The organism is Pseudoalteromonas sp. AWM4_233, assembly GCF_056158285.1.
The window spans coordinates 3,688,046-3,803,388 of sequence record NZ_JBSWSZ010000001.1; the positions used below are offsets into that span (position 1 = coordinate 3,688,046).

Below are 115,343 nucleotides of genomic sequence, written 5' to 3' on the forward strand. Positions count from 1 at the left end.
TTTCCAATAATATGAGCCCTTTACTTGCTGAATTGTGCAATTGTGCTTCAAGGCAATGACTGATATTTGCAGCAAGCTTACCTAGATTGCTCTCACTGAGCATTTGTTCAATTATTTTACTTGATGCGGCTTGCTCGATCGTATTACCGTACACTAGGTTTTCAACTAACTTAACCGAAAACTCTGGCTGCCACGCGAGTTCCCATTTTTCTCTAAATGTGCCTCTACTAGTACCTGTACCTTTAAGAGATCCCCAAGGAATATCTAAGATGTTCAAGCGGTGAAGTAGCGTCGACCTCCCAAGCCCTGTGTGACTGCGTAAATCTATCGATAGTTCTTTGGGTAAGGCTAAAGGTTTTAATTTGTGCTTTTTCTGTTGTAGTTGTAAGTCTTCTATTAGCGGAATTAAAGGTGCATTAGCTGGAATTTTTCCAACTTGATTACCAAGTAGGATCTGCGATTCAATTTGTTGCCATAACGAGGCTTCACCAAAGCATAAACAGGCGATCACGGCTTCACGAATTTCTTCAAATCCCGTATTTGGTCTTCCTCGTACAGTGGCCAAACTACGACATAAGCGCATGGTTTCGATAACGCTAGCTGTTGAGACAATGTGGCCTATCTCACGTAATTCATTGGCTATTTTAGCCAGCCATAACTCTAAACTGTCTACATTGTCTTGTTGCTGCCAAAGATGCTGGTACCACATAGGAGCGGCTACACCTGCACCGTAACCTGATTGACTTGATAACCTCGCAGAAGTCCAAGGTATCCAAGTGGCTTTGACTTTTTTGGCTGTCAGCTTTGCAGGTAAACTCTTAACACGTTCTTTGTCACTTTTTGCTGTATGTTTCTCTTTTAATGCTGGCACATGCCAAGCACCACATACTACTGCAATAGGTCCACTTGTCTTTTTCTTGGCTTTTGCAATTTCAAGCCGCATATATGCTTCACGGACTAAGTCAGACTGTAGATTAGGATGATCCTCGCTAATGCTATTACGAAGTGACCGCATTGCACTTTCAATTGTCGCGAAAATGGCTTCGTCGTTTGAGGTATTTTGCTCTATCAAATCATTCCACCAAGCTTCGCCATCTTGGTATCCTGCAAGCTTTGCCAAGCACCCAATGGGATCCGCGACAAATTCATTCGACTTAGCTTGTCCAGCCACTCGCTCTATTTCTGTATTAGTGTCATCATTTGGCTCAAGCTGTTCGTATTCAAGGTACTGTAGCTGTTTGGCTAACTGGATATTGGCTGGGACATCAATAAAAGCTAATTCTAGCTGGTTTTCTATAGCAAATAAGGTGGCTTGGTATTCTGGAGAATACTCCGCAAATGGATAGTAAATACTACAATTAGTATTGTCTGTCGCATAGCTTAGTAAGGCTACCGGTAATTGCATTTCTTTTGATGCAAGTAGCGGTAATAGCTCTGAGCAATCAGTAGGGCCTTCAATTAAGATGCATTCTGGTTGTAATGCCTCCAATGCTGCCAGTAAGCGTTTGCAGGAGCCTGGGCCATGATGGCGAATACCAAAATAATGGATGTTCGACATAATGTTGCCCTAGAGTACTTCGTTTATGTTCTTATAATAACCTGCATAACCCGCGCGCTTTTTAAGTACAGTTTCTAGGTACTCTTCCAGCACTGCTTTGTCTTGTACTGGATCTTTGACAATGGCACCAACCAAATTGCTGCTGATCCCTTCAGCATCAAGTTTACCATTACCAAACCAATTAGCTTGGCTCAGACCGCCAACCATTACAGCAATAGCTTCTGCAGTAGATAAATTACCGGTCGGTGTTTTAAGTGTTACTTTACCATCTAGTGTTTCACCCCCTCGTAGCTCCCTAAAAATCGTCACTACTTTTTCGATTTCCTGTTGTGCATCTTTTGGAACGGGTAAATCAAGGCTTGCACTCATTTCAGAAACTCGCTTCGAGATGATCGAAATCTCTTGCTCCATATCGTCTGGTAGCGGTAAAACCACCACATTGAAGCGACGCTTTAATGCTGAAGATAAATCGTTAACACCTTTATCGCGATTGTTTGCAGTAGCAATAATGTTAAATCCCTTTTTTGCATACACTGCTTCATTAAGTTCAGGAATAGGTAACATTTTTTCTGATAAAACGGTAATGAGCGTATCTTGTACATCTGAGCCCATACGAGTCAGTTCTTCTAGTCGACATAAAGTCCCTGATTCCATGGCTCGGTAAAGGGGGGTTGGAACTAAAGCTTCTGTACTTGGTCCGTTTGCTAAAAGTTGTGCGTAATTCCAACCGTAGCGAATTTGGTTTTCATCAGTACCTGCGGTGCATTGAATAACTTGCGTACTGTTACCGCAAATAGCAGCGGCTAAATGCTCAGACACCCATGACTTAGCTGTACCTGGGACACCAAGTAATAATAATGCTCTGTCTGTCGCTAAAGTCGCTACTGCTGTTTCAATTAAACGCCTATTACCTATGTACTTAGGCGTGATTTCTTGACCAGCTTTAGTTGTACCGCCCAACAGGTAAGTAACGACAGACTGCGGAGTTAACGCCCAATTATCAGGTTTATTCCCAATGTCTTCAGCTTTAAGTGCATTTAATTCAGCTTGATAAATTGTTTCAGCTGGCTGGCGAAGGATACCACTCATATTTATTTCCTTATTAGGTTAAATCTGATCAGTTGTTGTTTGTGATAGTTGAATATTTAGTTTGAGCACATCTAGTAAAGGATCTGTGGTCATGACACCGAGTTCTAAAAGCGAATTGAGTATTTGCTGAGCGCAGTGTTCATCAACCATTAGCCCCAATGCTGATATTTCTCGGATACTGTGCTGACTTTCTAGGTAGCTAGTGTCTTTTAATTGCTCTCTAATATCAGCGAGTAAAACTAACCATGCCTGCGTATTTTTTAACAACTGCCATTCTATATGAGTGCAGGGGCGTTCAATAAAATTTAAACAATTATAGAAATGAAACTCTGACTTTTTGTGGCTTAACAAAGTCATCATCACCTGGATACGCAGCTCTTTGCTTAGGCGGGGAAGAATGTAAAAAATTAACTCAAAACATTCAGGTAAGCACTCAAGTAATGAGTTTAGTAGACCGTAGATCATTTCGTTTGGTAGGCTTTGTGCCGCGTTGGATATAAACGCTTGATTATCGAATTGTCTATTTTTATTAAACTGCCAGCCTGTAATGAGAGTTTGAAGATCAATATCCAAGGCTTGAGCAAGCGCAGTAAGAGAAATATGCTCCAACCACTCGGAACGTAAACTCTGCTGCTTTTCACTTTTTAGTGACTTAGGTTGGATTACCTTTGATTTTCGCAGTAGACCAACTGTTTTTACCTCATACCAATCGGCTAATTCTGCAGCCTGCTGTATTTGCTCCTTACTGTCCTTGAGCGCATGGTTAGGGCCAATTCTAGAAAGTAGATGTTTGGCTAACAGTGCGACTTTTTGAGATCGCTCGTTAAGCAAACTCTCTAAATAACTTTTGTCATTTTCGCTGAGGTTAATCGCTAATATATTGATGATTTTAAGACGCTGTTGCGCCGTTTCATTACTAAAGCACTGTTGGATCAACGCTAGTGCTTGTGCTGGGTCTTCTGAACGCATTTTACGTAATATAACGAGTCTATGCATTGGCAAAAATTCAGTCCAATTAGTAGAGGTTAAACCAGTAAGACGGGTGCTGCCTTGGTCTTGTGTGTAATTAGCTGACCAGAAGAGCCAAGGAAAATATTCTGATGGTAACTCTTCAGCCTTGTTAGGTAACCAATCAGCTGGGTGAACGCTCACCCCCCGCTCTGTTAACAAGTTCAAAAGAAATGAAATACTGACGCCTTGCTTTTCCAATAGGTTGAGGCAGCTAACAAACCGTGTACGGTGAGGTTGAGCTATGACAGGAAGTGTCAAACGAGGTAAGGCTGACTTCTCAGCTAGTTGCTGTGGAGCACTATGAGATAACATCCAGCTGCGCTGTTGAGAAGCCCAAATTAGCGCGTGGCGACGTAACTCTGCTTGGCTCAATTCTTTACAATTTAATTGCCAGCTTTGTGGTACGCAATGAGTGGTAACACTGACTGTGTTTCCACCGACAAGCCAGCGTTTATATAGGGACTCAATTTGAGCTATTTCTTGTTTTATTTGCGCTAGCATGCAATCACTCCCCAGTCTTTTGTTGTTGCGCTGAGTAGATCAGCTTCTGTGCCATCTGAAATGATAAATGCCTGCTCGAGTTCACTGCCGAGTATGACAGGGTTTATCTCTTTGTTCTTTAATGCAATGATCAACTCTTGTTGTAATGATGACCACCAATAGCGGTGCTGATTATCTTGTAGTACTTTACCTTTGCCTAAGTTGACAGGAAACTGCGCAATCCAAGGGGAGATATTGAGATGTGCTTGATACGTTTCAATATAGCTCTGTGAATTACTCTGCGTCGCTACTCGCTGGTTTTTTACTGTTTGAAACTGACCTAATAAGGCTCGCATAGGTATTTTCGCAGGGTAAAAGATAACTTCACCCTCAAGTTGGCAGCCAACACTATGTACTGGACGATTGTAACCTGAAGCAGCAGGGTAAAAGTCTAGCAAAAGTGCAGGAGGTGTCTGTGGATCATCTAGATTCACAAGCCATTTTTCATGTGCAATTAAGCCACTTTTCCTTGATTGAATTCGTTCACCTACTGTTTGCCAAATACCGGTGATCTTTAATGATGCGGGATCTGCAAGTACTTGTTCTCGCGTTTCACTGGTTGCAATAATGCGGCGTATATCTTTATCGTCACAATCGGTAAACCATGCTTCACTTAATAGTGCCAGTTTTCCTAGCTCTTGGAATACCTTATCTGGTTGAGAAGCTGCAGGTAAAGGCAAGATCTTTGCAGGTAATTCATCGACCTGCGCTGCAAAATTAGTGGCTTTTGCATCAACTAAACGTGCTGCTATACGTCGGCATCGCTCATTAATCTCTTTAATGAAAGTACTGATCCCATTTAGTAATTGATCGTCTAACCATTGCTGAAATTCAAGTAGTCCATCACTAATGCTAGCATCGGTCTTGGCCTTATTGGATGCGGCTCTCTTGGCCTGTGCAGCTTCCTTTTTGGCAACCTCTTCAGAAGAAAGAGTCTTGGCTTGTGGTTCGACAGCATAAACGTCTTTTTGAGGCAAGATCGTGTTGTCAGATGACTTTGGTGAGGCTGGTGTCCTTTTAGTTCGGCCTAGCCATTCAATAACCCATTGAGGCAGTTCAGTTTCGCTAAATAAATCACTTGAATCTGAAAACTGCCAAAATAGCGCAAGAACATGTTTACAAGGGAACTTTCTTGAAGGGCAGGTACATTTGTAGCCATGCTCAACGACATCAGCCACAGTGTAGTATGGCTTAGATCCAGACCCCTGACACTCTCCCCAAATAGTGTTGTTCTCATTAGACTGGCCGAGAACAGGCCACTTTGCTGGCTTTAACAGCTTTTTTGCAGCTGTAATTGATGCTTGATCTGGTGCTAACTGCTGAATAGTTTCGAGAGAAATTTCCATGTTCCAAGGAACTCTTACTTTTATTATTTTTGCAGATTATAGAACGAGTTTAATTTCAAATGTACCTATATTATTTATCACTTGTTGTTTAGTGGTGAACCCTGATATGCGTTGGGTTATTTCTTAGTGTAAAAATCAAGCTCACTAAAGAGCCTGATTTTGTACTTTAATATTAATTAACCACATACATTACTCGATGGGCCTCTGTAGCTGAAGGCCATTCGAATCGACTAATTTGTTTAGAAATTATCTCTTCATCAACGATGTATTCACGATTACGGTTGCCTGCACGGATCTGCTGTTCACTCTTATGAAAAATAACCAGTGTTGTTAACGCGCCATAATTTACACCGAAATCACAAACAAGTTTACGGAAGTCTTTCCGAATATTGGTGGCATCCCATACGACGTTACGTTTATTTGCCAACGCTGATTTCAGTCGGATTTTGGCTAATTGTAATACTTGCCCTCTATTTTTCTGACATGCTCTCTTGCCGTTGAGCTCTTTACGAATTTCATCAAGTGAAACAAGTTCAAAATCTGTTAAATGTTGAGATATCCAAGTCGACTTACCACTGCCACTGACCCCACACATAATGTATAAATGAGCATAGTTCTGAGCAGCTTGAAAGTTTTTAGCAATTGCTTCTTCAATGACTGAGATCTCACCATTTGCCAATTGAGAAACAGCGATGGCATTGAGATAATCCTGCTCTCGCGGGCTTTGCTTCACTTGAATTCGCTTTAACTGCTCTGAACGGGGATCCTCAACCGACCATAACGCATACTCTTCAGCAAACATTTTAAACTGTTCCAGAATATCTAACTGTTCGTTTTGATCCTGACAAACCCTGCCCTGCATATCCGCCATCTCCAACCAGTAGAGCATAGACAATTCGATTTCTAAAGATAACTTAAAGTAAGCATCAAAGCCTGCGTTTCGGATCACAAGCAATTTAGGAATATTATGATAGGCCACCAGAGATAACACGTCTTTAACCACTGTATGCGCTAAGGGCAATGCCATTAGCCTTACAGCCAAATAGTCAGCACCTAATTTTTCATGCTTGGGCGCCACAACTCGCGCCTTATTGCCAATGTGTTTACGCTTAGTGACCATTGGTTTTGCAATATCATGCAGTAAAGCCGCTAAAATTAGCGTTTGCCGCTGGCGTCCCACTATTGTTGGTTCCATTGAGCCTAGTAATGTATAAAGGCTTTGTAGCACCATTTCAGTATGTATCGCCACATTTCCTTCAGCGTGCCAAATTGCATCTTGCTCTGTGCGAGCAAGGTCATGTAATAAAGGAAACTTTGCCCCTAATATTTGCACGCACTCTGCGAAACTGGGTGTATGAGCACTTGCCAAGCTATTTAACCAAGCTGTTAATTTATCCATTAGGCTCTTCCTTCTTTCCGCTTTGAGAGGCTAATTGATTTGGCACAACCTCACTGTGCATCCAATGCTGATTTGTCATCACATGATTGGTACGTACCCACTTAGCAACACGAGTTGAGAAGTCATCGAAATGAAACCTATCAGCAATTCGAACGACATAACCCTCTTGTTGTTGGGTGTTTATAACAAGTGTTCGAATGCTCTTCTCACACCAAATGCCTTGATATAGTACAGCTGGGGTTGATAAACCGAGTTGGTTGCATATCTCAATCGTTTCATCCCAAGCTAAACATATGTTCTGCGCATTCCATATTGAAAACACTAGAAAGTAACTTTCTAATGCTTGATACGCAATTGAGTGTTGAGCAAACAAATTCTCACCGCAAATACGCCAATTTTCAGGAATTTGATAACCAATACGCCCTTGCAGTGCTTTTACCCAAGCTCTCGAAGAGTGATAACGGCTATCTAACGAGCGGGCGTGAATTGCATTGCGATATAGCGTCGTATTTTCACCATCCATCTTTTCTGTGATGATGACCTGTTTACCAACAAAATGGTCACTGTGTTTGTGATGAATGTCATCACTAGACGCACCCGGGGACCAAGGTAAGTGAGGGGTGCGAGGGTATTTAAATTTCATGTTTTAAATCCATCAATTTCTAAATTTATATGTGTGATTACAATAAAATTGAGGCACAGCAAGACTGTTCATTTGCAGAACTAAAAAACAATATGACTGTGCTTAGATGGCATTACATGACAGTACCCTCTTTATTCTCGTTAAACGGTTTTTAAATACGCGCTCACACTGTGCGTTAAGATGTCGACAAGCTCGCTGTCCATATATTGATATTCATCTGGAATATCGAGGATATGAACGGTTTTATGCGTTAATAGCCGAGTAAACTCGGCCATTAAGCGTTGTTTATGTTTATTTTCCATCACAAAAATGATGTCGGCCCACTGAATATCTTTCATGTTGACCGTGCGTTTTGCTTTAGGGCTAGTGCCTGCTGAGCGTGCATTCACACCCGCCTGTCGTCTCCAAATTTGCTCACCGGTTGGGCTGCGCCATTGATTACGACTACAAATAAATAAAATATTTATGTTTTCCATTGATGTTTTCTATATCGCTTCCAGCTTCTTTGATAATTTTTTTGATGGCAGTTAATAGTTTCATAGCCATGAGGAAAACAATGCGCACAACCTGACGCATCCCCGTTCAATAGTCTCGTAATAAACACTCCCGACTTTTTTTGAGGCACCTCAGCAAAACCTTGATCATTTTGATTAAATGCCCCAATTAATTTTTGCTCTCTATTCATATCGTGCTCCTTTAGCAATTAGCTAAAAGAGCGCGCCTAATTTTGTTTTTATTAGCATCGATTTCCTAATTAATCTTGAGGAGTAAACCGCTCACCTTTAAACGTTCTACTCGGGTTGCCACGCTGTACTTCCCAGTGCTGCTGCCACCGAGACTTATCTTGCTCAGAGATCTCAGTTTGCTTCAGCATTTCTAGTTTTTGTAACAGTAACGCTGTTGCTAGACGCTTGTTCGCATGCTGACTGCGCTCACTCTCAACCCTAACCATTAAGCCTGTTTCTCTGTGCGTGGCTTGCACTGCAGAGTCAGTTTTATTGACATGCTGACCGCCTGCCCCTGACGCTCGGCAAGTTTGATAATCAATCGCCTTATCAAACTGCTGAGTATTCACTTCATAAAGATTGCCACTGAAAAACCAATTTTTACGTTTATGCTTAGTACGAAATGGGCTTTGACAAACCCATAACAGTGCACCTTGCCAATGATGCGCAAACTGTTTGGCCTTTTCTGTTGCCTCAAGCTCAATCAATATAGATTTAAAGCAGCCTTTTTGCTGAGCACCCACGGCTTCCACAATCGAGTAATCAATGTTTTGAGCTTGGCACTCGCGTTCAATGGTTTTCAGTGCCAGTCCTACAGCCTTACAGCATTCAATTGGCCCTTGCCCTGAAGTTAATTGCAATAACATCATGCGCTACACCCTCCATTGGTTTTAAAGGTCAATATCGGGCGAAGCCTTGCAATAACATCGATTAACCCCGCTTCTTCTAAGTCGGCAATAATGGTTTGAGCCTTTTTATACGCTTGAGGTGCTTCGTCATATAGCAGCTCTTTATTTGCACAAATCACCCGACTGCCAAGCTCAGTTTTATATAAGTCATCGCGTTTATATTTATGACTTAAGCGACCTTGGCACTCACCACGCTTCCACTTTCTACCCGCGCCATGTGCTAACGAATACAAACTCATGTGCATTGCTTCGTCAGCATCGTCTCTGGGCTTAACCAAATAGCTATAATCACCTCGAGAACCCGGAATAACAACCGCGCCACAGTCACTCGGTGTTGCACCTTTTCGGTGTAAAAAGCCTTTCATGCCTCCAATTTCTTTTGCAGTCACTAAGTTGTGATTTACATCTAAAATGACATTACCATCTGCGCGAATGGCGTCTAAAAAGCGCTTTGCTATCATCTCTCGATTAAGCTCAGCCCAGCGCACCGCTTCATCATGCTGTTCAAAATAATGCGTAAAGCTTTGCTCTGAGCTTTGTAAGCCATCATGGTTGTGTTCAGTGATATGTTTGACCAGAATTGACTGGCCTAACCCACGAGAACCAGAGTGCACGAGCAATTGCAATTGCTGCTTAGACAAACCTAAAGCTGAAAAGGCTCGCTCGTTATACACTTCATCGACCGCTTGAAATTCAGCAAAGTGATTGCCTCCACCTATAGTGCCAAGCGCATGATCAAAACCTTGTACACGTATGTTTTTCTCATTTCTTCGCATTTGGATGATGTCGCTCCAGCTGTCATCCAGCGGCAACTCAATGTCTTTGAGCTTTTTAACGATTTTATCTAGGTTTACCTTTGACACCTTCAACGACGATTGCCACAAAGCCATACCACACCCTATGTCGTTGCCCACTAAAGCAGGATAGATTTTATTTTTTGTAAAAAATGCCGCACCAATTGGATAGCCTCGGCCTGGATGTAAATCTGGCATGCCTGCAACTCGAAGCATACCTGCCAGCTCTGATGTTTTAATTAGTTGTTGTGTAGCCAACCCTTCAATCCAAGTATCTTTGGATGCAATTAGGTTGACCGAATCTGTTAATTTTTGGACTGATTTGCCCATAGTACCAATACCTTTCTTACTAAGAAAAAGATGGTGGATCCAAAAGGTTAATCAGACTGACTGCTTTATTCGCTACAAAATAGTAAGCGAAAGCAATTACTTTAGGCGTAATATGAAAGTCAAAGCCGTGCCAAAGCGATCAGAATAATACTGATTATTAAACCTTATTGGGTCGTATTGGCAGGTCTATTTATACTTGGAAGTGACCGATGAGAAAGCATGGCAGAAACTAATAAGTTAGTTTCTAATTAATCGCTTTTTAGCGGACAAGACCTGCAAAGGATAAATTTTTATGTGACATGTTTTTCTCCTTTACAGTTAGTTGATGAAATAATAAACGCTCGATGAGTGAGCGGGCGCAGTCTAAATTTGACTGGCCCTTTTTGCAAGACAATTTGCAAAAACTTTTCACTATAGTTATTTATTTGATGTAAATAATCAGAGAAGATAAAAATAAGAATTTTGGCTTTTTAAGAGACTTTCAAAGATTTTAACTGCTATTTCCAGCCCACCTTCCACACTTTTGGGTTTTTGAGATCGCGCCAGTTAATTTCTATTTCGCGCTTGGTCATCACCGCTTCAATGATACATTCAATCACGCGACCTTCTTCATCAAACTCAACACTGGTAACCATAAAGTGCTTTTCTTTTGATTGCGGGTGAACGGCGGTCCATTTGCTGTTTAATAGTTTTCGTGGGGTAAGGGTGTGTTGCATAAAAGAGAAACTTAACGAAATAACAAATTCATACGTTATATAAAGCGATTAGGCTCAAATAAACCTGGCTCGCGCGTTAACCCCCAACTTAAATGCAACTTTGCTGTTCAATTTATCAGAGAGCTTCTATTGCAACATCCACTCTAAGGTCACTGTGACCCCCTTGCCATCGATCACTTGATTATTCTTATCCAAAGAAACGTAATATCGCCATTGCTTTAGTGCTTTCATCCCTGCTTTATTAAAAGTGCTATCAGGGCTCGCATCAAGTACTTTAATATTCCTAGGCCTGCCCGTTTCATCTAAATCAAAAATGTAATTTACCTTTGCATATGCAATCTTTTTTTCTATTGCTCTGATAGGGTAACTAGGATCAACACGACGCTTTAATTTAGGTGAGTGCTTATCATTAGCTGATGCCAAGGTGCGTTCTTTTGAGCTTGTTTTTAGAAAGTCTTCATATTGCTTATCTTTACTCAAAGTATGGCCTTCCCCAAAGACCTCTAGCAAATTAAGCTCAAGCTCATCTGGTCCATTAACTAAACTTAAAAGAGTATACAATTTCGTATCTTGAGATTGCTCGGTATACGCTAAGTACACCTTAGCCTTTAATGGAATTTCATTGAACTCTTGTAGTCTATACAACAACTCGAGTTCTAGTAATAATGCACTTTTCAGCTCATTTGCATTTATTTCTGGAGAGGCAATGACAATCCTTATTGCGTCCAGCGCCTGACGATAATTATCTTGCTGAAAATGAACTGATGCTAATAGCCTTGCTATCACAGCTTGGTCATAGGCATTAGTTGTATGTGTTGATTCGAGATACTCAATTGCTTGCTCAGTATGCCCTTTGCTTACTAAAGTGAGTGCTTTTGCTGCCTTTTTCCCTACTTTACTTCCGGCATAATATTTCTTTAAACCACTATGACATTGATAAGTTAAAGGCTTGCAAAGATCCGAGGTCGTTTGAGTGGTTGTGTTACAACCCGATATCATCACAGCAAATACTGCCGTTGCGAGTAATGTTTGTTTCATTATAAAGTTCCTTTTGCTAACAATTACCTATTGCAGATTCAGGTTAACACAAGGCTATTTTTTCGTCTATTTTTACCAAATTAATCAATATTGTATACTCAGTACCCAGCCATAAGCTGGCGCTCTGACGCTTCAAACTGCTGCTGTAATTTAGCTCTTGCTTGCTCAACTCTAGGATCTTTCAGCGCTTTGCGTAGTGCCGATTCTAAGTATTCATCTGTATCGAGTGTGAGCGCAAACGATAAGCCCTGACTCGCAAACCCTGAGTCATCAAATTTGGCCAAACGCTGTAGTTCATTCATATCATGGCCTAGCGACTGCAACTTACCAGAAACAGCGAATACAGTGCCGACAAAACGATCAACACGCCCTTTCAACAGTGCGTGTAATGCTTGAGCAGAATTAAGTGATTTATGTATATTATCTTCACCGAAGTGATGTTTAATACTCATCATCTTATGTGCATTGCGTTCAACGGCAACCTGTAATTGCCTACCTTCTGGATCAGGTCGTCCTTTCACTTTCCAGATATACTGCTGACCGGTATAAACTTGCGTTAACCAAGTAAAATGCGGTTCTCGCTGTGGGGTTTTAGACATTGAGAGAATAAGAATGTTGGGGTGGTAAGCATCCCTTTCCATGATACGAGCCCAAGGCTTGCCATTGAATTCAGCTTTAAAGTCCGCATTTTCTTTTGCGACAGCAATTAATAGCTCTGCAAAGTCAATTATGGGCCCCTGACCTTTATTGTGTTCATCAATGGTTTGAAACGGTGGGTTATGTTCAAACACCACTGACAAACTCGGGCGCTCAGCCGATGCCGAGCAAGCAATAAAACAGCAATAAAAGAACAGACACAATTTCATTATTTGCTTGCTCAAACTTCTCATCCTCTGAGTATAACCAGCAATCGTAACTTTGCTTTGTTACGACCGCCTTGAAAGCTACAGGTTAGCCGCTGCTTTTAACCTAGTTTGCGCATCCATAAGCATGTCGTAATAAGGGTATGACTTATCAGCGAGCTTTACAGCCTTCTCTAAAAACTCGAACGCTTTTTTGTTGTCTTCTTTTTGTTCATAGCCATAAGACAACCCCCACCAAGCATCAACTGAGTTGGGGTGTAGCTTAGTATTATGGGCGAATACCTGAATAGCTTTATCGTAATTGCGCATGCCGATGAGCTGATAGCCTAACTGTCTAACTGCATTATCTGGTGGTGTGATCTGCTCACCCCATTGCTCGGAGAGCTTTTTATAATATGCATCTATCGAGGCCATGTCGTACGTCAGCTTTTTCAACGGCATTTGCTTAGACATAAATAAATTATGGTAAGCATTAAACGCCCCTGCCGCAGACGTTAGGTTGTGAGATACGCCATCAAGCGCATCACTCACGTATGATAATTTGAATGGTTTATTGTTTTGAATAAACTGCTGCAAATCGTCATAACGCTCACGCATGACACCCGCTTCCTCACCGATATTCATATAAAGAAATGTATCTAGGGTTTTGTTTTTCTTTAAAAAGTCTTTTGTGCGCGTCACTGCGGCTCCATAATTCCACCAAACCGCCGGACTATAAGCTAAATGCGCTTGAAACAGGGTCGGTTTTTCGGTCATCGCATAAAGTGCAAATACCCCACCGGCCGATGCACCACCAATGACTTTATAATCATGAGTGCGATACTTTTCATCGATAAGTGGGATCAGCTCCTTTTCAAAAAAGTCTAAAAACTTTTTACCTCCGCCCCCTAATCCAACAGGACCTTGCGGCTCTTCATTTACGGTCGGATATAAATCCCTTAATCGCTCGGTATTTTCAATTGCCACTATGATGGCTTCTGGTGCAGCATTGTCGTTTTGTAAGCGCTCAAGCACTGAGGTGATCAATGGTAAATTACCCGCCCCATCTAAACGGTAAATGACCGGATAGGCTTTATCAGGCTCAGCTTTATAACTCTTTGGTAGTTGAACAACGACTGTGCGTTCTTCGTTTAAAATGTTCGATTTAAATACATGAGTAAACTGAGTGTAATCAGCTCGTTCTTCGGTTGCTGAAGTTTGAGAAAGCGCCAGCGGAGAAACAGTAATTGCAGACAGGGCTAAACTAAGAGAAAGCGCCAAAGGTTTAAGTAAATGCACGACAAATCCTTTAAAAATAAAGTGGTTACTCGTTCAACATATCAACACATCAGGTACAAAAGAAAGTAAAAAGTAACCATTTCATAAAAATAACCGAAATAATTTTAGGTAAAACCCAAACAAAAAGCGGCCTGAATAACACTATTCACACCGCTTTTCACATCTAAATTAACCTGTATATGAACTTAAGCTGCAGATTTAACAATCGCGCCCTCTGCAATATGCACATGATCATCATCTTGCTGTAAAAAAGCACTGTTATGGCTGATCATAATGACACGTCGCTCCTTCGCGATAGTTCTGATCAAGGTCATCATTTCAGTACTATTGTGTTTGTCTAAGGCCGATGTTGGCTCATCCATCAATAACACTTTGGCATTGCGCAATAGCGCACGGGCGATAGCAAATCGCTGTTTTTCACCTCCAGAGAAAATCTGCGCACGCTCACTCACGGCCTGTTCGAGATCTTTACCAATCTTTTCATACCATTGCGACAACCCAACTTGCTCAAGCGCTTGTTCAATTGCATCATCACTCGGTTGCTCAGACAAACCTAATAGCAGGTTTTCTTTAATGCTGGTATTTAATAATTTCGGCTCTTGATCGACCCACGCAATTGCTTGTCTCAAAGAATATAAATCAATGTCATCTAAACGTTTGCCATCAATGAATATCGCTGACTTTGTATCATCATAAAAACCAAGTAATTGCGACATCAGGGTGCTTTTTCCTGAGCCACTTTCACCGGTTACAATTGATAAACCCGGCCCATCAAATTGATAGCTAACGTTATTTAATATCACTTTCTCATCACGCTCAAAATTCAGTGCTTGTATTTGAATTTCACTCGCATTGTCGATGCTTTCACCTTGCTGAAGCTGCTCCTGCGCTAACTGCTCAATGTCTTGTAGTCGAGTTGCCGTGCCCGCAGCTTTAAATAAATTACTGAAGAATGCGCCCAGTGCCACAAGCGGAAAAGTTAAACCAAACAAGTACATTAAAAATGCGGTAACTGTGCCTAAAGTCATGCTACCTTGCTGCATCCAATAGCTCGAAAAGCCTAAAATCGCGACCATACTCATCATCAGCACCAAGTTAATGGTCGGGCTGATCATTGCCATGATTTTAGCCCCTCGAACTTCGTGCTCCATGCAGGTTTCTAGTAATGCTTTTGATTCTTGATGCAAAGGGCTTTGCGCATTATGAGATTTGATCAGAGTGTGATGGCGCATCCACTCAGTTAACGTACTCAGGAGCTTTGCTTGAGCAGCTTGAATGGCTTTACCAATACCACTCATCATCAGAGATAAAGGCAAAATAATTAAAAAGCCGACTAACACACACGCCAATAAAACCAGAGTTAAACGCCAGTCGAGATAGAACATCATAGCGACAACCGCCACAAGTGATACAGCACCCGCAAATAAACTAATAAAATCAGTCGCCAGCACCGTTTTAACTTCTAAGGTATCGTTAACAACGCGTGTTGCGTATTCAGCACTGTGTTTATCTGATGCAGCTTCAACTTTACTAAACAATAACTTACCAATAAGGCTATAGCGTAAGCTGGTGCATATACGTTCACCAGTTTTGGCACCATACCATGTCAAAATCCCTTCAAACACGGCACTTATTAGCACAATGCCCAGAAGTGTCATTAATACCGACATCGCAACGCCATCGACTGAGATAGAGTCGACTAAGTTTTTCGAAAACCATGGGATCAATAACTCGAGCACCGTTGTAACGACAACCAACACTGACAACACTGCAAATTGCATCTTACTTGGCTTATGCGGCTTTAAAATCTGCCATAAGTTTTTTAACTCACCACCACTTTGACTCATTACTTCTCTCCTGAAACAAAACAACGGTCAAAATATAAATGACCGAGCAGTCATTTTCAAGTGACTAATTGTTATATTTTTAATCATGTGTGAGAATATGGTGAGTTCTTTGAGGAAATTACAGTGTCAAAACGCGATTTAATTTTATCGACAGCTAAAACCTTATTTATTGAAAATGGTTTTAGAGCAACCACCATTGCCAAGATTGCAGAACATGCAAATATTGCGAAAGGTTCTATTTATTCTTACTTTTCAAGCAAAAACGATATTGTTAAAGCATTATTGCTGCAAACAGACGAAACGCGTCAAAACATCATAGATGCGTTGCTCAACTCGACACATAAAGATAATGACAACCTGATCAAACGCTATATTGAACTAGAGCTAGGGGAAGTCGTAAAAGAACGCGATTTTTTAAAAGCGATTTTAAACAGCGATGAAATGACGCTAAATGAAGAGCTCATTGACATGTTGCAGCAATTACGTGTGAACTATCACATGACGCAGCAAAAAATTATTTTGCAAAGCTTTGGCCAACCCATTGAGCCGCATTTGCTTGATGTAACAACCATGTTGAATGCGTTATTACAAGAATACACCATCTTTTTAGCACTCGACGAAGCCAAGTTTTCACTAGACCATTGCGCAAAATACATTCAACTGAATGTCAAAAGTATCGCCAACAACCTAATTGACCAATCGGTCACTCCATTTTTGACTAAAGATAACTTTCCGATGCCATTGCCATCGCATAGTAAGTTTATGCAGCAACAGGCAATTAAAGATTTACTCGAAGAAATCAAACAGTTTGCACAAAGCCAAGACAATGCAATTGAGGAAGAAATTTACAACACGCTCGGTTTATTAGAGCAAGAACTAGATCAAAGCTCAGCAAACAAAACACTACAACGCGCACTTCTTGCGAACCTGCGCCAGTTTAATGCACTCAATAAACAACTTGATGCACTCGCGCCATTGCTTGACCTACAACTTGGTTAAGCAAGCAAAACTCATAAAAAGTGCCTGAGTTAGCTGCTAACTTGCTGCTAACTTCATACTTTTACTAACGGATACTTCGGTAATTTAATCTTTTTGTAAGTGCTCTTTCATTTCCATCACTGATTTAACATCAATGCTGTACTCAGCAGTCGGTCTCGCCAACAAACGGGGAATGCCAATTGGCTCACCAGACTCAAGGCAAAAGCCATAAGTTTCATGACGAATACGCTCAAGCGACTGTTGGATCTTAGGTAACAAGCGCTGCTCACGCTCGACAATACGAATTAATAGACTAGATTGCTCTTCCCAAGCCGCTTTATCTAACGGATCTGTAGTATCAGGTTTATTCAGCATTTGCTCTTTTGCTTCTCGAATACGCTCACGCGTCGTATCGTGAAGCTCTACTAACTTCAGCCTAAAAAACGCCAGCTGCTCGTCATTCATATACTCCTCTTCTGGCGCATTAATGATTTTTTGTTCCATCTCAGCAAGAGACTCTGCACTCATTGTTTCCATAAACTTCACCACTACTGTTAAATCAACACGACAATTTAAAATTGTTATAACATAACAAATGTAGCAGATTTTAGTTTTTGAGATATAAATTAAACGCTAACTCTCAAAATAGAGAGAAGATAGTATTTAGATGGCAACTTCCGATTTAAACCCAATGGCAGTTTTGAATGTCTACTAAAAACCGGAGACATTAAAAAATAACACGACATCTTAGTTATTTGATGCAGGCCCTTGAGCCCCTAACGCATTAACTCAGCAATAATGCCCGGCTCAGAAATTCCGGCCTCTTTCATAGCTTCTTGCAACCCTTTAATGGCATCGTGACGAGCAAACTCTAGGCTATTAATCTGGTTCTGATGCATATCTAGCACATCTCGTTTCGTGTCATCATCTGGGTAGCTAGCTTCTTTTGCCTCAGCAAGCGCTTCTTCAGCAGCTTCGATCATTTCTATGAGTCGCTCAATGGCTTTTATCATCTCTTTAATGTGTGGCGGAAGCTTATCTTTAGGATCTTCCGATTCTTCTTGCAGTTTTTTTCGACCTTCCATTGAAATATGGATCGACTCATCTTGGCTATCAGCTGCCTCTTTCGTTTTTTCAGCTTGTTCAGTTTGAACGCCCTTGTCCTTTGTATTGGTAGGCGCATTTAGATGAATTGGCATTGCGTTGCCATTGCCGATACGCATGGGTTTTCCTTAATTTGATTGAGTTGTTTCTATTTATCGGCCGCGCTGACGATTACATAAATCAAACCATGCTTTCATGTAAGCATTTTGAAACTAGCAACATAATCACAAGAAAAGCTTCATAAAAAAGGCACTTTCACGCAATTAAACCGACATTCTATAAAACTACTTTAGCGCTGAAGTTTTTGCTCTATTTGAGCACTCACTTTAGCAATTGGATTGTGCTGACGTCAGGGAGGGCTTAAACAACCGAAATTGTCGGAGAACAAAATGAAATTACTGCGTGTCTTTGTGTGTGTTTTAGCTTTACTCAGCGCACACAGCAAAGCCCATACACTTAAAGTGATGGCTTATAATATTATGCAATTAAACGTGCAAGATTGGGATCAAGCAAATCGTGCACAGCGCTTACCAAACGTCATATCTCAATTAAGTGACCTTCCTGATGTTATTCTTATCAGTGAAGCCTTTAGCAGCCAATCAGAAGCTGCATTAGCACAACTCGCTCAACTTTATCCTTATCAAACTCCCAATGTTGGCGAAGACTGCAGTGGCGCAGGTTGGCAAAGCTTAACGGGTAACTGCTCGAATAGCCCCTTTGTGATCCGCGGTGGGGTGGTGATTTTATCTAAATACCCCATCATTACGCAAAAGGCCCATGTGTTTAATAAAAGCCTGACTGATAGTTGGGATTATTTAGCAAACAAGGGTTTCGCTTATGTTGAAATAGAAAAACATGGCAAACGTTACCACCTTATTGGTACACATTTACAAGCAACGCATGATGGCGACACAGAAGCTGAACATATTGTGAGAATGGGTCAATTACAAGAGATACAAGACTTCATTCAGAGCGAGCAAATTCCCACTTCTGAGCCGGTCATTATCGGCGGTGATATGAACGTAGAGTGGAGTAAGCAATCTGAAATTACAGATATGCTTGAAGTGGTTCGCAGCCGTCTTATTTTCAACACACCTGAAGTTGGCTCTTTCTCTGCAAAACACAACTGGTTTACCAAAGCTAACGCCTACTATTTCGACTACAGCTTAGAATATAACGACACGCTCGACTATGTACTTTGGCATACAGATCATAAGCAGCCGACCAATACCCCAGAAATGTTAGTGCGTTACCCAAAAGCAGATCGTGACTTTTACTGGCGTTACCTGCGCGGAAATTGGAACTTACCTTCTGGCCGTTATTATCATGATGGTTACTATAACGAACTGTCTGATCACTACCCAGTGCAAGTTAACTTTGAATTTTAATAATAAAAGGAAGCCCTAAATGGCTTCCTTTTTTGTTCGCTTTTAATGCTGTTGACATCTTGGGAAGTAATAAGGCATGTCATTCTTGAGTTTATTACTCTCTTTTATTTAAGTTTATTCGCAACACGCATTAATTTTTGAAATTTAGGGCATTGTAAATGATGCTCTGCAGGGCATTCTGCAACATGTAGCAAACTATCTCGTGTGGCTTTTAAACGTGTAATTTGCTCATCTACCTCTTGTGCTTTGAGTCGCAGTTTTGCTCTATTTATTTCTAGCTGTGATTTCTCACCAAACATATCTGCTATTTCATCTAATGATAAATTAGCCAAGCGACCCAGTGAGATCAAAGTTAACTTTTCTACAACTGCACCATCAAACTGACGACGCAAACCTTTGCGAGCAACGGCTTTGATCAGCCCTCTTTGTTCATAGTATCTAAGCGTTGCAGCACTGAACCCTGACAATTTTGCAACTTCACCAATATCCAATGTTTTCTCTTTCATTATGGCCTTGACTTAAAGTTAACTTTAAGTGGCATGCTATGAAAGTAAGGTTAATTTTTCAACAGAGACAAACTATATGACCCAAGAAATTTTCTTTTATATTTTACTTATAGGTATCGGTGCCACGGTCGCCATGGACTTATACGCAATACTGATCAAAAAGCTATTTGCGATCCCCTCTCTTAATTACGCACTGCTCGGTCGGTGGCTTTTACTCATGCCTCGAGGCCAGCTCATCCATCAAAATATTGCCGCAACACATTACGTAAAAGGTGAAGTATTCATAGGGTGGTCAGCGCATTATGCAATCGGTGTCATCTTTGCTTTTATATTTATTAGTATCACTGGGCTAAATTGGTTAAGCGCACCTGAGTTGCTACCGATTTTGCTGTTTTCATTTTTGAGCGTTTCACTTCCCTTTTTTATCATGCAACCTTGCTTTGGTATGGGCTTTGCGGCATCAAGACTCCCCTCAGCAAATCAAGCAAGGCTAAAAAGTATTTGCACCCATTTGGTATTCGGGTTGGGGGTCTATGTGAGTGCTCTGCTAGTTAATTTATTTTAAACTCACTTAACCGACATCTTTTAGGGCTATAAATGCCCTTTAAATTAATCTCTTGCTGCAACTCAATAAGAGGTAATAAGCGAGGGGGTGGGTGTAGTAATTGGCTGTTACCCGCCACTTTTCATTCTTTGCTTAAATAAACTGAGCTTTTGAAAAATAAGTATCCAATACTCAACAACAGGCAGAAGGCGAAGAACAATGAAAATCTTAATGATCACAGGTGATTTTGTAGAAGACTATGAGAACATGGTGCCGTTTCAAGCACTGCAAGCTATGGGCTATCTGGTTGATGCCGTTTGCCCGAATAAGAAAGCAGGCGATGTAATTGCCACGGCTATTCATGATTTTGAAGGACATCAAACTTATACTGAGAAGCCAGGTCATAATTTTACGTTAAACGCTGATTTTGCAGCAGTGCGTGCCGACGATTACGATGGGCTTTACTTACCCGGAGGTCGCGCGCCTGAGTATTTGCGTTTGAATGAAAATGTGATCGGTCTTATCAAAGCATTCGCTGACAATAACAAACCAATTGCTTCTATCTGCCATGGCCCGCAATTGTTGTCGGCTGCTAATATCATTACTGGTAAGCGTATTTCTGCTTACCCGGCTTGCAAGCCAGAGATTATACTTGCAGGCGCTGAATATGTGTCAGTAGAAATGGATCAAGCAATCACCGACGGTAACTTAGTTACAGCCCCAGCGTGGCCTGCACACCCTGAATTTTTAAAACAGTTTATCGCTCTATTAAACAAAGCATAACTCACGAGGAGCCATCACTATGTGCCAACTTTTTATCGGAGCCAACCAAGATTGTTGGAAGAACATCACACGTTCACTGCGTATTGATGGCGTCACCACTTCAATTCGTCTTGAGCATTTTTTCTGGCGTGTGTTAGAAGAAATCGCTTTTAGAGATGACTTAAGTGTTGGGCAACTTATTACTCGCTTGTATCACGAATCACTCGATGCCGATCATGATATAGGTAACTTCACGTCGTTTTTGAGGGTCTGTTGTGGCCGTTATTTATCACTGGCAGCAGATGGTGAAATAACCCGCGATGCGCTCAACCCACTGGCCGAGGTAAACGCAGAAAAATTACTTGAACGCGAAAAAGCAGCGACAGATAAACGCAAAGCTCGCTTTACCAAAAGTGAGAGTAGCCCGCATTAAAAAACACGGTTTGCGTGCAACTACAAGACATGCGCGACATAAAGCCGCGCCTTCAAATACTCCAAGGACCTGAGCTGATTACCTATTCTTCGGCAGTCTTGTTAGATCCAGTTTTAGTACCCTAGAACGTCTTTGGTAGTTGTAAAGCGAACGCTTCTTATCAGGCAAGTCTTCAACACTCACACAATCAAAACCTTGCTCCAAAAACCAATGAATACTGCGTGTTGTCAGTGCAAACAAACTCTTATAACCGATGCGCTTAGCTTTATTGATGACCGATCGAAGTAGAATGCTGCCACGATCTGCATCGCGATATTGCGGATGAACGGCAAGACTGGCAAATTCACCCATATTCTCTTCGTCAAATGGATAAAGTGCGGCACAGGCGATGATCACCCCATCGCGGTCTATTACGGTAAACTGTTCAATCTCTATTTCTAACTGTTCGCGAGAACGGCGAACCAAGTAACCTTGCTCTTCGAGTGGACGAATTAAATTAATAATACCATTAATGTCGCCAATTGTTGCGCTACGTAATTGTTCAGAGCTCTGCGGCGCGATTTGTGTACCAATACCATCGAGGGAAAATAGCTCTTGAAGCAAGGCCCCATCTTCTTCATAACTCATAAGGTGACAACGGTGCACGCCGCCACGACATGCATCAATAGCCGCTTGCAAAAATACTGAGGCACTCATACAAGTAGAGCCTTGTTCTCGATGACGCGCTAATACCTGCTCCGCCTCATTTGGCATCAACTCAGCTAAAGCTTCCCCATTTTCGTCTAAGATCCCCGCCTCTTTACAGAAGCCCAGCATCTTATCTGCATTGAGTTTAAGCGCGACTTGGGTGGCAATTTCTTCTGCTGTTAGATTAAAGCTCTCACCAGTAACTGATGCGGTGATCGGTCCAAGCAATACAATGCTATTGTTGTTCAATTGATGGCAAATTCCGTCTACGTCGATACGACGCACTTTGCCTGAGTGATGATAGTCGACACCATTATCAATACCCAAGGGCTGAGAGATCACAAAATTACCACTGACAACGTTAAGATTAGAGCCAGACATAGGGGTACTGCTTAACGATTTAGACAAACGCGCGGTGATGTCGAGTTGCATGGCACCTGCAACTTGCTTGATGACTTTAAGCGACTCATTGTCGGTCACCCGTACATCATTATGAAACTGGGTAATTATGCCAGCATCACAAAGTGCATCATTAATCTGAGGTCGTGCACCAAATACCAATACAATCTTGATACCGAGACTCGTCAGTAACGCAATATCATTAATTATACTGCGACAACCAGGCTGATCAATCGCCTCACCACCTAGCATAATTACAAATGTTTTCCCCCTATGTGCATTTACATAAGGCGTTGATTGACGAAAACCGTCTACGAGTTCAGTTGTACGCACCTGCCGCTTACCTTTGTTCAACCATCAATGGATCTTGGTTATAACCTTAAAGAATTATTATGCACAAATAAAGAATTAATATTCTTTATTTGTGCAATTTATAATTTTCTAGCGTATGTTGTTTAGTTGAAGGAAATATTAAAATGGAAACTAGCTTTTTCGTTTTAAGTTTTTGATCAGTTGAATATCAACCCAATGCTGCTTTCCCTCATAAACGCGTTTGCCATTTTTATTGACATGCCAATCGCCTCGAATAAAGAAAAAATATTTCCCATCAGGTGATAATTGAGGAGAGCTTTCCTGTTTTTCTGTATTAATCGTTGCTCCCATGTTTATAACCTTCGACCAAGTGCCATCTGGCTCTTTAAAACTAATATAAAGGTCAGATTGCCCAAAACCCTCGGCTCGTTGCACACTCCAAATCAAGTAAGATTCGTCCGGCGCTATCATGGAACCCGCTATGTACTCTCCTTGATTCATATCATCTCTTAGCTTGATAGGCTCTTCATACTGCCCGTTAATAAGACGAGAAGAATATAAAGCGCCGACAACACCTCGCTCTTTATATCCGGTAAAGTAATAAGTGCCATTCGCAGAAACCGATCTGCCATGCGCCATATGTTTTATGAACGCACCTGGGCTTTTAGGCTCAGACCAGCCATTACCTTGGCGCTCTCGATACATTTTGCCGATGAACATTTTGCTGCCATCGTAAGAAAACTGCGGCCACCGTAGATCGGTTTCTGACACCTTTCCCCACTGATTATTTTCTTTATTGATAACAAAGAAGCCTCGCTTTTTGTCTTCGCCTATGGCTTTGGTGAAGTAAAAAGATTGCATATCTGGCGTGAATGTACCGCTTTCAAATTCTCCATTTGGTGAAACAATCTTGGGCTCAAAGACTTTAGGCACTAAACCCGGAGGCTGCTCTCCAAAATACGCACTTTCTTCTACATTAGGTTTGTCTTCAGTATGACTCATAGAGCAACCGCTGAGACTTAAAAAAAGCAGGGTAAGTACAGTTAAGTTCGGCTTCATGATTTATCCTTAATAGTGATGTAAGAACCACTGACATTAGCAGTTCAAATACAAAAAACCTGACGTCTTGATGAATTGTGTCTGATTGTTGTTAATGCAGCCTTTTTAAGTGCACAGCACCCTAAGTTTACAACTCAAGAAAATAGAAAAATAACTGGTAAGAACCTGTATTTTATAAAGATAATTTTTTATTTTAGTTTTTATGAATGCAAACTTCAGAAGCCTATGAGGGGAAGTAGATTATAAGCTGTTTTAAAGAGAAATTATTTTGGCATAGTCATAAAAAAGGCGCTGAATGCGCCTTTAGTGTCTTGATTTTCAGGGGACACATGTCCCCCTAAAACTCGTTAATTACTCAACCGTTACCGACTTAGCAAGGTTACGAGGTTGGTCAACGTCAGTACCCTTGATAACCGCTACGTAGTAAGAAAGTAATTGTAGTGGAATCGTGTAAACTACTGGTGCAATCACGTCTTCTACGTGGTTTACGTTCATTACACGCATCGTGTCGTCAGACTCAAACGCGGTGTCTTTGTCTGCGAATACGTAGATGATACCGCCACGCGCACGCACTTCTTCAACGTTTGACTTAAGCTTTTCAAGTAATTCGTTGTTTGGTGCAACAACAATGATTGGCATGTCAGCATCGATAAGCGCCAAAGGACCGTGCTTAAGTTCACCAGCAGCATACGCTTCAGCGTGGATGTATGAAATTTCTTTCAGCTTTAACGCACCTTCCATCGCGATCGGGTATTGTGAACCACGACCTAAGAATAGTGAGTGGTGCTTGTCAGCAAACTCTTCCGCTAAGCCTTCGATACCTTCAGCCATGCTTAACGCTTCTTCAAGCTTGCTCGGTAGCGTCTTAATTGCGTTCACAATCACGCTTTGATCACGGCCTTTCTCTTGCGCGATAGACGCAGTAAGCATTAACAAACCAACTAGCTGAGTGGTGAAAGCTTTGGTTGAAGCAACACCAATTTCTGCGCCTGCTTTGGTCATGAATGCTAAGTCAGACTCACGCACTAGCGAAGAACCCGGCACGTTACAGATAGTCATTGAAGCCATGTAGCCTTGCTCTTTAGCAAGACGAAGTGCTGCTAATGTGTCAGCCGTTTCACCTGATTGTGAAATCGTCACAAGTAGGCTGTTTTCGTGAACGAAAGACTCGCGATAACGGAACTCAGAAGCAATCTCAACGTTACAGCTAACACCTGCGAACTGCTCTAGCCAGTAACGGGCAACCATACCTGAGTGGTAAGACGTACCACATGCGATGATCTGAACATGTTTAACATCTTTGAAGATTTGCTGTGCGCTGTCGCCGAATGCATCGATTGAAACTCGGTCATTTTCTAAACGGCCTTCAAGCGTATTACGAACTGCCATTGGCTGCTCGTAAATTTCTTTTAGCATGTAGTGGCGGTATTCACCTTTACCTGATGCGTCTTGGGTGATGTTTGATTCAACCACTTCACGCTCAACTGGGTTGCCATCTTTATCAAAGATCTCAACCGTTTCACGAGTGATACGCGCTACGTCGCCTTCTTCTAAGAAAATAAAGCTACGTGTCACAGGGAGAAGCGCTAGTTGGTCAGAAGCAATGAAGTTTTCGCCAAGACCTAAACCAATTACCAGTGGGCTACCAGAACGCGCAACAATGATTTCGTTGTCGTTTGCTTTGTCGAATACAACTGTTCCGTAAGCACCTTCAAGCTGTTTTACCGCTGCTTTTACCGCTTCTAAAAGCGTTGAATGCTGCTGGCGAAGTTGGTGAATAAGGTGCACCATGACTTCTGTGTCAGTCTCAGATAAGAACTCGTAACCGTCACCTTTCAACGCGTCACGAAGCTGTGAATGGTTTTCAATGATGCCGTTGTGTACTAACGCAATTTCATCATTTGAAATGTGTGGGTGCGCGTTTGCTTCAGTTACGCCACCGTGTGTTGCCCAGCGCGTGTGAGCAATGCCCGTAGTGCCTTTAACACCCGCATCAGTTAATGCTGCATCTAAATTAGCAACTTTACCTACTGCTTTAACTGTATTTAATTCGCCGTTTAAGCTCAGTGCTACACCTGCTGAGTCGTAGCCACGGTACTCAAGACGCTTTAAGCCTTCGATTAGGATTTTATTTACTGGGCGCTCTGCTACCGCCCCAACAATGCCACACATAGATGCTCCATTTTTGCATGTTGTTTGCCTATTTACCCTACCTGCAATTCCAAGTAGCTTAGGTAAAATTTAGTTGATGAACATAATTCGGCCACTGTTAAGTAGTTGAATTATTTGCACGTCATCAAACTAATTAGGCTGTTGTCATAATGATTTATAAATTCAGGTGTTGTCGTCTGAATTTATTAAGCCTCTGCACAGATCAGCTGTATGCCTTTTGCCTCGATCGCCTTGCGTGTGTCATCTGCAAGGAGGTTGTCGGTGATCAAGGTGGTTACTTGCTGCCATGGCAGTTCTAAATTTGGGATCTTGCGGCCAATTTTTTCTGACTCCACCAGCACGATCACTTCTCGTGCTGACTCAGCCATCACTTGGCTCAAGCCCACTAATTCGTTAAAAGTGGTTGTACCTCTTTCAACATCGATGCCATCGGCACCGATAAATAACTGGTCAAAGTCGTACGAACGTAAAACTTGTTCTGCTACCTGCCCTTGAAATGACTCCGAATGAGGATCCCAGGTTCCTCCGGTCATCAAAAGTGTTGGCTCATTTTCTAAAGATAACAAACGATTAGCGATATTCATCGCATTAGTCATCACGACCAAACCGCGTTTTTTAGACAGCTCTGGGATCATCGCAGCTGTCGTACGACCGCTATCAATAATGATGCGGTTGTGATCCTTTATCAAAGCTGAAGCAGCTTTGGCGATTGCCATTTTGCGAAGCGTATCGCTTTTTTCGTTGCCTTTTGCCACGATTTCTTTTGGTAATGCAATCGCACCACCGTAACGACGCAACAATAAACCGCTCTTTTCAAGAGCCGTTAAATCCTTTCGGATCGTAACTTCTGAAGTTTCAAATTCTAAAGCAAGTGCTTCGACACTGACTTCACCGTGCTGATTCACACGAGCAAGAATGGTATGGCGACGTTGTTGCGTGTTGCGTTTGGTCATAATCCGTCATCTTTACTGGCTAATAAGTTTCGTTTCGTAACTTTCGCGAAAGTTTAAACGAAACCTTTGCTATTGGGCAAGTTTTAATTGATCGATTTTTATTCTAGTAATAAAAAATTCAATATGAAGTAAAAAGTGACGTGTTTAAGAAATAAAAATGGCTTGCTTGGGCATAAAATCAGCAAGCCATCGAGTAGGAAATAGGTACAAAGTAATTTTATACTGTTTTATTCGGTTATTAGATCCCATCTAGCAGAATTATTTAATGAGACTCCAATTAATGAGACTCCAATTAATGGACTCCAGTTAATGGACCAAATGCACCATCATTTTGCAACGCTCATTTTTAGAATTACCTATCATCTCGTCATAGGCAGTTTCCATTTCAAATATCGCATTTTCAGCGCCCAGTTCAGCTAAAGTCACTTCGGCTTCACGCATTGAATTAAAGGTTTCAGTGCTACCTTTTCGATTCTCTAGTAAGTAATAATTACCTTGCGTATCAACACCACCCGCAAGGTAATGGTTAGAGTCGGCATAACTTAAAATAACGGCGACTAGGTTTTGCTCTTCAAACTGCATTTTCAATTCGGTTGCTTGCATAACTCACCTCTGATCAACAAGTATTATTTGAGTTTAGTTATTAAACGAAGCAAAAGCACATTTTGTTCACTTTTTATCCACCCCATATTATTCATACCTTAAGATCTGAGCAGGTCGAATACTCGCAGCTTTATATGTAAGGCCCGCCACGGTTAACCAAGTGATTAAACTGATGAACAAAGAAGCAACCATATAAACCCAAATACTTTGCGTAACACTTTGCTCAAAACTCGCTAGCCAATCACTCAATATCAAGAAGCAAATAGGCCAAGCAATCGCACATCCAAATAACACCAACATCATAAACTCTTTAGCGAGCCCATTAATGATCACCAAACGACTTGCCCCTAGTACCTTACGAACAGCCACTTCTTTTTGACGCTGCTTAACAATAAACCCAGTTAAGCCAAACACGCCCATTAAAATAAGAACTAGTGAAATAACACCGCCGATAGCCACCACCTCAGATAATTTTTGTTGCTCGCGATAAAGCGCTTGGTAGTCATCTTCAAGTAAGGTGATGTCAACAGGCGCAATGTTTAAACGCGCTTTCACAAAGTTTTGTAAATCAAGCTTTAATTGAGCATCTTTAGGGTTTTCAACTTTAACTAGCAACGAATATGTGCCGCCTACACCCAAACCATTCACAAACACCACAGGGGCGCCTTGATGATTGACTGGCCCAACTTTAATGTCTTTTACTACGCCCACGATAGTGCCCGTTGCGTTCGAGAATGGTCCGGCAAAAAATGAGATTGGTTTGCCAATCGCACCTTCTGGGCTGCTGAACCCTAACGTATTGAGCACAGATTCAGGCACGATAATACTGCCTTGCTCGGTGTCTCGATTGAACCTGTCTGATGCAAACTCGTCAGAAAAATCGCGACCAGCCAACAAGGTTAACCCCAAAGTTTCAACCACTTTGCCATGTACCCCAGCAAGCGATAACGAAAGCGGTGTATCTGGTGTTTGAGGGAGCTTAACGAAGAGACCAGCGTTGGTAGACTGTGTGATTGAGAAGTCCATGGCCACACTGGCTGTCACACCAGAGATAGACTCAATGCTTGCCAAGAGTGATGCACTTTGATCTCCATATAATGCTTTTTGCGGCATATTATTGATCACTAGTTGCTGCGACTTTTGATAATTCACAGGTAGAGAGTGTAGAAAATGTAGTTGCTTACTCAACATCATAGCGCTAATTAGTAAACCCACCGACAAGCCCATTTGCAGTAATAATAAAGCCTTTCTGATCCACACACCTTGTCGACCTTGTTTTAGCTCGCCATTCAGAATGGCTTTGGTGTTAAATCCGGCCATGTACATGCTCGGGTATAAGCCCGATAACACACCAATCCCTGTTGCCAGCGCAAATACCTGTCCCAACCAAATCGGCCATTCTAGTGTTGGCAATGGACGACCAATCAGTTGCATAAAACTAGGTAAAAATAACTCAACCAACACACAGGCCACTAACATAGCGAACCATGCCAGCAAGATAGACTCACTCATAAACTGGGTGATCAGTTGAGCGCGCGTCGCGCCCATGGCTTTGCGTACACCAATCTCTTTGGCACGATTAGAGGACTGCGCAACACTGAAATTGACATAATTCACACATGAGATGACTAATAAAACCAGCGCCATAACTGCACAGATCGTCACAGATGTGGCGTCTCCGCCTATTTTCATATCTTGGGCAAAGTTAGGCCCTAAATGAATGTCTTTGATAGGTTGTAACCAATAATGAATGTTTTGCCATTGCCAAATTTGCGCATAGATTTCTGTTGCCGACTGCGCAACCAATTCCATATTTGTATTAGGTAATAGCGCAACATAGGTGTGCATTACATTACCGCGAATGCCCATATAGGGTTCAATGCTGGTTAATGAATGAAAATAGAAATGACTATTCACAGGAAGATCGGCAAACACCGCACTGACCGTAAGCAGTCGATTGTTCCTTTGTAGTTTTAAGGTACGGCCTATTATTTTATCTGGCGTAGCAAAAGCCCCAAACAAACGCGCAGCTTCAGACTGCGATAATGCTATTTTTTCGGGTGTATTCAGGGTTGTTGTAAGATCGCCTGCCAGCACATCAATATTGACTAATTTGGCTAGATTTGTGGTCGCAGCGTAGTTTGCTGCGAGCTGAAATGCATTATTGCCAATCGCCACTTTATCGTCGCTGACCATCTGCGTTTTCAATAAATAAAAAACCGATTCAACACCAGGAATATCGAGCAACTGCTGATGTGCCCTTGGGGTGGTAAGAATATATTCGTTGCCATTCTCTTGGGCATGCATCACCAGTCGATAATGGTTTTTTTGATCCGGCTGACCTTGCTCAAAAGACAGCTCATGCTGAATAAAAAGCCCAATCAACATTAGTATGGCCATGCCTAAACTTAACCCTGACAGACTCAACAAGGCATGTTGTTTATGCTGTGCAAAGCTTCTTAAAGCGGTCGTAACATATGACGCTAACATACTGTGTTCCTTTTTGACTGCTGTATATCTGTACTGTTATTCATAACGTAAAGTTTCTGATGGGCGCGCACTGGCCGCTTTAAATGCCAACGCTGCAACGGTGAGCCAAGTGAATGCAGCCACAATGAGGCTTGCCAAGCCATACGCCCAAATGGTGTGTTCAATACGGTCGTTAAAGTCTTGCAACCAGTTATCCATGAGCCAATAAGCAAATGGTAAGGCGATTGCCGCTGCTGCAAGCACTATGATTAGAAACTCGCGGGCGAGTAGATTCACTAAACAGAAACGTGATGCACCAAGCACTTTTCTTATTGCTAATTGCTTTTGCTGACGTTTTGCTGCAAATGCCGCGAGTCCAAATAAGCCTAGGCAACTTAAAAGCATGGCCAGCACTGAGAAGTTTCTGATGAGCACAAACAAGTCTTGCTCGATGCGATAAACTTTAGCCAAGTCTTGCTGCATCAGGCTAAATTGCGGATCAGCGGTTAAGTTAAACTGTTTTAAAAGTTGGCGTAGCTGATTAAATAACTGCGGAAGGTTAGCTTGCTCGGTGCCTATCACCAATCTAACCGTTGATTGCGAGCTGTATCCCGCTGAAAATGACACAGGCAGCCAATCATCTTTCGCCGACCCCACTTTGATGTCTTTTACTACACCGACAATGGTTGCATTGATGTTGCGGTAAAGCCCCTGAACTTGCAGTCCCACCACTTCACTCACATTGTCATAGCCAGCGCGTTTGGCCATTTGTTCGGTCACCAAAATAGCCATTGCCTGAGGTGCTTCTTCATCTGGCTGATCACCTGACGCTTTATTTACTTTATTTAAATAGTGCAGCCAATCGCTCTGAAACTCTGGTAAAAAGTCTCGGCCAGCGAGTAGTGTTAGACCTAAGGTTTCAACCGCATGAAAACCAGTGCCGATAGTCGGTGGCAATTCGCTTTCTTCATAGCCGTTTGGCCAGCGGAAATAAAAACTTTCTAAAATGCTGTCGGTTAAGTCCGTATCGGTTGTTGTAACTTGAGTAACGCCTGGCAGCGCACGGATCTCATTGAGTATTGCATGCTCTTTTTCCATGAGTTGCTTGCTGCTTAAATCGTGTATCACGATGCGATCAGTCGCGTCATAACCTACCGACAAGCTTTGTAAGAACGACAACTGCTGCAAACTCACTAGCGTACAAACAATCAAGGCCATTGCCATCGCAGACTGAAATACCAATAGTCCTTTTCGAACCAGCTGGCCTGCTTTTAATTGCCCAGCAAGCAATGATTTTAACGGTGCGCGTGCGACACAATATGCAGGATAAGCACCTGAAATGAATGCTAATAAAACGGTTATAGCTATGATCAGTGCAAACTCTGAAGCTCCCCACACTAAGTCGAGTGGTCGATTTGCAAAGTCACTAAAACTTGGCAAGAGCAGTTCAACCCAACACACCGCAAGTAATGTGGCACACATCACCATCAATAAGGCTTCTAACAAGAATTGGGCTATGAGCTGACGCTTGCTCGCCCCCAAAGTTTTACGCATGGCGATCTCTTTGCTGCGATACAACAATTGCGACACTGCTATATTGATGTAATTGGCTGCGGCAATGGCGAGTAATAAAACACTCAGTGCCACACTCAAAGTGACTAAAAAAGCAGAGCCACCCGTTTTTAACTCAAATGGCGAATGGGCTTTAAAGTAAACCTCTCGCATAGGCACTAAACGGTATTCAAGCTGACTGTTTTTAAGTTGGTATTTTTCAATGAGTCGGTCAGCCAACTGCTTTTCTATCGCTTTTAAATCAGCATTGTGTAGAGTTTTGAGGTAAATATAGCTAGAAATGTCGCTATATTCTGTGAAATCAATTGGCACTAAAGCGTGAAACAAAAAGTGACTATTATCAGGTAAGTCTTCAAAAATGGCTTTAACGGTAAAACGTTTTGCCTCGATCAGTATCGTTTGCCCGAGTGCACCTTCTGCACTGCCAAATAGTCGTTCTGCTTCACTGTGACTCAAAGCAATCTGCTGAGGTGCTGAAAGAGCCGCTTCAAGGTCACCTAAAATCACAGAGATATTTACAAAATCACGAATATTCTTCGCTGTACCGTACAGACTGTTTAGCTTAAATGCCTGATCAGCAATTTTTATATGCTCAGATAACAAACCACTATCGACTACATCAGCAAGAATAAAAAGATCGGCAACATCACTTCGTGTTGTTAAAGTTTGCGCTATGTTCACCATAGTCAGTGGAATTTCTTCTAACCCTGGTACATTCACATCAATATGCAAACGATAGACTTGCTGATGATCGGGCTGCATTTCATCAAACGACAATTCATACTCAGCAAATAATGCCACCAGAAGTGCAGCTGCCAAGCCAATGCTTAACCCAAAGACATTCAATAGCGAGTACAACTTATGTTGTTTAAATACTCGAAATGCTGTTGTTACATGTGATATCAACATATCTCACCCATTAGACCTTGCTCTCACCTAAAAATGGCCTATCAGTTACACCGATAGACCATAGCTTTGGCTAGAAACTCAATTTATTCATATCGTAGAATTAACGAAGGACGCGTACTGGCGGCTTTGAACGCTAAACTCGCAACCGTTGCCCAGGTAATTAAAGCAACAGATAAAACCGCCACTGTGTATAACCAACCTGTTTGTGTGATGCGCTCATTGAACCCTGCTAACCAATCCGTCACGACAAAATATGTGATCGGGATTGCAACTACAGCGCTTAATAACGTCAATTTTAAGTACACATTGGTTATTAAAGCCACAAGTTGAAAGCGGGTTGCACCTAGTACTTTTCGTACTGAAATCTCTTTTTGTCTGGCTCTCACACCATAAGCAGCTAAAGAGAAAACACCTAAGCAGCACAACACAACTGCTAGCGCTGAAAATAAGTAAATGACTTGTCCTGTAAAAGCGTCATGCTGATATGTATGTAAATAATTCTCAGATAAGCTTTGACTCGGGATCGCTTCGATTTGAAAATGCTGAGCGATAATCTGCTCTATTGAGTCGACGGAAGCCGCATTAGCAGATTGAGCTAACTTAATTTGGATAGCTAGTTTACCCATCCAAGATAAACCACAAACAAAAAGTACCGGCTCTGGTGTCTCTCTTAAACTGCCAACTTTGACATCTTCAACAACACCCACGATTTTAAAGACATGATGCCGACTTCCATCTTGGTTTGTGAACGTAAAGCCAAGCGCACTACTTGGTTTATTAAAACCCATTCTTTTCGCCAAGCTCATTGTCACAAGAACACTAGCCTGATACGTATTGTTCGCCGTGCTGTGATACCAGTCACTCTGATATTTCGAAGAAAAATCTCGCCCTGCGAGCAGCTTTAACCCTAAAACTTCAGCGCCATCGTAGCCAACACCCGAAAACCGAATATCACTTTGGTTTATGCCCTTATCCATCCAAGATAATGACATTCTAATAGGCACTTCTTTGGTTAAATCATTATCAACGAAGGTTGCTTTTTCAACGCTACTCAGCGTATTTAACCGATTAATCAAAGCACTGTCTTTTTGTAAAGCTGTTCGCTCTATTTGTGGAATATAAATGCGCTGCTCTGTTTGATATCCAAAAGACAAGGCACTAATAAACTTTAGTTGTTTATTAATAGTCAATGCCGCGATAATCAATGAAATAGCGCAGGCTATCTGAAACCCTACAAGTAAATACTTTCCTTTCGCAGCATGAGCACCTGACTCTAAAGAGCCTGACAGTAGAAAAGAAGTTGGCTTTTGCAATATTCTGACACCAGATATGGCACCAAATAATGCGCCTAGCGAGATCAGGCTAACTGATAGAGGAATAAGAACGAGGCCACCGTCTTTGATATTAATTGAACGACCCACCCACTCGCTAAACCAAGGTAATAGTTGCTCGCATACACCTAAGCTTATCAGTATTGTCATACTTACTAGTAAGCCAAACTCAACTGCAAACTGCATCAACAATTGCATGCGTGTTACGCCCATCGCTTTACGTACACCAATCTCTCTGCCTCGCTTATTCAGTGAAGCCAGTGCCATATTGAAGAAGTTTATTCCTACCACTGCGAATAGTAGTATGCTGACAGCAACACAAATTAAAATTGCACGCAGTGAACCACCCGCTTTTAATTCGCCTTGGCTTGTTCCTTCGAGATGAATTCGCGTCAGTGCTTTCAACCGAGCGGATACACGAGCCAACGACTTATCTCTTTGTGCGTTTATCAATGCTGAAATGGCTGTCTCAATACTCGTGACTGAGCGAACATCATCAACTTTTAAATATATGTACGCATCTTCATGATAAGACTTTACGTACCCTAAATATTGCGCATCAAGCGGAACAATCGCATCGAAATATAAATGCGTTTGTTCAGGCAGATCTTCAAATACAGCTTTAACACTTAGGGTTGAAGTTGCTCTGTTTAATTTTTTCCCTATAACATCAGTCTGACCAAACAAACGTTGCGCCTGCTTTTGAGATAAGGCAATGCTATTTGGCGAGCTCAAAGCAGAACTTAAATCTCCTTGAATAACATTAACTGGAAATATCTTTGTTATATTTTGAGAAGCCGCAACCACATTGTTTAATTTATACTTTTGCTCTTCGATTTGGAGTTGATCATCAAACCAAAACCAATCTTTCATTGGTGCCAGCTTATAAACATTGTCTACATGCGTTATTTTATTAAGTTCACTTGCTAATTGAGCATTAAAGAACGGAGTAACCGTTTGTTGCTGATTATTTTCCACCTCAACTCGGTATATTTCAGCCCCACCTGACCACTGTTTGTCATAGCTCAATTCATAATTCATATACAAGGCAATCAAGAATATCGCTGTAAAGCCAATCGTAAGATTTAAAACATTCAAACCATATATAAAACGCTGTCGTTTAGCTGCTCTTACCGCAGTCAGTAAGTAGTGCCCTATCATCTTATTTTCCTTTGGTTCTTAAAACTCATCATGGTTGGCCATTGCACTTCTACAATGACCAATTTCAACTTAAAGGTTATTCATATCGTAGAATTAACGAAGGGCGCGTACTGGCGGCTTTGAATGCTAAGCTCGCCACAGTAACCCAAGTGATACCTGCAACCACTAAAGCAGCAATACCATATACCCAAACAGCTTGGTCGATGCGGTCGTTAAAGTTGGCTAACCAGTCGCCAACCAGTAAATAAGTTACTGGGTAGGCAATGGCGATACTCACACCGACTAACACTAAGAACTCTTTCGCTAAGATGTTCACAATACTGATACGTGATGCGCCTAGCACTTTGCGAACTGCGACTTCTTTTTGACGACGGGCCGCAGAGAATGACGCCAAGCCAAACGTGCCTAAACAAGTTAAAAACACCGCAAGGCCAGTAAAAATAAGCACCACTTGAGAGATACGCTCATCGCCTCTTAATACCGCTTTGTAGCTGTCAGACAGTAATTCGATTTTAGGTTCGAACACATTGGCATGTTGAGCTAAAACTTCAGCAGCTTGCTGTCTAATACTCAATGCATTTTGTGGATTTACCGTTAACACCACCTCTGAGGTAGGGTTTAAGTAATTGAAGCCAAGCAGGAACATGATGTCTGTATTGGCATTTTGTGCATTACCGATTTTTACATCAGCAACGACTCCAATCACGCGCATATCAACATTACGACCTATATCTTTGATTGATTTACCTAAAATATCGGCAACATTGGTGAAGCCCGCTTGCTTTGCCACCGTTTCAGTTACAATCGTGCCAACATATGTGATGCCATCCACTCTGTTCGCCCAATCACCAGCAAATTCTCGACTAAAGTCACGCCCAGCAAGTAGTTCTAGCCCTAAGCTTTTAACAACTTCAAAGTTAGTACCAACCACTGGAGTTATGCCGCCAGACTCTTCGCCGTTTGGCCATGTTGGCCTAAGCGTATTATTAATTGAGCGGGTCAATTGCGTGTCGATAACGCCCAAATGTTGCACTCCTTCAATCGCAAGTAACTTATTGACGACCGCACTAGGCTGCTGAGTAAACACCTCTCCAACAGGCACTTCAGAAATAACCAGACGCTGTGCAGTTTGGTAGCCTAGTGGCAAGTTTTGTAAATGCGATAATTGCTGTAGTAATGTAGCAGAGCCAATGATCAACCCTATGGCTAAAGAGGCTTGAAAGGTAAGTAAGCTTTTACGAACCCAAATTGCAGTACTACCACGCTGTAAATCACCACTTAATACGCGTTTGGCACTGAATGATGAGATGAAGAACGCAGGGTATAGGCCTGCCAACACGCCAACCGCAATCGCGACAATCGCGATACCCGCACCAAAGCTTGATACATAGTTAAGCACTAATTCACGATCGACTAGACTATTAAAGCTTGGCATTACCAATTCAACTAACACACAAGCTAACACCATAGACAACACTGCAACTAACACAGATTCAGACAAAAACTGGCTGATTAACTGGGTTTTGCTCGCACCAAGTGCTTTACGAACGCCCACTTCTTTTGCTCGCTTCGTCGATTGCGCGACGGTCATATTGATAAAGTTAAAACTCGCAATTAATACAAGTAAAATGCTTAAGCCGACACAGATAGTGACAACTTGCTTAGTACCACCCGTTTTCATCTCAAATGGAGATTTAGCGGTCAAATGTAAATCGAGTAAAGGGTGTAGCTCAACAAACATCTTACCTTTAAAATCACCGGTAAATGCCTGCTCAGTCAATTGCTGTTCTAACGCTGGAATATCAGTGCCAGCTGTCAATTTTAAATAAACATAATGAGACGTTTGAAATAGGTTTTCAGAAATATGCTCTGCATACACTAAAGCTTGAAAACCAAAATGTGTGTTATCTGGTAAGTCGGCAAAAACCGCTTTCACTGTATAACTGCCTTTTGCATGGTTTAAGGTCTCACCAACGACATTCACAGTACCGAAAATGCGAAGCGCCTCAGATTCGCTCAACGCTAAGCTGTTAGGTGTACTCATGGCTTCTTTGATGTTTCCTGCAAGCACATCCATGGCAATAAAGTCTTCAATATTCGCGGTGGCAGCATAGAGGTTATTAAGCTTAAACCCTTGATTATTGTGCTTCACATCTACTTCAGCTTCACGAGTAAACTCCACCATTTTTAGTGCAAATACATCTTCTACTTGGCTAAAATCTAATGCCTGTGTGCCTCGTGTATAGCTATAAATTGGAATAGTGCCCAAACCCAATTTTGAGTAATCTTGAGCCACACGATAAACACGATCTGCATTAGGTTGCTGTTTATCAAAAGACAGCTCATTTTTCGCAAACAGTGCCACTAAAATTGCAGCAGCAAGACCCACACTTAAGCCAATCACATTCAATAAAAAATGCTGTTTTTGTTGCTTAAAGGCACGAAGTGCCGTGATTAGGTAATTAACTATCATAACTATGCAACCTCGTTTTCTAGTCCATGAGGAACGTTATTGGCTTTGTCTAACATAATCTGACCGTCTAATAGACGTACTAAACGATCGGCATACGCGCCTTCTTTTTCTGAGTGGGTTACCATGATCACCGTTGTGCCTTCGCGGTTTAGTTCACGCAGCATAGCCATCACTTCTTCACCGTTTCTAGAATCTAAGTTACCAGTTGGTTCATCGGCTAAAACCAGCTTTGGGTTGATCACTAAAGCACGGGCAACTGCCACACGCTGTTGCTGACCGCCTGATAGTTGCTGCGGCAAATGATCGGCACGGTGATCGATAGCAACACGCTTTAAAATGGCTTCAACACGCTGTTTACGTTCACTTTTTGAGATGTTTTGATATTGCAGTGGCAGCTCAACGTTTTCGAATACCGTAAGTTCATCAATCAAGTTAAAGCTTTGGAATACAAAACCAATCGAGGCTTTACGTAATTGTGATAGCTGCTTTTCGCTATAACCCGCGATGTCGGTGCCATCGAAATCAAAATTGCCTGAGCTCGGTGAGTCCAACATACCTAAAATAGACAGCAGCGTTGACTTACCACAGCCTGAAGGGCCCATGATGGCAACGAACTCGCCTTGCTCTACAGTTAAATTAATGTCGTTTAAAGCGGTTGTTTCAACGTCTTGAGTACGGAATACGCGATTTAAGTTAGTTAATTTGATCATGGGTCTGGTCCTTAAAATTTTAATGTCTGTGCTTTGTCGAAGTTGCTGTAGCCTGAGGTGATCACTTGCTCACCCACATTTAAGCCATCAAGCACTTCGTAATAATTTTGATTTTTCTTGCCTAAACGAATGGTACGACGCTCTGCTGTTGTGCCATCGCTTGATAGTACGTACACCCAGTTACCGCCTGAGCTAGTAAAGAATGCGCCACGTTTTAGTAATAATGCGTTGTCTTTGTTGCCACCTAACATCAATTCAACATCAATGCTTTGGCCACGTTTAATATCTTGTTGGCCACTTGGTAGTGCTACTTCAACCTGAAACTGCGACTGGGTTACGCGGCTGTCTATTTTGCTCACTGTCGCCATCACGCTGCCACCATCTAAGTACACGTTGACGTCCATGCCCTTTTGAACTTGGTTTAAGTAGAATTCATCTAAGCGCACAACTAATTTGTATTCATTAGGAATATCAATTTGACCTAGGCGCGCGCCGCGATTTTTTGATTCACCCATTTCTACATCAAGCTCACTTAAGTAACCCGACACAGGCGCTTTTATTAATAAGTTATCTAAGTTTGCACGGGCAAACTGTAAGTTTTTCTGTAGCATTTCGGCGCTATCTTCTAGCTGCTCGACTTGCACCTTACGAATTGAATTTTCTTGCTTTTGACGCTCTAAGGTCAGCTCTTTTCTCGCTTTGTAATAAGCTAGATCTTCTGAGATTTCAGAAAGTCTATCTTGGGCTAATACCCCGCGCTCAACCAGTGGCTTAGATTGCTTGTAACGACGCTCTAAATGGGTAATTTGTAAATCGATTTCTAATAAATCACGACGCAGATTCAAACGACTGGTTTCCATGTTCATTTGTGTATTGCGTAAGAAGTTAAGCTGCTCAGTCACCTGCGCTTCGCGGCTCATCACGTCTAACTGTAAGCTGGTGTTACTCAAACGCACCAAAGGCTGACCTTTAGTCACATAAGTACCCTGTTCAACCAAACGTTCTTCAACTTGTCCACCCGCAATCGTGTCTAAGTAAATAGTGGTTTTTGGCACAACCTGACCGCGAAGGCTTAACGCATCGACAAATGCGCCTTGCTCAACAGCATTAATGGTGACACTGCTTAGTGATAAGTTTTGACTGCGACCCGATGACGAATCTGTAAATGCGAATGCTGCAGCAGCAATGCTCAGCAGCACACCCGCAGCAACCGCTTTCTTAAGATGTTTTTGTAATCCTGAACGTTCAATTTTCTTATCCATAGCACACCTCTAAATCGTTGAGAATTTGGTCGATCTTCGTTTCGACAACTAAGTCCGAATATGGCAGAGATAAATCAAACACTATGCCAACTTTTAAACCCATAAAAATCAGCAACTTATAAAGGTTTGTGTTTTTAATAATTATTATAGTGTCCGGAAACAGAACACATCGAAAACCACAATGTGTCCATTTATGAACACATTAATAGACGCACTGTCACTAAATGAGGTAGGCTAAAAAGAATAAAAAGAAGCCAAAAATAGGCAAAGGCAAGGACCATGACGCAAACAGCCAAACAAGCTGGACACATTTTAATTGTCGACGACAATACTGATATTTTAATCGCAGCTAAACTGCTACTAAAAAAGCACTATCAAAAAGTACACACCACAGATAACCCATTTGATATTGAAGAAATCGTAAAAACGCAGCCTATTGATGTGATCTTACTCGATATGAACTTCAGCCAAGACGCCATAAGCGGTAAAGAAGGGTTTTACTGGTTAAAGAAAGTCGTTGAGCAAGACCCCAGCATTGCAGTGCTGCTGATGACTGCGTATGGCGATATTCAATTAGCCGTTGATGCCATTAAAGCCGGCGCGGCTGATTTTGTTGCCAAACCTTGGCAAAACGACCAACTATTAGGGGCCGTCGCGGCCGCCTATGCACACGCTCAGGACAAACAGAAAGTTGGGCAACTGACTCGCCAAACACAAGGGTTAAACCAAGCACTAAACCAAGGTGCAGGTGGTAAAAACTTCGATTTTCTAGGTCAAAGTGCTGCCATGCAGCAAGTATTTAGCACCATTGAAAAAGCGGCGTTGACCGATGCCAATATTTTAATCACCGGCGAGAGTGGTACAGGTAAAGAACTCGCTGCACACGCGATTCACCAAGCCAGCTTACGTCGCGAAAATGCTCTAATTAGCTTAGATATGGGCGCAATTGCTGACAACCTATTTGAAAGTGAACTGTTCGGTCATAAGAAAGGCGCATTCACCGATGCCAAAGCAGACAAGGTAGGCCGCTTTGAGCTCGCCAACGAAGGCAGCCTATTTTTAGATGAGCTTGGCAACTTGCCACTGAGCCAGCAAACCACCTTATTAGCCGCGCTACAAAACCGTCAAGTCACCCCCGTTGGAGGCAATAAAGCCATAGATGTGAACATTCGCCTCATTTGTGCCACCAACGATAATTTACAACAAGCCGTCGACGAAGGGCGCTTTAGACAAGATTTACTTTATCGCATCAACACCATTGAGATCCGCTTACCACCGCTACGCGAGCGCAGTGAAGACATTCCGTTATTAGTGAATTATTACCTTGAGCACTTCTGCCACAAATACAAACGCACCTTAAGTGTCAGTGACACCGACATGCAAACCTTGAGTGCCTACACTTGGCCGGGTAACGTGCGAGAGCTGGCCCATGCTATTGAACGTGCTGTGATCTTAAGTGAGGGTGAGCTACTGGATATCAGTAGTGTGGTTGGCCAAGTAACGACCACCGCACAACCAAGCCAAGCTGAAAGTGCGCAAAGCGAGTGCGAGCAATTGATTAATGCAGACACTTTTAATCTTGAGGAACTTGAGCACCGCACCGTACGCGCGGCATTAAAGCACTATCAGGGTAATGTCTCGCAGGCTGCCAAAGCGCTAGGATTAACCCGTGGTGCCATGTATCGCCGCCTGGAAAAATACGACTTATAACCGGAGCTGAGTATTTTGAGCTACTTCACGAAGCACCCTACAACGGTATTTTTTGCCACTATCTTGTTACTTTGCGTGCTGATCACCACCAATGCAAACTTGTATATACAAGATGGCTTTTCAGCAACTTTACTGCTTTTAAGCTTATTTTCGTGTGCGACTTTGTTCTCGTTAATTTCGCAATTTAATAAACAAAACAAACACATGAGTTTTGTTTTAAAGTCTTTGGCAAATGGTGATAGTTCTCTGGGGTTAAGTAAACACCACCCTATGCATAGCCACCTTGAAGAAATCAAAGAAAACATTCAGAGTGCACGCTTTAATGCCGAGCAACAGGCACACTTTTTACAGGCCTTATTAGTCCATATTGATTTGGCTGTCGTGGTGTGTGATGACACGGGCGACGTGATTGAATCAAACCCTGCTGTTGCCAAATTACTCGGTAAAGCAGTTCGCCACTGTGATGATTTGGCGCATATCGCGCCTTTAGTCGAAAGTTGTGACCGCAGCCTCAAAACCATTGCCAATTGGCAATATGGTGAGCAGCAAGACACCTTGTCTATACAAGTAAGTGTCGCTCATATTCAAGGTAAGATCCGCAAAATTATTACCTTGCACTCGATTCGTGATGCCTTACAAAACAAAGAGCAACAAGCCTATAAGCGGCTTACCAAGGTGCTCACTCACGAAGTTGCCAACTCTATCACGCCGCTCGCTTCTATTGCGCAAAGTTGTGAAAGCCTTTTACCAGAAACACTCACCTTTGATGATGAAGAAGACAAAGACGATTTAGCCATGGCGCTAAAAACGCTGGCAAAACGCACCGAATATTTAGGTGATTTTATCGGCCGCTTTAGAGAAGTCAGTAATTTACCTGCGCCCACACTTAACCCTGAGCAACTTGCTCCATTAGTTGAAGGCGTATTCCAACTGCATCAACAAACTTGTAGTACTGCGAATATTGACTTCCAACTAGACGTATCTCATTCACAACTGACTATGTTAGATAGCGCACAAGTTGAGCAAGTACTTATTAACTTAACCAAGAACGCCATTGAAGCGGTGCAGCAAAACGGCATCGGCACCTCATCAAGCGTGCAATTAAAAACAGGCTGTAATGAAGCAGGCCAGCATTATGTTGAAGTCAGTGATAACGGCCCGGGCGTAGCAGAGCATGTGGTCGACATGATGTTTGTACCATTCTTTACTACCAAGCAAAAGGGTTCGGGCATAGGGTTAAGCCTTTCAAGGCAGATCATGTTAAACCATGGCGGAGATTTAATTTACATCCAACGCGAACAAGGCGCTTGTTTTAGGTGCGTGTTTGGATGATGTTCGTGTCTATACCTGAGGCTTTACCACCAAGCAAAAAGGCTCAGGCATAGGGTTAAGCCTTTCAAGGCAGATTATGTTGAACCATGGTGGCGACCTCATTTACATCCAACGCGAACAAGGCGCCTGTTTTAGATGCGTGTTTGGATGATGTTCGTGTCTATGCTTAAGGCTTCACAACCAAACAACAAGGGTTCTGGGATTGGTTTGAGTTTATCTCGACAAATAATGTGCTTACACTTTAAAGAACGCGGCGGCGACCTCTTTTACACCCAGCGGGAGCAAGGCGCTTATTTTAGATGTGCGTTTGGATGAACGGGCTAAAAATTATCGCAAGAAATTGCCAATTTTTGCTCACCTAGTAAACTAAGCGTGGTTTCTGATTTAGGGGCAACGATGGACAAGCAAATACATAAAGAATGGCAAATATCCAGTATTGGCTGGAGCGTTGTCATACTCTTTCTTACCACAATAGATGCATTTTATGATTTATCAGTCGCACCAGAAGATCAGCTCAATAATGTCTGGTATTGGGCAATTCAAGAATGGGGCTTATGGTTTATTATTACACCTTTGCTGTTTAGAGCTCTCAGTCTTATTGAACAGCAGAAAAGACATATCACAACCTTCTCTCTAATTGCTTGTATAGGTACGTTTATTATTGCCATGGGCGCACAAGCCATTTTTGACCTTTATGCCCTTAACGACCCAATTCCTTATACTTTTTTATATTTTGCCCCCTTGCACCCTTTGGTGATTTTCGTAAACATTTATCTTTGGCAGCGCTTAATAAAGCCAAAGTCTGTTCAACTTGATGTATTTCAAGCCGAACAACAAGCCTGTATTACTGTTGAACATAACGGTCAATGTATTGATATTCCTTATGCAGAGATCATTCAGTTTAACTCTGCCAGTAACTACGTAGAGATCTGCACGGTACAAAAAACTTGGTTAAAACGTGCCACATTGAAAGAAGTTGAAGCCAACTTGCCTGATAACACCTTTATCAGAACCCACCGCTCACATTTAGTGAATATTAAATTGATCAAAAAGGTGACGATTAAGCCCTCAGGGAGTGGCTATGTGGTAATGTCGAACGACAATGCCGTTGCCTTGAGTAAAGCCCATAAAAAAGCGGTTAAGACCTTCCTAAAACAAGCCGCTTGATCTGTATTTAAACTAGTAAGTCCAGTTATCCCAACTCAATGGGATAACTGGAAAGAAACCCGTCCATTCGTCCCTAGCCCTTACCAAATAACACTTTATAATTGAGAACTCAGCCTAAATTAATTTTAATAGCAGCGATTTATATCACCAACCAAGGACGCACTATGCATAGCAAAAATTGGCTTAATTCTGCTGTTTTTATCAGTGTATTAGGCTTTAACTCTACAGTGTTCGCTCAAGACGATACGCGGATTGTCATTGAAGATAATGTCGCGCTATATACCAGTGACGACCTTCTTGCCATGCAGGGGCAATCCGCATTCGATATTATTGAGCAAATTGCAGGCTTTCAGTTTATTGACTCGAATAATCAACGAGGCCTAAGTAACGCCAGCGGTAATGTATTGATTAACGGCTTGCCCGTTCTCAATAAATCGCAAAGTCTAGAAGCGATATTGTCAGATTTACCTATAAGTCAGATTGCTGAAATGGAAGTCTATTTGGCCGGTCACCCATTTTCTTCTGCCAGCCAATATACACAAATAATTAATATTATTAGAGATAATTCTCAAAACAGGGCAAATTGGCAGGTAGGTGCTAAATCACATAAAGACTTTAATCAAGTAAATGCCGCCTCATTGCAAGTCAGTACACAATGGCTGGATTGGGATCATCAATTACAGCTTTCTACAGACAAAAACCTTGCTTACTCAACAACCGATTACACTGAGTTTAATCATCAAAATATCAGCTATTTAAGTGGTCAAGAGCAGTATCAAGAAAGCATTGAAAATATCAACACAGGTATTACATCAAGCAAAGTGATGACTGACAGCGTATTGCAAATAAATGCGCTGTTTCTAAAAGAACATTATCAAGAAGATTATACGCGTGACTGGCAAGGCAATAACGATGCGCCGGGTAATGAAATCATAAAAGATAAATCGCAACTCGATGAGTATGAACTCGGCTTTGATTGGCAGCAGCAAGCAAATGAGAGCGAATCTTCATGGCTCTGGCAAGTGACAGGGTTACTTCGCCTACGTGATAGTGACCAAGTTGCCCTCACCACAGAGCAAAACGACAGTGAACTCACACTTACTCAATTTCAGCAAACCCAATCAAATACTGAGCAAGTATTAAAGCTTTCAACTCAGCAGCCTGCTTTATGGTGGCAACCAGAGTTGGGATTAGAAGTAAGTCACAACCGTTTAGAGGCAGATACTTTAGAAGCAGATAGCTCTGAGAGTAAAACCACAGTGACCAGCGTCACTGAAACCCGTGCAGAACCTTTTATTGCCAGCAAAATAGAGCTTACCCCGCAATGGCAGCTATATAGCAAATTAACGGGTGAATACGCCAAGCTTAGCAGCCAATCAAATACCCAATATGAAACACAAAGTCGCTACCTTAAACCTCTAATTAAGCTAAGCCACCAAGCGCAAAACGGCCTGCAATCAACATTCACTTTACAGCGCAGAGTCGACCAGCTTGATTTTACTGACTTTCTAGATAGCCAAGATAATGATTTTGGCCGTGAGCAATCGGGCAACACTGAGTTAAAGCCTCAACAAAGTATCGAGTTTAGTTACGAGTTAAATTATGAAGCAGACGATCACTGGACGCTAAATACGCGCGCTTTTTGGCAAAAACAGCGTGATATTCATGAGTTCATTCGTTTTAAAAATGGTGACTGGGGAGTAGGCAATGCTGGGCACGCCTACTACTATGGTTTAGATCTCGATATCAGTATACAAACCAACTGGTTAATGACAGATAGCCTCATCAATGTATTTTATGAATATCGCGATGCCAACTACGATGACCCGTTAACTGGTGATCGCGCCATATCTTGGCTAGAGCCGCACAGTGCTGAATTAGAGTTTAGAAAAGACGGAGAGTGGTATGCGTGGGGTGTGTTGGCATCTTTACCCGATACTGAAACTGGTTTCTACCCAGAAGAAGTTTACCGACAAAAAGATCGCGCTACTTACGGTTTTTACGCCGAGTTCGACCTAGACAATGACATGCAGCTCAACATAGAGCTTGAAGGTGCTTTTGGTGGAGAGTATCTGTATGACCGCCATATTTATCAACCAGATAGAACTGGTATGTTAGATTATCGCTACTTCGCGTTAGAACACAGTGAAGCGAGCCTAAAAATTTCTCTCAGTGGCGAATTTTAATGCGCCGCTGAGTATATTATAAGATAAGTCCATTTTGCCAAGCATGCACAGCGGCCTGAGTTCGGTCTCTGACGTTTAGCTTTGACAAGATATTACTGACATGTGTGCGCACTGTTTTGACTGAGATAAACAATTGTTCGGATATTTCGGCATTAGACAGACCTTGCGCAATAGCGCGTAATACCTCTGACTCGCGGTCGCTCAATTGCATTTCTTTATTTCGTTCAGCAGAAAGAATTCTTGTAGCAACCATAGGAGATAAAGTACTAACCCCCTGTGAAGCTTTGCGTATCGCATCGACTAGCGCATCTGGCTGTATGTCTTTAAGTAAATAGGCGATAACCCCAGCATCTAATGCAGGAAATATTAATGTATCTTGGTGAAATGAGGTTAGGATCACCACCTGGATATGTGGATATTGTTGTTTAATTTGCTTCGCAGCTTGTACACCCTCAACTTCTCCATCCAAAATCAGATCGAGTAGCACAACATCTGGTTCACTGTTAGCAATCACTGTCATACCATCAGGTATAGTGCCAGCTTCTGCCACAACCGACATATCAGGCTGCATTTGTAAAAACTGGACGATACCGCTTCGTACTATTGCATGGTCGTCTATTGTAACGATTTTGATTTTCTTTTCTTTATCTTTCATATAATTACTCCTTGCTTGCTGAAGGTAGATATCCAGTAAGGCAGGTTACCTTACGTTTGCTATCATCTTCACGCTGCTCTAAAGATAAACGTCCACCCAGAGAATGTAGCTTTTGTTTTATGATCTCTAAGCCTTGACCAAAGCTGGGGTTAAACTGCGCCGTGCCATTATCGAATAAACTAAAGCGGCTTTCACCATCATTGAGCTCAAGGCATAAGCGAATAGTGTCTGCGTCACTATGCTTAGAGATATTTTGTAGCCCCTCTTTAATACTCGCAAACAAGTAACTTGATATTTGTCCGCTTTGAGGCTTTTTTACCTCCAAGTCACGGCCAGTTTGTTGCTTCCAACACGCCAAATAAGTAGTTAATTCTGACATCTCAACGTATGCTTGCGCCGATGATTCGTGCTCAGTTTGTACCTGCAAAATCCGATTAACTTGTTCAAATGCTTGCTGATTATTACTCTGGGCTTGTTTTAAAAGTAGACTCAATTGTGTTTCTGAGTGTGCCAATGTTTGACAACTAGATAGGTTTAAGTTGTTTGCGAACAACAGTTGCTTAACGGTATCGTGCAGCTCTCCGGCAAATTCTATACGCTGCTTTTGTAATCTTGTTTCTTGTTCTTGCTTAATATGTACATCAAGCTGTTCAACAAGTCGGTTTAACTTATCAAAACTCTGCTCTAGCTCGTCAGCCCCATCTATTGTTAGGCGCTCAGTCAATCGCCCTTGCCCCCATAGTAATGTCACATGATTAAAGTGCTTTAAGCGCTTTTGAATACGGCTACCTACGAGCCACATAACAACGGCACCACAACATAAAATAAATCCTGCAACTATCAGTGCGAAAGGTAAAAAGCTAACCCATTGAGACAATAACGAAGAAGGGGTAGAGCCGACTGCAGACCAGTTATCGATCCACATTACTACAGCGCCTAGCTGCTTACCTTGATGGTCGGTTAAGGCACGGGTGAAAATGACAACATCATCAGACATCATCTCAACGCCACTGTTGTAATGTGCTAACAAAGCATCCGTAAGGTCGTCTCTCACTTGCAGGGGCAGTTGCGCGCCAATATCACCAACAAAAAGTGGGGCATGCTCTGTTTGCGCAATGACTTTAGCCTCTAAATCTACCACCACAACTTTACGAATATTAAGGGCACTTAAATAAGCTGAGTCGTCAAAATGTAGCTCACTCAACCCACCTGTTTGTTCCATTTCTAGAAGAATTTTCGGGGCAATCTCTTGCTCATACAAAGCATAGATTTCAGATATTTTAGGCACATTAAAAATCAGTAACTGCACGGTCACTAAACTAAAACAAGCAAAAAAGCTGACCAACAATAGGCCTATTATTACTTTTGCTCTGATTGAGTAAGCCATAAGGCGCTGTTTTAAGTAATCAATCACTCGATACTATCCTTGTGAACAGATAAATTCGCCCAGCAAGTGTACAGATTTATTTATCAAAAGGGATCGGTCTAGAGACCGATTTAATTTCGGGCACACCGCAGATGTATATGCCTGATGATATTGCTCTAATAGAACCAAAGATGATGTTGGAGCAAACGATGGAACAGGCCGCAGTAAAAATAGTAAATGTACATAAAGCATTTTCTAACACACAAGTATTAAAAGCGCTCAATATGACCGTCCCAACAGGGAGTGTATATGCCTTGTTAGGAAATAATGGTGCCGGAAAATCCACCTTACTCAGTATGTTACTCGGTGCGCTTCAACCTGAACAAGGTGAGATTCGTTTATTGGGTGAGCCTGTCAGCACGCGCTTAAAGTCGCGCTTAGGTTGCCTCATTGATGCGCCTGCTTTTTATCAAAACCTAACGATTAAAGAGTTCCTAAGTTATTGCGCAAAGATGAAAGGCTTACCAAAACCGTGCATTGATGAAGCACTGACTATTGTAAATTTACAAGCCAAACAACATACGCGCTTAAAACGCTGCTCTTTAGGTATGAAACAAAGAGCAGCACTTGCCAATGCCATTTTAGGTCAACCCGAACTGCTGATATTAGATGAACCAACCAATGGCCTCGACCCAAGCGGTATTGAAGAGATTAGAACCTTAATCCGGACACTACCTGAGCGCTTAAACACGACCGTATTATTCTCTAGCCATGTGCTTGAAGAGGTTGAAAAAGTGGCAACACATGTTGGCATTCTCGCACAAGGTAACCTAGTGATCGAAGGAAGCCTACCTGACTTACTGGACGACCCTTTGGGCACATTAGAAGTGTCGATTTCAGCTGAGCATACCGATAAAGCTCAAACACTTTTAAGTAGAGTCTTTAAAGTATCAACACCAGAAGCCGGCAAGATCACCATTCATCAAATAGACAAGTCGCTTTGTCCACAGGTGTATAAATCTTTACTGGCACAAAACATCGACTTTTACCAATTCCATTACCACACGCAAAGCTTGTCAAAGCTATTTAATAACATACATCTATCAATCAATAAGGAGGCTGAATATGCTTAAACAAACGCTGACTGTTTTGTTGTGTGAGTGCACTAAACTAAAAAGGCAATGGCTGATACCTTTACTATTTGCCTGCCCTTTGGCCGTGATAAGTTTGCAATTTTTAGTGACTTTTGAGCGTGGACTCGATGTTTTTGCTGAGTTTGGGTGGTTTGGATATGTATCAGCTAATTCGACATTGTGGCTTGGACTTATGTTGCCTATGTTAATTGCCTTAGTTACCACTATTTTTCATCAAATAGAACACAAAGATAATGGCTGGTTATTGATGAGCAGCTTTGCTATCTCACCTATTCAGCTATTCATTGCTAAATTTACCATTGCCTCTTTGCTGATCGTTTTGGCTAACCTGCTGATGGTGTGTTTTATTTTTATCAGTGCGTGGTTGCTTATGCAGCTCGGTTTTCCGAAGTTTGAAAGCACCGACATAAGTTTTTTACAGTTTTTCATTAACGCGTCGATTACCAGTCTACCCCTTATTTTGATAGGTTTGATTATTTCAAAATTAATCAATAACTTTGCTGCCCCAATTGGCGCAGCCTTTATCATGGTTATTTTTGCTATGAGCCTTTCAAGATCTGAAAGTCATTGGTTGTATAGCCCTTGGACCTACCCTATGGTCAGCGTTCACGTAGCAGACCAAGCTGCTACAAACCTTGCGCTTACATTGAGTTTAGTACTAAGCGTTGTGCTCTTTGCAATTGCATGTACTTTATATTGTTGGCGACCTAAGCAACATGCCTAAAGAATTTGTATTGCGATAGGTATCACCACAATGATACCTATCCATTTTCTAATTGTGGCATGAAAGAACAAAGGTTTTTTGTGCTTTAAAGTAGACTCTACTTTGCCTATTTTCATACCAAATAGCGGTCTAAGCAAAGCAACATAACTCAACCCCCAACAAGCTAGCGCACACAACCCAAACGTCATTACAATAATGAGCGTCGGCTCTAACCAAGGACCTAACTCGAATGGGCTAAAGTAATAAGCTAAGCCGATGATCACACTTTGATGAAAAATATAAAATGGAAACACCCAACCATTGAGTTTATTTAAAATGGGGTGAGTGCGAGTTAAAAAACGCATAGCCAATGCCAGCATGGCCATCACGCCTAATAACCTTTGTGCGGTATAGAACATATCCATACTGGTGATCTGCCATTGCACGCTTTGACTGTCTAACCAAATACTCTGATACCCCCAAACTACGCCTAGATAACCTAGAACAAAAAAACCGAGCAGAATGTGCCAGTGCTGAGCCAACGAAGCAAAAAACGCTCTGTGATGAACCAATAAAAAGCCATAAAGTAAAAAAATGAAGCCCATTGGGTAGCGAAATGTGTCACTCGGCCATGAAAGTTTTAAAACGCAAAGCGGCACCAGTAATCCTAAATATACCCAAAACACAGGGAGATTTAAGAAACGCGCTATGCCATTATGTAACCATCGGCTTTGCAGCACAGGTATCATCAATACCAGCAATAAGGTGAATTGCCATAACGAGCGCAAGTACCAAAGGTGATTCACATCAACATGAGGCCAAATGCCCGCTTGATACTGTGCAAAGAGCGGGTGAGATAGGTCAAAAAACGCGATGTAAAACTCAACATAGCTAAGCGTTAAACCAACCTCTTGCTGCATTTGCGCATACAATTGAATAGGTACGACAAACCACACGCCCACCAGCAGGGGCAATAAGATTTTCACGGTTCGACTCATTAAAAACTGAGGTAATGTCGACTTCTGTAGTAGGCAACTCAATGCGGCACCTGAAATAAACCAAATCAGTCCCATGCGCCAAGGTGAGAGAAGCAACATCAGATTTTCTATTTCTGTACTTAAATAATTACTTTTAAAATGAAAATCCCAGTTTTGCGTATACAACATACCTGTGTGATAGAACACCAACAGACCAAACGCGAGTACTCTTAGCCAGTCTAATTCAACAAAACGTCCTGTCGGGTGACTTACAAAAGCAGCGGGTTGCCACCATTTAGCGATAGATTTGAACATACCTTTTCCGTCAGTTTCTCAAACTTGGTTATCTGATATTTTCTGAAAGACACTCGGAATAAAATAAATATGTGCTTAAAAAACAGTAACTAGGGATAAGCGGTGGGATTGTGGGATAAAACTCTTGGGACTGGTTTAGTGAAGTAGCTCACATCTGTTTCTGACAGCTTTTGTTTATAAGTTAGAGCTTGTCTTACAGACGGCTACGAGCTCAACCAAGCTTCGATAAATAGCGAATGATGACAGTTGATAACCCCCTCACCAGCATGCAAAATGCAAGACATGACCCAGTATATTCCTACTGTGAATTATGGCGTCATTTAATAGAAGTCGATGTGCGTTTTAAAAATACTATTTTGGCAAAAATAGGCAGCTTTATGCTTATTTTAAGGAATAAGCTATATAGGGAATTTATAAAAATGAATAAAACAATCTGGTTTTCATTAATAACACTAGTGTTTTCAATAATAGTAACGTTTGCCACTTTTATATATGCTAATACAAGTTATTTAGAGTCACTTAGCCTTTCACTCTCGTTATCAGCGCCATTAGTTTTCATATTTTTTTGTGTGTTTATAGTTTTCAGAAATAAGATGAAAGACCAAAACTCGCTGATGAAAGCAATTACCATTCGTGCATACTTTTTTACGGCTTTATTGCATATCATATGGAACAGCTTGATGTTCATGGATGTTTTAAACAGAGGGAGTTTAGGGCCTGCTCAAGGCTATTCTGGATTAATACTTTGGCTTGGTAGTTTAAAGGCAGCTTCATTTGGAGTTTTTGTTGGAATTATTTTTTATTTCCTACCAAAGTTGATAAACAAGAATAAGAACTTAAATCGGTAATATCAAACCTGAGAGCCACAGTGGTTATTCACAAGAGGCGAAATTTAGCACATACGCCACTATCAGATTTAATTGAACCCTGTTAATCGAACCTGAAAGTTCAAGTTAAGGCTTATTCAGGTTAAGTTAGTTGTTAAACTGGATTTACTTTTAAGGTTAGAGAATTAAATATGGCGCGCTCACCTCACTTTCTGCACTATTCAAACCAATATGGTGCGCTGTTTTTGATGGCTTATATTTTTATCAATAACACCATTAATGCCACCTCTGACATTATGGAAGCGCAACGTGATGGCGCACTGCCTTTTCAGTTGTGGGAGCCATTTGTTTGGGAATATAGCAGCGCCTTAAGCACGCTAATGTTAGTGCCTGGTGTGATTTTTCTTCTTAAATACCAACCTTTTAACTTTCAAACCATAACACGCTCTCTCGGCTTGTATTTTTTTGCTTCAGTCGTGTTTAGTGTGTTACACGTCGCCATTATGGTGGCGCTTCGTAAACTCGTTTATTGGAGCCAAGCAGGTAGCTATGACTTTGGCTTGCTTTGGTATGAGTTTTTGTATGAATACCGCAAAGATGTATGGGGGTTTGTATTTTTAATTGTGGTAGTCAAAAGCTATCACTATCTTATCGGTCAATTAAAGGGCGAAGCCCATGTACTGCAACAAACCGAAGAGTCTGTACAACCGCAATTTGAGCGCTTGCTGGTAAGAAAACTCGGTAAAGAATTTATTATCAAAGTCAGTGATATTGAGTGGTTAGAATCTGCTGGTAACTATGTCAATTTACACATTGATGGGCGTGTTTACCCTCTTCGGGCCACTTTAACTAAACTCAGTGAACAACTTGAACCACAGGGGTTTTGTCGCATTCACCGCAGTCACGCGGTACGGCTTGATGCCATTAGTTCCATCACCCCTATTCAAAGCGGCGACAGCGAGATCACACTCATTAGTGGTAGAAAGCTCAATCTTTCGAGACGCTATAAAGAACAATTTAAGGGTCTATTACTTCCTAACAAGCCTTAAGATACTTACAAAGTTTAAACACTTTCTTACAGTTAGTGCCTTTTACTCAACTTACAATTTCACGAGTTTTATTTGCAAGGACCCCCGCATGACGCGCTACATTGCTTCGCTTTTCTTACTCGGCTTAACCTCTTTACCCTGTGCAGCCAATGATGAATTCGATTTTTCAGTATTTGCAAAATCAGAATTCAATGCGCTTGACGATCATATCATTTCAACTGGATTTGAAATGATTGGCTACTTCAACCATACCCATTTTGGTATTGGCTTTAGCAGTGCGTTAGGCAATGCCAGTGTCACTACCGAGCAAGGTTATCGCGAAGATTTTCTCACACTAGATACTGGGCTTAAATTTGGTTATTTCTCTACTATTTACGCGTATGGTGAGCTGGGCTTTGATGCTTTTGAGCTTATGTTTCACGACCAACGTAACAATGACCGCTATAGTAACCATTCAAGTATCATCGTTTACAACGCGCCAAATAACGAGATTGATGCTTACTTAGGCGCAGGCATCGGTGTGCAGATTGAACACTTTAAACTTGAAGGCTACACCCGATACCGACAAATTGATGGTAATGGCTGGGAAGCTGAAGATAACCATTTCACAGGGTTACAACTCTCTTTTAGCTTCTAAACAACTGTTTTCAAAAAACTTATTGATGCGTATATTGGTACAGTTATGAATATATGCATTCTTTTTTGCGAAACCTATAATGATATTTAGACTAAGAAAGCTCTCATTCAAAGCAGACAAAATAATTTTTTAACTAAATAAATCATAATCTTAAAAGCAAGTCTGCTTAATTTTCTTTCTAATTCAGTCTCAATCAAACATAAAATATAGATTAAAATACCCACAACAAACACAGAAATGATAATGATTTGCAATTTTGATCATGTTAGTATTTGCAACCTATTTTTTGAGCAAATACTTTATACGGACGAATAATGAAACTCTCTGCGCTCTCATTTGCACTACGTGCGTCTCTTGCAATCCCTATGGCACTGTCTAGCCAACTTGTTTTTGCCGATGATCAAGGTGATGAAAAAGAAATCGAAACCATCATGGTCACAGGTCAAAAAATTGCACGTAGCCTACAAGAAACCACCACCAGTGTTGCAGTACTGACTCCTGAGATGATCGAGCAACAACAGATCAACACTTTCACCGATGTGATGGTGAACACCGCCAATACCCATGGTGATAGCTATGGTTTCAGCATTCGAGGTATTGATGGCTTTAATGTATCAGGCGGTGGTAATAGCTACCTAGCAAGTGTGTATATTGATGGCGCGCCGCTACCACAGGGCTTAGTTCGAAATGGTGGTTTCTCAACATGGGATGCACAGCAAGTTGAAATATTGCGTGGCCCACAGTCTACATTGCAAGGGCGCAACGCACTTGCTGGTGCAGTTATTTTAAATACTCAAATGCCAAGCCATGAAAACGAAGGTAAATACAAATTACTGTTCGGTCAAAACGGCCAGCAAGAAGCCGGTATTGCCATTGGTGGTGGCCTGGTTGAAGATGAGTTGTCATTTAGATTCAGCGGTGAAGAAAAGCGCTACGATGGTAACGTCACGAACTTACATGACAATTCTGACTCAGATTTTAATGAAGAACATACCTACCGATTAAAATTTTTATACGAGCCGGCAGGGTTTGAAGACTTTTCGGCAATGCTTAGCTACATGAATGCAGAGCGCGTATACGGTGATGCAAACTTAGCCACCAATGCAGGTGAAGTTGACTTTGATAACCGTACAACAATTTATAACGACACTCGAGAGCGTAAAGCCGAAACTGAACTTGTTTCTTTAACTTTAAATTATGACATTAATAGCGAGCTATCGTTCTCATCTTATACAACTTACTCAGATGTGCTTGAAGCGTTTGACTGGGACTCGGACTACCCACAAGGTCTAGGTAACACACCAATCGTCGACACAGGCAGTAGCACACTCTACAACAATACTGAAACAACACTGACTCAAGAGTTTAGGCTTACATTTGATTATGAAAGCTTTAGCGGTGTAGCAGGCGCTTACTACTTCGATGGCGACCGCAAGGAGTTAAGCACAGGCTTAAACAACTACAACTTATCTCGTCTTGGTTTATCGAGTAGCGTGTTACAAGCAAGATATAAACTAAGCCCACAAATTGCTGACTTGGTAATTGCACAATATGCAGATTTTGACCCTGCCAGAACGCAAATTTACTCTCTTACCGAAACAGAAGTGACGAGCTATGCACTCTTCGCTGATGGCGTTTGGCACCTCAATGATCAGTGGGATATTTTAGCGGGCGTGCGTTTCGACCGTGAAGAGCAAAAGAATGGCAATGATGCGAAATATACCATTTTAAACCAAGATAAAATGCCAAACCCAGCTAATTATGTGGGGACGCCTTATGAAGGTATTGTGCCGCTTATCACAGGTATTAACGGGTTATTACTAGGTCTTGCAGCTGACGCTTCAAAGCCTGCCGCTCTATCAGATACCAGCTTCAACACTTTCTTGCCAAAGATTGGCGTGAGCTATCATCTGAATGACGACATCACCTCAACCTTTACTTTCCAGAAAGGGTATCGTTCAGGCGGTGTCGGTATCAACCAAGCAAAATCTGTGACTTTCGAGTATGAACCTGAATATACAGACAACTATGAATTAGCAGTTCGCTCTACTTGGTTAGAGGGCGCATTAACTGCAAATGCTAATTTCTTCTATACAGATTGGACTGATCAACAAGTTTCTGTACAACTTTCTTCAAACAATTTTGACCTTGAAACAGTCAATGCAGGTAGCTCTGAAGTGAAAGGCTTCGAGTTTGAAGTAAATTACAACGTAACAGATTACCTTAAAGCCTATGCAGCGATTGGCTATGCAGGCACTGAGTTCACTGACTTTAAGATCACAACACCAGAAACCGAGTATGACTTAACTGGCCGCCAGTTCTCTGCACCAGAGCGTACACAAAGTGCAGGCTTAACTTATCAAGGGCCTGAAGGCTTATTCGCCAACATCAATATTAACTATGCCAGCGATGCACCGAATAGACCAAACCCATACCGTGATGGTTTGCAGCCTGGCGATGCATTCTTTGACTTACACAATGATGCGCGCACGCTGGTTAACTTACAGCTTGGTTACGAATGGGATAACTACGGTATTTACTTCATTGGTAAAAACATCACCGATGAAGAATATTACGTCGCACACCGTGCCCGTAATGCACGCTTAGGTGCGCCAGCGGAATATGCGATTTCGTTCCGTGGCGTATTCGACTGGTAAGACAGTCAACATTTAACCCCTATAAAAAGATGTCGTAGCAATGCGACATCTTTTCGCGGTTTTAGGAAATATAACTCAGTAGCAAGGATTTAAATATGAGTTTTTTTTACCTCCTTCCTGCCTATTGGTTAACAGGCATGTTGCTTTATGCCTCAAGCCCTCGGCAGCAATTTTTAAAGACACAACAATTTAACCCCCCTCGCTGGTTGGCATTAGTCACCATTGCCCTACTCAGTGTGATTACTCTTTCATTGCTGATTAGTGCACATTTCAGCCCTGTGGTCGCAGGTATTTTTGCGCTACTTGGTTTAATGCTGTTTATTCCCGCGCCCGTATTCTTACTTAACCATAAACCTCAGTGGGCCATCGCTAGCATTATTGCTATCTGTATGCTTAGTGCAGGGTTGCAGCTGATTTCGGGAGGCCAATAATGTGGCATAAAACCTTTGCTGGGTTCTTATCCGGCGTCGTCGTGATGATTTTAGTACCCAGTATTTTAAGCCTGTGGTTAGTCGCTCACATCAATGTAATCTTAGCCACTTCACTGGTCCTGGCATTAGCAGCTTGGGCAGGCGTCATGACTTGGTGCTATGGCGCTGAAAGTGGCAAACAAGCTTGGCAACGAGCCGGCATGCTGGCTATTCCCACCATCATAATTTTTGTGATCACCTTCTTTACTGCAGCAGGACCAACAGGATGAAACAGTCTACGTTAAAGAATTTTACCCATGCACATGCATGGCTTGGTTTGATCATCTCAGGGGTGTTGATGATCGTCTTTGTCTGTGGCTCAATGTCGTTTTTCAGAGAAAACATTGTATTGTGGGATATGCAATATGATGCACCGAAAACAGACTTAACCAGTCAAAAACAACACGTACCGGTGTCGACGATTGCCAAACAGATCAGCGACCAAGGGCATACCATGCCGGTGGATCATGGTGTGTTTATCGAACTACCCACCCAAGCCCAACCTTTTTATGTCAGTTATTTTGAGATAGAGACATCTGAAGGCGAACATATCGACGTCAATCAGAGCTTTGATCCAGAAACAGGTCAACGTTACGAATTAGATCAAGAAGACTTTTATCTTGGTAACATGCTGTATCGTATGCATATTAACTTGATGCTACCCGGTGGTACCGAGTTGGTGGGGATTGTGTCGTTGATCTTCTTTGTCATGGTGTTTACCGGCACGTTGATCCTGCTGAAGAAAATCATCAGTCATTATTACCAATACCGAGTAGACCGCCGCAAAGACACCTACCTTGATGGACATAGCATCATAGGTATTAGCACCTTGCCTTATACGTTTTTATTTGCACTCACGGGTGTCATGTTCAACTTGAGTATTTTACTACAAGCTGGGTTTGGCTTTGCGGTATTTAAGGGCAATATTCCTGCTTTAATGGCAACCGCAGACTTTTACGCGCCACCAAGAATTACAGAGCTCTCGGGTCAGCCTGCAGACTTAACTTTGCTAGATGATATGGTGGAAGATGCACAGCGTCGCTACCCAGAACAAAGCGTGTACTTTTTGAATATATTTGCGCCTAACGATCAAGCAGGCCAAGTTGAAGTTGCAATGACAGCGCACCATACTCTCGACCAACTGACGCGCCTGACATACTCGTTAGCAGATGGCCGTTTAATCAAAGAATACAAGCCAAGCCAATCAGCCACCGCAGGCACATATAGTGTACTCAGTTCTCTGCATTTCGGTGAATATGGCGGCAATACGCTGAAGTTTATCTATTTCTTACTCGGTTTAGCATGCTGTTATATGATTTTAACAGGTAATCTAATCTGGCTAGAAAAGCGTGAAAATAACCGTAAACAAAGTAAACGCGGCCTGCAATTCGTGAAAGCCATGACCTTAGCGCTATCGAGCGGTACTTTGATCGCCGTTGCCAGCACCTTCATTGCGGCACGCTTTGCACCAGAGTCATGGTCACAAGTCAGTCTACTCCCGCCATTGTTTGGCGTGATGATCTTAGTTTGTTTAGTACACGGCTGGTTTAGTAAAAACGTCAGAGGCGGCATGATCCAACAGCTTTATATTGCTGCGGTGTTAGCGCTAATTTGCCCACTGTACGACTTGATCCAGATGCTACTAGGCCACACGCCACCGAGTTATCTCATTGTGGATGTTTGGCTGGTGACCATAGCTCAAATATTAGTCGCTGGATTTTGTTTATTGCTGGTGCGACATCACAGACCAAGAGCAAAAGCGTTTAATCTAGCGCCTGCGGTCAGTTAATTAGCGAAAAGATTGTCGCGCTAAAGCACGACCTACAGGAGTTTAACCTGCACTTGTAGGTCGTCGTTTACGGCGACAAAATTTGCTATGCAGATGTATTTTGCACTAAATAAAAAAGCGCACTTCTCACAAATGCGCTTTTTGGTATGGGTAAGTTGTGCAACTTTTCTAAATTGTCGCACTGAAGCATGACCTACAGGAGTAAAACCTTAGCTTGTAGGTCGTCGTTTACGGCGACAAAAATGATTTCGTAAATGCCTCAATTCAAAGCCATCTAAACTAGCTGATTAACAATCTTGCGGAGTATTACTTCCTTGTAGCGGTGGCCTGTCGGCATCCTTGCCTCCACTTCCTCACACTGCGATGCTTCGCATCGGTTGTTCGTCACCCTTGCGCAAAAGTACTCAATTTAAGCCCATATAAACTTACTCATTTCACCTTGCGCAAAAGTAATCTGCTTCGCAGATCTATTTTGCACTTAATGCAACCTGCCAAACCGCCACTGAGCCTGAGATTTCATTACCAATAATGAGCAATGGCTTGCCTGTAGCACTTTGTTCAGCAGGTACAAATGACATACCTTCTGGCGCTAAGTCACCGGTAATATCTGCGCCTTCAACCACACCGCGGTTAAAGAAGTAGTCAGCAAACTTTACGTCATAAGGGTTGGTAATGTCATACACCATGATACCGCCCATGCGCTCTAGACCAATAAACGCAAACATACGCTCGCCAATTTGGCCCAGCGCCAATGCTTCTGGTTCAGCACCTTTTGCATCAGAGCGCGTGTCGCCTTCATTTTCATCTTCATCGTTGTTAAATGCAGCGCCATGAACAGATGCTGTGATACGGGCAATTTCATCGCCTGAATCGAAGACAACTAAACCATTGCTGTCCCAAATCGTGAAAGAACGCGCACCGTACGTGTAAAGTGCTTCGTATTGACCATCGTTATCAGTATCACCTTTTACTGTTGTCACTTTTAGGCGACCAATATCGTCATCATCGTTGTTTAAGTAAGAAAAGTTATTTGCCAGCGTTAGGTCTTCAACACGAGATTCATCGATATAGGCTAAACAACCATCTTTATCGTCAAAATCTAGACCGCCTTTTGCAGTACAGTCCGCAGCATCTGTGGCATCAAAGAAGTACTCACGACCATCACCTTCATTGGCAGAAACGACAAAGTTTGCACCTTTCCAGCTAAAGCTTGCGATGGTATCTGGCTGATACATACCGTACAGACCCGGATATTTCTTAAAATTGATCTTGCCGTCTTTGTCTGATGCATCCATGACTAAGTTTGACCAATCTTTGAAGCCTAACCCCATTAACTTGACACTGTTGTCGCTTAAATCAACCACAGCTAAGCCATTGTTTTCTTGAATCGATACATAAGCATAACGGTTGTCTTTAGAAACACTGACGTACTCTGGCTCAAGGTCCATTGCCACCGTGGTATTAATTAACTTGCCGTTAATTGTACGACCCGTTGGGTTTGCGAACACCATCCCCATAGCTTCTAATTCAGCCTGTTTGCCGTTGTAATCTGTGAAGGTAATCTGTGTTGCGGTATCTACCACTGTACCGTTGGTAACCGCAATCACACTGATGCTACCCTCAGGATCAACACTGTAATCCCCCTCTGGCTCACCTTCGTTCGCCACAACGACTTTGCTGCCATCTGGGCTGAACGTCACCATGTCTGGTAATGCACCCACTGTGACATTTTTGATAAATACCGGCGCATCACCTGAAATATCATAAAACGCAATTTGACCATTTTCGCCAGTGGTTTTTGCTGCCATCGCAACCGCTAACAATTGATTGTTTTCATCGATTGCTATGCTATTCGCATCGCCTGGGGTGTTGTCGTTTAACGTTAACGTGATCGCACTACTTAAGTTAGTCGTCGTGATCACACCTTCGTTATTTTTCACCAAACCAGCGGCATCAAAGCTTTCTGCTGCAATGATGTTTACCACAGCACTATCACCTGAGCTGTTAATTGCGTAAATCCATTTTTTAGACGCTTGATAAGCCACGATTTCGGCTGCACCCTCTGGACTTTGTGCATTTAACACTGCACGACCAACCATTTGAATATCTAACAGACGGTTAGCATCTTTACCATCAACCCCATTTGTACCGTCGGTGCCATTTGAACCATCACTACCATTTGTGCCGTTTGAACCATTCGTACCAGCAACACCAGCTGGGCCTTGTTCACCTTGAAGACCTTGTTGACCATCGTCGCCGTCAAGGGCACAACCTGTGAGAGCCGTTAATAAAGAAAGTGCGATCAGAGAGCGTTTAAGCATAACTAAACCTATTGTTGTTTATTGTGTAATATTTAATAGCGAACAATTAAACAGCAGGTTTATGACGTTTAAGTTTCTGCGATCTTAAGGATTGATTGCAGTTTTATTGCGCATTATTGTCGGAATCTAAATGTGCATTCAGATAATCCACCAGCAATCTGACTTTAGGTGATAAATGACGATTATGCGGATACAGCGCCCAAATTCCCTCTTCAGCTTCTAAGTATTGCGGTAACACCTCGACCAAGTTGCCTAGCTTTAGGTCATCTGCAATGTAGTAGTCGGGTAACTTGATTATCCCCAAACCTTTAAGTGCCGCATCTCTAAGTGCAAAGCCACTATTACAATTGAGGCGACTTTTCATTTTTAATGTGCGCTCTTTACCCTCAACGAGAAAACGCCAGTACTCGCTGTTCCCTGTTAAACAGTGGTGTTGTTTCAACTCGTCTAATGTATGAGGTGCGCCAAATTGACGTAAATAATCGGGAGAGGCACAAACATATTGAATGCGGCTGGTTAAACGCTTTGCCATCATGGTTGAGTCATTCAATTTGCCAAGACGGATGGCTAGATCAAACCCTTCTGCCACCAAGTCAAAAGTTTGGTTGCTTAAAAACATTTGCACTTCTACTTCCGGGTATTGGCGCATAAAGTCATGTACTAGCGGCATGATAAACTGCTCGCCATAGGCAACTGGGGCAGTCATTTTAATTAAACCCTGCGGTGTGTCTCGCAAATTACTAATGGCGCGTTCAGCCTCTTCAAGACCTGTTAGCGCATGCTGGCAATGGTGAAAAAACACTTGGCCCTCTTCAGTCAAGGCAACCTTGCGCGTTGAACGATAAAATAGCTTAGTACTGTGCTTCTCTTCTAATGCCGTGACTTGGCGACTGATATGTGCAGTCGATACGCCTAATCGCTTCGCCGCTTGTGTAAAACTACCCGATTGCGCCACCGCGACAAATTCATTAATGCCCTGCCAACTATTCATACCGCCCTATTATTACCATTGAGTAAAAGTAATTTACAAAAATAAGGGATTATCGAACAGGTGTAAACAAACTACACTTTCTCTCGTCAAAAATAATATGGCAAATACGCGTAAAGTACGTCGCTAAAATAGTTTTGAGTGCCTACGCTCTTATTTGCACATAACACTTAAAACAATTCACTTAAAAAACTGAGGACAACATGGCAGATCAATTTATAAAATCTAAGGCGGCCGTCGCATGGGGCCCAAATGAGCCACTTAAAATCGAAGAAGTCGATGTAATGCTGCCGCGTAAAGGCGAAGTATTAGTGCGCATCGTTGCAACGGGTGTATGTCATACCGACGCATTTACGTTATCAGGTGATGATCCTGAAGGTATTTTCCCTTCAATTTTAGGCCACGAAGGCGGTGGTATCGTTGAGCAAGTAGGTGAAGGTGTAACGGGTTTAGAAGTAGGCGACCATGTGATCCCACTTTACACCGCAGAATGTGGCGAGTGTAAGTTCTGTACATCTGGTAAAACCAACCTGTGCCAAGCGGTGCGTGAAACGCAAGGCAAAGGCTTAATGCCAGATGGCACAACGCGCTTCTACAAAGACGGCCAACCTATCTATCACTACATGGGTTGCTCAACGTTCTCTGAGTACACAGTATTGCCAGAAATTTCTTTAGCAAAAGTAAATAAAGAAGCACCACTTGAAGAAGTATGTTTATTAGGCTGTGGCGTCACAACCGGTATGGGTGCGGTACTGAACACTGCAAAAGTACAAAAAGGCGACACGGTAGCGATTTTTGGTCTAGGTGGTATTGGCCTTTCAGCGATCATTGGTGCAACCATGGCAGGTGCAAGTCGCATCATCGGTGTGGATATCAATGAAAGTAAATTTGATTTAGCGAAAAAGCTAGGTGCAACTGACTGTATCAACCCGAAACATTTCGATAAGCCAATTCAAGAAGTGATCGTTGAAATGACTGACGGCGGCGTCGACTTCTCATTTGAATGTATTGGTAATGTCGACGTGATGCGTTCAGCCCTAGAGTGTTGTCACAAAGGCTGGGGTGAATCAGTGATCATCGGTGTTGCAGGCGCAGGCCAAGAGATCTCAACGCGTCCATTCCAACTGGTTACTGGCCGTGTATGGCGTGGTAGCGCATTTGGTGGCGTAAAAGGCCGCTCAGAGTTACCTGAAATCGTTGAGCGTTACATGGCGGGTGAGTTTGGCTTACAAGACTTTATTACTCACACTATGGGCCTTGAAGACATCAATGAAGCCTTTGATTTGATGCATGAAGGTAAGAGCATTCGCTCAGTGATCCATTACAACAAGTAAACAGTGCAACACCCCAAAAGAGCTTGTATAAACAAGCTCTTTGTTCTTTATGGATATCAAAAATGAACTTAGAGAATATCAGTAATAACAAAAGCTTTGGTGGTTGGCATAAGCAATACACTCATCAATCTGAGGTGCTTAACTGCGCCATGCGCTTTGCCATTTTTCTACCGCCACAGGTGAACGAAGGCCATAAAGTGCCTGTGCTGTATTGGCTTTCTGGCCTAACCTGCACAGACGAAAACTTTATGCAAAAAGCCGGCGCTCAACGTATTGCCGCAGAATTAGGCATAGCGATAGTGGCACCTGATACCAGCCCGCGTGGCGAAGGAGTGGCAAACGATGAGGGGTATGATTTAGGTCAAGGCGCAGGGTTTTACGTGAATGCAACGCAAGCCCCTTGGGCGGCGCATTTTCAAATGTACGATTATATCCTTGATGAATTGCCGAACTTAATTGAAGCAAACTTTCCGGTCACTTCACAACGAGCAATCAGCGGTCACTCTATGGGTGGACACGGTGCATTGATGATCGGCCTTAAAAACCAATCTCGCTTTAGTTCAATTTCAGCATTTAGCCCTATCACTAACCCAACTCAGTGCCCGTGGGGTGAAAAAGCCTTTACTGCGTACTTAGGCGACAACAAGCAAGCTTGGGCTGAATACGACAGTGTAGAGCTTTTAAAAACAGGTAAACCGAGTTTGCCAATCTTGATTGACCAAGGCGGCGAAGATGGCTTTTTAGCAGAGCAATTAAAGCCTGAAAACTTAATTGCCGCAGCTAAGTCAGTCGATGCAGAGTGTGAGCTGAGAATGCAAGCAGGCTACGACCACAGCTATTACTTTATTGCTAGCTTCATAGAAGATCACCTACGCTTTCACCACCAGCATTTTAACGCCTAGTAACTAAACTGCCTTCACAGAGTGCGCGACGCAAAGTCGCGCCACCATGTCGCATGCTTCCCCGTAAAAATTTTCACTTAACCCCTGTAACTAACTTCTATACAATTGTTGTGATATTCAAAAATAACTCTAACTAAAAAGAATCTTCATGCGCATTGTATTTATCTCACTTTTTCTGCTTTTATCTGGCTGTGCCAGCCTAAACAACTCACCCACTGAAGTTGAAGAAACCATTGTTCATACACCTCCAGTAGAAGACAACGCACTCGCAGAACCAAGTGAACCAGTGGCACCGGTATTCATTGAAAATATCTTACCGACTGAAGCTGAAGATGTTTGGCATCGTATTAGAATTCAATTGCAATTTGCGCCATCTAATCACGAACGAGTGCAAAACCGTGTTGATTGGTATTTAAAACACCCGAACTACATGGAAACCATTACAAAGCGCGCCGAGCCGTTTTTATACTACATTGTCAATGAGGTTGAGCGCAGAGGCCTACCAATCGAATTGGCTTTAATGCCCTTAATTGAGAGTGATTTTGATACCAGCGCTTACTCACACAAACATGCTTCTGGCCTTTGGCAGCTGACGCCGCTTATCGCCAAGCATTATGGTGTAAAAATAGGCCCTTGGTATGACGGTCGTCAAGACGTGATTGATGCCACTAATGCCGCACTCGACTTTTTAACCTATTTGCACAAACGCTTTGATGGCAACTGGTACCATGCTATTGCCGCTTACAACACAGGTGAAGGTCGTGTTGCACGTGCCATTCGCAATAATAAGAAGCAGGGCAAATCAACCGACTTCTTCCATTTAAAATTACCTAGGCAAACGCGTCACTATGTACCTAAGCTTTTAGCTGCCGCGCAACTGCTTCGTGAAGAGCAAATGGCCTTTCCAAAAATCGCCAACCAGCCAACCATAGATGTGATTGATATGCGTCATGGGGTAATTTTAGATGACAAAAAGAAGTGGGCGCAGCTTGAAGTATTAAACCCGGGTTATACCCGTTTCCCAGCGTTATTAGACGGCCCTAAACATTTAGTTTTAAGAAAAGGCGAAAGTCAGAACTGGCAAAATTATGTCGCGAACTTACCCGAAATGCCAAGTGAACAATGGCAAAAGTACACCATTCGCCGCGGTGACAGTTTGAGTGTTATCGCCCAGCGTCACTCGATTACGGTTTCGCAATTAAAAAGCTTTAATCAATTAAAATCGAGCCGTATTCGCGCAGGCGACACCTTAATGCTGCCAATTTTGGCAGATAAGCAAATAGAGTATAAAGTTAAGTCAGGTGACAGCCTATGGCGCATCGCCAGACACTTTGATGTTACGGTCAGTAAAATTAAGCAGTGGAACAGCTTATCGAAAGACGTTTTACAGATTGGCGATAAGTTAACGATTTTCTTAGCCGCACCTTAAATACGATTTAAATAAAACAATAAAAATAACACGTTAAGGCAAGGACATGAGCGAACAACCAAAACAAGAACAAACGCAACAGGCCTCAGACTCAAATAAAGAGACACTCCATGCGCTCTCTGAGCAAGCCGTGCTAGATCATCACGATGATAAAAAGCATAAGCTCAGAGCAAAGCGCCCACCGAGAAAAGGCCTTACCCGCTCAAAGATAAACTCTATGCTCGCAGTGTGTGCCATTGTAATTTCTGCAGCCTCGTTTTATGCAACGTATCTACAAGCAAAAGCCTCGCAAGAGCAAGTCGCCGCAGCCAAACGTCAGCTTAAAGCCGAAACCCTACCTTGGCTCAAAATGGGCTATTCCAATTTCGATATTAACCAAGAAAAACAATATATTAATATCAATATTTCTAACTCTGGCACAGGCCCTGCCATGGTCCATTACATCGAGTACATTTATAACGATGAGAACCATTTTCACATTGAAGAGTTACTCGACACTTGCTGTTCGTTAAATGCGTATAAAGAAGCCCTCGCTGAGATAGAGCAAGACCAAAGAGACATTAATTACCGCAACGCCTTCGGCTGGTTTGCGTCAAGCGATACCACTAACTTTTTACTTGCCGACGGTGAAGAATTTAATGTTTTTATGATGCAAAAAACCAACTTTAACTCAGGACTTTGGCAGCAAATTGATCAAAGTATATTTGATGTAAAAGTGAACGCTTGCTACTGCTCCATCTTAAAGCATTGCTATATTGTTGATGAAAAGTCTAATATTGAAGAGGTACAAAGTTGTGACCTTCCTGAGCAGGAAGAAACACAAGCATTGACCGAGTAGTCCGTATTTTTCGACAGTATGAGAAGTTATGCCGAGTAACGACACCCAGTTTATACAGCAACTAAAACGCTTTGAGGGCGAAATCGCCCATCTCTATTTAGATAGCCGAGGCAATCCCACCATAGGGGTTGGATTCTTAATGGCCAACGCAAACCAGTTTTGTGCGCTTAATCTAGTCCATAAACAATCAGGAAAGCCCGCCAGTAATAGCGAAAAACAAGCCGAATACAAAAAGATAAGCAAACAAAAGTCAGGCTATAAGGCCAGTTGGTATGCGCAGTTTTGTGAACTGACACTACCCAGCCATGAAACCGATAAGCTCCTTCACACACACCTCGCCCAGTTTAAACAAGAATTGAACAGGGTCTTTAGCAAACAAAGCGGCTTTAACTGCCAATTTGAACAGATGCCACTGAGTGCCCAATATGCTTTGCTCGATATGGCTTTTAATTTAGGCACTCCGCATTTAGCGAAAAACTGGCCAAAACTACACCAAGCCATCAAGCAACAAGACTGGCAGTGTGCCGCCCAAGAATGCAGCCGCAGACATATTCAAAATGAACGTAATACAGCAACAGAACAGCTTTTTAAACAGGCCTCGAAGACTTCATCTCCTACTACCAAGCCTTCGGTATTGAGTTGGATAACGAGCCGCATCAAGAGTAAATTACTGCCATGACAAGCCTGACACTCGTCGACCTATTACTGCGTTTTTCGAGTGTTGGCATCATGCTGACATTGAGCACCTTACTTTGGCACAAGCTTGGTCGGGGCGAGCGGCTTTTAGCGTTGGCACTTTCACTGTCTTTAACGGGCTTTCTATTGCTGACTCAGCCCATTCATGAGTTAAGGTTTAATCCAGCCAGAGGCGTGTTTCTCTTTTTAACTGAGCTGTTTCCTTTTGTACTCGCACTGACTTTTTGGCGCACCTTCCATGCCCGCTTCCCGCACTGGCTTTCACACAAAGCCAGTCAAGCCGGTATCTTCATACTTGTGCTGATTTTGTTTTGGCAATTTGTTCTCACCGATATATCAACACCATTTCACCAAGTGATGCACTTATTAGAGGCCATCGCTTTACTTACCGCAATAGGCTTAAGCATGTGGGGCTTTCAGGATGATTTAGTCGATGCCAGAAGACGGTTGCGTATTGTATTGGCAACGTTATCTGTCGCTTATTGTTTATTGCTGTTGCTATTTGAGTTCACTGACTCACCATGGCGTCGTCAATCTTGGTTTATGTTGAGCAATGCTTTTATTGTGTTTATAGCCTTATTTGCTAGTCTGCTGGCGATTAAAGACTGGTTGTTCACTTCAGTAACTCAGCTTGGACAACCTAAAATTAGCCCCTCGAGTGCTTTAACCGATAAACTTAATGCGCAGTTGGCTGCTCAAATCTACCTTCAACCAACACTCACCATTGCGCAACTTGCCGAAGCCATGACTGTGCCACCTCATCAGTTAAGAAAATATATAAATGAGCAACTTGGCTTTAATCATTTTAGTCAGTTTTTAAACCACCATCGATTAGATCATGTGGTTATGCAATTTAAGCAAGCAGATCAGGTAAATACACCAATATTAACGCTCGCACTTAATGCCGGGTTTAACTCTATCGGGCCATTCAATCGCGCGTTCAAGGCGAGATTCAACACCACACCTAGCCAATATCGAAAGCAGTTATTTTTAGATTAAATCAAAGGTCTCTATTGGCTCGTAAATGAGCCCGTCGGCTTCTGTGCGATACGAGTGATAAAGATGAAACTGGTTGACCTGAAGTGAATATGGCGCGATAGCCTGATTTACTTCAGGACATGGCTTATGACTTCGATATAAGGTGATGTGAGGCGCAAATCCATAAGGGTTATCATAAATACCCAGTTCAGTGCCTTTGTTTCTTAGTGGCTCAGCTAAAGCGGTAAGTTGAGGCGCGATGAAGTCGGGTTTCAAATAAAAAATACCATTGTGCGCCCAATAGCCAGTTTCACTAAACATTAAAGAAAAGCGAGTCAATTTAAGCGCGCGAGCAAATTCAATTAATTGCACTTGCTGCTCAGCAGACACATTCGGTAAAAAAGCCAAAGTAAGATGCCAATTACTGGGCTTGGTATGTGGCTTTTTTGCGGTGACAGAGTTTGTAAGCCAAGCCTCAAGGTGCTCAGTCACCCCCTGATCTAATCCTATTCCAAAGAACAAACGTTTGGCTTCACTCATAGCTTCCTCTTTCTTATGATTTTTAACAAATAAACTTACTCTTTTAACTATCGGCCAGCATTTTTATTTATCGGCAAGATTTAATAGCAACACTTTCAATACATTAGCTCTATCACATTCAATGAGAGCTTGTTATGAAAAACAAAATTATTACCCTTATATGCCTGATTATTGCCTTACTGATCTGGTTATTCAAACCCGTTTACGATTGGGCAGCCTATCGCGGTAAAGCCCCAATTTTATTTGCAAGCCATTATGCGCTGCCAAATTCCCCTCATCCAGAAACAAGTCATGCGCATAGCCAGACTAAACTCGATGAAGCAAAGCTCATTAATATTATTAAGAAGTACAGAGCGCAAAGCCATGCGCCAGGGTTGTCTGCAGCCATTGCCTACCAAGGTAAACCGCTTTGGTCGGGTACGATTGGCTATGCGTCTTTAGAGAACAACATACCACTAACAACTACTCATCAATTTCGAATTGGCAGCACATCAAAGGCTATGACAGCAACACTGTTGGCACAATTGATTGATAAGCATAACTTCAATTTAGATACCCCGATCCAAGACTATTTAGGATTCAACCCAAATCCACTATGGCCGGCAATGACACCTAGGCAACTTGCCTCACACAGCGCTGGGATACCGCATTACAAACGCAATACTGACTTGATGGGACTGTATTATGCGATGGCCCTAACCAGCCACTTTGAAACACCGCTTGAGGCGCTTAAAGGCTTTGATGGCAGTGAACTACTCTACTCTCCCGGTGAACAGTTTTATTATTCAAGTTACGGCACCGTGTTGCTGAGCGCAGTGCTTGCTGCCGCATCAGGGCAAGACTTTATCGATGCTATGCGTGAACGCATCTGGCAACCTCTTGATATGACTAAAACAGGTTTAGAAGCCGATGCCGAACACCTTGTTGATTTTTATTTTAATAACAAAGGGCAGCAAACAAGCTATATACCATGGCGCAATGTCGACTTGAGTCATCGTTTAGCGGGTGGAGGATTTATCAGTACGCCTAGTGATCTGGCCAAGCTCGGCAGTGGCTACCTAGATAGGCATTTTTTAAGTCAAGCCACTGTCGAGACCATGTGGACACCGCAAAAACTCAACAATGGTGAAATAAACCCACAAAACTATGCGCTGGGCTGGCGAGAGGCAAAAAATTTACTACTCGATAAATATACGGTTTATCACCATGGCGGGGTATCAAGAGGATCGCAATCAATCTTGATGGTTATTCCTGAGTTGTCTTTGAGCATAGCCGCCAATATAAACGTCAATACTGAAGTTTTTTGGGACTTTGGTGAAGTTGTAACTGCACTTGCAGAAGAAATCATTTTACAGGGCATAATACCCGCCCTGTAAAAAGAAAAAGTCAATTAATAGTGCCCTATTTAAACTTCACCTTCTTGTCACTACGCTGATAGCTACGTGACTCTGGCGCAGTCCATTCACCATTTTTTAAATATTGGGTCGAGACTTTAAACTCACCATCAACGAACTGGCTGGTGGATTTCACTTTGGTGATGCCATCTTTGTTTCCTGTTACGTCTTCATAAGCCACAAATGCCCCACTGGGTAATACCTCCATGGTGCCTTGAGTATAAAAGCCTGCGGTTGTGAAATAGTAAAACACTAAGCTTTGTTTTGTTTTATCCCAGAATATCAATGACTCACCACCATACATGCCATCATTGATTGAGTGCAGGGTGCGAATAGCTGTGCCATTCAGTGCGCGTTCCCATTTACTCACATCTTGCATGGCAGGTTGACCTTTTGGCACAGCAAAGTCTGCCTGCCAAGTACCAAGGTAAGGTTCAAATACCTTTAATTCTTTTGCCAATGAGCCTGCAAACGTGGGGAAGCTGAGTAACAGAGAAATAATTAATATAAATGCTTTTTTCATGTTGTTATGTCTTTCTAAGCAGTTTGGAATAGTAATGTTAGTCAGCATTTGATGAATAGACAATAAGCAAGAAATAGAAGCTGCGCGGTTAAGGTGGAGATAAAGGCTGACCCGACATAAAGTCGGTGCTACCGAGGTTTAGAATAACTCAAAAAGCTAGGCTAACACTAAGTGAGAAAGTTGAATAAACCCGACATAAAGTCGGTAATACCGAGATTTAGGGTGAGTTCAAACAGTTTTAAACATGGCTGTTAAGCATAAAAAAGCACTGTAAGAACAGTGCTTTTTAAATATTGAATTGCGATAGCCTGTTAGTGGCTTTGGCCTTTGTCTGCCGAGAAATATTTACGGCGCATCAAGTCATGGATCACCAGTTCTTGCTCACGACCATAGGCTTTAAACATACGGTTGTTATGCATGTGTAGCAAAGAGCTCAGTAATGAGTCTCGACTACAGTTGAGCTTGTCTTCTTCTAGCATCTCATTGAGCTGCGCGACCACAGGTTGTGCTTGCTGTTGCCATAAATTAAGTAATTGAGCAATCGCGTTTTGGGCCTCATCGTCAGGTAACTGAGTTAAATCAGCTAGTTTCTCGAAGTCACCTTCTAACTGAGTTTGATAATCGCGGTAACGATTGCCTAGCTGCTTACGCAAATGACTGGTTTCGTTAAATTCATTACCAAAACCGGCTCTCAACCCACTGATTAAATTAAACTTGTCTTCATCATTGTAATTGAACAAGTTAAGCAGTTTATCGGTGCACTGCAGCGCCACACGCCAGCGAATGTCTTCACCAAACTCGTCAATTAAGCCACAAGTACGGGCAATTAACTCACTGTCTAGCATGAATAATGACTCAATCAGAGCCATAGACTCTGGACCACCGTAGCGCTCTACTTCACGCTCGTATGTCATTAGCTCGACCTTGTGTAGCTCGCCCGACTCAACCATAGGATCAAGCAACTGATTCAACTTAGGTAACAACTGACCACATAACTTGCTTGGCTCTCCATAGAAACGCAAACGTAAATGCCAATCGGGATCGCCATAACGAATGAAGAACCACTTTTCAAAGTCACCTTGCTGCTCGGCAATAAATGGCAATAACTTTTCAGTTAATAGCTGCTCGACGATTGAATTACCAGAGTAAATCTTCAAGCTTAACCATTCTGAGCCAGCACTAAAGCGACGTTTAATCGGCTTAGCTGTGATATTTGCAAGTGGATCGTCAGAGAAATGATGGTGTATTGGCGCATTGCCATTGAATAATGGGATCACCATTTCGTTGTTGTAGTGCTGACCTTGAGTGTCGACAATACGCGAAGCATATTGCGTAGTTAGCACTTCTTTTAATTCAACGCGAGGTTGCCCCTTGGTTTCTGATAGTAATACCGCCAGCATGTCTGGATGACGCAGGTCTAGCTGCAGTACGTTATCGGCCATGGCATAACATACTTGTGGATCAAGCTGATACTTGGCCAATAATGCCTCTAGCTTTTCAGATGAGAATTTGCCGTTTTTACTGATGGCTTCGAGCTCTTTACGGTCAACACGCCACGTTTTTTCATTTAAGATCAGATTATCAAGCATCACTCTAGGCACAAAAGCGTCATTGGCGGTGCTACTTGGCATGCCGAAGTTCGGTGCGCGGCCTTCTTGGTGTTGCAGCATGCATAAGAACTTATAAGCACTAAGACTACGCGCTGAGTAGTTATGTGCACATGATAAACGCGGGATGATCTGCTTATTTAAACGCTTGCTCCACAGTTTAACTTTTTGCCCTTCAACCCAGACAAATAAATCACTGAGTGGAATTTGATATTCACTGTCTAAGCTACTGTCGGCCATAAAGACGATTTCGTACTCGCGTAGGTGTGGGCGTGCAATCACGTTGCCTGGACGACCTTCTGGCATATGCGCAATTTCGGCAAAAATAACATTGTCTGAGTGTGCTTGCTCTTTTTTCAACTCGTTAATCACAGACTGCTTTAGGCCATCATCTAAGTGACAAAAACGACCCAGCAAGTTAGCTGATGATGGGCCAGCACAGCCGCCCAGCTTGAACACAGGGTTTGCCCTGTCGTCTTGATACGCACTGAGCATCACAGAAAAAGAGGCAGGGAAGTTTTTGCTAACAGGTTCTTTACTGTTTACTTTGCTTCTTAGCTCTTTGCTCTTTAGAACTATAGTGTCTTTGCTGCGATTCGCCGGTAAGCTCAGGGCTTCTTCAATGATCTGATTCAGCAAAGTCGGTCTTGGCGCTTCACCCGCGCCTTGATTACCCTTAACTAGGTTTAAACCTGCCACCAGCGGGGCTTCATATCCAGTTTCATTTGAAACGCCAATACCTGACTCGTCATCTAAGATCACATCAAGAGGTACAAACTGCCCTTCAAAACGAGCATTAAACTTAGTGATAAAGTTACTCAATGGGTTAGATTTATCGGTATCACCTAATTCAGCCAATAACTCAAGTTGCTTTTGCACCCGTTGCACTTCTTGAGCGCTTAATTGACACTGTTCAAAGGCGCGATAAACGTCTGTTTGAAAAAGCTTATTTTCTTGCGCTTTAACTGGCATGTTCTGAAAGTGTTCAAGCAATTGCTTATAAGGTTTAATTTCGCCACTTTTTTCGTTATCGAGCTTTTCAATCATGGCCAGAGCCGTTGCAAGTTGATCTGCGGTTGCCAGCTCTTCCATATTTTGTAATGACTTTAACAGGGCATAATCAGGTGAATCGCCCGTCAGCGGCAGCGGGATATCGGCCTGTAATATTTTTTCGTCAATCAGATCTTGAATGTATGCTTCAACGTCTTCTTTTTCGGCTTCGGCATACTGTGCGCAAAAAGCATCTACCAGACCATTAAAGCTTAAACCGCCTTTGGCTAGCTTAAGTACACACTGAAAATATTCATCACTGTCTACCGCGCTTAAACGATACTGCATGCTGTCTTCAGAGAGATAATTCTCGATATAACGACATTGATCAGCAACAAAGTAATGAGAAGGGTTCGGATGATACATCAAGTTGTCGGCACGTTGTGCTTCTTTCACTAAATGCTCTTTTAATGCCGACAGATAAAACATATCAAGGCGTGTTTTACGGCTATCTTGAGTATGTGACGCACTCACAAACTCGGTGGTATCACTCACTTCACCTTTGTGGATCCCTGAGAATAAACCAAAAGGCGTCGGCCTAGCGCACATACGCAACATGTATTTTAGTAGCGCTTGCGCAACCTTTTTACCTTGTTTTGATTCTGGTTTTGTCCGCCATTGCTCAATACGTTCAAGTAAAGAAGGGCTAGCAAGATAAATGGCTTCTTCAACCCCCTCAATTGCTAACCACTTTTCTAAGATAGCATTAGTGTCGGCTGACTCTGAGCTAAATTCTGCTAAGTGCTCTAGTGATAAACGCGGCGTACGCATAACAAAAAACGGCGCATGCTGAATCGGTTTGTTTTCTTGTTTTTGATTATTGTTGTTCGACATCATCACTCCTTATGCCATCAATAAGCATTCAGCCCAATCTAGGTCATCGTTTAAAACTGAGATAAAGCCAACGCCAACCCCTGCATAACCCATTAAGAAACCAAAACTCTCATTGTGTTCCATGGTTTCACCATTGTATGAATAAAATGCTTCAAGGCCTTTTTCTTGATATTGCTCAAGGCTGTAGTTAAGCCAATATTTTGCAGCTTGCTCAAGCTCAGGGTGGGGCATAAGTTGATTTAAAAGTTGATAAATACTAACGAGACCAACGAAACCGTGACACAAACCAGCATCATTGATAAAGCCACTTTCGGCATCACGTTTTGCCGCTTTTAACGCCATTCTGCGTGCTTCATCAACATAACTTGGCCTATCTAGAGCATGACCTGCACGAGCAAGGGTTAATGCGATTGTCAGATCGCCATAACACCAACCGAGTCTCGATTTGTGCTCGCCGCCAGAGCATGAACCATAGCAGTGTTCTTCTTCATGGTTTGGGTTTTGTTGGGTAAGTAACCAGTCACAAGACTGCGTGACTAACTGGGCGGTTTTATCTCTAATGGCATCTATGTTTAGCGCAGGAATTAGCGCTGCGATGATCCCAGGCACACCATGTGCTAACCCTAAATTGAATTCTGGCTTCTTACGGTCTTCTTTTTCGAAGCGATAAACCGAATACTCAGGCTGAGACCAGCTTATTAATTTTTCATCTACTTGCTGTGCCACACTAGCAAAGTTATCGACTATTACGCCGTATAACGCGGCTTGCTCTGATTGCTTGCTGCGTCTTGCGGTATAAGGGGCATATCCCGCCAGCCCGAGTACCGATTCTATTTCACCCGGCCAAGGTTGAAAATTAAGTGCATCATAAAAGATTTGGTCCATATCGCTGAGCAACTCAGGATCGTAATCTTCCATGTCAGCTTGGTTTAAATACTCTAATACCCAAGCTTGGCCAGCAAGGCCATTGCTGAGCTCAAACCCTTGTTGATCTAGCTCTTCTTGGAGCTTTTCTAGTTTTTCTGAGAATAGCGTTTCATCAACAAAACTTGGGTCGATGCGGTAGGCATTATATAAAAATAATAAATGGCCAGCTAAACCGCTTAACAAACCATTAGTTTCAACATTATGAAGATCTTGGCTCACTTTTTCGGCCAAGCTTTGAATTATTTCGCGCACCTGAGCTGCTTGCTCTACAGACGCAATCGCTTTTGTTGGCATATCTATCCTTAGGTGAAGACACCGTTTTAATTATTATTCCTGCAACAACTGACCGATACCTTACTGAAGCGTCACCAAAACCTCAACAACTTTAGAATTGTTAACTTAACTTTAGAATATTGATAAAAACTTAAAGATTAGGTAATCTGAAATTTCCCAATAAGGGGAAAAAATAAAAGGACATAATCATGAAATTAGAATTAAATAAAAAGAAAATGAAAACTTTATCAGCTGACAACAACAATATCCCTGCAGCAATGACACCACAAGTTGCTGGAGGAAGTAACTATAACAACACGAATGCTTGCGCTGTACAATCAGCCCCTACTTATTGTGGTTATGTATGCATGACAGAATATGACCAAAAGCTACCAGGTTAAGGTTCATTCAAGTAATAAGCCTTAAATGGGCTTATTACTGAATAATTTTATTTCAACTAGTTTTCAGCCCCTCCAACATTAACCTCGACCAAATCATTTAAGTTAATTTCATTTACCACAACAAAACACATCACGCTGAAAAGTACAGCATTAAAAGCTATCCAAACACAAAGCTGTAAAATTCAATTTAATAACTTGAAAACATTATAAAGATGAATTAATTTGAATTTGCACCTTTTTTAGGCGCTAATTTTTAAACAAGGATTAGATTATGAAATTAAAGTTAAACAAAAAGAAGATGAAAACCCTGTCTGCAGATAGCAGTAATATCCCTGCAGATATGACTCCACAAATTGCGGGCGGTACGCAGATCAATAGCAGCTACGTAACTTATCGCGATTGCCCTCCACCACGTACTATTTCAGGTGGTGCAGTATCACTATGCCAAGCACACACATGCGGCATGGGTCATACTTGCCAAGATGTTTACTAACCACAATTAATTTAGAAGGAAACTAACAATGAAACTTAAACTAAACAAAAAGAAAATGAAAACTTTATCTGCAGATAGCAGCAATATTCCTGCAGAAATGACTCCACAAGTTGCGGGTGGTACGCAAATTAACAGTAGTTATGTTACTTACCGCTGCCAGCCAATTGATGGCCCAAGTGCTGATGGTGTAACGCACTGTGTAGCTAACACATGTGGTCGTGGTTATACATGTGGTGATATCTATTAATCTAAGTTTAGATTAATACGCATAAACGCCTCTTTTGAGGCGTTTTTCAATTAGATATTTGTAAACCCATCAAAAAAATAAAAAGCAACCCCACATCATGCTAGCTTGCAAAACCGCCGGCTTTTAATTTTCATTTTATCAACAAGGTGTTAACCGTAAATCTAAGGCGTTAGTAATGCATGAAGCCCGGAGGTTTGCTAGGAACAATACAATAAATGTAACAAATCAAGGCCCTGCCCTAGCTTGAAAAGCGAAATAAATTAACTTAACCTACCCTTGGCCTTAGTTTAGGTATTTGTTTAATTCAAGGATATAGAAACGATATTAAACAAATTAAAATGATTTAATTAACCATGACAGCCTTAGTTTAGGCATTTGTTTAACACAAGGATATGAAAATGAGATTAAACAACAATAAAGTACTTTCTCGATACAAGCTTAGTTTTTACTTTGTAATTAAAGAGCAAAATTAAAAGCTTAATATTTAAGCTCACTTAATTTTCAAATTTTATTGCCTAAGTTCAGCGTATTGGGAAATTGACTCTAGCTTTATAGACTCCCACCCTCTGAACAACCGCATTATCAATTCTAAACTATTGTATATTAGAGAAGTTATGCAAACTTATAAAACACCACATTGGACGTTTTATTCCGCTAATAATGAACTTATTTATTCAGATGGTAAGTCTATTCAATTGGCGGCAAGACATAATGCCTGCCTATTAGCGCTTTTAGAGGCTAAAGGTGAAGCCGTTGATTACGATACTATGTTATTGAAAGTTTGGGGAACTCAGTTTCGCGATACCAATACCATAGCTTCTGTTATATCTGAGCTGAGAAAACAAATTAATTGTGGTGATCCTTCTTTAAAATACATTGTAACTATTCCAAAAAAAGGTTATCGCTTTAATAACTATGAAGAAGTAGAAGTTCTTCTAAACAGCATTCATCACCCTCAAAAATCCCAAAGCGAAAATGACTCTAATGTACAAACTAAAGCTTTAACAACAACTAAGTCGAAAAAGCCTTTGAGGACAATTTTTAGTTTCAAAAATACAACACTTCCAATTCTAGGCTGCCTGCTTGTTTCAGCCTTTTTTATTACTGATGTTTACTCATTTTTATTATCCAAAGAACTTTCTCTTTCAGCTTTAACCTATGAGAAAGGCATTGAGTATGACTTTGAAGTCTCTAAAGATAGACAAACCCTTATTTATACCAACGAGCAAAAAGATAATTCTTATTTAATTTCAAAAAATATAACAACGGGTGAAAAGCAAGTCATAAAACTGGCGCCAGGCCTTGTTATTTCTTCCTTTGCGCTTTCTGTAGATGGTAATCAACTTGCTTTTATCGAACAGAAAGAAAACAGCGCTTGTCTTTATATAGCAAGAGTGGCTGATAGTAAAATTCAACTCCAAGAAAAAAAGCTAATCACGACATGCGATGATAATAGCTTTCTGTTTTCTCTTGAGTTTTCTCATTCAGCAGACGCAATATTCTATGCAAAAGGCAAAAGTATCTCAGACCCTTACACGATATCTAAACACGATTTAACGACGGGTCTTGAGCGTAACCTCACTTCACCACCAACCACAGGTCGAGGTGATTATGCTCCCACACTCTCTCCTGATGGCCAAAAAGTTGCTTTTATTCGCGATATTTTTTGGGAGCGTTCGAGTGTTTGGACATTAGATTTAACATCTGGAGAAACACTTAAACTATTCGAGTTTCCTCACGTCATTGATAAAATCAGTTGGCACAACGATGAAATGATTATTTTCACTCATTCAAATAAGTTGCTTTCTTACTCAACCATTGATAATGACATTGAAAATATCCATGAAGCTGACTCTCCACTCTATATGCCCAACTCAGTTAATGGAACAATATATTTAAGCGCAGGCTCACTATTCAACTCATACTTAACAAAGATACAATTAGCGACTTTAGAGGTTACTACAAAAGAGCAAAGTGACTATTTAGAGCACACTCCCACTCATATTTTAGACGATCAAAGCTATTATTTTTTAAGTAACCGCTCTCATAAAATGGGGATATGGAAAAGCCAAGGCTCTTCTAGTCAACTCGTTATTGATAGTGATGATTTAAAAGACGTGACCACGCTAAGGGATGCTGGTGACATGCTTTTAACGACTACACCAAGCAAGTTACTTCAGATCGACAAAGCAACAGGAGATATTTCTGTTCTGAAGAGCGACATTCCCAATATAGAGAATTATTCTTACTCTAAACAGAATGGAAAAATTCTTTACAGTAAAGAAGTTGGTGAGAGCTGGTACTTAGAGTCATATAATTTAAAAACCCAAGACAAAGAGCTACTAGGTGTATCTGGTTACACTGGTCACTTTTTTGATGACATGATCTATCTAACCGAGTTTAGAGAACCAGGTCTGTGGGAATACAATCCGAAAACGAGAGAGAAACGGTTATTAATAGCTGACTTCAATAGCTTTTTTACTGACAGATGGACGGTCACACAAGAGTATATATTTCTCTTAGATAAACAGAATTTGAAAGTGTGGAATAGGCTAGAAGACTATAAATTAGTTAAGAATATTCAATTAACCGACACACCAAAGCGTATTAGTTGTGGTGAGAATGAGTGCATATTCGATCAATATGCACTCGGTAGTACAGGTATTGTTTCATTAGTCGAATCTGATTAGTCTTTTTTATTTACCCGTTTGAGATAAGCTCTTTGCTATTTGCTTCTCCTCCCACCGCTTGTCAAATAAGGAGGCGAATCCAAATGTGCTTACCCACTTAACGGCAGCAATTACAGCCCATCCTGCTAAAACCCAAAGGCTCCACATATAATCACTGTTTGTCACAGCGTTAAGCAGGATCAGCATAACGCTGAGCATTAGCCCTTTTAACACAAATTTGTAGAATGATTTTATACGCGCAACATGTGTCATTGCATCTTGATATGATTCAATATCAGTTTTCATAAATTTTTACCTTAATTGGTTTTGATAAACTTCTAACTGGCTATGTACTGCGTTCATCAGAGGCAGCTTAATATTTTTCTGCTCAGCGAAATTACACAGCTCTGAAATTAAATTAAGTTCAATTTCATGATTGTTTTGAATATCTTTCAGCATTGATGCTGAAAGCGGAGAGTTTTTCTGCTTACATGCATCTCTAGTTATTTTGTTTGATCTGGGCCTTATTTCATAACCATGTGCCTTTGCAACTGTTTGGCATTCATCAATTATCGCACTTGCTGTTTGTGTCCCATATTGTGTTTCCACAACATCCCCAACTGTGCCCCTAAGCAAAGTCGTCACACCAGCCAATGCATTAATGAATACAAACTTCTCCCACAACTCTTGCTGAATAGCCTTGCTCACTCTTAAGTTAAAATTAGCCAATTTTAACTGCTCGATAAGCGCATTAACTCGCTCATCTTCACTGTAAGCTGAAGGTATCCCAATCGTCATTTCATGGATCGAATTATAATGTCTAATATGCCCACTTGATTCACGAGCAGCACTGACATTGCAGTACCCATGCAATAGTCGAGCTTTGGGGTAAGCATCTTGAATTTGTTGATAATGACCAAAACCATTTAACATTGGCAGTATGTAAGTTTTATCATTTACTGCTGCCTCGCAGTCTTTTAAACACTGTGCTAAGTCATAAGTTTTACAAGTCAACAAAATCAAATCATAGGGTTGTTTAAGTGATGCTTTTGTAATGGCGTCAACTGAGACAAATACGTCGCCTCTTGCACTAAACAACTTTAAACCTTCACTCTGAAGGCGCTGTTGTGTTTTTTCTCGGGTTAGAAAAGTCACCTTGGTGCCAGCTTCAATAAGCCGAGCACCAAAGTAACCACCAATCCCACCACAACCTACGATGAGAACATTCATTGCCAGCCCTTGTTATGCTGCAGATTGCTGCATTTGATAAGCCTGTAATAATTTGAAGACTTCTATGCCTTCGATGGTCATACCCTCATAGTTACAACTAGAAATTTTAAGATTGTGTAGGTTGCTTCTAGTCAACGTCGCATTTTGCAGGTTAATTGAGATCATATTTGCATTTGTAAATGACACACTGTCTAACTCGGCATTTTCTAACTTCACTTTTTCTAGCTTTGACTCAGTTAAGTTAACCTGGTTAAGTGAAGAACCGGTCGCATCAACTTCTTCAAATGTACTTTCTGTCATGTCTACATTTAGTAGGTCAAAAGTGTGCTCGCAGTTGTGTAGTTTAATTGTGTTCATGATTTTTCCTTATATTCTCTGTTGATATTTAAAATTTAAACTGTTGTTAATATTAATTTTTCTTGATACTTATCTTGAAGTTCACGCCATTTACTATGGAATGACTCAGTATTAGTTGAATCAAAAACAAATAAGCTTAAGAAATCCGTACAATGCGCTGAAGCCGCTTTAAATGACCCAGGTTGAATAAATGCTTGTTTTAACTTGATACACCCATCTGTGACTGACTCTAATGGCAGGCAAGATTGCACAAAGCCTGACATATTTGAACGAATGCCAATTAACCCCGATATATCACGCTTTTCATAGTTGATAGCCGGCAAAATCTCTGTGCAGCCAGCTTCAATCGCTAATACAGCTTCACTATAATTGACGCCATATTGTGATTCGATCATCCAGACAATACCGCCGCCGCCAGGCCTTAGACCCACTTCACAGAAAGTTAGCTCACCATTTGGAGATACAAAACACTCTAAATGAGTCACACCATTCTTAATATTGAATGCTTTATTTACCTCATCAGAAAACGCGACAAGTTTACTTTTTAATGATTCATCTTCTTCAATCACACTGATAAATGGCGTACCTGCAGAGAAATCAATATTACTCATTCCCGGTAGATAAGCTGCCGGAGCGGTTAATTTGGTTTCGCCGTCAATAATGAGTGCGTTTACATGGTAAAGCTGTCCTTCAATAAACTCTTCAGCTTCAAATTGGCTTAAGTTGGCTTGGTTTTTTTCTAACCATGTTGCTAATTCTTGCTGACTTGATACAAACTCAACTTCTTTACTGCCAAAACCATCTTTTGGCTTGATTACCAGCTTCTTGAATTGTTGAAGCATCTCTTTAACACGCGACTCCTCACTACAGCATGCAAACTGCGGATACTTTACAGGAGAGCCTTTAAGACACTGCTTCATCGCTACTTTATCTCTGAAGAGCTGACCTTGAGCACTTTGCAAACCTTGGATATTAAGTAGCTCTCTTAAATTTGCAGCCAGCCCGACGTTTGATTCATCTAATGTTGCTATCGCTTCAAACTGATGCGCTTGATGCAGCATTTGGGCAGTTTCAAGCACTTTAGCTTCATCTGACCAACGAACCACTTCTACCGTAAATTTGTCTGTCAGCTTTGCAAAAATCTTCGCATTGCCTCTATCTGCTAAAATAACGCCTTCGCAAGGCAAGTTTTCGAAAATGCTAGAACCATCTAACTTCAGAAAACTTTCGTATTCGCCACGCGCCAAAATTAATAATTTTTTACTCATGCTCATTTCCTTTTTATGCTGTTTGCGCTTTTAGTTCTGCTTCTTTTTGAGCTTGTTCACGCATTTTTAAAGCTTTTTCTCTTACATACAGTGGGTACTTGTCACTGAATACTATTGCTGCAGTCAGTACAAAGTAAGTTGTGATTAAGGTTGCCCATGGGAAGTACATTTCAAACATCATGACTAGGCCATTTATTGCAAAACATGATGCCCAAAAAGCTGAAACCACTTTGTTCGTTTTTAAGAATATTGGATGACCCCAAAACTCTTGTGGCGTCACTAATTTTGAATGTGTGATAGTGAATGGCTTATTTACTAACACCGATGTAATTGCCGTAAATGCAAAGACGCCATAACAAATTTGCGCACCATATTGCATAGCCCAATATGACCAACCGACAATACTGTTAATAAACAATGACAAAAAGAGTATGGATGATACCCATGACAATGGATTGCCAGCCTTTAAGTAATTTCTACCGAAATAGGTATGTAGTACGAAAAATGCAATCCAAGATGCTGTGATTAAATCAGCAGTACCAAACCTCAAAACTAAACTGAATAGGATCCATGGCCCTACACCAAGAAGTATTTTACGCAGCATGTTCAACCTCACTCTCACTCATGAAAGAAACTATGCCTTTGTTGTAATCTTTTCCTGCATCATCCGAAATAGAAAAGAACAAGGCCTCGTTTGACCTGACTTTAAACTTACATGTGTAAGTGTTGCCCGGTACCATAGGGTTCAAAAACTTAGCATTTGAAATTGAGAACTTAACTCCCTCTTGCGTATATCGCTCAGCGACACAGAGGTTAATAAATTCCATAATTAAAGATGCAGGCACGACTGGAAACCCTGGAAAATGCTCATCAAATAAAAAGTGTTCACTATCAAGAACAAAACTGACTTGACCATCTTGGTGCGCATCAATATCTTTAAAAATTGAATTAGCTTGTTGGAGATATTTCATTGCCATTCCTTAGATTCTTGCCACTGTAATTTGAGCGTTTATTACCTGCTCAGCAGACACTGCATCATTTACTGAGATAGTCACTCGAGCAGACGGTCCAAAAGCAGCCGCTTCACAAGCAAATTCATATTCTTTTAGTTCAACATCTGCGAGCTCAGTAAATTGGTTAATATTTACAGGTAGCACTCGAACATCACGGCTACTTGCACCTTCAATTACTTTTTTGCCCGCTCTCACAGCGACTTGATGAATGCCTTCCAGTGCGAGGAATAATGGCTTAACTGACATGCCACCTTGATAATTGTTGAGCTTTAAGAGTCCTGAACCCTTGCCTTCTTCAACAGTGCCTAACTGGCAAATGTTTAAAAATTGACTATCCATATCTAAGCTCGCTTATCTAGAATCTGGCGATGCTTATTACGGCCAGTTAAAGTCGCACTCTGTGGAGTATCGAACTCGACAGTCACAATTCCCGTATTTTTGTCTAAAGCCTCCTTAACTTCTTCATAGCTAAGCAAAGCATCAGCGATCACCACTTCATCTTCTTTAGACAACATGTGGCTCAGCACTCGAATCGTCAGTAAGTCTTGTCCTTGCTGATTAGTATCGAGAAGTGCTTCGATAATAATGTCTGATTCACCAATGGCTGCTGCTGCAATTTGGCGTAACTCGCGAACATCCACTAAGTTTCCGACGAAGTTGAAACTCGTATCAGATCTATCAATACCAGCCATAATCACTTGATCACCGCGTGCTGTCAGCGATACGGCATCTCCGGTATCAAAGCGTAAAAATGGCATTGGTAATTCGTCGTTTAAACAAGTAACGAGTAATCGACCTGCATCATTGATTTCTAGGAAATAAGCATTTTGTCTAACTTTATACTTTTCACCCTGCTCCTCGATTGCCATAAATCCACATTCTGACAAACCATAAAAACCAATAATGCGTACGCCAGGGAACACTTCTCTAAGCACCTTCGCCTTTGCTTCACCAAGGCGCTCACCTGTGTATAAGATCCGCTCTATTTTTAGGTCTACACCACTTGCTTGAACAGCATGTGCAACTTGAATTAGCGTACCTGGCGTGCCCGTTAATACATTGACCTTATGCTTCTTCATAAATGCTAACTGCGTGTCAGTTTGCTCTGGGTTTAGCATGCCTAAAGGCAATACTGAGGCATAACATGCTTCAATAATTCGATTAAAACCATGATGCAAAATAGAATACATACCTACCATAAACAGATTTGCAGCTATGTCTCCAGGACCCAATACACCAGCCATTCTTAGTTCAGTGATCAATTGAATATCATCTTCGCTTGGTTTTGAGCCCGGTGTATTCGTTTTTTCAATGACTAACTTGCTTTGCCCTGAAGTACCACTTGAACCACCAATGATTAATGGCACGTCTTTATGATTTGCAAACACCTTCTCAGACAACGCGATGTATTGCTCCTTGCCCATTTCTGGAACTAAGTTTGCAAAAGACTCATAGTCACTAATCTTAGGCGCTTTTTCAGATGGAAAACTTAATGCCCAAAACTTGTTTACAATTGCCTGAATTCTTTTCCTATCAAACGCACTATGGCGCAATGAAAGTGTATCTCTTTCATTATTCATCTTCTTATCCTGTTGATTTATATTGTTAAATTTTTATAGGCTTCTTTGGCGTAATTCTGATAAATCTAATTTGCCGTTTTCTGTTCTTGGTAACTTCGGCACTAATGAGACTCTGGAGCGCTTACCGCGCAGTGTATGCGTCATCAATGAAGTCAGCTCAGTGCGCAATGCTTCATTCACATCTGAAGATTCAACAAATGTACAAAGCTCACCCTTTTTATTAGTGACATAACCCACACCTGATACCGCTTCAAAGTTCAGAATTTTGTTAGTAAGCGACGTCAATGGCACTAGCTCACCATTTACTTTGATAGTGTGACTACTACGAGTGATCCAATGCCAGCGCCCCTGTTCGTCTTGTTTGAACAAATCTCCACTGTCTGAAAATGCTTCAACACTTTGAACATCTCCACAATCAAGTAGGTACCCAACCATCTTAAAAGGCGTTTTGTAATAAAGGTTACCTACACCTGTATCTACACTTTTATTAACCAACTTAACCTTAATAGCTTCATCAACTGGGTAGCCCACTGATACCGTGTTGTTGTGACATACTTCATTTAAATCTGTGAACTGTTTCAGCTCTAAAGCGAAGATCCTTGGACCAGATTCAGTTTGCCCTAGGTTGTTCCAAAACGCTGTGGCCCATGGCATTACTTCTTGCGCCTGTGACTGCAATAACCTATCTGATGCGTTCAGTAGAATCAGTCTGTTGGGCTCAAAACCTGATAGCCACACTTGACTCAATTCATAACTCCATTCACCTAAGATAGGTAACACCGTGACATGGTTCTTCATGGCATAACTTGCAACTAATGAAGGACTAACAAACTCTCCATATGAGATTTCACTGCCACTATGTAATGCACATAACGTTGTCGATAGACCATACATATACTGCATCGGAAACACGCAGTAAGAACTATCTGTTTGCGTTAAACCTAAATAACTAGAAACGACTTTTGCATTGTTCACTAACCGCGTTTCGCAATGCACCACACGCTTTGCTTTACCCGTAGAACCTGAAGTACAAAAAACAAATTGCGCTTTACTATCACTCGGCTGAAGCGACTCTGTTGTCGCGACTAAAGTCGGTGAATAGTTTAATTCTAGCGACTTTACCTTTTGCGGAAGGACGGGTGTTTTTCTACCAATAGGTGTAACGATGACCCCTAGTTTAGATACATCATATCCATCAAGTAATTTATTCAGACTTCGCGGTGAAACCACAGCGCAAGTCAGGCCTAGATATGAGCCAATGAAATAGGACAACAGTGCTTGCAAAGGACTATAAACACAAAACACATGTAATTTCTGTTTATCTAGCTCGCCAAGAGGACCGGCATTCACTGTGCTCAATAAATTAGAAACAAACTCTGAATTGATAGAATTTTTTCCGTATTTCGCAACCCAAGTTTGCTTTGTTCCTAAGAAATCGATAAAACGCATTCTAGGCTCCTTACAACTAAGCTACAGACGGGTTCTGTAGCACCATTGATGCAGCTAAACCACCCATACCAAAAGAGTTTTTAAGTACGTTAGTAATAGGCTTATATTGAGTTTCTTTTACAACCGGAACCTTAATGGCAGGGTCTTGTTGCTCAAGATTCGCTACTGCTGGAATGAAACCATCACGAAAAGAGGCCATGACACCCAATACTTCCATCGCGCCTGCCGACGCAATTAAATGTCCATGAAGTGATTTCGTCGACGTAACCGGTGGTACATTATCTTCACCGAAAATGCCTTCTAGAACCTGAGTTTCATGGTAATCGTTCAATTTCGTAGATGTCCCATGCGCATTTACAAAGCTATAAGACGCTAACGGTAATGCGGCCTCCTCGATGGCTCTTTCCATGCATAATTGCATCTCTCTACCTTCGGTATGAGGCGCAACCACATGCTGAGCAGCTAGACTGGCGCCATAACCTTTCAAGCGACAATATTTTTGTCCTTCTCGAGCTTCAATGGCGCTTTCTTTTTCAAGAATGAAAAGAATTGAGCCTTCAGCCGGCATAAAGCCAGAGCGACGAATATCAAATGGACGACAGCGTGCAGGCCCTTCTAAAAGCGGATCTGTACTTACTGCACCCACAGCTTCAAGCTGGGCTAGATTAAATGGTGTCACCTTTGCTGATACACCACCGACGATCATCGCATCCGCTTTTCCATCTAAGATTGCCTGCCTTGCCATGCCTAGAGCTTGTAAAGAAGCCGAACATAAGCCGACATGACAACGCGTGTAACCACTAAAAGGAATATGCTTGTGTATGACCTTTAATGCAGATGTAACATCTAAGTCCATCATCTCTGAAATGCGGTAAAACTCCGTTCCTTCAGGGATAAACTCATCACGCTTCTTGCATTTATCAGCACCAATCTTTGCCGTGAATTGTGTTGTCCTTTCTGGATCAACACCTGGTTCATCAATGCCGATGACACAGCCAATTCGGTCTGGGCTGTATTTTTCTAAGGGGTTGAACTGTGCAACTAACTGTTTAACTGCTTTTTCTGCGTAAATTAGCTCGCCAGGTCTGTTTGGTTGGCCAGGTCTTTTCGGCCAACGAATATTTTCATTGCCGTACTCAGGTAAACCTGCCCATTTTGTTTTAAATGTCGAAGTATCAAATTTCTTTACTTCGCGGATCCCTGTGATCCCATTTTGTAAATTATGACTAATTTCATCTAATGTTTGACCCAGTGGGGTCATTGCACCATACGCGCTAATGCAAACACTATCCTGCTGATTCATTTTATTCACCTATGGCTATGATATTTTTATGTTTTTTAATTTTTTAATGACAATAAAGCCAATACCAACACTAAACCCTGCACCATTGATTAGAATCGTCGAGCCAACTGGCACACTTTCATCTACTAATGCAGCTGTAAGGTCTAAAATATTGTTTGCCTTACTGGTGTAACCAAACGATGACTTATAGTTTTTCTGTTCAATGTTTGGGTATACATCTCTTATTGCGGCTAACTCGTTTTCATTATTTGTTTTTACGCCGTTGCAATATGAAACTATTAAATCAATAGCAAGACCTTTAGATTTCACTGATTCAAGTAAGTCATACCAATCTCTTGCAGACGGAAATGGCGATGGACTATACCGACTTTCCACTGCAAGCACTTCTGCAAGCGCATCATGCTTTTCTTTACTCAGGTGAAGTGTGCCGGCACCAAAAGACGGGTCTATTTCACTTTCTTTTTCGTCTTTGCTTAAAAGACCCAACTTGTCGAATACCAGTAAAGTGTCAAAGTTGCGCATACTACCTGCACCCACAACCACCCCTTGTGACTCTCGACCTTGCTTAATATCAGTAAACGCATCTTCTAACGCCTGCATGCCTGATAGGGACATGCCACGAATTGGATAGCCACCACCTCGCAGGGTTAAACGCTTTGAAGCATGATATAAAGGGTTAGTAGATAGGTATCGCATCATATTGATAGGGTTACTCATTTTACTAAGCTCACCTAAATTCTTTAGTGCACCTTCTACACCACCGTGCTTTTCAATGACTTTATGCAATCCCGAAAAGTTATATTCAGAAACACCATCCGTGCCTGCATAAAGCGGCGTATTTTCAGAATCTTTTACTTCTCCATCAGGACTATTAGCTAACAAATCTCCAATAGAGTTTAAAATCATGGTTGATAGATCATTTAAGATAGAGCGATCTTCTCTGGCAATTGCTGCAACCTCTGATTTAGTTAATTTCCGATTCAGAGGCTTATAGATATTCTTTTCTGCGCTTTCAGCTCGAGCCTGTCCGCGGTTTAACACCGCATCCAAGGCTGCTAGCTCATCGAAATACTCAGTTTGAATACCTGCTGCTCTTACATAAACTGCAGACATAACTAAACCTCTTTATAGTGTGCCGATTCGGTGTTGGATAAAGTCCACACTAAATAAGTTGTACAGTGACTCTGGGCTTGGGTTTTCTTCGTTTAAATCAGTAAAACCATTGAATACTTTCTTTAATGCTTCACGACCTGCATCAGTCCATTGGCCATTTTCATAAAAATCAGGGTTATCCATCATAGTGTTGATTGGCCAAAGCTCATCTGGATCGAATTCTTTACCAGACTCACCTTTTAGTTCGAAAGCAAAGTCAACGTAATCTAGTGAAGACATTGAGTAGTCGCCGAATAGAGAGCGATCAAATTCAATTTCGCTTACATCATCTAGATATAAAATATTTGCTGCGATTGTTGCGATTTCTGTTTGGTTCATTTTGTTTACCTTTATTTATTGTGTTAGTTGTTGTATCTATAGTTAATTTTGGTTAAAGCACAGGTGCGCCGTTGGTTAGTGACAACGTAATACCCGTAGATTTGATATTGCCGGTGACAAATGCCATAGCTGCATTTGCAACATCCTCGACTTCTAGAATTTCTCTCAAAGGTAGAGTGCGAATAACTTCTTTTTCTTTTCCGTTTGCAAACTGAGTAAACATAGGCGTGTTTACAAATGCAGGTGCTATATTGATTGTTCGAACCTTGAATCGTGCGACTTCAAGACTCAGTGATGCGGTGAAGCGCTCAAGCGCTATTTTCGCACTGCCATATGCGCCATTACCTGTTTTAGGGCTCTTTGCAGCAACAGAGCTGATATTTATAATGTGACCTTTACGGTTAGCCATCATCAACTCTGCTGCTTTTGCTGAAATAATCGAAGGTGACAAGAAGTTTACGGTATGCACCTTTTCCAAATTCTCTGAAATTTCACCGAATGAAAGCGCGTCATTTGTAATACCAGCGACATTCACTAAAACATCTGGTGAGAAATCTGATTTGAGCATTTTTGTAAATGCTACAACTTCTTGTGTATTTGCTAGATTTAGCTTCGCAAATTGAATGTTTGTTGGCTTATAGCTAGCAACTTCTTCTGCTTTATTTTTATTGCTGTTATAGGTAAACATCACATCATAGCCACCATCGACTAATTTATTGACTATGGCTTTACCAATTTCTGATGTTCCGCCAATAATTAATGCCTTCATCACTTTTAACCTTTATTTTTTAGTTAGCTTTTTTGATACCGTCAGAGACACTTGAAGTGCCATCTGTTGGATTGATTTTGCATCGTGGATAAGGGTTGCATTTCATTGGCTGTTTCTCTTCCTTTTCACCGTCAATCAACCCGTCTAGGCTTAACCACTTCATGATTTCTAATTCGATTGGCGCTTTAACTTTACTGTCATGACTCACTTCATTCTCTGCTAGAGAGGTAAATGATGCTGTAATTAGGCTAGCGGCAATTAAACCCTTTAAAGCTGATGTAAATTTTTTAGAAACCATGTTGTGCACTCCTTTAATACAAATATGTACGTTTTTTTATTTTGTGTAGTGAGGGTGCTTAGTGCTCCCTCGCTGTTGATGAGTGCCATTTTGTCAATCTGGCGAAAAAAGTCTTTTGGGAAAGGTTTTATAAAACTTCTAAAAAAAATAAGCATTAAAATCAACAGCATGAGCTTTTAAACTCAGAAATTTAAAAGCTTTTTATAATTGGAAAGAGGTGCGATATCGATTTAACAGTTAATCAAAAAAAGCTGAGTCAGTATTTTCAGTCACTCAGAGACCTAAGAAGCAAAATTTGCATATGTGATTTGACTTCTTAAGCTTGAAATCAAGTGTTTTTCTATTCATTTTCTTGAAATTCATCTTAACTTTGAGAGGTAACGGGGGAGTAGAAGCGCAAAAAAACTCGTTTCGAATTGAATTACCTGTTTTGCTAGTGAGTTGGCGAGGATAAACGTGTTCTTTGAGCCAAACACACTTTATCTAATCGAAATGTAAAACGAACCTGTACTGGCCAGATGAAAGATTTGGTTAAATGCACGCTGTAACTGAAAGGATATGCAAGGAATCTTTTTGTTATTATTTTAATCCGCCTTTTATTTTCGGCTAAAGCTTCACAGGTTAAATATCTAAAAAGGCATATTAAAGTAAAAGCGATCTATTAAGTGTTTTACTCTCTAAAGTAAGGACTTAGAGTAAATCAAAAGCGCACAATACCCACGCCATTTGTACCTTTAAAAGAACACAGTAACTCGATACTATAAATAGATAAAAATAAACTCTAAGGAATAGTTAATGAATATTAGTATCTTATTGAATGCCTCTCACCCCATACCCCTTCACTCTTTTTTTGCAATAGCTGCACTCATTTTTGGGGCAGCTCAACTCACTAGACAAAAAGGTACACTCGCGCACAGAGCATTTGGGTATTTGTGGGTAACATCTATGGTAATTGTCTGCTGCTCTAGTTTCTTTATTAAAACCTTGCAATTTGACTTTTTGTTTGGCTTTAGCCCAATTCACTTGCTAAGTATTTGGACTTTAATTTCTATGTACTTAATGATTTCTCATGCTAGGAAAAAGCAAATACCTCAACATAAAACATGGTCAAGAAATACCTATTTTCTATCTCTCGTCGTCGCTGGCTTTTTTACTTTTTACCCTGGCAGGATCATGTATAGGGTTTTCATGGGAGCCTAGATTAAGTATTACCACCTGTTGCTATGCTTAAACACGCTCTGTGTGATGTACGCTTTTGTAAAACCAGCTCTTTTGATTGAGCAGTTTAAACAAACCTGTCTACTAAACCACGCATAACAACAAGAGAATAGATATAAAAAACTGATAAGTAAGGATAAATTTAGGTGATACTCATTTTTATGTTTATCACCTAATAAATCGTATTTAAACAAGATGACGACACGTAATAAAAGTTTTCTACATGTCGAAATAAGGAATTTTAGGAGAGTGTCCTAACAATCGAGCATACTGGGCTAAAGCACCTCTATGGTGAGCTGTATGATCTAACATGATTTCTATAATGTCTTCTGCACAAAAGAAGTCTGGCACTAATGAGTTTTCACCGATCGGCTGTTGTAACTCGACTTCCGATGGGATAGCAAAAGCATCACTTGCATATGCCATTGTCTTAGAGAAAATCGCCTTAATTTCTTCCATGTTAACTTCTTCATCAAACTGTTTCTTGTCGGCATTTTGAGTCCACCTCATATCCGTCACAGCGGTACTGGAACCTAACCATACTTGTCCTGGCCTAAATGAAGTATGAGTGATTTTTGAGGTAGACTCTAACGTTGCTAAATAAGCACTAACAAATAGCTCTATTGCTCCGACCGTATGCATAACCTGATCTTTTACAGAAAGCATATTTTGCTGCGGCCTAAAGCTTGAGTCTTCATCATTGAAAGCACTCAAGGTACGAAGAAAAAATTCATTATGCATATGAAATTTAATTCTAAAGACATTATTCTGAAAGGCTTTATGTTCTGGCATCTCAATCCTTAAAATATCTAAATGAATCAAAAACTGGCTATAAAGTGTGGCAATACAGCCAGTTTTATCTTTATTAATGGAATAAATCTGGCTGTTGTTTCGAGATAGACTCGTAGAGTGACATGAAGTTGAACCAACCTGTACGCTCTCGACCAATTAATTTCTGAGTCTCTTTTGCGACCGAATCCTCTATTAATTGCGGTTTGCCAGCTGTTTCAGCAAGTAGTTGAACCTGGCATGCTCTTTCTAGTGAAATATACCACCAGCAAGCAGATTCAATACTTCTGCCAACTGTCAACAAGCCATGATTTTGTAATATCATGGCCTTTTTTCGCTGTAAGGCTTCAACAATTAATTCACCTTCCGATTTATCCAGTACAACACCGCCAAACTGTTTGAAGTTCACACAATCATTATAGAAAGCGCATGAATCCTGAGTGATCGGCAGCAGCTCTTTATTCAAGGTAGAAAATGCTTTGCCATACGTAGAGTGCGCATGTGCTGCAGCAACAACATCTTTTCTATGCATATGAATATGCGAGTGAATAGTAAAAGCAGCACCATTTAACAACCCTTCACCCTCTACCACATCACCTTTGTGATTTACCAAAAGTAAATCTGAAACTGTGATGTTTGAAAAGCTTTTACCTAATGGGTTAACCCAAAAGTGGTCTTGGTACTTTGGATCTCTGGCAGTAATGTGGCCAGCTACACCTTCATCAAAACCATACTGACCAAATAATCTAAATGCTGCGGCCAGTTTATTTTTTCTATCTTGCCTGATCCCTTCAATGGATGTGCTTAACCGGGTCGGATAGCCTTGGTTTTGAGCGTTCATTACAAGTTGATTCGTCATGACTCTTTTCCTTAAAAGCTCCTTAAATGTATTCTCAAGTTACTTTTTCTTGCATAGCACAAAACTACCGCAACCCGTATCTGTCGGAGATGGCAAGTCCAGTGAACCACCAGCAACTTTTGCGGTTAATTTGTCTATATTAAAATCTTTTACATTCAGATTCTTAAGTACTTTTTTATTCAGTTTAGTTTTCATTATTTTCTCCTGTTGGTTGATTTTTTATGCAGCCTGAGCTTCAGGCACATTTGGTAAATAGTGGAAACTGCGAAACTTAATCGCGGTATTTTTTACGTTTTTTTCATCTAATAAAGTAACTGCCAATCTGTGCTGCTTAGATATAGGCCAAAGCCAACTAAAGAAGTGGCCCGATACCTTTGTTAGTTTCAAGCCATCAATACAGAAACTAGAAACAGGGTCGTTTTGCGAAAAAGAGACATTACTTAGCTTTGTAGTTAGTCCTTTTCCCGTTGCCTTTATGAGTGACTCTTTCAATGTCCATCGATCATAAAAGTATTGCTCTTGTTTAAGCTCTGATAATGCCTCGAATTCATCATATTCACTTTCCGAGAACAGAGATTTAACTAATGCTTTTAGGTTGCGTTTAAAACGGATCCTTTCAATATCAATGCCGACTGGCTTATCTTTACAAATGACACAAGCAAGAACATTGTCACTGTGTGATAAGTTAAACTCTAACTGATACCCTGCATTGGCAATCTCAGGCTTGCCATGCAAGCCTTGTCGGAATTCAATTTCGGTTGGCTGTAAGCCTGTATACTTGGCTAAAACAGCTCTGAGAAAAGCCCTCGATACCGTTTTAACTTTCCGCTCTGGGGCCCTTTTAAGCATGCTAATTTGCTGCTTATCTGATGCAGTAAGCAGCGTTTCCAGTTCGCTTAATGCATTATTTTGTTCAAACAAACTTAGCGAGGTCTGCCATATGTCTATTTGATTGTTTGTTAATTGTAGTTCCAAAATTACAACCTCTTATTGCGTTAAGAGCTTATCCAAGTCGCTGCGAATTAAAATTTGTGGATTAAATAACTTGGATGGCACTTTGATTGGCTTAATTTCATCGTAAGCAATCACAGTTCTTTTACCTGGTTGCATCTGATCTTGTAGAGACATAGCAACAACCTTTGACTTACCATTTCTTTGCCCTCGATCAAACGTGGCCGTTTTCGCATGCTTACCAGAGCGAAGATATAATTCGGCTTTTAAAGGAAATAAATCACTTTTATCAACCGTTAATTGAATCTTTTGATAACTAGCTTTGCTGGAATTAGCCGACAAATTAAAGACAATTTCACTCTTATCAGACGAAAACGAACTCACCTGATAATCCTTACTCCAACTCAAAGTTGCAATATCTCCCAAAGAAGCCTCGCCTAATAGCTTTTGCAAAGGGGTAATGCGAATTGGTCTGCGGCTTCTTGGCATAAACATCCAAAAATCGCTCTCTTTCATTAATACTTTCTGGCCTTGCTCAGAGGCTGATTTAAATACAACCAGTGAATTCTTATTGGTAGATGAGTAGACGTCGTATTGTTTCTCATTCTTTAATGAATCATTGTCATAAGCGCGAACGGTTGCTGAAATCTTGACTGAATCAGATTCACTGCGAAAAGCATCAACGCTAATTAATGAAAGTTGGGGGTCAAACACCTCACTATCTTCTTGATAAACGGTCTGTGCCATCGTTGATAAGGAGATCATAGAAATTACGCAAAAAGATATTTTGCTAATAAATTTAAACATGGCTTAACGCCTCCGTAATTGATTTAGAACTTCCTTTATGAGCCGCTTTAAAAGCAGCCAACACACATACCAACACCATAGTGAATAAGACGATACCAGCGATTTCCCATGAGAACGTTATCGTCAACGGATAACCTTTATTACTGCCTGGAGGCGGTGGCATTTCTAGCCCAACATACACCAAACCCCAAGCAATAAATGCTGATGCGATGATCCCTAAACTTGCACCTATGAAACCTATGATGCTAGATTCAAGCACAAAGTTACGAATGATTTCCCATTGGTAAGATCCCATCGCGGATACCGTGCCGATCTCTCTTGTTCTCTCTGTGACAGTCATTGCCATGGTGTTAGAAATTGAGAAAAAGACTAATAGCACCATGATCCCACCAAGTAATCCGAAGATTCTGTTATATAAATCTTTTACTGATTGGTAGTAAAATGCTCGCTCCCACCAAGGTGTAAATTGCAGAGACTGATCACGCTTTTGATAATCTGACACCTTTTGCTGGGTCTTGTTTATATCGAATAAATAAACAGATAAAGAGCTTACTTTTTCGGTATAGAGAAGTGATTGAGCATCAGACAATTTGACGTATAGCTGGCGTTTATCTAAGTCAGGCACACCTGTGGTATAAATACCTCGAACAGTAAAATCAAAAGCGTTCAATGCCCCGTCTGTGGTTGTAGACATCAGTGTAATGTAATCGCCCACCTGCACTTTCAAGTTACGAGCAAGCTCTTTACCTAATACCACTTCAGCTTCTTCTTCATTCCCGAAGCTTGAAAGCGCTTTGCCTTCTAACATAGTTAGGAAAGGCCCTTTCACCATAAACTCTTCTGGCTCAACGCCCAGACCAATGAAGATAGAGCTCTTTTCTCCATTAGATACCAAACCATTAAAATTTATTCTCGGAAGAACACTTTTAATACCTTCATCTGATGATAGTTGCTCTATAAGTGTTTCTGTATCATCTAAACCATACTGCAGAGGCGTGTCTTCCTCTTCTTTAAGGAACTTTTGGTGCGTAATGATAAAGTTACCTTCATCTCTCGCCGCCTTTTCTGCAAGCGATTGATATGTAAATAAAGCAAACCCACTTGTTGTCAAAATCGCCGCAACGGCAACCGCAGCCACTAATATCGTAAACAATGAGCGTCGCCCGTTGCGCCATACATTAAAGAATGCAAATGAAATCCAACGCATTATCCCGCCCTCCTTTGAGTTTCGTATGGGTTGAATGTGGATAAGTTGCCGTCAGCAAGATTCAAAACTCGATGACAACGCTCTGTCATTCGATGATCGTGCGTTGCAACAATAAATGTGCTGCCCAGGTCATTGCCTAGATCACGCATCAAATCAATCACCATATTTGCAGTGGGTGTATCAAGATTTGCGGTGGGTTCATCCGCAATGACAATTTCAGGTCTTTTAACTAAGGCACGAGCAATTGCCACACGCTGCTGTTGGCCGCCTGATAGCTGATCAGGACGCTTTGATATATGATCTTTCAAGCCTACTTTACTAATAATATCAACAACCTTATTCATCCTTTCTCTTTTGCTCATATTCAACATAAGAAGTGGATATTCAATATTTTCGTACACCGACATCACAGGAATTAAGTTGTATCTTTGAAAGATGAACCCCAACTTTTCTCGGCGGATTTGCGTCATTGCTTTTTTATCTTTAGGCACAGCTTTACCTGCAAGCCAAATATCACCGGTATAATCGTCATCAAGTAACCCACATATATTGAGTAGTGTTGACTTCCCACTCCCTGATGGGCCACATAATGCAACTGTCTCACCTTTTTCTATGTCTGCAGAAACACCTTTAAGCGCATCTACAACAACCTCTCCAGTACGATAAGATTTAACAATGTTAGAGAATTTAAGCATGACCCCTATTCCTTTTCTGATTTTAAGAGTTGGGCAAATGCCTCTGATTTCTCTAACAATGATTTAGCTCTTGGCTGATCCTCTAATTTATCTGCAGCCATTGCCGCACAACGATAGGTCATTTTTTTAAGTTGATTATTTAACTTATCAAACTTACTGCGCTCTGCGATGACCTGTTTTAATAAGTGATCACCATGCTCCGCTCTGTTCATCATTTTTGGTACTTGCGAAAATGTACATCCAGCAGTGATATAAACTCTGGCTTGCTGCGGGTAAGGGGCCTTCTTAACTTGCTTCACAGCTTTATTGAGCTTCGAAATACCCAGCTCTGCAAATTTCATTTTTTGCCAAGGTTGATTGGTATATCTTGCCTGAGTCGTTTCTGCACTACCTAGCATAGCCAAAGTGATTGGCGAAGGCGTTTGTTCATTTAATTCTTTTAATGCATTGATTGCATGTTGATTTTGCGCTTGTGAGCCAGCAAGTCCCGCTTGATAAGCTTTAATAACGTGAGATGGTATTTCAGCTGCCATAGTTACTGTGCTAACTATCGAAGCACCAAAAATAGCTTTTTTAAAAATAGAAAGTGGCTTCATCGTCATAATCCTTCGTTGTTCCTGTTGATGTAGCTATCTTATGAAACAATTCAGGCTTGGTGTTACCCAGGTGATAATCTGCAACATAGAATGATAAAAGGTAAAAAATAACGATAAACGACAGCTAGGAGCCAACAGAGTGAAGGGGTCGTGTAATGAAAGATAGGCACAAAAAAAGAGGCTACTTTTAGTGCCTCTTTCTATTCAGTTGAGCGAACCTAAATAAAGGTTTAGCTTTTACATCTGTTTAAATAAGTGATGGTACTTCCTGCTTACTGATAGTTTTTCATCACTCCCCTTTAAGTTCACATAAACATGCCCTAATTCATCTTTTGATATATGCGCAATGGTATCTACCCGCACAATACAGTTCCGGTGAATACGCCAAAAAACATCGGGATCTAACTGATTTTCTAAGACTGTAATCGCAGTTTTAATTAAGTGCTTATTAAGCCCTACGGTCACTTCTGTGTATTTATTATCTGCAATGAAGTAGTCCACATCATCTACATCAACCATGTAAACGTCATTGTTCTTACTCGCTCTAATCCATTTTAGATACGTTTGTGATGAAGCATCTCCACTCTCTTGCATTAATTGAGAAAGCATTACCTGTAACTGAGTGTGTTGTTCGCTTTCAGAGTGCTCATTCGATAAAAGCTTTTGGATTCGCTGGACTGTTTTTATCAGCCTCGATTCTTCTAGTGGTTTTAATAAATAGTCAATTGCTTGGTTTTCAAAGGCAGTAACAGCATGTTCATTATAAGCTGTCACAAATACGATAATAGGTGCCTGCTCTGACTCAGATAAAACTCTAGACACTTCTAAGCCATCGATCCCAGGCATATTTATATCTAAAAACAACACTCTAGGGCTGAATGCTTCTGTTAGCTCTAGCGCTTCTTCTCCATTTGCAGCCTGACCTACAATATCGATTTCAGGCCAGACATCTTCTAACATCATTTTTAGGTGTGCACGTAAAATTGGCTCATCATCTGCGATCACTACTTTAACTTTGTGAGACATTTAATGGCACCTCCATAGTCACAACCACTTTCCCCACTTGGCTGTTGTCGTATCTCAAACTAGCCTGGCCCTCGTATAGCTGTTGCAACCTTGTTTTCACATTATTCATACCTACTTGAGTCCCCTTACGGTTGCTACCATCAACGGGTACATTATTTGTAATGCTTATTACTAAGTTACTTTCTTCTTTTTCAACCGATAATGTCAGTTCTCCACCGCAAGTTAATTGCTCTATGCCATGCGTCACAGCATTTTCAATCAATGGTTGCAATAACATAGGAGGGAACAAAATATCATCGGTAATTTTATCGGTAACGTCATAGTTAATTACCAACCTATCACCTAAACGAATTTTCTGTATAGCGAGGTAAGCTTTGTTAAAACGAAGCTCATGGCCTAATGTTAGCCATTCAGATCGGGTTCTATCTAAACTCTGTCGCAATAAAGCCGTTAATGCGATTAACATTTTATTCGCCTGCTTGGTATCAACCGCGATTAATGCCTGAATATTGGCTAACGTATTAAACAAAAAGTGAGGTTCAATTTGTGACTGCAGAAGTCTTAATTCAGTTTCGAGCAGGACTTTGTCTTTTTTAATCTGATCTAATTCAACTTGCGCCAATGATTGCTTTAAATCTTGCGCTTGAATACTTTGGTAATAAGTAAAGCTCACGACAACCATAATAAAGCTTCCGATTAGCAACATACCAACATATTGCTGCCAATCATCTACATAGCCCCCTGTGCTTTTTACGACACCAAGCAGCAAAGGAGTAAGCCCCCAAACGACAAAAGAGAAGGTAACCGCTAACAGAAACTGTAAAGATAGGTTCATTTGAGGATAGTGCCGCTTTAACCATTTTCGGCATAAACGGATACTAAATCCTATCCCTAATGAAATTAATATCGAAATAATTGGGTATTTTGCCCATCCAATAAAATGAATAAGTAGACCAAGTGCAATACAAACCACTGCTAGCTTAAGATTACTCATCCAACTTTCTGATCCTGAGAAAGAGTTGATTAGAGACATGAATTTACAACTTTATTTCTACACTAAGGTACCCTGTTTTTTGATAACTTAGTTGCTCATATATTGATTTATTCCCACCAGCATAAGATCTATATCCTAAGCAAAGTTGGGTGCTCTCGTATTTAGAGTAACATAGGCCTGTATCTATTAACATACTGTTATCACTGGGGTTCATTAACCATGTTACCTCTGGTTGCCAGATTGGATTTGACGATCTTAAATGCACCATTAGGTTGTCTCTGAATAAATTTTGGGTCGCAAAGTGAGCACGATAGAGGCTTAACTGATGTTCGGAAACTCCTTCATTGGCACCAGCAATCACTTCTCGCCACTGCTGGTTACTTGGGGCTCGGCCGTCATGCCAATACTCAACAATCGCAGTAATACCAACCGAAAAACTATAATTCAGTCCAAGTAATGCCTGTATGCTCCCTTTTTGCCACACCGTTTCAACATTATTAAACCCATGATGCGCAGTTACAATTGGCGTTCGATGTCGTTGCTGCCAAATAAACGACCCATGTAGCTCTAGACTATTTCCTATGACCGTCTGTGCACTGCCTCCCACTCTAAACCCTAACTCATTATCATAGTGAGCAACCGCTTGAGCCTCATAGCCATCAAAGAATTGATAATAACGACCACCACAACCATGCCCTGACTTAACTTTTTCACCTCTTTCGAGATACTCAACACGTGTTTCATTACAGATAAAAGTGACATTTCCTGACTCTGTAAAATAGTCCCCTGTAACCATTAATGTACCTGGAGGGACCGCTGTATAAATGGCTAAAGAGTCTGTTGGTGAGAACATGTCTAAAGGCCTAAAACCATAACCAACATCCCAGTCTAGTTTCTTCTTTCCAGCAGATAAGTACCAGTTTTTTATGCTAAAGTCATAATATGCTTCAGATATTGTTAGCTTAGTTTCGCTACTGCCGCCCATTTTATTGATACTTGCTGTTGCAGCTAGGCGTAGCCCCTCACTTTCAGCACTCATGTCTAAAGCCGAGAAAAGTGATGAAGTATTATCAGTTGCAAAAATTGGTTGAGACGTCGCTTTTAAACTCTGACCATGAAAACGAACTCGACTATCTAATTCTAAATTTTCTAAAAATGTCTCTGCACTTACCTCTGCAGCTAGAATTAAGGCAATTAAAAGAAAAGCTTTGTTATATACACCAAACACAATACCAATCCTACTCAAGTATTTTTAAACCAGTTTAAAAGGATCTACTGGCTGAAGTAGCTCAAGTGATAATTGGTGATATACCCTGATGAAAGGACGTAACTGTAGATAAAATGAAAGATAAATATGCCAGCTGACAATCTAACATATTTATCATCTTCATCTTAGTTTACGAGGTAGCCTCTATTTGATTTTCTATTAGAGGTTTAACTAACTTAATTTCTCTATCAGCAGACGCAATCGTTTCTTTTCGGTGGGCGATGATCACTCGAGTGATATCTAAACGGGAAACCGCCTCATTAATGTCAGCTTCTAGATTAGTGTCTAAGTGGCTGGTGGCTTCATCCATAAACAAGATTTTAGGTTGTTTATATAAAGCCCGAGCCAAAATAATACGCTGCTTTTGACCCCCAGATAAGCTTGAGCCCATATCGCCAATTAAACTGTCATAACCCATTGGCATTTGCGCAATATCATCGTGAATGGCAGCCAGTTGAGCACAATAAACTACGCGCTCCATATCAACGGGTGAATCAAAGAAAGCGATGTTATCTGAGACCGACCCAGATAAAAGCTCATCGTCTTGCATAACCGCCGCGATTTGCTGTCGGTATTGTCGCGCACCTATTTGCTCAAGCGGTACGCTATCAATTAGCACTTCACCAGACTTGGCTTTATTGAGCCCAAGTAAGAGCTTTAGTAGTGTCGATTTACCACAGCCCGAAGGCCCAGTGATTGCCACCGACTCGCCTGCTTTTATCTTCAAGCTCAAGTTATCAAGTACATTCGGTGTTGCATCTGAATAAGCAAAGCTCACGCCTTTGATTTCAATGTCACCTTCAATACTATGACGTTTGATATTCGCTGGCTGTAAGTCTTCTTTTTCAGTCAATGCAATATCCGCTATACGCTCAAAGTGTAAACCTAACATTTTGAATTCGATAAACTTCTCAATGAGGTTGGCGGTTTTTTCCATAAACTGACGTTTATAAGACATAAACGCAAATAGCATACCGGTACTGAATCCACCTTGGATCACTAAGTGCGCCGCCAAATAGACCACCACAATATTTTCGATACCAAATAAAGCTCGGTTAATGGCTTCGTAACCAATATTAAAGTTACCAATTCGAATGTTCTGATTAATGGCATTGGCATAGCGGTTTTGCCATTGCCCTTCACGTTTTACCTCAGAACCAAATAACTTGATGGTTTGAATGCCTCGCACAGTTTCCATGAAGTTAGAGTTTTCTTCAGCTCTTGCCATAATTTCTTGTTCGCTGATCGCTCTGTAAGGCTTATACATGGCAATTCGCACACCGGCATAGGCAAATACTGCCACCAGCACCACCGCAGAAAGGGTTGGACTATAGAAGAAGATCATCGCCAAGGTGATTATCGCCATTAGGCCATCAATAATGGCCTCAATAACCCCTGTGGTGAGTAATTGTTTAACTTGCTGTAGTGAACCAAAACGCGATACCACATCACCCATGTGGCGTTTTTCAAAGTAAGAAATTGGTAAACGTACTAAGTGATGGAATAAATTGGCACCGAGCTGAATATTCATTTGATTACCAAAATGCAGCAAGGTAAAGCCCCGCAGCGCATTGGTGGCTATCTCAAACACTAATACCAAGAAGAAACCGACGGCGAGTACAGTCAATAAGGAGGTATCGCCTGTAAGTACAACATCATCAATGACTAATTGTATGTAATATGGTGCAGCCAGGGTGAATACTTGTAACAACAAAGACAGTAAGAAGATCAGTAATAAAGAACGTTTAAGACCCGAGATTCGGCTCCAAAAGTCAGAGAATCTGAGTGTGGGTTTACTTTCTTGTTTTTCAAAGTCTTTGGTCGGTGTGAGCTCTAGAGCAACACCGGTGAAATGTTTTGACGCTTCTTCAAGGGTCAGTGTTTTTTCGCCTTTAGCAGGGTCATGAATGACAATGCGCTTTTCATTGGCTTTTTTTAGCACCACAAAGTGATTGAGATCCCAGTGTAAAATACACGGCGTTTGCAATGCGTCAAGATCTTCAAGCTCAATACGTAGTGGTCTTGTGCTTAACTTGAGTTGCTCAGCAAATCCCATAATATCGAGCAGTGTCGCGCCCTCAAGAGATATGCTAAATTTTTGTCGAATAGATACCAAGTCGGTTTGATAGCCATGGTAACACGCCACCATAGCTAAACTTGCTAAGCCACACTCCGCAGCTTCCGACTGTAAAATAATGGGCAATGAGTTCCTTGACCAAAACTGTAGTTTGTTTACTACACTTTCATCTTCTTCATGCATCTTTTACTGCCTTATTATTGTTATAAACATAGTCTTGTGCTGAAAATTTACAGCTGACCTTTAATACTAAATACTGGATCAAATAACCAACGTAGAAGTGAACGCTCTTCGATCACGATATCTGCGTCGAGTCTCATACCCGCTCTAAGTGGTGTTGCTTTTCCATAAGCTTGAATATCTTGTTCTGAGAGTGCCACAACCACACGATAAGCGGGCTCTGTCAGTACGCCTGGCATTGAGGCCTCTTCAGGTAATATCACTGAATTACTGATTTCTTTGATGGTGCCATCGTACACCCCAAATTTTTCATACGGGAAGGCGTGGTAGCGCAAACGTGCATTTTGGCCAACATCAACAAAACCAAATGCTGAAGTAGGCACATAGACGATTGCTTGCATTTCGCTGTTTTCAGGAAGCACTGAGAGTAAGCTTTGCCCTGTAGCCACTGTTTTACCTACTTTTGCAGTGAGACCACTGACAATACCTGATTTAGGTGCTCTTAACTCACCTAGGCGCTGCTGCTCAATCGACGACAACTGCATTTTAAGATCGGCGCGCTGTGACTCCAATTGTGCAATACGTGTTTGCTGTTGCAAAGGTCGCTGCTCAATTTGCTTTTCGAGTTGCTGTAATTGACTAACCAGCGACACCCGCTCTGATTTGATACTCGATGCCTGCTGTTGCAGCGACAACAAGGTATCTTTTTGTCTTTGTAGCTCTAACTCTGAAATATAGCCTGTGCCCTTTAAGCTACCAACTTGCTCAACCATCTTCTGATTTAACATCAGTCGCTGTTTAAAAGTGGCGGCTTGGCTATCTAATTCAGATAGACGCTGCTCGAGAGAGATTTTCTGCAAATTTAACTGCTCAAGATCTAAGTTATCCTGCGCGATTTGCTGGGTGATCTGTCGCTCGAGTGAATTAAGTTGAAACTGGTATTGGTTAAGTAAAGCCTGATTGAGTTCTAACTCTTGGCTGCTGTGCTTCACAGAGGCTATTCTCAACAGCGGCTCACCGACTTCAACAAACTGCCCTTCAGAAACGAGCACTTCTGAAATTAAGCCTGCTTGAGAGGCCTCTACACGTAAAAGACCGGCATCGGGTTCTATCACCCCACTCACACGTTCTTTTCGGGTGTATTGTCCAAGACTCAAAAATACCAGACTGACAACGACGACCGTTAAGATCAACACTGTGAGTCTTCTAAAAATGGGTGGCTGAATAAGCGACACAGCTCCTTCTAGTCGATGTCGTTTATGCTCCAGCACTTCTTTGCGGAATAGACTGTCCATAGGTTACTTCTTATATGTTAACGTTAAATTAACTTTGAAATTCAATGTACCACTTTGCCCACCATAAAGGAATATATGTAGGGTGAAGGAAAGTAAAAGAGCGGCTTTTGCCGCTCTTTTTTACTATGTCTTAGCCTTGTTATTAGCTTTTCTTAACTGGACGCTGCCAACCATCAAGGTTGCGTTGCTTACCGCGCGCAACAGCCAGTTGCTCATCTTCTACCGTTGAAGTGATCACCGAACCTGCACCGATTGTCGCAGTCGCACCAATTTGCACTGGCGCTACTAGAGAAGAGTTAGAGCCAATAAACGCGTTGTCACCAATAATGGTTTTTGATTTATTCACGCCATCGTAGTTACAAGTAATGGTACCTGCACCAATATTTACTTTTTCACCGACTTCAGCATCACCTAAGTAAGTCAGGTGGTTTGCTTTTGAGCCTTTACCTAAACGAGACTTTTTCATCTCAACAAAGTTACCAATGTGAGAGTCTTCTTCCATCACCGCACCTGGACGTAAACGCGCAAATGGGCCAAGGGTACACTTAGCAGCGACTTGTGCATCTTCAATCATGCTGTTTGCTTTTACAACCACACCATCACCGATGGTACAGTTTTTAAGTACGCAATTTGGGCCAATAACCACGTCGTCGCCAATCACAACATCACCTTCAAAGATAACATTCACATCGATTTTTACGTCTTGACCTGTTTTTACCTTACCACGTACGTCGATGCGAGCAGGGTCTGCAAGGCTTGCACCGTTGATCATTAATTCTTCTGCTTGCCATGACTGGTAAGCACGCTCAAGAGCTGCAAGTTGCACACGGTTATTCGCGCCTTCAACTTCCATTGGATGGTCTGGCTGAGATGAAGTAATTTCAACGCCTTCGCTGTGCGCCATAGCTACAATGTCTGTCAGATAGTATTCGCCTTGTGCATTGTTATTTGAAAGGTTACTTAACCAACGCTTTAACAACTCACCATTTGCCGCCATGATACCAGTGTTGATCTCTTGAATAGCTAACTGCTCAGGTGTTGCATCTTTTTGTTCTACAATACCCACAAGTTTGCCGTTTTCACGCAGCATACGACCATAGCCTGTAGGGTCGTCAAGATTCACCGTTAATACTGCTAAACCTTTTTCAGGCGTCGCAGCGAGTAGCTTTTCTAATGTCGACTTTTTAGTCAGTGGCACATCACCGTATAAGATTAAAACAGTATCATCATCTGTAATATGCTCTTTAGCAACTGCAACTGCATGACCTGTGCCTAGCTGCTCTTCTTGTAAGACCCAGTTTACTTCATTGTGTGAAAGCGCCGTTTGTAGCTGTTCACGACCATGGCCGTATACTAAGTTTGTTTCACGCGCACCGAGTGATACTGCATTGTCGATAACGTGTTGAACCATAGGTTTACCCGCAACCGGGTGAAGAACTTTTGGAAGTTTAGAGCGCATACGAGTGCCTTTACCCGCAGCTAGGATGATAGATGTAAGTGCCATTAACACAGAGTCCTTATTCTTTGCTTGTGTTTAAGTGTCACGCCAATTTGAGATACTCATCTTTAAACAAATCACTTCATGTGCAGATGTAAACCAAAGCTGGTGGTAGTGAATAAATCAACATTAACGTAAATTGCGCAATATTGTAGCGGCTTACAGCGCAGATGATAAGTATAAAAATGTTAAGTTATTTCAAACCAACAATTGATTAGGCAATAAAAAAGCCCGCACTTTGCAGTGCGGGCTTTTTAAACCAGATAGGATGTATTATTTGCGTAGCTGGCGAATAACACGTAGCTGAGCGATTGCTTCTGCTAACTGTGCAGCTGCAGCATGCGTATCAAGCTCAGACGTCGTGCCTGAAGCCATTTGTGCTTGCGCTTCACGCTTAGCTTCTTCAGCAGCCTGCTCGTCAAGCTCTTCACCACGGATAGCAACGTCCGCAAGAACGGTTACTGTCTTAGGTTGAACTTCAAGCGTACCGCCAGCAACATAGATGATGTCTTCAGAACCATCTTGTTTAACTAAACGTACCATACCAGGTTTTAGGCCAGTCAATAGTGGCGCGTGACCAGGATGAATACCTAGCTCACCTTCACTACCTGTCACTTGAATAGTGGTTACATCACCAGAGAATACACTCTGCTCTGCACTTACTACGTCAAGATGTACTGTCATTGCCATAACACCCTCCTAAATTACATGTTTTTGGCTTTTTCGATCGCTTCGTCGATTGAGCCAACCATGTAGAAAGCTTGCTCTGGCATGTCATCGTATTCACCGTTTAAGATGCCTTTGAAGCCAGAGATAGTGTCTTTCAGTGAAACGTATTTACCAGGTGCACCTGTGAATACCTCAGCAACGAAGAACGGCTGAGATAGGAAACGCTGGATTTTACGTGCACGAGATACAACTTGCTTATCTTCGTCAGATAGCTCGTCCATACCTAGGATCGCGATGATGTCTTTCAGTTCTTTATAACGCTGAAGTACAGTCTGAACGCCACGTGCTGTGTCGTAGTGCTCGTTACCGATTACTTGAGGGTCAAGCTGACGTGAAGTTGAATCAAGAGGATCTACCGCTGGGTAGATACCAAGTGATGCGATGTCACGAGAAAGTACAACTGTTGCATCTAAGTGCGCGAACGTCGTAGCTGGTGATGGGTCAGTTAAGTCATCCGCAGGTACGTATACCGCTTGGATAGACGTGATTGAACCAGTCTTAGTAGACGCGATACGCTCCTGAAGTACACCCATTTCTTCAGCTAGTGTAGGCTGGTAACCTACCGCTGAAGGCATACGACCTAGAAGTGCTGATACCTCAGTACCCGCTAGTGTGTAACGGTAGATGTTATCTACGAAGAAAAGTACGTCACGACCTTCGTCACGGAACTTCTCAGCCATAGTTAGACCCGTTAGTGCAACACGTAGACGGTTACCCGGTGGCTCGTTCATCTGACCGTATACTAGAGATACTTTGTCTAGTACGTTTGAATCGTTCATCTCATGGTAGAAATCGTTACCCTCACGAGTACGCTCACCAACACCTGCGAATACTGAGTAACCGCTGTGCTCGATTGCGATGTTACGGATAAGTTCCATCATGTTTACGGTTTTACCAACACCGGCACCACCGAATAGACCAACTTTACCACCTTTAGCGAATGGACATACAAGGTCGATTACCTTGATACCAGTCTCTAAAAGTTCTACTGAACTTGATTGTTCTTCGTATGAAGGCGCAGCACGGTGAATTGACATACGCTCGTCTTCACCAATTGGACCTGCTTCATCGATTGGCTGACCAAGTACGTCCATGATACGACCTAGGGTCTTAGTACCAACTGGAACCTTGATTGGCTCGCCTGTGCCTTCTACTGAAGTACCACGACGTAAACCGTCAGTAGTACCAAGTGCGATACCACGTACCACACCGCCACCTAGCTGCTGTTGAACTTCTAAAGTCAAACCAGCTAAGTCGCCATCTGTAACTTTTAGTGCGTCATATACGGCTGGCACGTTGTCTTGTGGAAACTCGATGTCCACAACGGCGCCGATAATTTGGACGACCTTACCTAAACTCATGTCTATTCCTCTCGTTAAACTTTGCCGAAGCGTTATACAGCTGCCGAACCGCCTACAATCTCACTGATTTCTTGTGTGATTGCAGCCTGACGGGCTTTGTTATAAACAAGTTGCAGCTCATCCATTAGGTCGCCTGCGTTATCAGTTGCGGCTTTCATCGCAACCATACGGGCAGCCTGTTCAGAGGCAGCATTCTCAACTACACCTTGGTAAACCTGTGATTCAATGAAACGAACCAATAGCGTCTCTAGGATCGCTTCTGGGCCCGGCTCATATAGGTAATCCCAAGCGTGAGCTGATACTTCTTCTTCAGCTTTTGGCAAAGGTAATAACTGTTCGATCGTTGGCTCTTGCTTCATGGTATTTACGAATTTGTTGTATACCACGAATAAACGGTCAATTTTGCCTTCAGCGAATGCGTCTAGCATTACTTTTACAGGACCAATTACGTCCTGAATTGAAGGTGCATCTCCAAGACCCGCTTTCTTAGCGAGTAAATCACCGCCGAAACGTTGGAAGAAACCAGCAGCTTTGCTACCTAAAGTAGCGAATTCAGCTTCAACGCCTTTTTCTTTCCACGCCTGTACGTCTTGTGTGATTTTCTTAAACTCGTTTGAGTTTAAGCCACCACATAGACCACGGTCTGTAGAGATAACAATATAACCAACTCGCTTCACATCGCGTTCTTCTAAGAACGGGTGATGGAAGTCAAGATTTGCTTGAGCAACACGACCGATCACTTTGCGTAAGTTCTCAGCGTATGGACGGCTTGAAGCCACACGGTCTTGTGCTTTCTTCATTTTAGAAGCAGCAACCATTTCCATTGCGCTGGTGATCTTCTGAGTATTCTTGATACTCCCGATCTTGCTTTTAATCTCTTTTCCGCTGGCCATGACTCTCTCTCCGAATCAAGGTGAGCATTCTAAGAACACTCACCATCCATAACTAAATTACCAAGTTTGCGTTGCTTTGAACTTCTCTAGAAGTTCTTTAAGCTGCGCTTCAATCTCAGCGTTGTAGTTACCTGTTTCATTGATTTGAGCCATTAGCTCTGCGTAAGTGCTGTTTGCGAAACCGATTAGGCCTTCTTCGAAATCACCGATCTTGTTGATTTCGATGTCTTGTAGGAAACCTTTCTCAGCAGCAAATAGAGACAGAGACATTTCAGCAACAGACATTGGTGCGTATTGTTTCTGCTTCATTAGCTCTGTTACACGCTCACCGTGCTCAAGCTGTGCACGCGTTGCATCGTCAAGGTCAGAAGCGAACTGAGAGAACGCCGCTAGTTCACGGTACTGAGCTAGCGCTAGACGGATACCACCACCTAGTTTCTTAACGATTTTAGTTTGCGCTGCACCACCTACACGAGATACCGAGATACCAGCGTTAACAGCTGGACGGATACCTGCGTTGAATAAGTCAGTTTCTAAGAAGATCTGACCATCGGTGATTGAGATAACGTTAGTAGGTACGAATGCAGAAACGTCACCACCTTGAGTTTCAATGATTGGCAATGCCGTCAATGAACCTGTTTTACCTTTCACTTCACCGTTAGTGAACTTCTCAACGTAATCAGCGTTTACACGTGATGCACGCTCTAGAAGACGTGAGTGAAGGTAGAATACGTCACCTGGGTATGCTTCACGGCCTGGTGGACGCTTAAGTAGTAGTGAGATCTGACGGTAAGCAACAGCTTGCTTAGAAAGATCATCATATACGATAAGCGCGTCTTCACCGCGGTCACGGAAGTATTCACCCATAGTACAACCAGCAAATGGCGCTAGGAATTGTAGCGCTGCTGATTCAGAAGCAGATGCAACAACAACGATAGTGTTTTCAAGTGCACCGTGCTCTTCTAATTTACGTACTACGTTAGCAATAGTAGACGCTTTCTGACCAACCGCTACGTACACACACTTAACGCCTGTGTCTTTTTGGTTGATGATAGCATCGATTGCTAGAGCAGTTTTACCAGTCTGACGGTCACCGATTACTAGCTCACGCTGACCACGACCAACTGGGATCATCGCATCGATAGACTTATAACCAGTTTGTACTGGCTCGTCTACTGATTGACGCTCGATTACGCCTGGTGCGATTTTTTCAACTGGCTCGAAACCGTCGTTGTCTAGTGCACCTTTACCATCGATAGGCTGACCTAGTGTGTTAACAACACGACCAAGTAGACCACGACCAACAGGTACTTCTAAGATACGACCTGTAGATTGTACTTTTACGCCTTCTTTAAGGTCAGCGTAAGGACCCATTACTACTGCACCTACTGAGTCACGCTCAAGGTTTAGTGCGATAGCATAACGGTTGCCAGGAAGCTCGATCATCTCACCTTGCATACAGTCAGCTAGACCGTGGATGCGGATGATACCGTCAGTAACAGATACGATAGTACCTTCGTTACGTGCTTCACTAACAACTTCAAACTGTTCAATACGTTGTTTGATCAGTGCAGAAATTTCAGTGGAATTAAGTTGCATGCTCTTTTTCCCAATTACGATTGTAGCGATACCGCTAGGCGGTCCAACTTGCCTCGGACAGACCCGTCAATCACGGTGTCACCAGCTTTGATAACTAAACCGCCAACAACGGTTTCGTCGATGCTACAATTCAGCTTAACTTTGCGTGCGAAACGTTTTTCAAGTGCCGCGACCAGTTTGTCTTGCTGCTCAGCAGCAAGTTCAGTTGCAGAAACCACATCTACGTCGATTTCTTTATCAAACTCTGCTTTAAATTCAGCAAAGATTTCAGCAACTGCTGGGATGGCGGCTAAACGTTCATTTTCGGCCATCAGCTTGATAAGATTTTGACCTTGTTCGTTGAGCTGTTCAGCACAAACTTTGATGAAAACATCAGCTTGTTCTGCAGCTGTTGGAATGCTAGCTAGTAATGAACTTGCTTGCTCATCGCTGGCCACTTGACCAGCGAAGAACAGCATTTCATTCCATGCTTCAACATTGCCTTTTTCAACGGCAAGTTCAAAAGCTGCTTTAGCGTATGGGCGAGCGATAGTAGTCAATTCAGACATGCTCAGACCCCCTACTTAAAGCTCAGCGACAAGTTTTTCAACGATGTCACTGTGTGCAGCTTGGTTAATCTCACGCTCTAAAATGCGCTCAGCACCAACTACAGAAAGCGTAGCAACTTGCTTGCGTAGCTCTTCTGAAACTCGGCTGCGCTCTGATTCAATCTCAGAGTGACCTTGAGCGATGATTTTTTCACGTTCTTGCTGACCACGCGTTGTCTCTTCGTCAACGATAAGCGCAGCACGCTTCTTAGCTTGTTCAACGATATCAGCTGCTTGAGCTTTCGCTTCTTTAAGCTGCTCAGCAGCTTGTTTACGCGCAACTTCAAGTTCTTGTTCAGCTTTATCAGTGGCAGCTAAGCCATCTTCAATCTTTTTCTGGCGAGCTTCAATTGCACCATTTAACGGTGGCCATACGTATTTCATACAGAAAAGTACGAAAACCGTAAATGCAATTAATTCACCTATTAGAGTGGCGTTTAAGTTCACAACCGCTCCTCCTTAAAATAGTAAGCTGTTCAAAAAATAATATTAAAGTACGAACAACAATACCATTGCGATACCAACACCGATCATTGCTACAGCATCGATTAGACCAGCTAGGATGAACATTTTAACTTGTAGTGAAGGTGCAAGTTCAGGTTGACGAGCACATGCTTCTAGGAATTTACCACCCATGTTACCGAAGCCGATCGCAGTACCGATAGCACCAAAACCGATAAGTAGAGCAACAGCGATGAATTTTAAACCTTCTACTAGTTCCATTTTTTTCTCCAAAGTTTCTTAAAGTTAAAGTTAAAGTTAATAAAATCTATAAATAATTAGTGGTTATCTGAGCTAGCCATACTTAAGTAAACAACTGTCAGCATCATAAATACGAATGCTTGAAGTACGATTACTAAGATGTGGAACACTGCCCAAATGAAATGCAACGGAAGCTGCATAAGACCAACTGCGCCGATAAGGATGAAAATCAATTCACCAGCGTACAAGTTACCGAACAAACGCAGAGCTAGCGAGAATGGCTTAGCAACCAGCGCAATTGTTTCAAGTAATAAGTTACAAGGGATCAAGAAAATCATGGCAATTTTGTTGTTAGAGCTGAACGGGTGAAGCGTTAATTCAGCAATGAAACCGCCAATGCCTTTCATCTTAATTGAGTAACCGATCATCAATAAGAACACACCAATAGCTAGAGCAGCTGTTAGGTTGATGTCAGTTGTTGGTACAATTTTCATGTACACATCGTGTGAATCCATACCAAATGCCGTTTCACCAACGAAACCAGCAAATGCAGGTAAGAAGTCAACAGGAATAAGGTCCATCAGGTTCATTAAGAACACCCAAACAAAGATTGTTAGGGCTAATGGCGCAATTAGAGCACTTTTACCGTGATAAGTGTCGCGTACGTTGTCGCCAACGAACTCAACGATCATCTCGATGAAGCACTGAAACTTGCCAGGTACACCTGTGGTTGATTTTTTAGCGGCGCTACGGAAGATCCATAAGAAAATAAGACCTAAACCGATAGACCATGCGAGGGTATCCACGTGCCATGTCCAGAATCCACTGTCCGCACATGCTTTATTGAAGGCTAAACCGGCATCGGTTGAACACATCTTAGCATTGGTCAAGTGGTGCTGAATATGGCTCGATAGAGTCACTTCTTCTGCAGCCATGTTTTATCCCAAAAGTTAATGATTAAAAAAAATCGGTGAAAACCACTGTGCAAACATCACTAATATATAACAACAAAAAAATGGCAAAGCCATGACAGCAAAGTGCTTAAATATTAGTGCAAACAAGCAAATGGTAATCAAAAATTTTAATCCGTTGCCTCGTTTTATCGAGTCAAACACTTGTTCTGCTTTACTAGCGCCCATATATCTGAATGCATATAAAGCAAATACAAAATTAGGAAGTACCATAACTAGACCGCCAGCTAATGCTGAAGCGCCTGCTTGTACTCCCCAACCAACTAAAACTATTACTGCAGCGATTGTTGCTACGATACCCTGAAGTAAAACACCTTTTAATGCGGCACGCCTATATGGGCCTGCTAACGAATTTGTCACTTTTAATTTACCTTAATGACGCAAAAATTTATCAGGGTATGAAAACTGGCGAAATTATACTTATTTTTGGTGATTTTGCAACTTGCAGCGACGAAATGTGACACATTTTCAGCGCCACTTTCGTCTAATAATTATGCGTTAGGAAGGTTGTTGTAGATCTGGCTGAATTTGGCTAAGAATGCCATCTAATTCATCGAGATTTGCATAGGAGATGACCAGTTTTCCTTTGCCTTTTTGGTTGTAATTAATCTCAACTTTCGCCCCTAAATTTTCAGCCAGCTGTTGTTCTAACAATTTAACATCAGGGTCTTTCTCTTTTGTTTGTTTTTTATCCGCAGGTTCGAGGATTGAACGCACTAACTTTTCAGTTTCACGAACCGTCAACGCTTTTGCAACGGCTGTTCGAGCCGCTTCTGATTGCACTTCACCTGTGAGTGCAAGTAAACAACGGGCATGACCCATTTCGATGTCACCATGCTCTAACAATTTTTTTACATCATCATTGAGATTATTTAAACGCAATAAATTGGTGACCGTAGTACGAGATTTGCCAACCGCTTCTGCAACTTGCTGATGGGTTAATTCAAATTCGTTCAATAAGCGCTCAAGTGCAACCGCTTCTTCCATGGCATTTAGATCTTCACGCTGAATGTTCTCAATCAGTGCAATGGCAACCGCAGCTTCATCGGCAACATCTTTAACCAAACATGGAATAACATCGAGTTGTGCCAACTGTGCAGCACGCCAACGACGTTCACCAGCAATGATTTCGAACTTTTCATGGGCAATTTCGCGCACGACAACCGGTTGCAGTACGCCCTGCGCACGAATTGAACTGGCAAGTTCTTCTAACGCTTCTTCTGACATGTCTTTACGTGGTTGATATTTGCCACGCTGAAGCCACTCGATTGGTAAACGACGAAGTTCGTTATCGGATTGGGCTGTGCTGGTTGTCGATGCAACTTCTTGCTCAGGTGCAGTGGCCGGTAATTCAGGTTCTGGTGCTGCTACTTCAACAGGCACAGCCGGAGCTGGTTTTGCTGAACTCAATAAGGCATCCAAGCCTCGACCTAAACCACGTTTTTTTACTGACATTTATTATTATCCTCTCACGCAACAGCAGCCGTTTGCTGCTCTTTACGCCTTAACATTTCACCGGCTAATGCTAAATATGCTTTTGCACCGCTTGATGCTCTATCGTAATACATGGCTGGCGCACCGAAACTTGGCGCTTCGGCTAAACGGACATTTCTTGGGATCACAGTACGGTATACTTTCTCGCCAAAGTGCTGTTTTAATTGTTCAGACACATCATTGGCAAGTCGATTACGCGGATCGTACATAGTGCGCAGAATGCCTTCAATCTGTAAGTTAGGGTTTACCAACTTAGCAAGCTGAGTGATGGTATCCATCAAGGCAGTTAGACCTTCTAATGCGTAATATTCACATTGCATAGGCACTAAAACAGAATCCGCTGCCGCCATGGCATTGACTGTCAGCATATTCAATGAAGGCGGACAATCAATAAAAATAAATTCATACTGATCTTGAACTGCCTCTAAGGCATTTCTTAATCGTACTTCTCGAGCGAATAATTCCATTAATTTAACTTCTGCTGCGGTAACATCACCGTTTGCAGCAATTAAATGATATTCGCCAGACGTTTCTTTACAAACCACGTCATTGATTGGTGTTTCTTCGATTAACAAATCGTAGATGGTGGCAACCTCGCCATACTTATCAACACCACTACCCATAGTGGCGTTACCTTGTGGGTCTAAATCGATAAGTAATACTTTGCGTTTGGTTGCGGCCATTGATGCGGCAAGGTTTACGGCGGTGGTTGTTTTACCCACGCCCCCTTTTTGGTTTGCGATTGCAATAACTTTTGCCACTTTACCCTCAACTTAGTCTTTTGACAGAATAATTAAATGTCGCTCAGCATCTAATTTAGGCACATCTAAACTAATATCTTGTTCGAACTTGGTACCCGTTGGCAGGTTTTCAAGTTCTTCATCAGGAAATTGCCCTTTCAAAGCAATAAATCGACCTGAGTCATCAATTAAATGCGAACACCACTGCACCATATCTTGTAATGATGCAAATGCACGGCTTAGTACCCCGTCTAATTTAACACTTGGTTGATATTCTTCAACTCGAGACTGTACTGGCGTGACATTATCTAACCCTAATGCATGTTTCACCTGCATTAAGAAGCGCACACGTTTGCCTAAGCTATCCAGTAATACAAATTGGGTATCAGGTAAAGCAATAGCAAGTACAATGCCCGGTAAGCCAGGGCCTGTACCTACATCAATATAATGCTTGCCTGTTAAGTGAGGCGCTACCACTAAACTATCCATGATATGTTTCACCATCATTTCTTTAGGATCACGCACAGAAGTTAAGTTGTAGGCTTTATTCCATTTATCAAGCAATTCGACATAAGCAACCAATTGTTGCTGTTGTTTGTCGCTTAGCACAATATCCGTTTGTGCTAATAAAGAAGTCAGTAATGGTTGTAACACAGTCTACCCTTGCGGCTTATGCTGACTTACGAAGTAAGCCCTGCTTTTTCAAATAGACTAATAATAGCGAAATCGCTGCTGGGGTGATACCAGAAATACGAGATGCTTGACCAATAGTTTGCGGTCTGGCATCAGAAAGCTTGGCAACCACTTCATTCGATAAGCCACTTACTTGGCTATAGTCGTAATCAGCAGGAATTTGCGTTTCTTCATGACGCATCAATTTTTCGATTTCATCTTGTTGACGTGCAATATAACCTGCGTATTTGGTTTGGATCTCAACTTGCTCTAATGCTTGCCAGTTG

General features: G+C 41.7%; 109 protein-coding genes (2 of these 109 running past the window's edge). 30 read left to right on the forward strand and 79 right to left on the reverse strand.

Translation table 11 applies throughout. The features are described 5' to 3' along the window. The 15 genes from ACXAC4_RS16760 to ACXAC4_RS16830 all read right to left on the reverse strand — a co-directional run. Positions 1-1,558, reverse strand: the 5' portion of a protein-coding gene (locus ACXAC4_RS16760; RefSeq protein WP_475163591.1) for a DUF5682 family protein. The gene continues 740 nt to the left of window position 1, outside the view; only the first 1,558 of its 2,298 coding nucleotides appear in the window; its start codon is at positions 1,556-1,558; the stop codon falls past the left edge of the window. Positions 1,559-1,567: 9 nt separating this feature from the next. Next, positions 1,568-2,647 (reverse strand): ATP-binding protein, encoded by a 1,080-nt coding sequence (locus tag ACXAC4_RS16765; protein ID WP_475163593.1) that lies wholly within the window; start codon positions 2,645-2,647, stop codon positions 1,568-1,570. 18 nt (positions 2,648-2,665) lie between these two features. Further along, a complete protein-coding gene (locus ACXAC4_RS16770) occupies positions 2,666-4,159 on the reverse strand; it encodes a DUF5691 domain-containing protein (RefSeq protein WP_475163594.1) in 1,494 nt (497 codons plus the stop codon). Then, the gene (locus tag ACXAC4_RS16775) at positions 4,153-5,544 is read right to left on the reverse strand and encodes an SWIM zinc finger family protein (protein WP_475163596.1); all 1,392 of its coding nucleotides are present in this window, start codon (positions 5,542-5,544) and stop codon (positions 4,153-4,155) included. Before ACXAC4_RS16775 ends, ACXAC4_RS16770 begins: the two co-directional genes overlap by 7 nt. A gap of 172 nt (positions 5,545-5,716) precedes the next feature. Beyond that, the gene (locus ACXAC4_RS16780; protein ID WP_475163598.1) at positions 5,717-6,943 is read right to left on the reverse strand and encodes an AAA family ATPase; all 1,227 of its coding nucleotides are present in this window, start codon (positions 6,941-6,943) and stop codon (positions 5,717-5,719) included. Continuing rightward, a complete protein-coding gene (locus tag ACXAC4_RS16785; RefSeq protein WP_475163599.1) occupies positions 6,936-7,586 on the reverse strand; it encodes an RNA ligase family protein in 651 nt (216 codons plus the stop codon). The genes ACXAC4_RS16780 and ACXAC4_RS16785 overlap by 8 nt, the downstream gene beginning before the upstream one ends. A gap of 140 nt (positions 7,587-7,726) precedes the next feature. Further along, positions 7,727-8,062 (reverse strand): low molecular weight protein tyrosine phosphatase family protein, encoded by a 336-nt coding sequence (locus ACXAC4_RS16790; RefSeq protein WP_475163603.1) that lies wholly within the window; start codon positions 8,060-8,062, stop codon positions 7,727-7,729. Continuing rightward, positions 8,050-8,271, reverse strand: a complete 222-nt coding sequence (locus tag ACXAC4_RS16795) for a hypothetical protein (protein WP_475163607.1) — start codon at positions 8,269-8,271, stop codon at positions 8,050-8,052. Before ACXAC4_RS16795 ends, ACXAC4_RS16790 begins: the two co-directional genes overlap by 13 nt. Before the next feature lie 69 nt (positions 8,272-8,340). Continuing rightward, entirely contained in the window at positions 8,341-8,961 is a 621-nt protein-coding gene (gene prfH / locus ACXAC4_RS16800) for a peptide chain release factor H (protein ID WP_475163610.1), read from the reverse strand. Then, on the reverse strand, positions 8,958-10,124 hold the full coding sequence (locus ACXAC4_RS16805; RefSeq protein ID WP_475163611.1) for an RNA ligase RtcB family protein: 1,167 nt from the start codon (positions 10,122-10,124) through the stop codon (positions 8,958-8,960). Before ACXAC4_RS16805 ends, prfH begins: the two co-directional genes overlap by 4 nt. A gap of 497 nt (positions 10,125-10,621) precedes the next feature. Further along, positions 10,622-10,840 (reverse strand): TIGR02450 family Trp-rich protein, encoded by a 219-nt coding sequence (locus tag ACXAC4_RS16810; protein ID WP_475163613.1) that lies wholly within the window; start codon positions 10,838-10,840, stop codon positions 10,622-10,624. Positions 10,841-10,966: 126 nt separating this feature from the next. Further along, positions 10,967-11,878 (reverse strand): TonB family protein, encoded by a 912-nt coding sequence (locus ACXAC4_RS16815; RefSeq protein WP_475163614.1) that lies wholly within the window; start codon positions 11,876-11,878, stop codon positions 10,967-10,969. Positions 11,879-11,976: 98 nt separating this feature from the next. Continuing rightward, entirely contained in the window at positions 11,977-12,759 is a 783-nt protein-coding gene (locus ACXAC4_RS16820) for a substrate-binding periplasmic protein (RefSeq protein WP_475163616.1), read from the reverse strand. 63 nt (positions 12,760-12,822) lie between these two features. Further along, complete coding sequence (locus ACXAC4_RS16825) at positions 12,823-14,019, reverse strand: alpha/beta hydrolase-fold protein (protein ID WP_475163618.1); 1,197 nt, start codon at positions 14,017-14,019, stop codon at positions 12,823-12,825. A gap of 185 nt (positions 14,020-14,204) precedes the next feature. Then, the gene (locus ACXAC4_RS16830) at positions 14,205-15,866 is read right to left on the reverse strand and encodes an ABC transporter ATP-binding protein (protein WP_475163619.1); all 1,662 of its coding nucleotides are present in this window, start codon (positions 15,864-15,866) and stop codon (positions 14,205-14,207) included. A 123-nt stretch (positions 15,867-15,989) separates the two neighbouring features. Between ACXAC4_RS16830 and ACXAC4_RS16835 the strand changes: the two genes are divergently transcribed. Then, the gene (locus ACXAC4_RS16835) at positions 15,990-16,865 is read left to right on the forward strand and encodes a TetR/AcrR family transcriptional regulator (RefSeq protein ID WP_475163622.1); all 876 of its coding nucleotides are present in this window, start codon (positions 15,990-15,992) and stop codon (positions 16,863-16,865) included. An 84-nt stretch (positions 16,866-16,949) separates the two neighbouring features. On the opposite strand, the gene ACXAC4_RS16840 is transcribed toward ACXAC4_RS16835, so the two are convergent. Next, positions 16,950-17,381 carry a TraR/DksA C4-type zinc finger protein gene (locus ACXAC4_RS16840; protein ID WP_083496615.1) on the reverse strand — a complete coding sequence of 144 codons (432 nt, stop codon included), beginning with the start codon at positions 17,379-17,381 and terminating at the stop codon, positions 16,950-16,952. Positions 17,382-17,620: 239 nt separating this feature from the next. After that, entirely contained in the window at positions 17,621-18,067 is a 447-nt protein-coding gene (locus tag ACXAC4_RS16845; RefSeq protein WP_475163626.1) for a hypothetical protein, read from the reverse strand. Positions 18,068-18,337: 270 nt separating this feature from the next. Between ACXAC4_RS16845 and ACXAC4_RS16850 the strand changes: the two genes are divergently transcribed. Further along, positions 18,338-19,336 (forward strand): sphingomyelin phosphodiesterase, encoded by a 999-nt coding sequence (locus tag ACXAC4_RS16850; protein WP_475163629.1) that lies wholly within the window; start codon positions 18,338-18,340, stop codon positions 19,334-19,336. Positions 19,337-19,440: 104 nt separating this feature from the next. On the opposite strand, the gene ACXAC4_RS16855 is transcribed toward ACXAC4_RS16850, so the two are convergent. Continuing rightward, a complete protein-coding gene (locus tag ACXAC4_RS16855) occupies positions 19,441-19,842 on the reverse strand; it encodes a helix-turn-helix domain-containing protein (protein ID WP_349284925.1) in 402 nt (133 codons plus the stop codon). Positions 19,843-19,918: 76 nt separating this feature from the next. Between ACXAC4_RS16855 and ACXAC4_RS16860 the strand changes: the two genes are divergently transcribed. From ACXAC4_RS16860 to ACXAC4_RS16870, 3 genes are all read left to right on the forward strand, one after another. Continuing rightward, positions 19,919-20,407 (forward strand): DUF2938 domain-containing protein, encoded by a 489-nt coding sequence (locus ACXAC4_RS16860; protein ID WP_475163632.1) that lies wholly within the window; start codon positions 19,919-19,921, stop codon positions 20,405-20,407. A gap of 198 nt (positions 20,408-20,605) precedes the next feature. Further along, positions 20,606-21,169 (forward strand): DJ-1/PfpI family protein, encoded by a 564-nt coding sequence (locus ACXAC4_RS16865; RefSeq protein WP_475163634.1) that lies wholly within the window; start codon positions 20,606-20,608, stop codon positions 21,167-21,169. Between the two features lie 19 nt (positions 21,170-21,188). Beyond that, positions 21,189-21,581, forward strand: coding sequence for a ribbon-helix-helix domain-containing protein (locus ACXAC4_RS16870; RefSeq protein ID WP_475163637.1), 393 nt, complete (start codon positions 21,189-21,191; stop codon positions 21,579-21,581). Positions 21,582-21,659: 78 nt separating this feature from the next. On the opposite strand, the gene argA is transcribed toward ACXAC4_RS16870, so the two are convergent. The 11 genes from argA to ACXAC4_RS16925 form a co-directional block, all read right to left on the reverse strand. Further along, on the reverse strand, positions 21,660-23,000 hold the full coding sequence (gene argA / locus ACXAC4_RS16875; RefSeq protein WP_475163639.1) for an amino-acid N-acetyltransferase: 1,341 nt from the start codon (positions 22,998-23,000) through the stop codon (positions 21,660-21,662). A gap of 150 nt (positions 23,001-23,150) precedes the next feature. Then, a complete protein-coding gene (locus ACXAC4_RS16880) occupies positions 23,151-24,038 on the reverse strand; it encodes a hypothetical protein (RefSeq protein ID WP_475163641.1) in 888 nt (295 codons plus the stop codon). 351 nt (positions 24,039-24,389) lie between these two features. Then, positions 24,390-26,210, reverse strand: a complete 1,821-nt coding sequence (glmS, locus tag ACXAC4_RS16885; protein ID WP_475163643.1) for a glutamine--fructose-6-phosphate transaminase (isomerizing) — start codon at positions 26,208-26,210, stop codon at positions 24,390-24,392. Between the two features lie 185 nt (positions 26,211-26,395). Further along, positions 26,396-27,163: a DeoR/GlpR family DNA-binding transcription regulator gene (locus ACXAC4_RS16890; RefSeq protein ID WP_475163645.1), complete on the reverse strand. Its 768-nt coding sequence runs from the start codon at positions 27,161-27,163 to the stop codon at positions 26,396-26,398. Positions 27,164-27,469: 306 nt separating this feature from the next. Beyond that, positions 27,470-27,766 carry a DUF6482 family protein gene (locus ACXAC4_RS16895; RefSeq protein ID WP_475163647.1) on the reverse strand — a complete coding sequence of 99 codons (297 nt, stop codon included), beginning with the start codon at positions 27,764-27,766 and terminating at the stop codon, positions 27,470-27,472. 87 nt (positions 27,767-27,853) lie between these two features. After that, positions 27,854-30,256: an FtsX-like permease family protein gene (locus ACXAC4_RS16900; RefSeq protein ID WP_475163649.1), complete on the reverse strand. Its 2,403-nt coding sequence runs from the start codon at positions 30,254-30,256 to the stop codon at positions 27,854-27,856. A 36-nt stretch (positions 30,257-30,292) separates the two neighbouring features. Next, positions 30,293-32,716 (reverse strand): ABC transporter permease, encoded by a 2,424-nt coding sequence (locus tag ACXAC4_RS16905; RefSeq protein ID WP_475163650.1) that lies wholly within the window; start codon positions 32,714-32,716, stop codon positions 30,293-30,295. 83 nt (positions 32,717-32,799) lie between these two features. Next, a complete protein-coding gene (locus ACXAC4_RS16910; protein ID WP_475163653.1) occupies positions 32,800-35,208 on the reverse strand; it encodes an ABC transporter permease in 2,409 nt (802 codons plus the stop codon). Between the two features lie 76 nt (positions 35,209-35,284). After that, entirely contained in the window at positions 35,285-37,681 is a 2,397-nt protein-coding gene (locus ACXAC4_RS16915) for an ABC transporter permease (protein WP_475163655.1), read from the reverse strand. A 2-nt stretch (positions 37,682-37,683) separates the two neighbouring features. Continuing rightward, positions 37,684-38,391 carry an ABC transporter ATP-binding protein gene (locus ACXAC4_RS16920; RefSeq protein WP_475163657.1) on the reverse strand — a complete coding sequence of 236 codons (708 nt, stop codon included), beginning with the start codon at positions 38,389-38,391 and terminating at the stop codon, positions 37,684-37,686. A gap of 11 nt (positions 38,392-38,402) precedes the next feature. Further along, on the reverse strand, positions 38,403-39,653 hold the full coding sequence (locus tag ACXAC4_RS16925) for an efflux RND transporter periplasmic adaptor subunit (protein ID WP_475163660.1): 1,251 nt from the start codon (positions 39,651-39,653) through the stop codon (positions 38,403-38,405). A gap of 279 nt (positions 39,654-39,932) precedes the next feature. Between ACXAC4_RS16925 and ACXAC4_RS16930 the strand changes: the two genes are divergently transcribed. From ACXAC4_RS16930 to ACXAC4_RS16945, 4 genes are all read left to right on the forward strand, one after another. Continuing rightward, the gene (locus tag ACXAC4_RS16930; protein ID WP_475163661.1) at positions 39,933-41,363 is read left to right on the forward strand and encodes a sigma-54-dependent transcriptional regulator; all 1,431 of its coding nucleotides are present in this window, start codon (positions 39,933-39,935) and stop codon (positions 41,361-41,363) included. A 15-nt stretch (positions 41,364-41,378) separates the two neighbouring features. Next, entirely contained in the window at positions 41,379-42,695 is a 1,317-nt protein-coding gene (locus tag ACXAC4_RS16935) for a sensor histidine kinase (RefSeq protein WP_475163664.1), read from the forward strand. A 396-nt stretch (positions 42,696-43,091) separates the two neighbouring features. Continuing rightward, positions 43,092-43,862, forward strand: coding sequence for a LytR/AlgR family response regulator transcription factor (locus tag ACXAC4_RS16940; protein WP_475163665.1), 771 nt, complete (start codon positions 43,092-43,094; stop codon positions 43,860-43,862). Positions 43,863-44,026: 164 nt separating this feature from the next. Further along, on the forward strand, positions 44,027-46,048 hold the full coding sequence (locus ACXAC4_RS16945; protein ID WP_475163667.1) for a TonB-dependent receptor: 2,022 nt from the start codon (positions 44,027-44,029) through the stop codon (positions 46,046-46,048). A gap of 16 nt (positions 46,049-46,064) precedes the next feature. Here the strand turns inward: ACXAC4_RS16945 and ACXAC4_RS16950 are convergent, their stop codons facing one another. Further along, a complete protein-coding gene (locus tag ACXAC4_RS16950) occupies positions 46,065-46,703 on the reverse strand; it encodes a LuxR C-terminal-related transcriptional regulator (RefSeq protein WP_475163668.1) in 639 nt (212 codons plus the stop codon). A gap of 4 nt (positions 46,704-46,707) precedes the next feature. Next, positions 46,708-48,117 carry a histidine kinase gene (locus tag ACXAC4_RS16955; RefSeq protein WP_475163671.1) on the reverse strand — a complete coding sequence of 470 codons (1,410 nt, stop codon included), beginning with the start codon at positions 48,115-48,117 and terminating at the stop codon, positions 46,708-46,710. Positions 48,118-48,278: 161 nt separating this feature from the next. Here ACXAC4_RS16955 and ACXAC4_RS16960 point away from each other — a divergent pair, with 161 nt between their 5' ends. After that, positions 48,279-49,202 carry an ABC transporter ATP-binding protein gene (locus ACXAC4_RS16960; protein WP_475163672.1) on the forward strand — a complete coding sequence of 308 codons (924 nt, stop codon included), beginning with the start codon at positions 48,279-48,281 and terminating at the stop codon, positions 49,200-49,202. Continuing rightward, the gene (locus ACXAC4_RS16965) at positions 49,195-49,947 is read left to right on the forward strand and encodes an ABC transporter permease (protein WP_475163674.1); all 753 of its coding nucleotides are present in this window, start codon (positions 49,195-49,197) and stop codon (positions 49,945-49,947) included. Before ACXAC4_RS16960 ends, ACXAC4_RS16965 begins: the two co-directional genes overlap by 8 nt. Here the strand turns inward: ACXAC4_RS16965 and ACXAC4_RS16970 are convergent. Continuing rightward, positions 49,944-51,218 carry an acyltransferase family protein gene (locus ACXAC4_RS16970; protein WP_475163676.1) on the reverse strand — a complete coding sequence of 425 codons (1,275 nt, stop codon included), beginning with the start codon at positions 51,216-51,218 and terminating at the stop codon, positions 49,944-49,946. The two genes, ACXAC4_RS16965 and ACXAC4_RS16970, sit on opposite strands and share 4 nt — an antisense overlap. A gap of 236 nt (positions 51,219-51,454) precedes the next feature. On the opposite strand from ACXAC4_RS16970, the gene ACXAC4_RS16975 reads away from it, so the two are divergent. The 7 genes from ACXAC4_RS16975 to ACXAC4_RS17005 all read left to right on the forward strand — a co-directional run bounded on the left by ACXAC4_RS16975 (position 51,455) and on the right by ACXAC4_RS17005 (position 58,647). Continuing rightward, a complete protein-coding gene (locus tag ACXAC4_RS16975; RefSeq protein WP_475163678.1) occupies positions 51,455-52,066 on the forward strand; it encodes a hypothetical protein in 612 nt (203 codons plus the stop codon). A gap of 170 nt (positions 52,067-52,236) precedes the next feature. Beyond that, a complete protein-coding gene (locus ACXAC4_RS16980) occupies positions 52,237-53,094 on the forward strand; it encodes a LytR/AlgR family response regulator transcription factor (protein WP_475163679.1) in 858 nt (285 codons plus the stop codon). An 88-nt stretch (positions 53,095-53,182) separates the two neighbouring features. Beyond that, positions 53,183-53,731, forward strand: coding sequence for a hypothetical protein (locus ACXAC4_RS16985; protein ID WP_475163682.1), 549 nt, complete (start codon positions 53,183-53,185; stop codon positions 53,729-53,731). 314 nt (positions 53,732-54,045) lie between these two features. Beyond that, positions 54,046-56,388 (forward strand): TonB-dependent receptor, encoded by a 2,343-nt coding sequence (locus ACXAC4_RS16990; protein WP_475163684.1) that lies wholly within the window; start codon positions 54,046-54,048, stop codon positions 56,386-56,388. 95 nt (positions 56,389-56,483) lie between these two features. Further along, positions 56,484-56,819, forward strand: a complete 336-nt coding sequence (locus tag ACXAC4_RS16995; RefSeq protein WP_475163686.1) for a hypothetical protein — start codon at positions 56,484-56,486, stop codon at positions 56,817-56,819. Next, positions 56,819-57,088, forward strand: a complete 270-nt coding sequence (locus ACXAC4_RS17000) for a hypothetical protein (RefSeq protein ID WP_058031429.1) — start codon at positions 56,819-56,821, stop codon at positions 57,086-57,088. Before ACXAC4_RS16995 ends, ACXAC4_RS17000 begins: the two co-directional genes overlap by 1 nt. Further along, positions 57,085-58,647: a PepSY-associated TM helix domain-containing protein gene (locus ACXAC4_RS17005; protein WP_475163691.1), complete on the forward strand. Its 1,563-nt coding sequence runs from the start codon at positions 57,085-57,087 to the stop codon at positions 58,645-58,647. The genes ACXAC4_RS17000 and ACXAC4_RS17005 overlap by 4 nt, the downstream gene beginning before the upstream one ends. A 467-nt stretch (positions 58,648-59,114) precedes the next feature. Here the strand turns inward: ACXAC4_RS17005 and ACXAC4_RS17010 are convergent, their stop codons facing one another. Further along, positions 59,115-60,968, reverse strand: coding sequence for a choice-of-anchor I family protein (locus ACXAC4_RS17010; RefSeq protein ID WP_475163692.1), 1,854 nt, complete (start codon positions 60,966-60,968; stop codon positions 59,115-59,117). 103 nt (positions 60,969-61,071) lie between these two features. Beyond that, positions 61,072-61,959 carry a LysR substrate-binding domain-containing protein gene (locus tag ACXAC4_RS17015; RefSeq protein ID WP_475163695.1) on the reverse strand — a complete coding sequence of 296 codons (888 nt, stop codon included), beginning with the start codon at positions 61,957-61,959 and terminating at the stop codon, positions 61,072-61,074. 200 nt (positions 61,960-62,159) lie between these two features. Here ACXAC4_RS17015 and ACXAC4_RS17020 point away from each other — a divergent pair, with 200 nt between their 5' ends. The 6 genes from ACXAC4_RS17020 to ACXAC4_RS17045 all read left to right on the forward strand — a co-directional run bounded on the left by ACXAC4_RS17020 (position 62,160) and on the right by ACXAC4_RS17045 (position 68,154). Beyond that, positions 62,160-63,290: an S-(hydroxymethyl)glutathione dehydrogenase/class III alcohol dehydrogenase gene (locus tag ACXAC4_RS17020; RefSeq protein ID WP_058031687.1), complete on the forward strand. Its 1,131-nt coding sequence runs from the start codon at positions 62,160-62,162 to the stop codon at positions 63,288-63,290. 62 nt (positions 63,291-63,352) lie between these two features. Then, positions 63,353-64,192: an S-formylglutathione hydrolase gene (fghA, locus tag ACXAC4_RS17025; RefSeq protein ID WP_475163698.1), complete on the forward strand. Its 840-nt coding sequence runs from the start codon at positions 63,353-63,355 to the stop codon at positions 64,190-64,192. A gap of 148 nt (positions 64,193-64,340) precedes the next feature. After that, on the forward strand, positions 64,341-65,621 hold the full coding sequence (locus ACXAC4_RS17030) for a LysM peptidoglycan-binding domain-containing protein (protein ID WP_475163701.1): 1,281 nt from the start codon (positions 64,341-64,343) through the stop codon (positions 65,619-65,621). Between the two features lie 46 nt (positions 65,622-65,667). Further along, complete coding sequence (locus tag ACXAC4_RS17035) at positions 65,668-66,459, forward strand: hypothetical protein (protein ID WP_475163703.1); 792 nt, start codon at positions 65,668-65,670, stop codon at positions 66,457-66,459. Between the two features lie 28 nt (positions 66,460-66,487). Further along, positions 66,488-67,138 (forward strand): glycoside hydrolase family protein, encoded by a 651-nt coding sequence (locus ACXAC4_RS17040; RefSeq protein ID WP_475163705.1) that lies wholly within the window; start codon positions 66,488-66,490, stop codon positions 67,136-67,138. Further along, on the forward strand, positions 67,135-68,154 hold the full coding sequence (locus tag ACXAC4_RS17045) for a helix-turn-helix domain-containing protein (RefSeq protein WP_475163708.1): 1,020 nt from the start codon (positions 67,135-67,137) through the stop codon (positions 68,152-68,154). Before ACXAC4_RS17040 ends, ACXAC4_RS17045 begins: the two co-directional genes overlap by 4 nt. Here ACXAC4_RS17045 and thpR read toward each other — a convergent pair. Continuing rightward, positions 68,146-68,673 (reverse strand): RNA 2',3'-cyclic phosphodiesterase, encoded by a 528-nt coding sequence (gene thpR / locus ACXAC4_RS17050; protein ID WP_475163710.1) that lies wholly within the window; start codon positions 68,671-68,673, stop codon positions 68,146-68,148. The two genes, ACXAC4_RS17045 and thpR, sit on opposite strands and share 9 nt — an antisense overlap. 134 nt (positions 68,674-68,807) lie before the next feature. On the opposite strand from thpR, the gene ACXAC4_RS17055 reads away from it, so the two are divergent. Then, positions 68,808-70,049, forward strand: coding sequence for a serine hydrolase domain-containing protein (locus ACXAC4_RS17055; RefSeq protein ID WP_475163712.1), 1,242 nt, complete (start codon positions 68,808-68,810; stop codon positions 70,047-70,049). 25 nt (positions 70,050-70,074) lie between these two features. Here ACXAC4_RS17055 and ACXAC4_RS17060 read toward each other — a convergent pair whose 3' ends face one another. The 3 genes from ACXAC4_RS17060 to ACXAC4_RS17070 all read right to left on the reverse strand — a co-directional run bounded on the left by ACXAC4_RS17060 (position 70,075) and on the right by ACXAC4_RS17070 (position 75,302). Next, on the reverse strand, positions 70,075-70,590 hold the full coding sequence (locus ACXAC4_RS17060) for a hypothetical protein (protein WP_475163715.1): 516 nt from the start codon (positions 70,588-70,590) through the stop codon (positions 70,075-70,077). Between the two features lie 311 nt (positions 70,591-70,901). Further along, entirely contained in the window at positions 70,902-74,084 is a 3,183-nt protein-coding gene (locus tag ACXAC4_RS17065) for a lantibiotic dehydratase (protein ID WP_475163717.1), read from the reverse strand. Between the two features lie 6 nt (positions 74,085-74,090). After that, positions 74,091-75,302: a lanthionine synthetase C family protein gene (locus ACXAC4_RS17070; RefSeq protein ID WP_475163719.1), complete on the reverse strand. Its 1,212-nt coding sequence runs from the start codon at positions 75,300-75,302 to the stop codon at positions 74,091-74,093. A gap of 188 nt (positions 75,303-75,490) precedes the next feature. Between ACXAC4_RS17070 and ACXAC4_RS17075 the strand changes: the two genes are divergently transcribed. From ACXAC4_RS17075 to ACXAC4_RS17090, 4 genes are all read left to right on the forward strand, one after another. After that, positions 75,491-75,682: a hypothetical protein gene (locus ACXAC4_RS17075; RefSeq protein WP_475163721.1), complete on the forward strand. Its 192-nt coding sequence runs from the start codon at positions 75,491-75,493 to the stop codon at positions 75,680-75,682. Positions 75,683-75,953: 271 nt separating this feature from the next. Then, the gene (locus tag ACXAC4_RS17080) at positions 75,954-76,175 is read left to right on the forward strand and encodes a hypothetical protein (protein WP_421965463.1); all 222 of its coding nucleotides are present in this window, start codon (positions 75,954-75,956) and stop codon (positions 76,173-76,175) included. Between the two features lie 28 nt (positions 76,176-76,203). Beyond that, complete coding sequence (locus ACXAC4_RS17085; RefSeq protein WP_475163723.1) at positions 76,204-76,422, forward strand: hypothetical protein; 219 nt, start codon at positions 76,204-76,206, stop codon at positions 76,420-76,422. A 614-nt stretch (positions 76,423-77,036) separates the two neighbouring features. Further along, the gene (locus tag ACXAC4_RS17090; protein WP_475163725.1) at positions 77,037-79,112 is read left to right on the forward strand and encodes a winged helix-turn-helix domain-containing protein; all 2,076 of its coding nucleotides are present in this window, start codon (positions 77,037-77,039) and stop codon (positions 79,110-79,112) included. 6 nt (positions 79,113-79,118) lie between these two features. Here ACXAC4_RS17090 and ACXAC4_RS17095 read toward each other — a convergent pair whose 3' ends face one another. The 14 genes from ACXAC4_RS17095 to ACXAC4_RS17160 are packed head-to-tail and all read right to left on the reverse strand — an operon-like array spanning position 79,119 to position 89,849. Further along, a complete protein-coding gene (locus ACXAC4_RS17095; RefSeq protein WP_058031446.1) occupies positions 79,119-79,397 on the reverse strand; it encodes a 2TM domain-containing protein in 279 nt (92 codons plus the stop codon). Between the two features lie 6 nt (positions 79,398-79,403). Further along, complete coding sequence (locus tag ACXAC4_RS17100; RefSeq protein ID WP_475163726.1) at positions 79,404-80,321, reverse strand: ketopantoate reductase family protein; 918 nt, start codon at positions 80,319-80,321, stop codon at positions 79,404-79,406. A gap of 12 nt (positions 80,322-80,333) precedes the next feature. Further along, complete coding sequence (locus ACXAC4_RS17105; protein ID WP_475163729.1) at positions 80,334-80,678, reverse strand: pentapeptide repeat-containing protein; 345 nt, start codon at positions 80,676-80,678, stop codon at positions 80,334-80,336. Positions 80,679-80,713: 35 nt separating this feature from the next. Then, positions 80,714-81,946, reverse strand: coding sequence for an ATP-grasp domain-containing protein (locus ACXAC4_RS17110; protein ID WP_475163731.1), 1,233 nt, complete (start codon positions 81,944-81,946; stop codon positions 80,714-80,716). A gap of 13 nt (positions 81,947-81,959) precedes the next feature. Beyond that, positions 81,960-82,550 carry a hypothetical protein gene (locus ACXAC4_RS17115; protein WP_058031450.1) on the reverse strand — a complete coding sequence of 197 codons (591 nt, stop codon included), beginning with the start codon at positions 82,548-82,550 and terminating at the stop codon, positions 81,960-81,962. Beyond that, complete coding sequence (locus ACXAC4_RS17120; protein WP_475163733.1) at positions 82,540-82,917, reverse strand: ApeI family dehydratase; 378 nt, start codon at positions 82,915-82,917, stop codon at positions 82,540-82,542. The genes ACXAC4_RS17115 and ACXAC4_RS17120 overlap by 11 nt, the downstream gene beginning before the upstream one ends. A 9-nt stretch (positions 82,918-82,926) precedes the next feature. Further along, entirely contained in the window at positions 82,927-83,298 is a 372-nt protein-coding gene (locus ACXAC4_RS17125; RefSeq protein WP_475163734.1) for a hypothetical protein, read from the reverse strand. 2 nt (positions 83,299-83,300) lie between these two features. After that, positions 83,301-84,539, reverse strand: coding sequence for an AMP-binding protein (locus ACXAC4_RS17130; protein WP_475163737.1), 1,239 nt, complete (start codon positions 84,537-84,539; stop codon positions 83,301-83,303). A gap of 33 nt (positions 84,540-84,572) precedes the next feature. Beyond that, positions 84,573-85,988 carry an AMP-binding protein gene (locus ACXAC4_RS17135; protein ID WP_475163739.1) on the reverse strand — a complete coding sequence of 472 codons (1,416 nt, stop codon included), beginning with the start codon at positions 85,986-85,988 and terminating at the stop codon, positions 84,573-84,575. Between the two features lie 16 nt (positions 85,989-86,004). Further along, positions 86,005-87,291 (reverse strand): beta-ketoacyl-[acyl-carrier-protein] synthase family protein, encoded by a 1,287-nt coding sequence (locus tag ACXAC4_RS17140; RefSeq protein WP_421965473.1) that lies wholly within the window; start codon positions 87,289-87,291, stop codon positions 86,005-86,007. 15 nt (positions 87,292-87,306) lie between these two features. Continuing rightward, the gene (locus ACXAC4_RS17145; RefSeq protein WP_475163742.1) at positions 87,307-88,404 is read right to left on the reverse strand and encodes a beta-ketoacyl synthase; all 1,098 of its coding nucleotides are present in this window, start codon (positions 88,402-88,404) and stop codon (positions 87,307-87,309) included. Between the two features lie 12 nt (positions 88,405-88,416). Next, positions 88,417-88,782, reverse strand: a complete 366-nt coding sequence (locus ACXAC4_RS17150; RefSeq protein WP_421965474.1) for an acyl carrier protein — start codon at positions 88,780-88,782, stop codon at positions 88,417-88,419. A 52-nt stretch (positions 88,783-88,834) separates the two neighbouring features. Then, a complete protein-coding gene (locus ACXAC4_RS17155; RefSeq protein ID WP_421965475.1) occupies positions 88,835-89,551 on the reverse strand; it encodes an SDR family NAD(P)-dependent oxidoreductase in 717 nt (238 codons plus the stop codon). Positions 89,552-89,570: 19 nt separating this feature from the next. Further along, complete coding sequence (locus tag ACXAC4_RS17160; protein ID WP_475163746.1) at positions 89,571-89,849, reverse strand: hypothetical protein; 279 nt, start codon at positions 89,847-89,849, stop codon at positions 89,571-89,573. A 795-nt stretch (positions 89,850-90,644) separates the two neighbouring features. Here ACXAC4_RS17160 and ACXAC4_RS17165 point away from each other — a divergent pair. Beyond that, the gene (locus ACXAC4_RS17165; RefSeq protein WP_475163749.1) at positions 90,645-91,049 is read left to right on the forward strand and encodes a DUF2306 domain-containing protein; all 405 of its coding nucleotides are present in this window, start codon (positions 90,645-90,647) and stop codon (positions 91,047-91,049) included. A 237-nt stretch (positions 91,050-91,286) separates the two neighbouring features. Here ACXAC4_RS17165 and ACXAC4_RS17170 read toward each other — a convergent pair whose 3' ends face one another. From ACXAC4_RS17170 to mnmG, 27 genes are all read right to left on the reverse strand, one after another. Beyond that, positions 91,287-91,859 carry a DinB family protein gene (locus ACXAC4_RS17170; protein ID WP_475163751.1) on the reverse strand — a complete coding sequence of 191 codons (573 nt, stop codon included), beginning with the start codon at positions 91,857-91,859 and terminating at the stop codon, positions 91,287-91,289. Positions 91,860-91,932: 73 nt separating this feature from the next. Then, a complete protein-coding gene (locus ACXAC4_RS17175) occupies positions 91,933-92,715 on the reverse strand; it encodes a class II aldolase/adducin family protein (RefSeq protein WP_475163753.1) in 783 nt (260 codons plus the stop codon). A 39-nt stretch (positions 92,716-92,754) separates the two neighbouring features. Beyond that, the gene (locus tag ACXAC4_RS17180) at positions 92,755-92,910 is read right to left on the reverse strand and encodes a hypothetical protein (protein ID WP_157599100.1); all 156 of its coding nucleotides are present in this window, start codon (positions 92,908-92,910) and stop codon (positions 92,755-92,757) included. A 24-nt stretch (positions 92,911-92,934) separates the two neighbouring features. Further along, positions 92,935-93,690, reverse strand: coding sequence for a 4'-phosphopantetheinyl transferase family protein (locus tag ACXAC4_RS17185; protein WP_475163756.1), 756 nt, complete (start codon positions 93,688-93,690; stop codon positions 92,935-92,937). A 12-nt stretch (positions 93,691-93,702) separates the two neighbouring features. After that, on the reverse strand, positions 93,703-94,473 hold the full coding sequence (locus ACXAC4_RS17190; protein ID WP_475163759.1) for an outer membrane lipoprotein-sorting protein: 771 nt from the start codon (positions 94,471-94,473) through the stop codon (positions 93,703-93,705). Beyond that, positions 94,466-95,680 (reverse strand): ABC transporter permease, encoded by a 1,215-nt coding sequence (locus ACXAC4_RS17195; RefSeq protein ID WP_475163763.1) that lies wholly within the window; start codon positions 95,678-95,680, stop codon positions 94,466-94,468. The genes ACXAC4_RS17190 and ACXAC4_RS17195 overlap by 8 nt, the downstream gene beginning before the upstream one ends. After that, on the reverse strand, positions 95,680-96,375 hold the full coding sequence (locus tag ACXAC4_RS17200) for an ABC transporter ATP-binding protein (protein ID WP_475163766.1): 696 nt from the start codon (positions 96,373-96,375) through the stop codon (positions 95,680-95,682). Before ACXAC4_RS17200 ends, ACXAC4_RS17195 begins: the two co-directional genes overlap by 1 nt. 5 nt (positions 96,376-96,380) lie before the next feature. Then, a complete protein-coding gene (locus tag ACXAC4_RS17205) occupies positions 96,381-96,971 on the reverse strand; it encodes a hypothetical protein (protein WP_475163768.1) in 591 nt (196 codons plus the stop codon). Between the two features lie 237 nt (positions 96,972-97,208). Continuing rightward, complete coding sequence (locus tag ACXAC4_RS17210; protein WP_475163771.1) at positions 97,209-97,997, reverse strand: LytR/AlgR family response regulator transcription factor; 789 nt, start codon at positions 97,995-97,997, stop codon at positions 97,209-97,211. After that, complete coding sequence (locus ACXAC4_RS17215) at positions 97,981-98,991, reverse strand: sensor histidine kinase (RefSeq protein ID WP_475163776.1); 1,011 nt, start codon at positions 98,989-98,991, stop codon at positions 97,981-97,983. Before ACXAC4_RS17215 ends, ACXAC4_RS17210 begins: the two co-directional genes overlap by 17 nt. A 43-nt stretch (positions 98,992-99,034) precedes the next feature. Then, positions 99,035-100,219 carry a hypothetical protein gene (locus ACXAC4_RS17220; RefSeq protein WP_475163780.1) on the reverse strand — a complete coding sequence of 395 codons (1,185 nt, stop codon included), beginning with the start codon at positions 100,217-100,219 and terminating at the stop codon, positions 99,035-99,037. 169 nt (positions 100,220-100,388) lie between these two features. Next, positions 100,389-102,518, reverse strand: a complete 2,130-nt coding sequence (locus ACXAC4_RS17225) for a peptidase domain-containing ABC transporter (protein ID WP_475163781.1) — start codon at positions 102,516-102,518, stop codon at positions 100,389-100,391. Between the two features lie 47 nt (positions 102,519-102,565). Further along, positions 102,566-103,810 (reverse strand): beta-barrel domain-containing protein, encoded by a 1,245-nt coding sequence (locus tag ACXAC4_RS17230; RefSeq protein ID WP_475163783.1) that lies wholly within the window; start codon positions 103,808-103,810, stop codon positions 102,566-102,568. A gap of 142 nt (positions 103,811-103,952) precedes the next feature. Further along, on the reverse strand, positions 103,953-105,314 hold the full coding sequence (gene glmU, locus ACXAC4_RS17235; protein ID WP_475163785.1) for a bifunctional UDP-N-acetylglucosamine diphosphorylase/glucosamine-1-phosphate N-acetyltransferase GlmU: 1,362 nt from the start codon (positions 105,312-105,314) through the stop codon (positions 103,953-103,955). A gap of 267 nt (positions 105,315-105,581) precedes the next feature. Further along, complete coding sequence (locus ACXAC4_RS17240) at positions 105,582-105,998, reverse strand: F0F1 ATP synthase subunit epsilon (protein ID WP_475163787.1); 417 nt, start codon at positions 105,996-105,998, stop codon at positions 105,582-105,584. Between the two features lie 14 nt (positions 105,999-106,012). Continuing rightward, positions 106,013-107,398: a F0F1 ATP synthase subunit beta gene (atpD, locus tag ACXAC4_RS17245; RefSeq protein ID WP_390446447.1), complete on the reverse strand. Its 1,386-nt coding sequence runs from the start codon at positions 107,396-107,398 to the stop codon at positions 106,013-106,015. A 32-nt stretch (positions 107,399-107,430) separates the two neighbouring features. Then, positions 107,431-108,291, reverse strand: coding sequence for a F0F1 ATP synthase subunit gamma (atpG, locus tag ACXAC4_RS17250; RefSeq protein WP_058031479.1), 861 nt, complete (start codon positions 108,289-108,291; stop codon positions 107,431-107,433). A gap of 57 nt (positions 108,292-108,348) precedes the next feature. Next, on the reverse strand, positions 108,349-109,890 hold the full coding sequence (gene atpA / locus ACXAC4_RS17255) for a F0F1 ATP synthase subunit alpha (RefSeq protein WP_058031480.1): 1,542 nt from the start codon (positions 109,888-109,890) through the stop codon (positions 108,349-108,351). 14 nt (positions 109,891-109,904) lie between these two features. Continuing rightward, positions 109,905-110,438: a F0F1 ATP synthase subunit delta gene (gene atpH / locus ACXAC4_RS17260; protein WP_058031481.1), complete on the reverse strand. Its 534-nt coding sequence runs from the start codon at positions 110,436-110,438 to the stop codon at positions 109,905-109,907. 15 nt (positions 110,439-110,453) lie between these two features. Then, the gene (atpF, locus tag ACXAC4_RS17265) at positions 110,454-110,924 is read right to left on the reverse strand and encodes a F0F1 ATP synthase subunit B (protein WP_058031482.1); all 471 of its coding nucleotides are present in this window, start codon (positions 110,922-110,924) and stop codon (positions 110,454-110,456) included. A gap of 42 nt (positions 110,925-110,966) precedes the next feature. Then, the gene (gene atpE, locus ACXAC4_RS17270) at positions 110,967-111,200 is read right to left on the reverse strand and encodes a F0F1 ATP synthase subunit C (RefSeq protein ID WP_349284987.1); all 234 of its coding nucleotides are present in this window, start codon (positions 111,198-111,200) and stop codon (positions 110,967-110,969) included. 56 nt (positions 111,201-111,256) lie between these two features. Beyond that, the gene (gene atpB, locus ACXAC4_RS17275) at positions 111,257-112,114 is read right to left on the reverse strand and encodes a F0F1 ATP synthase subunit A (protein ID WP_421965498.1); all 858 of its coding nucleotides are present in this window, start codon (positions 112,112-112,114) and stop codon (positions 111,257-111,259) included. 15 nt (positions 112,115-112,129) lie between these two features. Further along, on the reverse strand, positions 112,130-112,510 hold the full coding sequence (locus ACXAC4_RS17280; RefSeq protein ID WP_130254907.1) for an ATP synthase subunit I: 381 nt from the start codon (positions 112,508-112,510) through the stop codon (positions 112,130-112,132). Positions 112,511-112,648: 138 nt separating this feature from the next. Beyond that, positions 112,649-113,605, reverse strand: coding sequence for a ParB/RepB/Spo0J family partition protein (locus ACXAC4_RS17285; protein ID WP_475163794.1), 957 nt, complete (start codon positions 113,603-113,605; stop codon positions 112,649-112,651). A gap of 14 nt (positions 113,606-113,619) precedes the next feature. Further along, positions 113,620-114,405, reverse strand: coding sequence for a ParA family protein (locus ACXAC4_RS17290; RefSeq protein ID WP_058031487.1), 786 nt, complete (start codon positions 114,403-114,405; stop codon positions 113,620-113,622). A 12-nt stretch (positions 114,406-114,417) separates the two neighbouring features. Next, complete coding sequence (gene rsmG, locus ACXAC4_RS17295; RefSeq protein WP_138483157.1) at positions 114,418-115,038, reverse strand: 16S rRNA (guanine(527)-N(7))-methyltransferase RsmG; 621 nt, start codon at positions 115,036-115,038, stop codon at positions 114,418-114,420. Positions 115,039-115,054: 16 nt separating this feature from the next. After that, positions 115,055-115,343: the 3' end of a tRNA uridine-5-carboxymethylaminomethyl(34) synthesis enzyme MnmG gene (gene mnmG, locus ACXAC4_RS17300; RefSeq protein ID WP_475163799.1), read on the reverse strand. The gene runs 1,601 nt beyond the window's last position; only the last 289 of its 1,890 coding nucleotides appear in the window; the start codon falls outside the window, past its right edge — the gene reads right to left on this strand; its stop codon occupies positions 115,055-115,057.

Excerpts from the sequence above, each read along its gene's own strand:
- ACXAC4_RS16790 (WP_475163603.1), bottom strand. The coding sequence starts at position 8,062 with ATGGAAAACATAAATATTTTATTTATTTGTAGTCGTAATCAATGGCGC.
- ACXAC4_RS16865 (WP_475163634.1), top strand. The coding sequence starts at position 20,606 with ATGAAAATCTTAATGATCACAGGTGATTTTGTAGAAGACTATGAGAAC.
- ACXAC4_RS16990 (WP_475163684.1), top strand. The coding sequence starts at position 54,046 with ATGAAACTCTCTGCGCTCTCATTTGCACTACGTGCGTCTCTTGCAATC.
- ACXAC4_RS17055 (WP_475163712.1), top strand. The coding sequence starts at position 68,808 with ATGAAAAACAAAATTATTACCCTTATATGCCTGATTATTGCCTTACTG.
- ACXAC4_RS16925 (WP_475163660.1), bottom strand. The coding sequence starts at position 39,653 with ATGGATAAGAAAATTGAACGTTCAGGATTACAAAAACATCTTAAGAAA.
- ACXAC4_RS16910 (WP_475163653.1), bottom strand. The coding sequence starts at position 35,208 with ATGATAGGGCACTACTTACTGACTGCGGTAAGAGCAGCTAAACGACAG.
- ACXAC4_RS16870 (WP_475163637.1), top strand. The coding sequence starts at position 21,189 with ATGTGCCAACTTTTTATCGGAGCCAACCAAGATTGTTGGAAGAACATC.
- ACXAC4_RS16830 (WP_475163619.1), bottom strand. The coding sequence starts at position 15,866 with ATGAGTCAAAGTGGTGGTGAGTTAAAAAACTTATGGCAGATTTTAAAG.
- ACXAC4_RS17020 (WP_058031687.1), top strand. The coding sequence starts at position 62,160 with ATGGCAGATCAATTTATAAAATCTAAGGCGGCCGTCGCATGGGGCCCA.
- ACXAC4_RS17105 (WP_475163729.1), bottom strand. The coding sequence starts at position 80,678 with ATGAACACAATTAAACTACACAACTGCGAGCACACTTTTGACCTACTA.
- ACXAC4_RS17170 (WP_475163751.1), bottom strand. The coding sequence starts at position 91,859 with ATGCCAGAACATAAAGCCTTTCAGAATAATGTCTTTAGAATTAAATTT.
- ACXAC4_RS17070 (WP_475163719.1), bottom strand. The coding sequence starts at position 75,302 with ATGCCAACAAAAGCGATTGCGTCTGTAGAGCAAGCAGCTCAGGTGCGC.
- ACXAC4_RS17145 (WP_475163742.1), bottom strand. The coding sequence starts at position 88,404 with ATGTCTGCAGTTTATGTAAGAGCAGCAGGTATTCAAACTGAGTATTTC.
- ACXAC4_RS16880 (WP_475163641.1), bottom strand. The coding sequence starts at position 24,038 with ATGAAGCCGAACTTAACTGTACTTACCCTGCTTTTTTTAAGTCTCAGC.
- ACXAC4_RS17120 (WP_475163733.1), bottom strand. The coding sequence starts at position 82,917 with ATGAAATATCTCCAACAAGCTAATTCAATTTTTAAAGATATTGATGCG.
- ACXAC4_RS17005 (WP_475163691.1), top strand. The coding sequence starts at position 57,085 with ATGAAACAGTCTACGTTAAAGAATTTTACCCATGCACATGCATGGCTT.
- ACXAC4_RS17015 (WP_475163695.1), bottom strand. The coding sequence starts at position 61,959 with ATGAATAGTTGGCAGGGCATTAATGAATTTGTCGCGGTGGCGCAATCG.
- ACXAC4_RS16945 (WP_475163667.1), top strand. The coding sequence starts at position 44,027 with ATGCATAGCAAAAATTGGCTTAATTCTGCTGTTTTTATCAGTGTATTA.
- ACXAC4_RS17060 (WP_475163715.1), bottom strand. The coding sequence starts at position 70,590 with ATGAAAAAAGCATTTATATTAATTATTTCTCTGTTACTCAGCTTCCCC.
- ACXAC4_RS17130 (WP_475163737.1), bottom strand. The coding sequence starts at position 84,539 with ATGAATAATGAAAGAGATACACTTTCATTGCGCCATAGTGCGTTTGAT.
- ACXAC4_RS16845 (WP_475163626.1), bottom strand. The coding sequence starts at position 18,067 with ATGCGTATCGGCAATGGCAACGCAATGCCAATTCATCTAAATGCGCCT.
- ACXAC4_RS17040 (WP_475163705.1), top strand. The coding sequence starts at position 66,488 with ATGCCGAGTAACGACACCCAGTTTATACAGCAACTAAAACGCTTTGAG.
- ACXAC4_RS17010 (WP_475163692.1), bottom strand. The coding sequence starts at position 60,968 with ATGCTTAAACGCTCTCTGATCGCACTTTCTTTATTAACGGCTCTCACA.
- atpD (WP_390446447.1), bottom strand. The coding sequence starts at position 107,398 with ATGAGTTTAGGTAAGGTCGTCCAAATTATCGGCGCCGTTGTGGACATC.
- ACXAC4_RS17180 (WP_157599100.1), bottom strand. The coding sequence starts at position 92,910 with ATGAAAACTAAACTGAATAAAAAAGTACTTAAGAATCTGAATGTAAAA.
- ACXAC4_RS17210 (WP_475163771.1), bottom strand. The coding sequence starts at position 97,997 with ATGTCTCACAAAGTTAAAGTAGTGATCGCAGATGATGAGCCAATTTTA.
- ACXAC4_RS16980 (WP_475163679.1), top strand. The coding sequence starts at position 52,237 with ATGGCGCGCTCACCTCACTTTCTGCACTATTCAAACCAATATGGTGCG.
- ACXAC4_RS16840 (WP_083496615.1), bottom strand. The coding sequence starts at position 17,381 with ATGGAAACAATGAGTGCAGAGTCTCTTGCTGAGATGGAACAAAAAATC.
- thpR (WP_475163710.1), bottom strand. The coding sequence starts at position 68,673 with ATGAGTGAAGCCAAACGTTTGTTCTTTGGAATAGGATTAGATCAGGGG.
- glmS (WP_475163643.1), bottom strand. The coding sequence starts at position 26,210 with ATGTGTGGCATTGTTGGGGCGGTAGCAGAGCGCCCAGTAAATAAAATC.
- atpB (WP_421965498.1), bottom strand. The coding sequence starts at position 112,114 with ATGGCTGCAGAAGAAGTGACTCTATCGAGCCATATTCAGCACCACTTG.
- ACXAC4_RS16975 (WP_475163678.1), top strand. The coding sequence starts at position 51,455 with ATGATGACAGTTGATAACCCCCTCACCAGCATGCAAAATGCAAGACAT.
- ACXAC4_RS16950 (WP_475163668.1), bottom strand. The coding sequence starts at position 46,703 with ATGAAAGATAAAGAAAAGAAAATCAAAATCGTTACAATAGACGACCAT.
- ACXAC4_RS16850 (WP_475163629.1), top strand. The coding sequence starts at position 18,338 with ATGAAATTACTGCGTGTCTTTGTGTGTGTTTTAGCTTTACTCAGCGCA.
- ACXAC4_RS17140 (WP_421965473.1), bottom strand. The coding sequence starts at position 87,291 with ATGAATCAGCAGGATAGTGTTTGCATTAGCGCGTATGGTGCAATGACC.
- prfH (WP_475163610.1), bottom strand. The coding sequence starts at position 8,961 with ATGATGTTATTGCAATTAACTTCAGGGCAAGGGCCAATTGAATGCTGT.
- ACXAC4_RS16900 (WP_475163649.1), bottom strand. The coding sequence starts at position 30,256 with ATGTTAGCGTCATATGTTACGACCGCTTTAAGAAGCTTTGCACAGCAT.
- ACXAC4_RS16985 (WP_475163682.1), top strand. The coding sequence starts at position 53,183 with ATGACGCGCTACATTGCTTCGCTTTTCTTACTCGGCTTAACCTCTTTA.
- ACXAC4_RS16965 (WP_475163674.1), top strand. The coding sequence starts at position 49,195 with ATGCTTAAACAAACGCTGACTGTTTTGTTGTGTGAGTGCACTAAACTA.
- ACXAC4_RS17030 (WP_475163701.1), top strand. The coding sequence starts at position 64,341 with ATGCGCATTGTATTTATCTCACTTTTTCTGCTTTTATCTGGCTGTGCC.
- ACXAC4_RS16805 (WP_475163611.1), bottom strand. The coding sequence starts at position 10,124 with ATGGGCAAATCAGTCCAAAAATTAACAGATTCGGTCAACCTAATTGCA.
- ACXAC4_RS16960 (WP_475163672.1), top strand. The coding sequence starts at position 48,279 with ATGGAACAGGCCGCAGTAAAAATAGTAAATGTACATAAAGCATTTTCT.
- ACXAC4_RS17285 (WP_475163794.1), bottom strand. The coding sequence starts at position 113,605 with ATGTCAGTAAAAAAACGTGGTTTAGGTCGAGGCTTGGATGCCTTATTG.
- ACXAC4_RS17155 (WP_421965475.1), bottom strand. The coding sequence starts at position 89,551 with ATGAAGGCATTAATTATTGGCGGAACATCAGAAATTGGTAAAGCCATA.
- ACXAC4_RS17125 (WP_475163734.1), bottom strand. The coding sequence starts at position 83,298 with ATGGATAGTCAATTTTTAAACATTTGCCAGTTAGGCACTGTTGAAGAA.
- atpA (WP_058031480.1), bottom strand. The coding sequence starts at position 109,890 with ATGCAACTTAATTCCACTGAAATTTCTGCACTGATCAAACAACGTATT.
- ACXAC4_RS17165 (WP_475163749.1), top strand. The coding sequence starts at position 90,645 with ATGAATATTAGTATCTTATTGAATGCCTCTCACCCCATACCCCTTCAC.
- ACXAC4_RS17215 (WP_475163776.1), bottom strand. The coding sequence starts at position 98,991 with ATGAGTAATCTTAAGCTAGCAGTGGTTTGTATTGCACTTGGTCTACTT.
- ACXAC4_RS17190 (WP_475163759.1), bottom strand. The coding sequence starts at position 94,473 with ATGTTTAAATTTATTAGCAAAATATCTTTTTGCGTAATTTCTATGATC.
- atpH (WP_058031481.1), bottom strand. The coding sequence starts at position 110,438 with ATGTCTGAATTGACTACTATCGCTCGCCCATACGCTAAAGCAGCTTTT.
- ACXAC4_RS17225 (WP_475163781.1), bottom strand. The coding sequence starts at position 102,518 with ATGCATGAAGAAGATGAAAGTGTAGTAAACAAACTACAGTTTTGGTCA.
- ACXAC4_RS17075 (WP_475163721.1), top strand. The coding sequence starts at position 75,491 with ATGAAATTAGAATTAAATAAAAAGAAAATGAAAACTTTATCAGCTGAC.
- ACXAC4_RS17240 (WP_475163787.1), bottom strand. The coding sequence starts at position 105,998 with ATGGCAATGACAGTACATCTTGACGTAGTAAGTGCAGAGCAGAGTGTA.
- ACXAC4_RS17230 (WP_475163783.1), bottom strand. The coding sequence starts at position 103,810 with ATGGACAGTCTATTCCGCAAAGAAGTGCTGGAGCATAAACGACATCGA.
- ACXAC4_RS16995 (WP_475163686.1), top strand. The coding sequence starts at position 56,484 with ATGAGTTTTTTTTACCTCCTTCCTGCCTATTGGTTAACAGGCATGTTG.
- ACXAC4_RS17035 (WP_475163703.1), top strand. The coding sequence starts at position 65,668 with ATGAGCGAACAACCAAAACAAGAACAAACGCAACAGGCCTCAGACTCA.
- ACXAC4_RS16770 (WP_475163594.1), bottom strand. The coding sequence starts at position 4,159 with ATGCTAGCGCAAATAAAACAAGAAATAGCTCAAATTGAGTCCCTATAT.
- ACXAC4_RS16930 (WP_475163661.1), top strand. The coding sequence starts at position 39,933 with ATGACGCAAACAGCCAAACAAGCTGGACACATTTTAATTGTCGACGAC.
- ACXAC4_RS16765 (WP_475163593.1), bottom strand. The coding sequence starts at position 2,647 with ATGAGTGGTATCCTTCGCCAGCCAGCTGAAACAATTTATCAAGCTGAA.
- ACXAC4_RS16920 (WP_475163657.1), bottom strand. The coding sequence starts at position 38,391 with ATGATCAAATTAACTAACTTAAATCGCGTATTCCGTACTCAAGACGTT.
- ACXAC4_RS16890 (WP_475163645.1), bottom strand. The coding sequence starts at position 27,163 with ATGACCAAACGCAACACGCAACAACGTCGCCATACCATTCTTGCTCGT.
- ACXAC4_RS16810 (WP_475163613.1), bottom strand. The coding sequence starts at position 10,840 with ATGCAACACACCCTTACCCCACGAAAACTATTAAACAGCAAATGGACC.
- ACXAC4_RS17175 (WP_475163753.1), bottom strand. The coding sequence starts at position 92,715 with ATGACGAATCAACTTGTAATGAACGCTCAAAACCAAGGCTATCCGACC.
- ACXAC4_RS16905 (WP_475163650.1), bottom strand. The coding sequence starts at position 32,716 with ATGTTGATATCACATGTAACAACAGCATTTCGAGTATTTAAACAACAT.
- ACXAC4_RS17085 (WP_475163723.1), top strand. The coding sequence starts at position 76,204 with ATGAAACTTAAACTAAACAAAAAGAAAATGAAAACTTTATCTGCAGAT.
- ACXAC4_RS16780 (WP_475163598.1), bottom strand. The coding sequence starts at position 6,943 with ATGGATAAATTAACAGCTTGGTTAAATAGCTTGGCAAGTGCTCATACA.
- ACXAC4_RS17000 (WP_058031429.1), top strand. The coding sequence starts at position 56,819 with ATGTGGCATAAAACCTTTGCTGGGTTCTTATCCGGCGTCGTCGTGATG.
- ACXAC4_RS17095 (WP_058031446.1), bottom strand. The coding sequence starts at position 79,397 with ATGAAAACTGATATTGAATCATATCAAGATGCAATGACACATGTTGCG.
- fghA (WP_475163698.1), top strand. The coding sequence starts at position 63,353 with ATGAACTTAGAGAATATCAGTAATAACAAAAGCTTTGGTGGTTGGCAT.
- ACXAC4_RS17110 (WP_475163731.1), bottom strand. The coding sequence starts at position 81,946 with ATGAGTAAAAAATTATTAATTTTGGCGCGTGGCGAATACGAAAGTTTT.
- ACXAC4_RS16775 (WP_475163596.1), bottom strand. The coding sequence starts at position 5,544 with ATGGAAATTTCTCTCGAAACTATTCAGCAGTTAGCACCAGATCAAGCA.
- ACXAC4_RS17195 (WP_475163763.1), bottom strand. The coding sequence starts at position 95,680 with ATGCGTTGGATTTCATTTGCATTCTTTAATGTATGGCGCAACGGGCGA.
- ACXAC4_RS17135 (WP_475163739.1), bottom strand. The coding sequence starts at position 85,988 with ATGCGTTTTATCGATTTCTTAGGAACAAAGCAAACTTGGGTTGCGAAA.
- ACXAC4_RS17160 (WP_475163746.1), bottom strand. The coding sequence starts at position 89,849 with ATGGTTTCTAAAAAATTTACATCAGCTTTAAAGGGTTTAATTGCCGCT.
- ACXAC4_RS16860 (WP_475163632.1), top strand. The coding sequence starts at position 19,919 with ATGACCCAAGAAATTTTCTTTTATATTTTACTTATAGGTATCGGTGCC.
- ACXAC4_RS16795 (WP_475163607.1), bottom strand. The coding sequence starts at position 8,271 with ATGAATAGAGAGCAAAAATTAATTGGGGCATTTAATCAAAATGATCAA.
- ACXAC4_RS17090 (WP_475163725.1), top strand. The coding sequence starts at position 77,037 with ATGCAAACTTATAAAACACCACATTGGACGTTTTATTCCGCTAATAAT.
- ACXAC4_RS17065 (WP_475163717.1), bottom strand. The coding sequence starts at position 74,084 with ATGATGTCGAACAACAATAATCAAAAACAAGAAAACAAACCGATTCAG.
- ACXAC4_RS17080 (WP_421965463.1), top strand. The coding sequence starts at position 75,954 with ATGAAATTAAAGTTAAACAAAAAGAAGATGAAAACCCTGTCTGCAGAT.
- ACXAC4_RS17200 (WP_475163766.1), bottom strand. The coding sequence starts at position 96,375 with ATGCTTAAATTCTCTAACATTGTTAAATCTTATCGTACTGGAGAGGTT.
- ACXAC4_RS16785 (WP_475163599.1), bottom strand. The coding sequence starts at position 7,586 with ATGAAATTTAAATACCCTCGCACCCCTCACTTACCTTGGTCCCCGGGT.
- ACXAC4_RS16815 (WP_475163614.1), bottom strand. The coding sequence starts at position 11,878 with ATGAAACAAACATTACTCGCAACGGCAGTATTTGCTGTGATGATATCG.
- atpG (WP_058031479.1), bottom strand. The coding sequence starts at position 108,291 with ATGGCCAGCGGAAAAGAGATTAAAAGCAAGATCGGGAGTATCAAGAAT.
- ACXAC4_RS16940 (WP_475163665.1), top strand. The coding sequence starts at position 43,092 with ATGGACAAGCAAATACATAAAGAATGGCAAATATCCAGTATTGGCTGG.
- glmU (WP_475163785.1), bottom strand. The coding sequence starts at position 105,314 with ATGGCACTTACATCTATCATCCTAGCTGCGGGTAAAGGCACTCGTATG.
- ACXAC4_RS16895 (WP_475163647.1), bottom strand. The coding sequence starts at position 27,766 with ATGCAAGCAACCGAATTGAAAATGCAGTTTGAAGAGCAAAACCTAGTC.
- ACXAC4_RS16915 (WP_475163655.1), bottom strand. The coding sequence starts at position 37,681 with ATGATAGTTAATTACCTAATCACGGCACTTCGTGCCTTTAAGCAACAA.
- atpE (WP_349284987.1), bottom strand. The coding sequence starts at position 111,200 with ATGGAACTAGTAGAAGGTTTAAAATTCATCGCTGTTGCTCTACTTATC.
- ACXAC4_RS16970 (WP_475163676.1), bottom strand. The coding sequence starts at position 51,218 with ATGTTCAAATCTATCGCTAAATGGTGGCAACCCGCTGCTTTTGTAAGT.
- ACXAC4_RS17115 (WP_058031450.1), bottom strand. The coding sequence starts at position 82,550 with ATGCTGCGTAAAATACTTCTTGGTGTAGGGCCATGGATCCTATTCAGT.
- ACXAC4_RS16855 (WP_349284925.1), bottom strand. The coding sequence starts at position 19,842 with ATGAAAGAGAAAACATTGGATATTGGTGAAGTTGCAAAATTGTCAGGG.
- ACXAC4_RS17150 (WP_421965474.1), bottom strand. The coding sequence starts at position 88,782 with ATGAACCAAACAGAAATCGCAACAATCGCAGCAAATATTTTATATCTA.
- ACXAC4_RS17045 (WP_475163708.1), top strand. The coding sequence starts at position 67,135 with ATGACAAGCCTGACACTCGTCGACCTATTACTGCGTTTTTCGAGTGTT.
- ACXAC4_RS17205 (WP_475163768.1), bottom strand. The coding sequence starts at position 96,971 with ATGAAGCCACTTTCTATTTTTAAAAAAGCTATTTTTGGTGCTTCGATA.
- ACXAC4_RS17100 (WP_475163726.1), bottom strand. The coding sequence starts at position 80,321 with ATGAATGTTCTCATCGTAGGTTGTGGTGGGATTGGTGGTTACTTTGGT.